This is a genomic window from Paraburkholderia sp. SSBN10T (assembly GCF_056619545.1).
Genome location: NZ_JBWQQI010000026.1, coordinates 1 through 113,540, shown reverse-complemented (window position 1 = coordinate 113,540; position 113,540 = coordinate 1). Strand labels below are relative to the sequence as shown.

Annotated in this window: 104 protein-coding genes, 4 tRNA genes and 3 pseudogenes; 51 read left to right on the top strand and 60 right to left on the bottom strand. The window is 63.8% G+C overall.

Annotation, left to right across the window (positions count from 1 at the left end; genetic code table 11):
- On the top strand, positions 1-403 hold a 403-nt coding region (locus AC1ECK_RS30800; RefSeq protein ID WP_480326037.1), incomplete at its 5' end, for an ATP-binding cassette domain-containing protein.
- Between the two features lie 51 nt (positions 404-454).
- Here the strand turns inward: AC1ECK_RS30800 and AC1ECK_RS30795 are convergent.
- From AC1ECK_RS30795 to dusA, 3 genes are all read right to left on the bottom strand, one after another.
- Complete coding sequence (locus tag AC1ECK_RS30795; protein WP_480326035.1) at positions 455-1,105, bottom strand: trimeric intracellular cation channel family protein; 651 nt, start codon at positions 1,103-1,105, stop codon at positions 455-457.
- Between the two features lie 307 nt (positions 1,106-1,412).
- Positions 1,413-1,488, bottom strand: a tRNA-His gene (locus tag AC1ECK_RS30790).
- Between the two features lie 92 nt (positions 1,489-1,580).
- Entirely contained in the window at positions 1,581-2,582 is a 1,002-nt protein-coding gene (gene dusA, locus AC1ECK_RS30785; protein WP_480326033.1) for a tRNA dihydrouridine(20/20a) synthase DusA, read from the bottom strand.
- Between the two features lie 356 nt (positions 2,583-2,938).
- On the opposite strand from dusA, the gene AC1ECK_RS30780 reads away from it, so the two are divergent.
- Entirely contained in the window at positions 2,939-3,205 is a 267-nt protein-coding gene (locus AC1ECK_RS30780) for a hypothetical protein (protein ID WP_480326031.1), read from the top strand.
- A 139-nt stretch (positions 3,206-3,344) separates the two neighbouring features.
- Here AC1ECK_RS30780 and AC1ECK_RS30775 read toward each other — a convergent pair whose 3' ends face one another.
- Both AC1ECK_RS30775 and AC1ECK_RS30770 read right to left on the bottom strand, forming a co-directional pair.
- Positions 3,345-3,542 (bottom strand): hypothetical protein, encoded by a 198-nt coding sequence (locus AC1ECK_RS30775; RefSeq protein WP_480326029.1) that lies wholly within the window; start codon positions 3,540-3,542, stop codon positions 3,345-3,347.
- 43 nt (positions 3,543-3,585) lie between these two features.
- The gene (locus AC1ECK_RS30770) at positions 3,586-3,819 is read right to left on the bottom strand and encodes a hypothetical protein (protein ID WP_480326027.1); all 234 of its coding nucleotides are present in this window, start codon (positions 3,817-3,819) and stop codon (positions 3,586-3,588) included.
- Between the two features lie 59 nt (positions 3,820-3,878).
- Here AC1ECK_RS30770 and AC1ECK_RS30765 point away from each other — a divergent pair, with 59 nt between their 5' ends.
- Together AC1ECK_RS30765 and AC1ECK_RS30760 are read left to right on the top strand one after the other, a co-directional pair.
- Complete coding sequence (locus tag AC1ECK_RS30765) at positions 3,879-5,402, top strand: sulfotransferase family protein (RefSeq protein WP_480326025.1); 1,524 nt, start codon at positions 3,879-3,881, stop codon at positions 5,400-5,402.
- 335 nt (positions 5,403-5,737) lie between these two features.
- The gene (locus tag AC1ECK_RS30760) at positions 5,738-6,055 is read left to right on the top strand and encodes a hypothetical protein (RefSeq protein WP_480326023.1); all 318 of its coding nucleotides are present in this window, start codon (positions 5,738-5,740) and stop codon (positions 6,053-6,055) included.
- A gap of 29 nt (positions 6,056-6,084) precedes the next feature.
- On the opposite strand, the gene AC1ECK_RS30755 is transcribed toward AC1ECK_RS30760, so the two are convergent.
- The 4 genes from AC1ECK_RS30755 to ssuD form a co-directional block, all read right to left on the bottom strand.
- Positions 6,085-6,300 carry a TOBE domain-containing protein gene (locus AC1ECK_RS30755; protein ID WP_115782798.1) on the bottom strand — a complete coding sequence of 72 codons (216 nt, stop codon included), beginning with the start codon at positions 6,298-6,300 and terminating at the stop codon, positions 6,085-6,087.
- 33 nt (positions 6,301-6,333) lie between these two features.
- Positions 6,334-7,380 carry an ATP-binding cassette domain-containing protein gene (locus AC1ECK_RS30750; protein WP_480326021.1) on the bottom strand — a complete coding sequence of 349 codons (1,047 nt, stop codon included), beginning with the start codon at positions 7,378-7,380 and terminating at the stop codon, positions 6,334-6,336.
- Positions 7,377-8,183, bottom strand: a complete 807-nt coding sequence (gene ssuC / locus AC1ECK_RS30745) for an aliphatic sulfonate ABC transporter permease SsuC (RefSeq protein WP_480326019.1) — start codon at positions 8,181-8,183, stop codon at positions 7,377-7,379. The genes AC1ECK_RS30750 and ssuC overlap by 4 nt, the downstream gene beginning before the upstream one ends.
- 106 nt (positions 8,184-8,289) lie before the next feature.
- On the bottom strand, positions 8,290-9,447 hold the full coding sequence (gene ssuD, locus AC1ECK_RS30740) for an FMNH2-dependent alkanesulfonate monooxygenase (protein ID WP_480326017.1): 1,158 nt from the start codon (positions 9,445-9,447) through the stop codon (positions 8,290-8,292).
- Between the two features lie 513 nt (positions 9,448-9,960).
- On the opposite strand from ssuD, the gene AC1ECK_RS30735 reads away from it, so the two are divergent.
- A complete protein-coding gene (locus tag AC1ECK_RS30735) occupies positions 9,961-10,386 on the top strand; it encodes a hypothetical protein (protein ID WP_480326015.1) in 426 nt (141 codons plus the stop codon).
- Between the two features lie 32 nt (positions 10,387-10,418).
- On the opposite strand, the gene AC1ECK_RS30730 is transcribed toward AC1ECK_RS30735, so the two are convergent.
- Together AC1ECK_RS30730 and AC1ECK_RS30725 are read right to left on the bottom strand one after the other, a co-directional pair.
- Positions 10,419-11,552, bottom strand: coding sequence for an enoyl-CoA hydratase/isomerase family protein (locus AC1ECK_RS30730; RefSeq protein WP_480326012.1), 1,134 nt, complete (start codon positions 11,550-11,552; stop codon positions 10,419-10,421).
- A 41-nt stretch (positions 11,553-11,593) separates the two neighbouring features.
- Positions 11,594-12,394, bottom strand: a complete 801-nt coding sequence (locus AC1ECK_RS30725) for a TetR/AcrR family transcriptional regulator (protein WP_480326010.1) — start codon at positions 12,392-12,394, stop codon at positions 11,594-11,596.
- Positions 12,395-12,525: 131 nt separating this feature from the next.
- Between AC1ECK_RS30725 and AC1ECK_RS30720 the strand changes: the two genes are divergently transcribed.
- Complete coding sequence (locus AC1ECK_RS30720) at positions 12,526-13,494, top strand: NAD-dependent epimerase/dehydratase family protein (RefSeq protein ID WP_480326008.1); 969 nt, start codon at positions 12,526-12,528, stop codon at positions 13,492-13,494.
- A 45-nt stretch (positions 13,495-13,539) separates the two neighbouring features.
- On the opposite strand, the gene AC1ECK_RS30715 is transcribed toward AC1ECK_RS30720, so the two are convergent.
- The gene (locus tag AC1ECK_RS30715) at positions 13,540-13,842 is read right to left on the bottom strand and encodes a DUF1488 family protein (RefSeq protein ID WP_480326006.1); all 303 of its coding nucleotides are present in this window, start codon (positions 13,840-13,842) and stop codon (positions 13,540-13,542) included.
- Positions 13,843-14,337: 495 nt separating this feature from the next.
- On the opposite strand from AC1ECK_RS30715, the gene AC1ECK_RS30710 reads away from it, so the two are divergent.
- A complete protein-coding gene (locus tag AC1ECK_RS30710) occupies positions 14,338-14,673 on the top strand; it encodes a hypothetical protein (RefSeq protein WP_480326048.1) in 336 nt (111 codons plus the stop codon).
- Positions 14,674-14,684: 11 nt separating this feature from the next.
- Here AC1ECK_RS30710 and AC1ECK_RS30705 read toward each other — a convergent pair whose 3' ends face one another.
- Together AC1ECK_RS30705 and AC1ECK_RS30700 are read right to left on the bottom strand one after the other, a co-directional pair.
- A complete protein-coding gene (locus AC1ECK_RS30705; protein ID WP_480326046.1) occupies positions 14,685-15,017 on the bottom strand; it encodes a DMT family transporter in 333 nt (110 codons plus the stop codon).
- Positions 15,018-15,027: 10 nt separating this feature from the next.
- Positions 15,028-15,525, bottom strand: coding sequence for a heme-degrading domain-containing protein (locus AC1ECK_RS30700; RefSeq protein ID WP_480326004.1), 498 nt, complete (start codon positions 15,523-15,525; stop codon positions 15,028-15,030).
- Between the two features lie 304 nt (positions 15,526-15,829).
- On the opposite strand from AC1ECK_RS30700, the gene AC1ECK_RS30695 reads away from it, so the two are divergent.
- The 5 genes and pseudogenes from AC1ECK_RS30695 to AC1ECK_RS30675 form a co-directional block, all read left to right on the top strand.
- Positions 15,830-15,906 (top strand) — tRNA-Met (locus AC1ECK_RS30695).
- 309 nt (positions 15,907-16,215) lie between these two features.
- A pseudogene (locus tag AC1ECK_RS30690) lies at positions 16,216-16,387 on the top strand (IS5/IS1182 family transposase); the annotation flags it as partial.
- Positions 16,388-16,651: 264 nt separating this feature from the next.
- Positions 16,652-16,891 carry a transposase gene (locus AC1ECK_RS30685; RefSeq protein ID WP_480326002.1) on the top strand — a complete coding sequence of 80 codons (240 nt, stop codon included), beginning with the start codon at positions 16,652-16,654 and terminating at the stop codon, positions 16,889-16,891.
- Between the two features lie 234 nt (positions 16,892-17,125).
- Positions 17,126-17,911 (top strand): carbonic anhydrase, encoded by a 786-nt coding sequence (locus AC1ECK_RS30680; protein ID WP_480326000.1) that lies wholly within the window; start codon positions 17,126-17,128, stop codon positions 17,909-17,911.
- A gap of 39 nt (positions 17,912-17,950) precedes the next feature.
- A pseudogene (locus tag AC1ECK_RS30675) lies at positions 17,951-18,239 on the top strand (recombinase family protein); the annotation flags it as partial.
- Between the two features lie 145 nt (positions 18,240-18,384).
- Here AC1ECK_RS30675 and AC1ECK_RS30670 read toward each other — a convergent pair.
- Both AC1ECK_RS30670 and AC1ECK_RS30665 read right to left on the bottom strand, forming a co-directional pair.
- Positions 18,385-18,708: a hypothetical protein gene (locus AC1ECK_RS30670; RefSeq protein ID WP_480325998.1), complete on the bottom strand. Its 324-nt coding sequence runs from the start codon at positions 18,706-18,708 to the stop codon at positions 18,385-18,387.
- Positions 18,709-18,726: 18 nt separating this feature from the next.
- Positions 18,727-18,927: a hypothetical protein gene (locus AC1ECK_RS30665; RefSeq protein WP_480325996.1), complete on the bottom strand. Its 201-nt coding sequence runs from the start codon at positions 18,925-18,927 to the stop codon at positions 18,727-18,729.
- Positions 18,928-19,125: 198 nt separating this feature from the next.
- Between AC1ECK_RS30665 and AC1ECK_RS30660 the strand changes: the two genes are divergently transcribed.
- The 6 genes from AC1ECK_RS30660 to AC1ECK_RS30635 all read left to right on the top strand — a co-directional run bounded on the left by AC1ECK_RS30660 (position 19,126) and on the right by AC1ECK_RS30635 (position 24,502).
- Positions 19,126-19,671 (top strand): NUDIX hydrolase, encoded by a 546-nt coding sequence (locus tag AC1ECK_RS30660; protein WP_480325994.1) that lies wholly within the window; start codon positions 19,126-19,128, stop codon positions 19,669-19,671.
- 11 nt (positions 19,672-19,682) lie between these two features.
- Complete coding sequence (gene aat / locus AC1ECK_RS30655) at positions 19,683-20,432, top strand: leucyl/phenylalanyl-tRNA--protein transferase (RefSeq protein ID WP_480325993.1); 750 nt, start codon at positions 19,683-19,685, stop codon at positions 20,430-20,432.
- 317 nt (positions 20,433-20,749) lie between these two features.
- A complete protein-coding gene (locus tag AC1ECK_RS30650; protein ID WP_480325991.1) occupies positions 20,750-21,577 on the top strand; it encodes an arginyltransferase in 828 nt (275 codons plus the stop codon).
- A 127-nt stretch (positions 21,578-21,704) separates the two neighbouring features.
- Positions 21,705-22,727 (top strand): quinone-dependent dihydroorotate dehydrogenase, encoded by a 1,023-nt coding sequence (locus AC1ECK_RS30645; RefSeq protein WP_480325989.1) that lies wholly within the window; start codon positions 21,705-21,707, stop codon positions 22,725-22,727.
- Between the two features lie 150 nt (positions 22,728-22,877).
- Complete coding sequence (locus AC1ECK_RS30640; protein ID WP_480325987.1) at positions 22,878-23,675, top strand: cystine ABC transporter substrate-binding protein; 798 nt, start codon at positions 22,878-22,880, stop codon at positions 23,673-23,675.
- 167 nt (positions 23,676-23,842) lie between these two features.
- Positions 23,843-24,502 carry an amino acid ABC transporter permease gene (locus AC1ECK_RS30635; RefSeq protein WP_480325985.1) on the top strand — a complete coding sequence of 220 codons (660 nt, stop codon included), beginning with the start codon at positions 23,843-23,845 and terminating at the stop codon, positions 24,500-24,502.
- A gap of 81 nt (positions 24,503-24,583) precedes the next feature.
- On the opposite strand, the gene lepB is transcribed toward AC1ECK_RS30635, so the two are convergent.
- The 7 genes from lepB to AC1ECK_RS30600 all read right to left on the bottom strand — a co-directional run bounded on the left by lepB (position 24,584) and on the right by AC1ECK_RS30600 (position 32,582).
- Complete coding sequence (lepB, locus tag AC1ECK_RS30630) at positions 24,584-25,276, bottom strand: signal peptidase I (protein ID WP_480325983.1); 693 nt, start codon at positions 25,274-25,276, stop codon at positions 24,584-24,586.
- Between the two features lie 192 nt (positions 25,277-25,468).
- Entirely contained in the window at positions 25,469-26,500 is a 1,032-nt protein-coding gene (locus AC1ECK_RS30625; RefSeq protein ID WP_480325981.1) for a Gfo/Idh/MocA family protein, read from the bottom strand.
- A gap of 154 nt (positions 26,501-26,654) precedes the next feature.
- Positions 26,655-27,374, bottom strand: coding sequence for a FadR/GntR family transcriptional regulator (locus AC1ECK_RS30620; RefSeq protein ID WP_480326044.1), 720 nt, complete (start codon positions 27,372-27,374; stop codon positions 26,655-26,657).
- 362 nt (positions 27,375-27,736) lie between these two features.
- Positions 27,737-28,288 (bottom strand): flavin reductase family protein, encoded by a 552-nt coding sequence (locus tag AC1ECK_RS30615; RefSeq protein WP_480325979.1) that lies wholly within the window; start codon positions 28,286-28,288, stop codon positions 27,737-27,739.
- Entirely contained in the window at positions 28,260-29,843 is a 1,584-nt protein-coding gene (locus AC1ECK_RS30610) for a mannose-1-phosphate guanylyltransferase/mannose-6-phosphate isomerase (protein ID WP_480325977.1), read from the bottom strand. The genes AC1ECK_RS30615 and AC1ECK_RS30610 overlap by 29 nt, the downstream gene beginning before the upstream one ends.
- A 43-nt stretch (positions 29,844-29,886) precedes the next feature.
- Positions 29,887-30,708 carry a class I SAM-dependent methyltransferase gene (locus AC1ECK_RS30605; RefSeq protein ID WP_480325975.1) on the bottom strand — a complete coding sequence of 274 codons (822 nt, stop codon included), beginning with the start codon at positions 30,706-30,708 and terminating at the stop codon, positions 29,887-29,889.
- Between the two features lie 35 nt (positions 30,709-30,743).
- Positions 30,744-32,582, bottom strand: a complete 1,839-nt coding sequence (locus tag AC1ECK_RS30600; protein WP_480325973.1) for an alpha/beta hydrolase family protein — start codon at positions 32,580-32,582, stop codon at positions 30,744-30,746.
- Between the two features lie 256 nt (positions 32,583-32,838).
- Between AC1ECK_RS30600 and AC1ECK_RS30595 the strand changes: the two genes are divergently transcribed.
- The 4 genes from AC1ECK_RS30595 to AC1ECK_RS30580 all read left to right on the top strand — a co-directional run bounded on the left by AC1ECK_RS30595 (position 32,839) and on the right by AC1ECK_RS30580 (position 38,028).
- The gene (locus AC1ECK_RS30595) at positions 32,839-34,389 is read left to right on the top strand and encodes an MBOAT family O-acyltransferase (protein WP_480325971.1); all 1,551 of its coding nucleotides are present in this window, start codon (positions 32,839-32,841) and stop codon (positions 34,387-34,389) included.
- A gap of 3 nt (positions 34,390-34,392) precedes the next feature.
- On the top strand, positions 34,393-35,328 hold the full coding sequence (locus tag AC1ECK_RS30590) for a hypothetical protein (RefSeq protein ID WP_480325969.1): 936 nt from the start codon (positions 34,393-34,395) through the stop codon (positions 35,326-35,328).
- A gap of 20 nt (positions 35,329-35,348) precedes the next feature.
- A complete protein-coding gene (locus AC1ECK_RS30585; RefSeq protein WP_480325967.1) occupies positions 35,349-36,440 on the top strand; it encodes an acyltransferase family protein in 1,092 nt (363 codons plus the stop codon).
- Between the two features lie 127 nt (positions 36,441-36,567).
- Positions 36,568-38,028, top strand: a complete 1,461-nt coding sequence (locus AC1ECK_RS30580; protein ID WP_480325965.1) for a flippase — start codon at positions 36,568-36,570, stop codon at positions 38,026-38,028.
- 150 nt (positions 38,029-38,178) lie between these two features.
- Here the strand turns inward: AC1ECK_RS30580 and AC1ECK_RS30575 are convergent, their stop codons facing one another.
- The 8 genes from AC1ECK_RS30575 to AC1ECK_RS30540 are packed head-to-tail and all read right to left on the bottom strand — an operon-like array spanning position 38,179 to position 48,292.
- Positions 38,179-39,333: a glycosyltransferase family 4 protein gene (locus AC1ECK_RS30575; RefSeq protein WP_480325963.1), complete on the bottom strand. Its 1,155-nt coding sequence runs from the start codon at positions 39,331-39,333 to the stop codon at positions 38,179-38,181.
- A gap of 30 nt (positions 39,334-39,363) precedes the next feature.
- Positions 39,364-40,329, bottom strand: a complete 966-nt coding sequence (locus AC1ECK_RS30570) for a glycosyltransferase family 2 protein (protein ID WP_480325961.1) — start codon at positions 40,327-40,329, stop codon at positions 39,364-39,366.
- Positions 40,326-41,453 carry a glycosyltransferase family 4 protein gene (locus AC1ECK_RS30565; protein ID WP_480325959.1) on the bottom strand — a complete coding sequence of 376 codons (1,128 nt, stop codon included), beginning with the start codon at positions 41,451-41,453 and terminating at the stop codon, positions 40,326-40,328. The genes AC1ECK_RS30570 and AC1ECK_RS30565 overlap by 4 nt, the downstream gene beginning before the upstream one ends.
- Before the next feature lie 17 nt (positions 41,454-41,470).
- Positions 41,471-43,861, bottom strand: coding sequence for an NHL repeat-containing protein (locus AC1ECK_RS30560; RefSeq protein WP_480325957.1), 2,391 nt, complete (start codon positions 43,859-43,861; stop codon positions 41,471-41,473).
- A 15-nt stretch (positions 43,862-43,876) separates the two neighbouring features.
- A complete protein-coding gene (locus AC1ECK_RS30555) occupies positions 43,877-45,031 on the bottom strand; it encodes a glycosyltransferase family 4 protein (protein ID WP_480325955.1) in 1,155 nt (384 codons plus the stop codon).
- Positions 45,028-46,206 carry a glycosyltransferase family 4 protein gene (locus AC1ECK_RS30550; protein WP_480326042.1) on the bottom strand — a complete coding sequence of 393 codons (1,179 nt, stop codon included), beginning with the start codon at positions 46,204-46,206 and terminating at the stop codon, positions 45,028-45,030. The genes AC1ECK_RS30555 and AC1ECK_RS30550 overlap by 4 nt, the downstream gene beginning before the upstream one ends.
- 14 nt (positions 46,207-46,220) lie before the next feature.
- On the bottom strand, positions 46,221-47,759 hold the full coding sequence (locus AC1ECK_RS30545) for a hypothetical protein (RefSeq protein WP_480325953.1): 1,539 nt from the start codon (positions 47,757-47,759) through the stop codon (positions 46,221-46,223).
- Entirely contained in the window at positions 47,759-48,292 is a 534-nt protein-coding gene (locus tag AC1ECK_RS30540; protein WP_480325951.1) for a GNAT family N-acetyltransferase, read from the bottom strand. The genes AC1ECK_RS30545 and AC1ECK_RS30540 overlap by 1 nt, the downstream gene beginning before the upstream one ends.
- A 245-nt stretch (positions 48,293-48,537) precedes the next feature.
- Between AC1ECK_RS30540 and AC1ECK_RS30535 the strand changes: the two genes are divergently transcribed.
- From AC1ECK_RS30535 to AC1ECK_RS30490, 10 genes are all read left to right on the top strand, one after another.
- Positions 48,538-48,789: an acyl carrier protein gene (locus AC1ECK_RS30535; protein WP_480325949.1), complete on the top strand. Its 252-nt coding sequence runs from the start codon at positions 48,538-48,540 to the stop codon at positions 48,787-48,789.
- Complete coding sequence (locus tag AC1ECK_RS30530; protein WP_480325947.1) at positions 48,786-50,060, top strand: acyl-CoA dehydrogenase family protein; 1,275 nt, start codon at positions 48,786-48,788, stop codon at positions 50,058-50,060. The genes AC1ECK_RS30535 and AC1ECK_RS30530 overlap by 4 nt, the downstream gene beginning before the upstream one ends.
- 1 nt (position 50,061) lies before the next feature.
- Positions 50,062-51,093 carry an amino acid--[acyl-carrier-protein] ligase gene (locus tag AC1ECK_RS30525; protein WP_480325945.1) on the top strand — a complete coding sequence of 344 codons (1,032 nt, stop codon included), beginning with the start codon at positions 50,062-50,064 and terminating at the stop codon, positions 51,091-51,093.
- 29 nt (positions 51,094-51,122) lie between these two features.
- On the top strand, positions 51,123-52,118 hold the full coding sequence (locus AC1ECK_RS30520; RefSeq protein WP_480326041.1) for a DUF1839 family protein: 996 nt from the start codon (positions 51,123-51,125) through the stop codon (positions 52,116-52,118).
- Positions 52,119-52,142: 24 nt separating this feature from the next.
- Positions 52,143-54,728, top strand: coding sequence for a glycosyl hydrolase 2 galactose-binding domain-containing protein (locus AC1ECK_RS30515; RefSeq protein ID WP_480325943.1), 2,586 nt, complete (start codon positions 52,143-52,145; stop codon positions 54,726-54,728).
- A gap of 625 nt (positions 54,729-55,353) precedes the next feature.
- Positions 55,354-56,088, top strand: a complete 735-nt coding sequence (locus AC1ECK_RS30510) for a Crp/Fnr family transcriptional regulator (protein WP_480325941.1) — start codon at positions 55,354-55,356, stop codon at positions 56,086-56,088.
- Positions 56,089-56,116: 28 nt separating this feature from the next.
- On the top strand, positions 56,117-57,502 hold the full coding sequence (locus tag AC1ECK_RS30505; protein WP_480325939.1) for an undecaprenyl-phosphate glucose phosphotransferase: 1,386 nt from the start codon (positions 56,117-56,119) through the stop codon (positions 57,500-57,502).
- On the top strand, positions 57,492-58,457 hold the full coding sequence (locus tag AC1ECK_RS30500; RefSeq protein ID WP_480325937.1) for a glycosyltransferase family 2 protein: 966 nt from the start codon (positions 57,492-57,494) through the stop codon (positions 58,455-58,457). Before AC1ECK_RS30505 ends, AC1ECK_RS30500 begins: the two co-directional genes overlap by 11 nt.
- Positions 58,458-58,496: 39 nt before the next feature.
- The gene (locus tag AC1ECK_RS30495) at positions 58,497-59,699 is read left to right on the top strand and encodes a polysaccharide biosynthesis/export family protein (protein ID WP_480325935.1); all 1,203 of its coding nucleotides are present in this window, start codon (positions 58,497-58,499) and stop codon (positions 59,697-59,699) included.
- Positions 59,700-59,725: 26 nt separating this feature from the next.
- Complete coding sequence (locus AC1ECK_RS30490) at positions 59,726-62,122, top strand: polysaccharide biosynthesis tyrosine autokinase (RefSeq protein WP_480325933.1); 2,397 nt, start codon at positions 59,726-59,728, stop codon at positions 62,120-62,122.
- Positions 62,123-62,236: 114 nt separating this feature from the next.
- Here AC1ECK_RS30490 and AC1ECK_RS30485 read toward each other — a convergent pair whose 3' ends face one another.
- On the bottom strand, positions 62,237-62,656 hold the full coding sequence (locus AC1ECK_RS30485; RefSeq protein WP_480325931.1) for a helix-turn-helix domain-containing protein: 420 nt from the start codon (positions 62,654-62,656) through the stop codon (positions 62,237-62,239).
- 176 nt (positions 62,657-62,832) lie between these two features.
- Positions 62,833-64,026: a glycosyltransferase family 4 protein gene (locus tag AC1ECK_RS30480; RefSeq protein ID WP_480325929.1), complete on the bottom strand. Its 1,194-nt coding sequence runs from the start codon at positions 64,024-64,026 to the stop codon at positions 62,833-62,835.
- A gap of 181 nt (positions 64,027-64,207) precedes the next feature.
- On the opposite strand from AC1ECK_RS30480, the gene AC1ECK_RS30475 reads away from it, so the two are divergent.
- Positions 64,208-65,446, top strand: coding sequence for a glycosyltransferase family 4 protein (locus tag AC1ECK_RS30475; protein WP_480325927.1), 1,239 nt, complete (start codon positions 64,208-64,210; stop codon positions 65,444-65,446).
- A 205-nt stretch (positions 65,447-65,651) separates the two neighbouring features.
- Positions 65,652-67,220, top strand: a complete 1,569-nt coding sequence (locus tag AC1ECK_RS30470; RefSeq protein WP_480325925.1) for an ArnT family glycosyltransferase — start codon at positions 65,652-65,654, stop codon at positions 67,218-67,220.
- A gap of 61 nt (positions 67,221-67,281) precedes the next feature.
- On the opposite strand, the gene rpiA is transcribed toward AC1ECK_RS30470, so the two are convergent.
- The gene (gene rpiA, locus AC1ECK_RS30465) at positions 67,282-67,977 is read right to left on the bottom strand and encodes a ribose-5-phosphate isomerase RpiA (protein WP_480325923.1); all 696 of its coding nucleotides are present in this window, start codon (positions 67,975-67,977) and stop codon (positions 67,282-67,284) included.
- 439 nt (positions 67,978-68,416) lie between these two features.
- On the opposite strand from rpiA, the gene AC1ECK_RS30460 reads away from it, so the two are divergent.
- Entirely contained in the window at positions 68,417-70,132 is a 1,716-nt protein-coding gene (locus AC1ECK_RS30460) for an ArnT family glycosyltransferase (protein WP_480325921.1), read from the top strand.
- 47 nt (positions 70,133-70,179) lie between these two features.
- Here AC1ECK_RS30460 and rlmB read toward each other — a convergent pair whose 3' ends face one another.
- Both rlmB and rnr read right to left on the bottom strand, forming a co-directional pair.
- Positions 70,180-70,923: a 23S rRNA (guanosine(2251)-2'-O)-methyltransferase RlmB gene (gene rlmB / locus AC1ECK_RS30455; protein WP_480325919.1), complete on the bottom strand. Its 744-nt coding sequence runs from the start codon at positions 70,921-70,923 to the stop codon at positions 70,180-70,182.
- Positions 70,924-71,083: 160 nt separating this feature from the next.
- On the bottom strand, positions 71,084-73,579 hold the full coding sequence (gene rnr, locus AC1ECK_RS30450) for a ribonuclease R (RefSeq protein WP_480325917.1): 2,496 nt from the start codon (positions 73,577-73,579) through the stop codon (positions 71,084-71,086).
- Positions 73,580-73,840: 261 nt separating this feature from the next.
- Between rnr and AC1ECK_RS30445 the strand changes: the two genes are divergently transcribed.
- The 3 genes and pseudogenes from AC1ECK_RS30445 to AC1ECK_RS30435 all read left to right on the top strand — a co-directional run.
- Positions 73,841-73,927 (top strand) — tRNA-Leu (locus AC1ECK_RS30445).
- Between the two features lie 225 nt (positions 73,928-74,152).
- Positions 74,153-74,239, top strand: a tRNA-Leu gene (locus AC1ECK_RS30440).
- A gap of 112 nt (positions 74,240-74,351) precedes the next feature.
- Positions 74,352-74,645 (top strand): annotated as a pseudogene (locus AC1ECK_RS30435) (Arm DNA-binding domain-containing protein); the annotation flags it as partial.
- 49 nt (positions 74,646-74,694) lie between these two features.
- Here the strand turns inward: AC1ECK_RS30435 and AC1ECK_RS30430 are convergent.
- The 5 genes from AC1ECK_RS30430 to AC1ECK_RS30410 form a co-directional block, all read right to left on the bottom strand.
- Entirely contained in the window at positions 74,695-75,525 is an 831-nt protein-coding gene (locus tag AC1ECK_RS30430) for a DUF2262 domain-containing protein (protein ID WP_480325915.1), read from the bottom strand.
- Between the two features lie 61 nt (positions 75,526-75,586).
- Positions 75,587-75,964, bottom strand: a complete 378-nt coding sequence (locus AC1ECK_RS30425) for a hypothetical protein (protein WP_480325913.1) — start codon at positions 75,962-75,964, stop codon at positions 75,587-75,589.
- Positions 75,965-76,322: 358 nt separating this feature from the next.
- On the bottom strand, positions 76,323-77,462 hold the full coding sequence (locus AC1ECK_RS30420; RefSeq protein WP_480325911.1) for an ADP-ribosylglycohydrolase family protein: 1,140 nt from the start codon (positions 77,460-77,462) through the stop codon (positions 76,323-76,325).
- A gap of 891 nt (positions 77,463-78,353) precedes the next feature.
- Entirely contained in the window at positions 78,354-78,644 is a 291-nt protein-coding gene (locus tag AC1ECK_RS30415; protein ID WP_480325909.1) for a toxin-antitoxin system YwqK family antitoxin, read from the bottom strand.
- Between the two features lie 143 nt (positions 78,645-78,787).
- On the bottom strand, positions 78,788-79,219 hold the full coding sequence (locus tag AC1ECK_RS30410; protein WP_480325907.1) for a tetratricopeptide repeat protein: 432 nt from the start codon (positions 79,217-79,219) through the stop codon (positions 78,788-78,790).
- Between the two features lie 825 nt (positions 79,220-80,044).
- Here AC1ECK_RS30410 and AC1ECK_RS30405 point away from each other — a divergent pair.
- Entirely contained in the window at positions 80,045-80,482 is a 438-nt protein-coding gene (locus AC1ECK_RS30405) for a hypothetical protein (protein WP_480325905.1), read from the top strand.
- A gap of 113 nt (positions 80,483-80,595) precedes the next feature.
- Here AC1ECK_RS30405 and AC1ECK_RS30400 read toward each other — a convergent pair whose 3' ends face one another.
- Positions 80,596-81,120, bottom strand: a complete 525-nt coding sequence (locus AC1ECK_RS30400; RefSeq protein ID WP_480325904.1) for a suppressor of fused domain protein — start codon at positions 81,118-81,120, stop codon at positions 80,596-80,598.
- A 141-nt stretch (positions 81,121-81,261) separates the two neighbouring features.
- On the bottom strand, positions 81,262-82,224 hold the full coding sequence (locus AC1ECK_RS30395) for a GlxA family transcriptional regulator (RefSeq protein ID WP_480325902.1): 963 nt from the start codon (positions 82,222-82,224) through the stop codon (positions 81,262-81,264).
- 98 nt (positions 82,225-82,322) lie between these two features.
- Between AC1ECK_RS30395 and AC1ECK_RS30390 the strand changes: the two genes are divergently transcribed.
- Positions 82,323-83,039, top strand: coding sequence for a GNAT family N-acetyltransferase (locus AC1ECK_RS30390; RefSeq protein ID WP_480325900.1), 717 nt, complete (start codon positions 82,323-82,325; stop codon positions 83,037-83,039).
- Between the two features lie 31 nt (positions 83,040-83,070).
- Here AC1ECK_RS30390 and AC1ECK_RS30385 read toward each other — a convergent pair whose 3' ends face one another.
- Complete coding sequence (locus AC1ECK_RS30385) at positions 83,071-84,459, bottom strand: chloride channel protein (protein WP_480325898.1); 1,389 nt, start codon at positions 84,457-84,459, stop codon at positions 83,071-83,073.
- A 513-nt stretch (positions 84,460-84,972) separates the two neighbouring features.
- Here AC1ECK_RS30385 and AC1ECK_RS30380 point away from each other — a divergent pair.
- The 7 genes from AC1ECK_RS30380 to AC1ECK_RS30350 all read left to right on the top strand — a co-directional run bounded on the left by AC1ECK_RS30380 (position 84,973) and on the right by AC1ECK_RS30350 (position 95,799).
- Complete coding sequence (locus tag AC1ECK_RS30380) at positions 84,973-86,190, top strand: MFS transporter (protein WP_480325896.1); 1,218 nt, start codon at positions 84,973-84,975, stop codon at positions 86,188-86,190.
- Positions 86,191-86,480: 290 nt separating this feature from the next.
- On the top strand, positions 86,481-87,392 hold the full coding sequence (locus AC1ECK_RS30375) for a TetR/AcrR family transcriptional regulator (protein WP_480325894.1): 912 nt from the start codon (positions 86,481-86,483) through the stop codon (positions 87,390-87,392).
- Positions 87,393-87,546: 154 nt separating this feature from the next.
- On the top strand, positions 87,547-90,045 hold the full coding sequence (locus tag AC1ECK_RS30370; protein WP_480325892.1) for an acyl-CoA dehydrogenase: 2,499 nt from the start codon (positions 87,547-87,549) through the stop codon (positions 90,043-90,045).
- A 54-nt stretch (positions 90,046-90,099) separates the two neighbouring features.
- Positions 90,100-91,581, top strand: coding sequence for a 3-oxoacyl-ACP reductase (locus tag AC1ECK_RS30365; RefSeq protein WP_480325890.1), 1,482 nt, complete (start codon positions 90,100-90,102; stop codon positions 91,579-91,581).
- 2 nt (positions 91,582-91,583) lie between these two features.
- On the top strand, positions 91,584-92,519 hold the full coding sequence (locus AC1ECK_RS30360) for a MaoC/PaaZ C-terminal domain-containing protein (protein ID WP_480325888.1): 936 nt from the start codon (positions 91,584-91,586) through the stop codon (positions 92,517-92,519).
- 107 nt (positions 92,520-92,626) lie between these two features.
- Positions 92,627-93,928, top strand: a complete 1,302-nt coding sequence (locus AC1ECK_RS30355; protein WP_480325886.1) for an acetyl-CoA C-acetyltransferase — start codon at positions 92,627-92,629, stop codon at positions 93,926-93,928.
- A 101-nt stretch (positions 93,929-94,029) separates the two neighbouring features.
- A complete protein-coding gene (locus tag AC1ECK_RS30350) occupies positions 94,030-95,799 on the top strand; it encodes an AMP-binding protein (protein WP_480325884.1) in 1,770 nt (589 codons plus the stop codon).
- Between the two features lie 77 nt (positions 95,800-95,876).
- Here AC1ECK_RS30350 and AC1ECK_RS30345 read toward each other — a convergent pair whose 3' ends face one another.
- The 6 genes from AC1ECK_RS30345 to AC1ECK_RS30320 form a co-directional block, all read right to left on the bottom strand.
- A complete protein-coding gene (locus tag AC1ECK_RS30345) occupies positions 95,877-96,305 on the bottom strand; it encodes a hypothetical protein (protein WP_480325882.1) in 429 nt (142 codons plus the stop codon).
- A gap of 91 nt (positions 96,306-96,396) precedes the next feature.
- A complete protein-coding gene (locus AC1ECK_RS30340) occupies positions 96,397-97,974 on the bottom strand; it encodes an FAD-binding oxidoreductase (RefSeq protein ID WP_480325880.1) in 1,578 nt (525 codons plus the stop codon).
- A gap of 98 nt (positions 97,975-98,072) precedes the next feature.
- Positions 98,073-98,549, bottom strand: coding sequence for a hypothetical protein (locus AC1ECK_RS30335; protein WP_480325879.1), 477 nt, complete (start codon positions 98,547-98,549; stop codon positions 98,073-98,075).
- A 296-nt stretch (positions 98,550-98,845) separates the two neighbouring features.
- Positions 98,846-99,658, bottom strand: a complete 813-nt coding sequence (locus tag AC1ECK_RS30330; protein ID WP_480325877.1) for an anti-sigma factor family protein — start codon at positions 99,656-99,658, stop codon at positions 98,846-98,848.
- Positions 99,658-100,176: a sigma-70 family RNA polymerase sigma factor gene (locus AC1ECK_RS30325; protein ID WP_480325875.1), complete on the bottom strand. Its 519-nt coding sequence runs from the start codon at positions 100,174-100,176 to the stop codon at positions 99,658-99,660. Before AC1ECK_RS30325 ends, AC1ECK_RS30330 begins: the two co-directional genes overlap by 1 nt.
- Positions 100,177-100,200: 24 nt before the next feature.
- A complete protein-coding gene (locus tag AC1ECK_RS30320) occupies positions 100,201-100,362 on the bottom strand; it encodes a hypothetical protein (protein WP_480325873.1) in 162 nt (53 codons plus the stop codon).
- Here AC1ECK_RS30320 and AC1ECK_RS30315 point away from each other — a divergent pair, their 5' ends adjacent.
- Together AC1ECK_RS30315 and hfq are read left to right on the top strand one after the other, a co-directional pair.
- Positions 100,363-100,542, top strand: coding sequence for a hypothetical protein (locus tag AC1ECK_RS30315; protein WP_480325871.1), 180 nt, complete (start codon positions 100,363-100,365; stop codon positions 100,540-100,542).
- Between the two features lie 267 nt (positions 100,543-100,809).
- Positions 100,810-101,274: an RNA chaperone Hfq gene (gene hfq / locus AC1ECK_RS30310; RefSeq protein WP_480325869.1), complete on the top strand. Its 465-nt coding sequence runs from the start codon at positions 100,810-100,812 to the stop codon at positions 101,272-101,274.
- 16 nt (positions 101,275-101,290) lie between these two features.
- Here the strand turns inward: hfq and AC1ECK_RS30305 are convergent, their stop codons facing one another.
- Positions 101,291-101,518, bottom strand: a complete 228-nt coding sequence (locus tag AC1ECK_RS30305; protein ID WP_480325867.1) for a hypothetical protein — start codon at positions 101,516-101,518, stop codon at positions 101,291-101,293.
- A 223-nt stretch (positions 101,519-101,741) separates the two neighbouring features.
- Between AC1ECK_RS30305 and AC1ECK_RS30300 the strand changes: the two genes are divergently transcribed.
- Together AC1ECK_RS30300 and AC1ECK_RS30295 are read left to right on the top strand one after the other, a co-directional pair.
- Positions 101,742-101,915: a hypothetical protein gene (locus tag AC1ECK_RS30300; RefSeq protein WP_480325865.1), complete on the top strand. Its 174-nt coding sequence runs from the start codon at positions 101,742-101,744 to the stop codon at positions 101,913-101,915.
- Between the two features lie 148 nt (positions 101,916-102,063).
- On the top strand, positions 102,064-103,278 hold the full coding sequence (locus AC1ECK_RS30295; protein WP_480325863.1) for a low temperature requirement protein A: 1,215 nt from the start codon (positions 102,064-102,066) through the stop codon (positions 103,276-103,278).
- A 170-nt stretch (positions 103,279-103,448) separates the two neighbouring features.
- On the opposite strand, the gene AC1ECK_RS30290 is transcribed toward AC1ECK_RS30295, so the two are convergent.
- From AC1ECK_RS30290 to AC1ECK_RS30250, 9 genes are all read right to left on the bottom strand, one after another.
- Complete coding sequence (locus AC1ECK_RS30290; RefSeq protein ID WP_480325861.1) at positions 103,449-104,168, bottom strand: DUF2968 domain-containing protein; 720 nt, start codon at positions 104,166-104,168, stop codon at positions 103,449-103,451.
- 47 nt (positions 104,169-104,215) lie between these two features.
- Positions 104,216-105,607: a sigma 54-interacting transcriptional regulator gene (locus AC1ECK_RS30285; protein ID WP_480325859.1), complete on the bottom strand. Its 1,392-nt coding sequence runs from the start codon at positions 105,605-105,607 to the stop codon at positions 104,216-104,218.
- 10 nt (positions 105,608-105,617) lie between these two features.
- On the bottom strand, positions 105,618-107,390 hold the full coding sequence (locus tag AC1ECK_RS30280; RefSeq protein ID WP_480325857.1) for a TadG family pilus assembly protein: 1,773 nt from the start codon (positions 107,388-107,390) through the stop codon (positions 105,618-105,620).
- Positions 107,391-107,421: 31 nt separating this feature from the next.
- Positions 107,422-107,781, bottom strand: a complete 360-nt coding sequence (locus tag AC1ECK_RS30275) for a DUF3613 domain-containing protein (RefSeq protein WP_480325855.1) — start codon at positions 107,779-107,781, stop codon at positions 107,422-107,424.
- Positions 107,782-107,804: 23 nt separating this feature from the next.
- Entirely contained in the window at positions 107,805-108,611 is an 807-nt protein-coding gene (locus AC1ECK_RS30270) for a pilus assembly protein (RefSeq protein WP_480326039.1), read from the bottom strand.
- Between the two features lie 96 nt (positions 108,612-108,707).
- Complete coding sequence (locus AC1ECK_RS30265; protein ID WP_480325853.1) at positions 108,708-109,724, bottom strand: type II secretion system F family protein; 1,017 nt, start codon at positions 109,722-109,724, stop codon at positions 108,708-108,710.
- Positions 109,724-110,743, bottom strand: coding sequence for a type II secretion system F family protein (locus AC1ECK_RS30260; RefSeq protein ID WP_480325851.1), 1,020 nt, complete (start codon positions 110,741-110,743; stop codon positions 109,724-109,726). The genes AC1ECK_RS30265 and AC1ECK_RS30260 overlap by 1 nt, the downstream gene beginning before the upstream one ends.
- The gene (locus AC1ECK_RS30255) at positions 110,736-112,082 is read right to left on the bottom strand and encodes a TadA family conjugal transfer-associated ATPase (protein ID WP_480325849.1); all 1,347 of its coding nucleotides are present in this window, start codon (positions 112,080-112,082) and stop codon (positions 110,736-110,738) included. The genes AC1ECK_RS30260 and AC1ECK_RS30255 overlap by 8 nt, the downstream gene beginning before the upstream one ends.
- A 3-nt stretch (positions 112,083-112,085) precedes the next feature.
- A complete protein-coding gene (locus AC1ECK_RS30250; protein WP_480325847.1) occupies positions 112,086-113,327 on the bottom strand; it encodes a fimbrial protein in 1,242 nt (413 codons plus the stop codon).
- Between the last annotated feature and the right edge of the window lie 213 nt (positions 113,328-113,540).

Below are 113,540 nucleotides of genomic sequence, written 5' to 3'. Positions count from 1 at the left end.
GCAGGCGCACGAAAAGGCGCGCACGTGGCTCGGCAAGGTGGGACTGAACGGCTATGGCGAGCACTACCCGGACGAGTTGTCCGGCGGCATGCGTCAGCGCGTGGGCCTCGCCCGGGCGCTGGCCGCCGACACCGACGTGCTGCTGATGGACGAGGCATTCTCCGCGCTCGATCCGCTGATCCGCACCGAAATGCAGGACCAATTGCTGCAGTTGCAGGCCACGCTGAACAAGACCATCGTGTTCATCACGCACGATCTGGACGAGGCGCTGCGCATCGGCAACCGCATCGCCATCCTGCGCGACGGCACGCTGGTCCAGGAAGGCACGCCCGACGAGATCCTCACGCGTCCGGCCGACGATTACGTGCGCCGGTTTGTGGAACGGCGCGCCGGCGGGCAGTGAAATAAGCCGATGCGGCCAGACATGCGCGGCACGTATGCCCCATCGCCCGGCTCAATAGCCTGTCGCCTTCGGAAGATGCCAACCGAGGGCAACCGCCGTCAGGCGTAACGCAAAGCACGCCACGCCACCCACGAACGCAGCCAAGCCGGGCGGCAATCCGGCGCGGCGTGCCACGACCACCACCAACGCCCCGAAGAAGGCTGCCGTCGCGTAGATGTCGGCGCGCAGCACGAACGGCACGCGAGCCAGCAGGATGTCGCGGATCACACCGCCCCCTACCCCCGTGATGGTGCCCATCAGCATCGCGACAAACGGGCGAATCTTGTAGAGCAGCGCCTTCTCCGCGCCGGCAACGGCGAATAACGCAAGGCCCGCAGCATCGAGCACGGTGACCAGCATCCCAGGCACCGGCTTGGCGAGCGAATGAAACAGGAACGTCAGCAGACCCGCCGCGAACGTCAGGGCCGGATAGCGCCAATCACGGATCGCGCTCGGCGGCGTTGCGCCGAGCAGCAGGTCGCGGATCACGCCGCCGCCCAGCGCAGCCACGAACGATACGACCATCACCCCCAGCAGATCGAGGCCGCCGCGCATCGCACTGACCGCCCCTTCGACCGCGAATACGAATGTGCCGGCCATGTCGGCCGTCCAGATGAGCGCTTCGGCATTCGGCTTTGTTTTACTGATCGACAATGTTGGCATCGGCCCGTCACCTCTCCCCTCGTCTGAGTTGTCGAAAGGTATAGCGGAAACGGGTCGAAGGGGGAAGTTTTTTGCGGGAGCGGGCATCGCAGACTGGCCAGCTATTATCGCCCCCCTAGTATAACGATGAAGCGGATAGTGGTTCTGGTTCGGGCATCGAAACTGGCGACCCTCACCGCCCTTGAACAGGATTACTACACATCGAGGGTTTAAAGCGAGATATAAATCCAGAAATTGACTTTCCCGTTCCGACTAAAGGAACATGGAAACAGGTACTGCGCTTGGGAGATCGAAACGGAAGGAAAACTGGGGTGGCTGATGGGACTCGAACCCACGACGACAGGAATCACAATCCTGGACTCTACCAACTGAGCTACAGCCACCACTGGTACATCTATCTGCTTGGCTCACCAAGAACTGGCTTGCCGATCGAGAAGCGAGATTATACAAACATGATCTGCGTTTGCCTAGTCCTTTATTCAAACATTTCTGTCGGCTCGCGCAGATGCTGTCTTGCTTCGTCGAAAATGGCGAGATCGCGCGCAGCCAGTTTCTTGTTGTCCGAGAGCACGCGGCGCCAGCCACGCGCACCCGCGACGCCGCGATAGAGTCCGAGTGCGTGGCGCGTGATCGCGCCGAGGAAAGTGCCGCGCGCGAGTTCGGCCGCACAATATTCGATCAGCTTCGCTTCAGCCTGTTCGCGTGTCAGCGGGGCTTCGGTCGAGCCGTAGAAGCGCGCATCGACATCGGCCAGCACATACGGGTTGTGATAAGCCTCGCGGCCGAGCATCACGCCGTCGACATGCCTCAGATGCATCTCGACCTCGTCGAGCGTCTTGATACCGCCGTTGATGATGATCTCGAGCTGCGGGAAATCGCGCTTCAACTGATAGGCATAGTCATACTTGAGCGGCGGAATCTCGCGGTTTTCCTTGGGGCTGAGGCCTTTCAGAATGGCATTGCGCGCGTGCACGATGAACACTTCGCAGCCGGCATCCGCGATCGTGCCGACGAAGTCGCGCACGTAGCCATATTCTTCCACCGCGTCGACGCCGATCCGATGTTTCACCGTCACCGGCACCGACACCGCGTCGCGCATCGCCTTCACGCAATCGGCGACGAGCTGCGGCTCGTTCATCAGACACGCACCGAATGCACCGCGCTGCACCCGCTCCGACGGGCAGCCGCAATTCAGGTTGATTTCGTCGTAGCCCCATTGCTCGCCGAGCTTTGCCGAGCGTGCGAGGTCGTCGGGTTCGCTGCCGCCCAGTTGCAGCGCGACCGGCGCTTCGTCGGGCGTAAACGCCAGGTGCCGCGGCACGTCGCCATGCAGCAGCGCGCCGGTCGTCACCATCTCCGTATAGAGCCAGGTGTGGCGCGACAGCATGCGATGCAGCGAACGGCAGTGGCGATCGGTCCAGTCCATCATCGGAGCGACCGAAACGCGACGGGGATTGGCGGGTAGAGCGAGGGACATATGGGAACGGCCAGCGGCATGAATCAAACCGCAATTTTACCGCAAGCGGGCGCCCGGCCCGCCGTGCCGGCTTGGGACCGCCAGCGGGCGGATGTGCACGCTTGTGACAATTCGAAGAAGGGCCAGAAGAAAATCGGCGCTGCGCCCCGCGTGGGTGCTCCTGACCCCGTTGTCAGCCTCACCGGACAAGGCGCGAGCCGATTGTTTCGGTCGTGGGAATAGTAATTTCAGATTATCGATACAAATTATCGATAGTAAGGGAATACACTTATTTCATCGACGTTGCAGACACACCAGACCGGCCGATGTCGCGACGTCTCCCTGAACCGAAGTCTGAAACGAATCCTGGAGTCATGATGAAGAACACGCTTATCGCCGCTTTGCTGGTTGCCGCTTCCGCCACGCTCGCCGCTCCCGCCTTTGCTAGCGGCTACGGTCCGGCACCTTTCTATCGCCCGGCAGTCGGCGCACCGGCATCGCAACAAGGCCAGAGCGCGCAGACGGTTGCGGCCGAACGCGCCGAAGCAAACGGCAATGCATATGGCGGCGTGAACGCCAACTCGTCGCAATCGGGCGCCCGCCAGGCAGCAAAGGGTCCGCAGTCGGTTTTCTTCGGTCAGTAATCGGGGCCGAGCCGGACGTTCGCAACGAGCGTCCAGCTACAACGCCAGATCGTGCAGGCATCGCCCTGCGCCATCTGGCGTTTTTCATTGTCCGGCGTACGGGATGGGCGCGGCCCGGACCTCCGCGCGGTGCGGCAGATCAATCGCAATCGCCAGACAAATACTGTCTGCCGTTGCAGGTGATCTCAACATCTCCGCTCGCCGCTTCCGTGGCGAGTCCCTGGCCAAGGAGTTCCGCGGTGATCGCGGGTGAGAGCGGCGGCGCAAGCTGACCGACGCCCACTTCGTTGAGCCGTCGCAACGCCTCGATGGCTTCTGGACTGAGTGACTTCGACATGGCCGTCTCCGTCGTGGTACTCAATTCATCCTAGCACTTTCCATCATCGCCGCAGCGACTGCTTACCTTTTCGATGCGTCAAAAACCGGTGTGCGGCATTTGTCCCCACCGCGTCATATTTCAAGGTGCATACCGCCCCACCCTCGCGCGCCCTTGATTCATTACGTGATTTATCTTCACGTAACAGTTCGTGAAATTTGGAAATCAAGTTATGGCGCGTTCCTGCTAACTTCCCGCCCAATGAGCAGGCCGTGAAGCGCACGGTTTCGTGCTGCATGAGCAGTCGCGTATCGCGCACTGCGTCTTCCAGTTTCCAGCAACGACATCTGGCCGTCCATGACGCACGATACACAGCCGGCGACGGCAGTCGAGTGGTTCGCCCGGGGCAACGCCTGCGCCGAACGCGGCGAGTTCGAAAACGCCCTCGACTGTTATGAAAAAGTCCGCGTCCAGCGGCCCGCAGACCCGGGCGTGTACAACAATCTCGGTTCGACCTACGTCAGGATGGAGCGCTTTGCGCAGGCCTTGCAGTGTTACCTGCAGGCACGAGCGCTCGACCCGAACAACGCGGATATCCATCACAACCTCGGCTGGGTTCTCGAACAGATGCACCGTCTGGAAGAGGCGGTGCTCAGCTACCAGCAGGCGATCCAGTTGGGCAAGCTCGTCGATGGTTCTTACAACAACATGGCGAACTGCCTGCAGTCGCTGGGGCGGTTCGACGAGGCCCATGCGGCCTATCGTCGGGCGATCGAGATTGCGCCGCAGAGCATGGTGTATTACCGGAATTTCGTGCAGTCGAAGCGCATGACGCCCGACGATCCGTGTTTCGTCTCGCTGGAACAACTGGCCGGGCGTGCCGATTCGCTGAGCCCCGACAATCAGGCCCAGTTGCACTTCGCCATGGGCCATGCGTTGGCCGATATGGGGCAGAACGATCGCTCGTTCGAGCACCTGTTGAAAGCCAATACGATGTATCGCCATAGCGTCGACTACAACGAAGCAATGACTCTGGGCCTGTTCAACGATATCCCCCAACTGCTGGGCGCAGACGTGCTGCGGGCAAAACGCGGTCTGGGAGATCCTGCCGATTCGCCGGTTTTTATCGTCGGCATGCCGCGTTCCGGTTCGACACTGATCGAACAGATTCTGGCGAGCCATCCGCAGGTATTCGGCGCGGGCGAACGGCCGGATTTCGGCAAGGCATTGATGCAGGCGCTCGCCCGTAGCGACGCCGACCAGCACAAGCTCAACTTCGACGCGATGCACGCGGCGAGCGCGGCGCAACTGGCGCCGCTCGGCGCCGACTACTTGCAGCGCATTCGCGCCGAGGTGGCGGATGCATCGAGCTACCGGCGCATTACCGACAAGTACCCGTTCAATTTCATCAACGTCGGACTGATCCATCTTGCGTTGCCGAACGCCCGCTTTATCCACAGCCGGCGTGCGCCGGTGGAAACCTGCCTGTCGATTTACTCGCGGATTTTCCAGGACGTGCCGTTTGGCTATGACCTCGGCGAACTGGGCCGCTACTACCACGCTTACGACGCATTGATGGCGCATTGGCGGCAGGTGTTGCCTGAGGGGGTGATGCTCGAGGTGCAGTACGAGGACCTCGTCGATGACCTCGAGGGGAACGTGCGCCGCATGCTGGCGCACTGCGGACTCGACTGGGACGAACGTTGTCTCGCGTTCCACCAGACGCAGCGCCAGGTCAATACGGCGAGCGCGTCGCAGGTACGCAAGCCGCTGTTTCGCACCTCGCTCGCGCGCTGGCGTCCCGCGGCGGAGCTGATTCAGCCGCTGTATGACGGGCTCGGGCCGGCGTTGCTCGACGCCGAGAGGCGGCAGATGTTGTGAGAGGCCGGGCGGCGCCTGAGTGTCACTGGCAGCCCCGTACGCGACGAATGAGAAGGCCACCACCGCCGACTGCCACGTTAGATGCCGTAAGGCATGTAAGCATCTCTGAAACCCAATTTACCGCGCGGCGTCCTACACTGGTCTCTCCTCTTCCCTGAGAGGATTTTGTCTCTCACACTCTTGTGGCCCACTTCCCCTGGTGGGCCTTTTTTTATCGCAGCCGCGGCAGAGCTGCCGCCTGACCTACAATAGCCGGTTAAACGTTAGGGTATGAGGACGCAACAATGCGGTTAAGAATACGAACACTCGCGCTGGGCTTGCTTACAGCATCTTTCATGCTCGACGCGAGTGCCGAAATGACGGCCGAGCAATACAAGCAGTGGGCGCATGTCGACAACAATTCGGTGTACGCGGCCTACATCACAGGCGCACTGAACGAACTGGGATGGGCCAACGGCGATCTGATTTCGAAAAAGCGCGCGCCGCTCTTCTGCCCGCCGGAAAAGCTGCCCATCGGCCCGCAGACGGTGTACCCGATGCTCGACGAGTTTTTCACCAATCACCCGGGGCTGTCCGATGACTTCCCGGTCGGTCTCGCCATCCTGCGCTCGCTTCAGGCGGCGTTTCCGTGTCCGAAGGGCGGCGGCCGTTAAGACGGCTCAACGGCACGCGCTGCGCGCCTTCACAGGCGCGCGATCGACACCTCCGTCGACTTCACCAGCGCCACCACTTCCGAGCCAACCTTCAGGTCGAGCTCGTCGACCGAACGGGTGGTGATGACGGAGGTCACGATGCCGAACGGCGTCTCGACATCGACTTCGGACACCACCGACCCGCGGATGATTTCCTTCACCTTGCCTTTGAACTGATTACGTACGTTGATTGCGGAAATGCTCATATCGAGTGACTCCAGTAGATCGATAAAAAACGCTCAGATAGCCCAACGGATTTCGGTCGGCCGCACGGGGCGGTCGTCGTAAGCGGAATCTACTGTGTGGGGCAGTAGTACGTCGTCGTTCGGCGAGGTCTTCAATACCCGCTGCAGCACATGTTCTTCAAGCGCGGCAAAACCCGCCGAGGCTCGTGCGCGAGGCCGCTCGAGCGGCACGGGCTGATCGAGCGCAATGCGCCCTTCTTCGATCAGCAGAATCCGGTCGCCCAACGCCACGGCCTCATGCACGTCGTGCGTGACGAGCAACGCGGTAAAGCGATGCTCGCGCCACAGGCGCTCGATTAGCGCGTGCATCTCGATGCGGGTGAGCGCGTCGAGCGCCCCGAGCGGCTCATCGAGCAGCAGCAACTGCGGCCGGTGCACCAGCGCCCGCGCGAGCGCCACCCGCTGACGCTGGCCGCCGGACAACTGGGCCGGCCAGTCGTTGGCGCGCTCGAGCAGACCGACTTCCGCGAGCACTGCACGCGCGTCTTCGCGTGCGCCGCGGCCCAGACCGAGCATCACGTTCTGTAGCACGCTCTTCCACGGCAACAGTCGCGCGTCCTGAAACATGATGCGGGTGTCGAGCGGCCGGCCATCCTCGGTGCGCTTCTCGAGCACGCCGGCACTCGGCTTCTCGAGGCCGGCGACGAGCCTTAGCAAGGTGGACTTGCCGCAGCCGCTGCGGCCGACGATCGCCACAAAACTGCCGCGCCCGATCGACAGATTGAAATCGTTCAGCACCGTACGCTTGCCGTACTGCTTGCCGACGCCGCGCAACTCCACCGCGTGGTCGGCGTCGCGCGACGCTTGCCGCGCCAGCGCTCCGGAAGCGGCAGCGGGTGCCGCGGCGCCCGGCTCATGCGCAGCCGCGTCGCCATGAAACGAGCCGGCGTCGCGCCCGAAAGCGTGCGTCGGGCGCCCGTCGGCCCCGCCTTCTGCGGCTTCCTCCGCGTCGCGATCAAGGGTGCGCGCCTGTGCCAGCTCCGCTTCGAGATCGGCGCCCGCAATGCCGCCGAAGCTCGTCGAAAATGTCGTGGCACTCATGCTTTCGCTCCTCGTTGATACGCCGGATGCCAGCGCAGCGTGACGCGCTCGAGCGTCTTCGCCAGCACATCGGCCAGCTTGCCCAAGGCGGCGTACAGCAGGATGCCGACCACCACCACATCGGTTTGCAGGAATTCGCGGGCGTTCATCGTCATATAGCCGATGCCCGATTGCGCGGAGATCGTTTCCGCGACGATCAGCGTGACCCACATCAGGCCGAACGCAAAACGCACGCCCACCAGAATCGACGGCAGCGCGCCGGGCAGGATCACGTCCCAGTACAGACGCACACCCTTCACGCCGTAGCTGCGCGCCATTTCGATCAGGTTCGCATCCACCGAGCGGATGCCGTGGAAGGTATTCACATAGATGGGAAAGAACACCCCGAGCGCGACGAGAAACACCTTCGCCTGCTCCTCGATCCCGAACCACAGGATCACGAGCGGGATCATCGCCAGCGCCGGAATATTGCGGACCATCTGCACGGTCGAATCGAGCGCCACTTCGATCGGTCTGAAGAGGCCCGTCGCCAGCCCGAGTGCGAGGCCGATGCCGCCGCCTACTGCGAAGCCCGAGACGGCACGCCATGTGCTGACCTTCACGTCCGCCCACATTTCGCCCGACTGGATCAGAGACCACGCGGCCTTCACCACCGCGAGGGGTTCGGGCAACACGCGCGTCGAGAGCAGGCCGCTGCGCGCGGCAAACTCCCACGCGAGCAGGATCGCCAGCGGCGCGATCCACGGCGCAAGATGCGCGCCGAAGCGCCGCCACGTGCTTTCAGTTGCATTGGATTGAGCCATGATCGCTTACTCCACTTCGTGTTCAAACAGGGGCTGCGGGCGCCGGGAGCGGTCGGCCGGCGCTTCGAAGCGCAGCCTGTAGACGTTCCGGCACGCCCGGCCGCCGTCAGCTTGCGCTGACCTTCGGCAAATAGTTGTTGCCGACGATCTCGCCGAACGGCCCGGAGAGCGGTCCGCTCGCGCTCGTGCGCCGGCGGTTCGGCAACAGCGGAAACACCAGTTCGGCGAAGCGGTACGACTCCTCCAGGTGCGGGTAGCCGGACAGGATGAAGGTCTCGATCCCCAGCTCCGCGTACTCTTTCATGCGCGCGGCCACCTGCTCAGGACTGCCGACCAGTGCCGTCCCCGCTCCGCCGCGCACGAGCCCCACTCCGGCCCATACGTTCGGATAGACTTCGAGGTCCTGGCGGCCGCCGCGCTTGCCGCCGTGCAGGGCGGCCATGCGGCGCTGCCCTTCCGAATCCATCCTGGCGAACGATGCCTGCGCGCGGGCGATGGTGTCGTCGTCGAGCTTGCTGATCAGCTTGTCGGCGGCGGCCCATGCTTCCTCTTCGGTCTCGCGCACGATGACGTGGAAGCGAATCCCGAACTTGATCTTGCGGCCATGCGCTTCGGCACGGGAGCGGATGTCGGCGATCTTCTTCGCGACCGCTTCGGGCGGTTCGCCCCAGGTCAGATAGGTGTCGATATGCTCGCCGGCCATCTCGTGCGCGGCCGGCGACGAGCCGCCGAACCACAGCGGCGGATGCGGATCCTGCACCGGCGGATACAGCAGCTTGCCGCCCTTCGAACTCAGATGCTTGCCCTCGAAGTCGACCGTATCGTTGGTGTGCGCCGCGGTGAGCGTCTTGCGCCAGATATGCAGGAACTCGTCGGTAATCTCATAGCGGGTGTCGTGATCGACGAACACGCCGTCGCCTTCCAGCTCGGCCGCATCGCCGCCGGTCACGACGTTGATGAGCAGACGCCCGCCCGAGAGCCGGTCGAAGGTCGAGGCCATGCGCGCCGCGAGTCCCGGCGAAGTGATGCCTGGGCGAATCGCGACGAGGAACTTCAGGCGCCGCGTCGCGGCAATCAGGCTCGAGGCGACCACCCAGGCGTCTTCGCATGAACGGCCGGTGGGCAGCAGCACGCCCTCGTAGCCGAGCGTATCGGCTGCGACGGCGATCTGCTGGAAATAGTCGTAATCGGCTGCGCGTGCGCCTTGGGACGTACCGAGGTAGCGGCTGTCGCCGTGAGTCGGGATGAACCAGAACACATTCATTGACTGCTCCTGCTTGTTCGAGACTGGATGGATTGACGGGGCAAACGGGTCGGCACGCTCAGAGGGCGAGTTTCATCAGGCCGTGAGGCAAACGCCGAACGACAGATCGGGACAGCAAGTTTTGCGGACCGCAAGCCGCGAGCGCCCCGCGCGCAGCGGGCTAGCGGCAGAGCCGGCAGCGCAGGGGCGCCGCAGCGGAGAGGATGGCGTTCTGCTTCAGACAGGACATCGCGACTGCTTCCCTTGGCGAAACGTGCGCCTCGCGACGCGCGGTAAGTGGGCGACGGCGGCAATGCCGTCTACATGAAGAAGCAGTCTATGGATCGGCAGCGGGCTTTTGAACGATTTTTTTTAACTTAGGTTTTCCACTTTCGTGATTAGCCCGACGCTGCAGCATACGCCGGGTTGCCTCGGCTCAGACAGACCGTCTATATAATGACGCGTCTTTCGATAATCCGGCCCGGGCCGCATTGCGCATCTCTTAAGCCGTCCGAGCCCTTGGCGCCGCACCGTATGCAAAAAATCATCCTGCCGTTCGTGTCCGGTTTTCTGGCCTCATTGTTCTTTCACGAATCGACACTCGCGTTGCTGCACGCTGCCGGACTGATCGATCCGGCCGGCTTCTCGACCGCGCCGTTCCAGCCGCTCGGGCTGCCCGAGTTCATTGCGAATGCGATCTGGAGCGCCGTGTGGGCCGTGCTGATGGCGTGGCTCTTGCGCGTGGCGCCCGAGCGCCGTGCCCCGTGGATCCAGGCGTTCGTATTCGGTGGCATCGCGCTGACCGCAGCGAGCGTGTTCGTGGTCGACCCGCTGCGCGGCATCTGGCCGAGCGGCAACATGCTGCCGCGCCTCGCGATGGGTTTCGCGGCCAATGCCATGTGGGGATGGGGCGCGCTCGTCTTCATGCGCGCGTTTATGGCGTCTGAAGACGAGGCTTGAGGGGGCGAGCGCTACTTCGGCGCCTGGGTCCTTCAGCCCTGCAGATCGGCTAGCGGATGCTCCGCCGCCGACCACGGACTTTCGAACATCCGCGCGACGTCGTCAGCGCTAATGTCTTCAATGCGGGCGAAGCGCCAGCGCGGAACATTGTCCTTGTCGATGATGCGGGCGCGGATCCCTTCGATCACGTCACCATGCGCGAAGGTCGTGCGGGTCAGATCCAGATCGCGGCGCAGACAATCGGCCATCGCACCCTCCGCGCGCGTCACGACCTCCAGTGAAACGGCCATCGACAACGGCGAGCGCTCGCGCAGCACGCCAATCGCCTGCTCGGCCCATTCGGCGGCCTCACAGCCGGCTTTTTCCGCTTCCAGCGAAGCCAGAATCCGCGCCATGTCCGGCAGCGCAAAATGCTTGTCGATGAACGGGCGCGTGCCCGCCAGCGTCGAGGTATCGGGCGTCGGCGCGACCTTGCAGGCAGCCGTTTCGCGCTCCACGCATGCCACCACGTCCGCGCCGCGCTCGAACAGCTCGCTACGCAGGGTGTCGACGAGCGCGGGCAGCGCCTCATCGTCGATATAGACGTCGGCCAGTCCCGCGTACAGCGCGTCAGCCGGGCCGATCGTCTCGCCGGTTACAGCCAGATAGCGGCCGAGGGCGCCTGGCGTGCGCGCGAGAAACCAGCCCACGCCGACATCGGGAAAAAGCCCGATGCGCGTTTCCGGCATCGCCATACGGGTCGAGCCGGTGACCACGCGCAAGCCGCCCGTTCGATGCGCGCCTTGCGAAATCCCCATGCCGCCGCCCATCACGACGCCGTTCGTCAAGGCAATGTAAGGTTTCGGATAAGTGAAGATGGCGTGATTGAGACGGTATTCCTCAGTAAAGAATGCGTCGCGCGCCGCCGCGTCGCCGCGCTGAACCGTCTCGTACAGGAAGCGGACATCGCCGCCCGCGCAGAACGCGCGCGAATGCGCGGTGCGCACCACCACCGCGAGTACGTCGGGATCTTCGCGCCAGGCCTCGAGCGCGGCATGCATCGCGCGGATCATGCCGGTCGACAGCGCGTTCAATGCTTTCGGACGCTCCAGTTCGATAAAACCGATGCGATTGGCAATGTAGGTGGTGACTTCGTCGCTGACAGCGGATGCTTCAGAAGTATGCATGGCAGTTGAAGAGGCGGGATCGGTTCGAGGGGTGAACGTTATCACGCCCCGGCAACCTTCGGCTTCGCAGACGAGCGGCGCGCACGCGCGGGAGGCGTAGTTGCGGCGGTGCCGGCAGAGACATCTGCAGCCGGCTCGCGCGCGCCGAACCAGGCTTGCAGCGCGGCGTCGATGACACTGTCGAGCGGTGCTGTCGGAAACACCGGACAGGTCAAAGTCAGCGCGACGATGCCGTGCATCGTCGCCCACAAGGCCTGCGCCCAGACCGCAGCATCCGCCGACGCCGGCAGGCGCCCCGCCGCCCTCAGTTCTTCGAGCGCGTCTACCATCAGACGCGTTGCCGCATCACTGGATGCGTCGCCCGCCGCGGGGTTGACGAGCTGCGCGCCGGCCTCGTCAGCGGGCTCCTTGGCGGCGGCCCCGTCCAGGTTGTCGGGCTGCTTGCCCGAGCGCTTCTCCCCATGCCCCCCGCCACCGAGCGCCGCGCTCAGGTAGGTCGGATCTTCCATAAAGATCAACCGGTAGGTCTGCGGATGCGCAACCCCAAAGGCCACATAGGCGTGAGCCAGCCCCTTGAGCCGCTCGGCCGGATCGGCGATCTGCGCGAGCGGCGCGAAGCTGGCAAGCAACTGCTCGTAACCCTGCGCGCACAGCGCGCGGGCAATCTCGTCGCGGCTCTCGAAGTGCAGGTACAACGTGGCCGGCGAATATTCGATGGCGTCGGCGATCTTGCGCATCGATAGCGCAGCGAAGCCTTCGCGAATCACGATGCGCCGCGCCGCCTCGAGGATACGTTCGCGCAGCGCCTGCTTCTGGCGAGTCTTACGTTCGGTTATTCCCATGCGCCGCATTTTCCGGTTGACAAACTGAAAAGTCAAATTAAACTGAACACCGTTTACTGAACGGTGTTTATAAACATTCGTTTAGCTACTGACCCACATCTACCGATCGGTCAGTTTTTCAAGGAGTTGTCATGGAGAAGGCAGGAAAAATCGGGCTGTTTGGCGCCGCCGGGGCGATCGGACAAAGCATTGCGGCCGCGCTCAGGGCCGCCGACCGCGACTACCGGGTCATCGGGCGCTCGCACGGTGCGCTGCAGGCAGCCTTCGGCCAGGACCCGCACGCGGAAATCGCCACCTGGAACCCCGACGAACCGGCCTCGATTGCAGCAGCGGCGCAAGGCCTGCAGACGGCCATCTATCTGGTTGGCGTCCCCTATAACCAGTTCGAGACGCATCCGCCGCTGATGGAAAAAACGCTTGCCGGCTTACGTGCGGCCGGCGTCGAACAACTGATCCTGATCGGCACCGTTTATCCCTACGGCCGTGCACGCAGCAATCCGGTCACGGAAACTCATCCGCGAGAACCGCATACCTCCAAGGGCCGCATGCGCCTCGCTCAGGAAAATCTGGTGCTCGATGCGCACGGCCGCGATGGACTCTCCACGCTCGTGCTGCGCCTGCCCGACTTCTACGGCCCGCGCATCGAACGCAGCTTTCTGAACGGAGTGTTCGAGGGCGCCGCGCGTGGCACGCGCGCCCAGATGGTCGGCCCAATCGACGTGCCGCATGAATTCGTATTCGTGCCGGATGTCGGCCCGGTGGTGGAAACGCTGACTCGCACGCCGCAGGCGTACGGTCGCTGGCTGCACCTTGCGGGCGCCGGTACGATCACCCAACGCGAGGTGGCCACCCAGGCGTACGCACTGGCCGGGCGCGAACCGAAACTGATGGTCGCCGGCAAGCCGATGCTGCGCATGTTCGGCTTGTTCAATCCGATCCTGCGGGAAATGGTCGAGATGAATTACCTGATGAGCGAGCCGGTCGTGCTCGACGATAGCGCGCTGCAAGGGTTGATCGGGCCCATCAGGAAGACCCCGTATGAGGAAGGGATTCGCCTCGCGTTCGAAGCCGCCAAAGATGCGTTGAGCGTGGCCGCCTGATGCGGCAGCGCGTCGTGCGAGTGCGCGCCTCTCGGGTGTCGCTGCTTACGGTGCCGCCCCTTGCACGTCTGCCACGTTACCCGGCGGAAAGTGTCCGCTCTTCAGCAGCACGGGCGTGCCGTTGCTGATCTGTAAATGCTCGCGCGCCACCGCTTCGATGCGTCCGCGCCCCGCATCGAATGCGCGCATCCAGCCTTCGCGATCTTCGGAGCTCGCGCCGAAATGGTCTTCAAGCGCTTCGACCGAGATCGCGCATGGCACGGCTTCGCCATCGACCAGCGCGCGGAACACGACAGTCAGATTGAAGTCGCGGTAAGCGGGTGCGTCCGCGGGAAACCGAATTTCCATGGTCGCCTCATCAGAAGAATCCGTCGGGAAGTCAGGCGCCAGGCCGAAGCAGCGGCGCGATTCGGATATCGCGAATATGGTACCCGCCCAAATGGACTGCGGTCCACCCTCGGCAACGAGACGTGGCAACCCGGAGCGCTGGCCGGCATGGCGTATCGAGATGCCGTTCGAGTGTGCCTGAGAGGTCTAAGTCGCTCGTGGAGGCGATCAATTCCGCGAGCCGACCTGCGCGGTAACGCGGTCGGATACCGCACGTGAGCCGGTCGCACCACGCTACGGGCACGTTCCGTGCGTGGGCCAACACAGGCCTGGTGGAGATCAAAATGAGCCCGGTGCCCGATTGAGCTGCATGACCCGGGCCGCCACGCCTCGAGTCGTGGAGGTCGCAACGATGGCTGCCTCGCGTCGCTTTCGCCATCCGTTCAAAGAGGACACGTCATGAAGCTGAAGCGATTTACGTGGCGCCTGCGTCCACTCAGCCGACGCACCGCCACCATGGCGCCGGGCGATCTGATGCGGGCACGCGGGCGCATCGGCGCCTTACCCGTGGCAGCATTGCTCGCGGCGGGCCTGCATGGGTGTGCGTCTGCGAATACGACTTCGCTGATCAACCTGCCGAACGGCGAAACCGGTTTCGCGGTGAACTGCAGCGGCGCGGACGCCGGCTCGAGCTGGGCATCGTGCTACGTCCAGGCGGGACATGCATGCGGCGCCACCGGCTACGACATCATCTCGAAGGACAACGATCAAGGCGGTGCGGCCGGCGGCGGTGTGACCAACGTGGTTTCAGCGAACGTAAAAAACCGCTCGATGATCATCCGCTGCAAATAAAGCGCGACGTGTCAATGCGCCTGCATCTTCGAGAACAGGTTCAGCACGACCACACCGGAGACGATGAGGCCCAGCCCGACGATGGCGGGCCAATCGGGCACTTGCCGGTACAGCACGAGCGCCACGAGCGTAATCAGGACGATGCCGGCGCCGGACCAGACTGCATAGACGATGCCGACCGGGATGCTCTTGAGCGTGAGAGAAAGACAATAGAACGCGACGCCATAGCCCAGCACCACGACCACGCCGGGCAACATGCGGGAGAAGCCCTCCGACGCGCGCAGCGCCGAGGTGGCAATCACCTCGGCGACGATGGCGATGGCGAGCAGCGCAAAAGGAGGCACGCGCATAGGTTCAGGCCTTTGCAAGCGCGAGCTTGCTGTAGTCGTGACCGAGGTGCGCACACAACGCCTCGACGACCAGTTCGTGATCGGCTCGCTGCGGCAAGCCGGACACCGTGATCGAACCAATCACGCCGGCGCCTGCGACCGTCAGCGGAAACGCGCCGCCGTGCGAGGCATATTCGTTGAGCGGCAAGCCATGCTTTTCGGCGAGCGTGCTGCCCGCCTGTTGCATGCGCAAACCGATTGCATAAGAGCTGCGCCGGAAATGCGCGACCACATTCCCCTTGCGGCGCGCCCAGTCAGCGTTATCAGGCGTCGCGCCGGCGAGCATGCTAAAGAACAGCGGCTGACCGAAGGTGCGCACGTCGATAGCAAGGGCGAGGCCGCGCGCCTTGCCAAGCGCGTGCAGATCGACGCCGACCTGCCACGCACGGTCGGCGTCGAAATGAGGGAACACGAGCGTGTTTTCCTGAGCAAGAACCGACTGCAAATCGTGAGCGATGTCCATGGGCGGGAGAAGAACAAGAGAAGGATGCGCCTGCGCAACTCGCCGGATCTCAACGCATATCACTTGAGTGGCGGCGCAGATGGATAGCGGATTCTAGCGCAGCGTCAACGCAACGCCTCCGCGATCTTGCCACAGTGCGCACACAGACCCTGAAGAGACACCGGCCGAACCACGGCCATCAATACCGGCGCGCAGGCAACGCGACAGACGGCGAATGAAATGCCCTCGCCCGCATATTGAAGTCTGTTCTTAAAAAGGTATTGCACGAGCCGGCCGGGTGTCCTATAATCTTTTCTTCGACGGACGCGGGGTGGAGCAGTCTGGCAGCTCGTCGGGCTCATAACCCGAAGGTCGTAGGTTCAAATCCTACCCCCGCAACCAAAAGCAGCAAGGCTTTCAGCCGTTTTGTGTCTTTGTGGATGTCGTCTCCATTTTACCGTTAAGGAAAATCTGGCAGAATTTTCTGCAAAAAGATTTCGTCGTCATAGAACCCGCCCTGTGCGGGTTTTTTGTTGTCCGCTCGCTTTGCGCGGACCCGCCCCACCGGCGAGCCAATACGACTGCGATCTCTCGTTGTTCTCTAAGCTGGGCGTCCGCGCCCTATGCTGATCGGCTCAGATCGACCCAGCTTGTGTGAAAACGTGCGCTGATCGCCTCAACTGAATTAACGCATTTAGGTCGGGCGGGCACATGAAGCGATTCGTCGAAGGCGAAGACCGTAAGCATGCTGCCCGAGTATCTCGACGACAATCCAGTGCGCGTAGTCGACGTCTTTGTCGATGAGCTTGATCGTCGTGATCTCGGCTTTGACGGAATCGCTCCCGCAGCAACGGGACGACCCTCGTATAGTGCCGTTGCTTTGCGACAGGCAGCCAGATCGTGAGGCGCCGATATCTGATCTCCAGAAGCGCCTGGTGAGGGCGGCCTTTTGAGTCGCGAAATTCGATCCGATGCACTCCCTTCAATCGCACCTCCGACATTTCATCGGCCACAGTATGTTCCCCGTCACCGGCTAATCTGTTGGTGTAGCTACGTACGAGAAAATGCGCTCGTGTCATGAAGCACGAGAACTGATCCTTCCGTTCCCGCGAAGCGCTGCGCGGTTGCCTGAAAATGCCCGATCAGGATGTCCTGCTCGCTGCTGCCCGCCAACGCATGCCGGATCGCTCGTGCAGTACGTTCTCGCTGGCGCGTTGAGAACAGCATGTACTGGGTACTCGATATGGCCTTCGGCGAGGACCTGTGTCGCATTCGGGTTCAGAACGCTGCCCAGAACTTCGCGATCCTGCGCCGTATCGCCATGAATCTGCTCAAACGCGATATCTCCGCAAAGGTCGGACTGAAGAGCCGCCGACTCAAGGCCTGAGCCAATGATTCATATCGCGCCACGTTGGTCCGCTTGCGAGCTTCATGCGATTGCCCTGCCATCACAGTCGCGATGCCGCAAAATTTCGAACTATTCCTATTCACCAACCCAACGTAACCAAAGTAACTTTGCCGGCGACGTGAAGAGCGTTGCTCGTCCAACGCCCTCGCTCACTATTCGACACACTGGCATGGCCGGATCCACATTTTCACAACTACAAAGAGGCAGAAAAACTTGAAAGCAAAACAGAAACCGCGCGGATTCAGACTGGCGCTGGTCCTGGCCAGCATTACGCTGCCGATGTTGATGACTGGCACGCGTGCATACGCTCTGCAAGAAACCAATACCGACACGCAGAATAACGCTCATGACTTCACCTATGATCAACAGAAAAGCTGGCATGTCGAGGCAGGCGATTCCCAATCGCCAATCGACATTCGCCTCCGCGACGTCGTTTCCGCCGATCAGCCATCGGACGAAAACGATGCGATCACCATGCACACCACCAGCGAGGGTGCGAGCGTCGTCGATAACGGCCATACCGTTCAGGTCATACCGGAGAACAGCAGTGCAACGATCCGGGGCCGCCACTTTGCGCTTATCCAGGCACACTTTCATGCACCAGCCGAACATACCATTGACGGAAAACACTATCCGGTCGAGGGACACTTCGTCTTCAAGGCTCAGGACGGACGACTGGCGGTGGTAGCGGTGCTGTACAAGGAAGGAGCAGAGAATGAACAGTTCGCAGCCATTATCCGCGCAGCGAAACGCCACGTCACGACGCCGCTTGCCTCATTCAATGCGGCGGCGCTTCTGCCCGCCAACAGCAAACCCTATTACCACTACCTCGGTTCGCTCACGACTCCACCGCTCTCCGAGAACGTCGAATGGTACGTCCTGAGCCGTCCGGTCGATCTATCAAGCTCCGACATCGCGGCGTTCAAACGTCTGTACGCGCACAATGCACGGGATCAGCAACCACTGAACGGGCGACCGCTCCTGAGTTACGCGGACTGATGTTGACGTTTTCGGTCGCACTGCAGCGTCGGCGGTACTGCAGGGGCTGGCGTGCGGGTTCATTGTCTGGCGCCAGGCGGCGTCGATCTGACAAGCGCCGCTGGTCCGAATGACGATGCAGGTGTTAAACGCCGTTGCAGAGTTTGAACGCGATCTACGACTCGAGCGTACGAATGCCGGCATTGCACGCGCGAAGGCCGAAGGTAAAGCAATGGGGCGACCGTTCGCATTGTCCGAGCGGCACCGGGCGGAGGTGCTGAAAAAACTCAGCGAAAGCGTGAGCGTTGCCTCCATTGCGAAGGAATACGGCACACGTCGCCAGACGATCCGCGCGTATGCCCATCGCCGAATCCCATTCGATAAAGCCCTGAGCGCGCATGAATGCGCTGCTCGTGCGCATCTTGAGATTGATTGTGCAGAGCCGGGCCGAAACTAACGTCGTTCTTATCCACGCTCTCGTCCTGCGTAGCGCGCTAAAAATCCTCCACCATCGCGAACAGCGCCGTCACGCCTGCCGCACTCAGAATCAGGCGGTTACCCGAGAGCAGCGCGTGCAGCAACTGATCCGAGAACACCGACACTGCCAGCCCGCACAGTGGAAAAATGCAAATGCCGCAGGAAAAATCCGCTGCAGTAGCTTTGCAGAAAAAGGCCCGCACGGGATGCACTCCCTTTGCCGAGCCTCGCACCGGCGTGCGCAAGCGTTTGACATAGCGAGCCCACGACCACGCCACTGCAATCAAGTAGGAAAAGTCATCAACCCAATTTCCATCAATCTGTAGTCCGAACAGAAACATGCCAATAAAAAGGCGCGTTCAGATGATGTCAAATACTTTAAGCGACGCAGCACCTGCGCCGATCACGGCGCCCACCGTATGCAGGTCGACTGACCGGTCAATCCAGCCGAAGAAAATGCTGGCCGTGAGTGCACCGACCGCTGCACAGTTGGTGATAATCCGAAGCCGGTAGAAGATGTTTTTCTTGCGCATGACGTCTTGCTCCCACAGTTTTTCCAATGCCCCAATCCGGGCGGGCTAACCGAGTAGCAATCCTAACGCAATTGTCATGACGTTGCTAAGCGCTTCCGTCGAATTAGCCGTTCGGCCAGGTTTTCACCCCCTCCCTGCGCTGCGGCTCCGCTCTGCCGCACAGGCCGCCGTCTGGAAAGCTCGCCCTGGTGATAAACTCCTATCACCATTCTTCGTCCCCTTCCTATGAAATTCTGTTCTGTCTGCGGTCACCCGGTCAGCCTGAGCATTCCGCCGGGCGACAATCGCGAGCGCTTCGTCTGCGCCAGTTGCGGTACCGTGCACTATCAGAATCCGCGCAATGTGGTCGGCACCATCCCGGTCTGGGACGACAAGGTGCTGCTATGCCGCCGCGCGATCGAACCGCGCTACGGCTACTGGACCCTGCCCGCGGGTTTCATGGAAATGGGCGAGACCACCTCCGAAGGGGCGTCCCGCGAAACCTTGGAAGAAGCCGGCGCACGCGTCGAGGTGCAGAGCCTGTTCTCGCTGCTCAATGTGCCACATGTACATCAGGTGCATCTGTTTTATCTCGCACGGCTGCTCGATCTCGACCTCGACGCGGGCGAGGAAAGCCTCGAAGTGAGGCTGTTCGAGGAGCACGAGATTCCGTGGGACGACATCGCTTTTCCGACCGTCGGCCAGACCCTGCGCTTCTTCTTCGCCGACCGCCGCTCGGGTAGCTACGGCCTGCACACCGGCGACATCTTCCGCTCGCTGCGCGAAGGCTGAACGGCACACGCATGGTTCCCTGGCTCGGACCCGACGATCCGTTCCCTGCCGTCGAGCGCGCGCTCGGCGCGGCGAGCGGCGCACCGGGCCTGCTCGCCGCCAGCGCGGACCTGCTGCCGTCGCGCCTGATCGACGCCTACCGGCGCGGCATCTTCCCGTGGTATTCGGACGGTCAGCCGGTGCTCTGGTGGAGCCCCGATCCACGCATGATCCTGCGTCCGGCGGAATTCAAGGTTTCACCCTCGCTGCGCAAGACCTTGAAGAAAGTGCTGCGCGAGGACGCATGGGAAATCCGCGTCGACCACGATTTCGCGGCCGTGATGCGCGCCTGCGCCCAGGCGCCGCGCCGCGGCCAGCGCGGCACGTGGATTACCGCCGACGTCGTGGAAGCCTATTCGTCGCTGCATCGCACGGGCGATGCGCACAGCATTGAAACGTGGTTCGAGGGAGAGCGCGTGGGCGGCCTGTACGGTGTGTCGTTCGGGCGGATGTTCTTCGGCGAATCGATGTTTGCCGAGGTATCCGATGCGTCGAAAATGGCGCTCGCCGCGCTCGTCGGACACTTGCGGCGTCACGGGATAGAACTGATCGACTGCCAGCAGAACACCTCGCATCTGGCTTCGCTGGGCGGCCGCGAGATCGCGCGCAAGACGTTCATTGCGCATGTCCGCTCGACGGTCGATGCTGAGCCCATCCCCTGGTGCTTCGACAAGACCGCGCTGGAGGAGCTCCTGTCGAAATCCGGCGTGGCGGGTTCGTGACACACAAGATCCCGGGGCGAATGCACGCCGGTATCGCACCCTTAATTCCGGCCCCGTTTACCCGATGTCGAGCGGGCTGCCGCCCAACGGATTCCCACCATGCCGCACCAACCCAAAATGCGCACTGTCGTCACGGCGTAACAAAAGCCAAAGGTTTTTGTGCCATCGGGCCTCACCCAAAGAAACAAATCACGGCGCTCCGCAATATACTTGTCACTAATGCCCGGTCCGGCACGCATGATGAAACGGCCACACCGGGGCCGCGCTGCCATTGAAACGGGTTTGAAAGACCCAAAGACGCTTCGAGAGCTGCCAACGTGACGCACCCCAACGAGCTGCCTCTTTCACCGCTTTCCGCGCTGCAATTCTATGCAACGGCGCCCTACCCCTGCAGCTATCTGGAGGGGCGCGTGGCGCGCTCGCAAGTCGCCACGCCAAGCCACCTGATCAACTCCGATGTGTACACCGACCTCGTCAAGGCCGGCTTCCGGCGCTCGGGCGTGTTCACCTACCGCCCGTATTGCGACGGCTGCCGCGCCTGCGTGCCGGTGCGCGTGCCGGTCGACCAGTTCCAGCCGAACCGCACGCAACGCAAGGTGTGGAAAAAGCACGGCGGCCTGATCGCCACGGTCGCCCCGCTGCACTACGACGAAGAGCACTACGCGCTCTATATGCGCTACCAGTCGGCGCGGCACGCCGGCGGCGGCATGGATCGCGACAGCCGCGACCAGTACGAACAGTTTCTGCTGCAAAGCCGGATCAACTCGCGCCTCGTCGAATTCCGCGAACCGCTGGCCGAACACCCCGACGCCCCCGGCCTGCTGCGCATGATCAGCATGATCGACATCCTCGGCGACGGGCTCTCGTCGGTCTACACCTTCTTCGAGCCGGATCTGGCGCACAGCAGCTTCGGCACCTACAACATCTACTGGCAGATCGAACAGGCGCGCAGCCTGCGGCTGCCTTACGTCTACCTCGGCTACTGGATCCGCGAGAGCCAGAAAATGGCGTACAAGGCCAATTTTCGCCCGCTGGAAGGCCTCATCGACAGCACGTGGAAAACGCTCGATCCGCACAATCCCGAACTGCCGCCGGTCGACGCCGCCATCCTGGGCCGGCGCGGCCCGGTCCGGCTGCAACGCTGACGCACGCACGGCGGGGCAAACGCCAGGGGCCGCACAGGTCCTGGCCGCCCCTGCTGCCGCTCCCTGCCGGCTCGTTAAAGCCGGTAAAATAGCGGGTTCCCATTTTCAAGCCGACGGCTTTCGTCCCGTGTTCAGTTCCCTCTACCCGCTCGTACGCGCCCAACTCTTTCGCATGGACGCGGAAGACGCTCACCACCTGACCTTGCGCCTGCTCGGCGCGGTCGGCCGCACCGGCATCGCGGGCACGTTTGCTCCGCGCGTGCCCGACGCGCCGCGCACCGTGATGGGACTGACCTTCCGCAACCCGGTGGGGCTCGCCGCCGGACTGGACAAAGACGGCGCATGCATCGACGGGCTGGCCGCGCTAGGCTTCGGCTTCATCGAGGTCGGCACGGTCACGCCGCGCCCCCAGCCCGGCAATCCGCGGCCGCGCATCTTCCGGCTGCCGCAGGCGAACGCCGTGATCAACCGGATGGGCTTCAACAACGCCGGGGTCGACCAGTTCGTCAAGAACGTGCAGGCCGCGCGCTATCGCGGCACGCTTGGGCTGAATATCGGCAAGAACGCCGACACGCCGATCGAGCGCGCCGCCGAAGACTATCTCTACTGTCTCGAACGCGTCTATCCGTTCGCGAGCTACGTGACGGTCAACATCTCGTCGCCGAACACCAAGAACTTGCGCCAGTTGCAAGGCGCCGGCGAACTCGACGCCCTGCTCGCCGCGCTCAAGGACAAGCAGCAGCGCCTCGCCGACCTGCACGGCAAGCTGGTGCCGCTCGCGCTGAAGATCGCCCCCGACCTCGACGACGAGCAGATCAAGTCGATTGCCGATACGCTGCTGCGCCACCGTTTTGAAGGCGTGATCGCCACCAATACGACGCTCTCGCGCGCCGCCGTCACAGGGCTGCCGCATGCCGAGGAAACCGGCGGCCTGTCGGGCAAGCCGGTGTTCGACGCGTCCAATGAAGTGATCCGCAAGCTGCGCGCCGAGGTCGGCGAGACGGTGCCGATCATCGGCGTCGGCGGCATCTTCTCCGGGGCGGATGCCCGCGCCAAGCTCGAGGCCGGCGCCGCGCTGGTGCAGCTCTACACCGGCTTCATCTACCGCGGGCCGGCGCTGGTGGCCGAATGCGCGCAGGCACTGGCGTAGACTGGGAGAGGCCGCGCCCGCCCTGGCCAAGGCCAGGCCGAGTTATATAGGCATAAACAAACAGTATTTAAGTGCTGATAGTCTGCTTTGTTATGCTTTCCGCTGTTAAAACTGCCCTCCCCGGGCAATAAGCACGAATAAAGGAACACGATGAAATTTGCCTTGCTGAAAAAAATCCTGGTGGCGGGTCTGATCGGCGCCTCGTTCACCGCCGTGGCTGCCCACGCGGAAGACCTGCTCGATCAGGTCAAGCAAAGCGGCACGTTGCGCATCGGCCTCGAAGGCACGTTCCCGCCGTTCGATTCGAAGGCGCCGTCCGGTGAGCTGGTCGGCTTCGACGTCGATATCGCCAAGGCGGTCGCGGCGAAGCTCGGCGTGAAGCCGGTGTTCGTGACCACCGAATGGAGCGGCATCATCGCCGGCCTGCAGGCCGGCAAGTTCGATGTGATCGTCAACCAGGTCGGCATCACCGATGCCCGCAAACAGGTACTCGATTTCTCGCCCGGCTACACCTTCTCCGCCGCGCAACTGATCCAGCGTAAGGACGACACGCGCGAGTTCAAGTCGCTCGAAGACCTGAAGGGCAAAAAGCTCGGCGTGGGTCTCGGCACGAACTACATGGACATGGCGAAATCGGTGCCGGGCATCGACGTCAAGACCTATCCGGGCGCGCCCGAGTACCTGGCGGATCTCGCCGCCGGCCGTCTCGACGCTGCGCTCAACGACCGTCTGATGCTCGCCTATCTGCTGAAGACCTCGCCGCTGCCGCTGCGCACCGGCGCGATGGTCGGCACCGGCACGCCGTCGGGCATTCCGTTCAAGAAGGGCAATCCGAAGTTCGCCAAGGCGATCGACGACGCAATGAGCCAGCTCGAAGCCGACGGTACCTTCGCGAAGATCTCCGACAAGTGGTTCGGCATCGACGTGACCAAGCCCATCGCAAACTGATCGCGCCGGCTGAAAGACCCGCCAAGGGACACAAGGCGGCATCCTCGCGATGCCGCTTTTTTCTTTGCGAGGCGCGAGACTGCGCCGTCCCCGCAAGCGTGCAATCGCATCCCCACCTCACGACCCGTTTATGATGTGCGCTTTGCCGCGCACAACACTCACCGCCCATGTCCACCACTTCCCTGCTCGTCCAATCGCTTCCTGTGCTCGCTCAGGGCGCTGTCCTGACGGTCAAGTTCGCGGTTTTGTCGATGATCTTCGGGCTGCTGGCTGCCAGCGTGCTCGCCGTGATGGGGATCAGCCACAACCGGGTGTTGAACTGGATCGCGCGCATCTACGTGAGCCTCATGCGCGGCACGCCGCTGCTGGTGCAGATCTTCGTGATTTACTACGGCTTGCCGAGCCTCGGCATCTCGCTCGATCCGACGCCTGCGGGCGTGATCGCGCTATCGGCGAACGTCGCGGCTTATCTGTCGGAGAGCATGCGCGGCGCGATCCTCGGCGTGCATAGCGGCCAGTGGTTGGCCGCCTATAGCCTGGGCCTGTCGCGGCGCCAGACCTTGCGTTATGTGATTGCACCGCAGGCGCTGCGCATTGCCGTGCCGAGCCTCTCGAACAGTCTGATCAGCCTCATCAAGGACACCTCGCTGGTGTCGGTGATCACGGTGACCGAGTTGCTGAGAAGCGCGCAGGAAGTGATCGCATCGACCTATCAGCCGCTGCCGCTGTACCTCACGGCCGCTGCGATCTACTGGGTGCTGTGCCAGGTGCTCGAATGGATCCAGCACTGGTACGAACAACGTCTTGCACTGCCCACGCGGCACTGAGCCGCGCACGGCCAGGCGCGAACCCCGGGCCGGCGTGAGCGCTGCGCTCCCGCACAGTCAGGGCGCGCGAGCGCAGCGTGCCTAGCGCGCCGCCAGCGGCGCATCGAGCCGGACGCCGAAGCGGTTAAAGCGCGGCTCGTAGTAACGATCAGGGTCGAGCGAGAACGCGACGCGGCGCGTGCGGCCCATCAGCTCGCCACGCGGGAAAAAGCCGAAGTAGCGCGAGTCCGCACTGTTGTCGCGATTGTCGCCGAGCATCAGATACTCGCCCGGCGGCACGATCACCGGCCCAAACGAATTGCGCGGACTCGGCGACTGCGGCGACAGGCGCACCGTATGCACAACGCCGTCGAAACGCTCGGTCAGATACTCGCCGGGCGTTGCAGCGTCGCCCGGCAGCGGACCGAACCTGAGCGGTTGATAATCGGCACGCACGCCGTTCACGTACAGCACGTTGTCGCGCATCGCCACGCGGTCGCCGGGCAGGCCGATCAGGCGCTTGACGATCAGTTCGTGGGCGGCCGACGAATCGATCGTCACAATGTCGCCACGTTGCGGGTCATGCAGATGCGCAATCGCGATGTGCGTCAGCGGCACGCGCAGATCGTAGGCCATCTTGTCGACGAGGATGCGGTCGCCTTCGCGAATGGTCGGCAGCATCGAGCCGCTCGGCACGACGTTCCAGTCGGCGATAGCGCTGCGGAACAGCACCATCAGCACGAGAAACGCGACAAGGCTCTTGTTGTCGCGCCATAGTTTTCCAAGCATGCGCATCGCAGACGGCTCCAGCGGAAGGTAATCGAAAGCTTCGGCGGCGCCACTGCGGCCCGCCCGCGCAAATCGTACCACCGCCGCACGCAGCGGGCGTCCTGGCTGCGGGCGCCCCGGCGGCCCGATACGCCCCTCCAGCCACTGCGGACGTTCACCGCGCTCGGTGCCGTCTATGCCAGGCGCCCCGCCGGCGCCTCACTCTCCGGCGAAGCGCAGCCCCAGCGCGGCCCGCGCCGCATCGCTCATCCGGATCATCTGCAGGGATTTCGCATGCGGCATCACCGGGCTCTCCAGTTGCCCGGCACGGATCAGGTCGCAGAAGTGCGCGGTCTCGTAGTTGAGGCCGCCGCCTTCGAACGGCTCGTTTAGCTCGACCACCCGCCCATCGGCATAGCGGACCGTGGCGCGGACCGGGTTCCACCAGTTCTCGTGGATCGTCACGTGGCCGCCGGGCGCGAGCAGGAGCGCATCGCCCTTGCCGTACAGATCGAGCCCGCAGAACAGTTGCGCGATGCCATGCTCATGCTGGCTATTGAGGCTCGCGAATGTATCGACGCCGGTCGGCCCGAGGCGTCCCAAGGTCTGCACCTCGAGCGGCGCGCCGAGCCAGTCGACGGCCAGAAAGATCTCGTAGATGCCGATATCGAGCAGCGCCCCGCCGGCATGTTCGAACGAAAACGAGGGATGCTCGGGCGGCACGTTCGCAGCCGAGCAGCCGGCCCGCACGAGGCCGATCGGGCCAACCGGGTCGGCGGCGAGATGCGCGCGCAAGGCGCGATACAGCGGATAGAACGGCGGCTTCATCGCCTCCATGAACAGCCGTTGCGAGCGGCGTGCCGCTGCCAGCACGCGTTCGAGCTGGGCCGCATTGATGGTGGCCGGCTTCTCGCACAGCACATGCAGGCCTGCTTCGAGCGCGGCGATCGCGTAGTCGGCATGGCTGTCCTGCAGCGTGGCAATGTAAAGCGCATCGATGCCGCTTGCGAGCAGCGCCGCGAAGCTCTCACATGCCGTGCCGCCGAATTCCTCCGCGAACGCCGCGGCCGGTTCGGCGCGGCGCGACCAGACGGCCGACAGGCGCGCCCCGGGCACGTGCGCGAGCGCCTGCGCAAAGCGGCGCGCAATGCGGCCCGTACCGACGATGCCCCAACGAATCACGGCAGGTTCAGAGGAGACAGCTTGTTCGAGCGCGCTCCCCGCAGGGGCGGCTTCCAGGGAATGGTTCATTGAACGTTCGAGTTCCGATGCAGTTGAGACGAAGCATCATTGTCGCTCAGGTCGGCACACCTTCGCGTGCCTGCCCATGGCGATGCCTGTCCCGTCATGCAGGGCGCCGACCCTTGAGCCTGGCGGCTCAAGCCGGTCCCGAACTCAGGCGCCCTCAGCCGTGTACCGGCCGCTCGACCGCAAACACGCCGCCCATCTCTTCCGTGGTGTAGTCGATCAGCGCCAGCGACGCGGCTTCCGCGGCCGCCGCATCGCGCCGCTCGATCGCCTCCACGACGCGCCCGTGGTTCGCCACCACGGCCTCCCAGGCGCCGGCCTTGGTCATCACGATCGGATTGACGGCCGCCAGCGCGCCGCGAATGATCGCCGCCATCTGCTGGAAGAACTGATTGCCGCTCGCCACGACGATCCGCGTATGCAGCAGTTCGTCGGCGCTCTGGTAGCCCGGTTCGCCCGGCCGGATGGAACGGAACGCGTCGAACGCGTCGCGAATCGCCGCGATGTCGGCTGCACTACCGCGCGCGGCCGCCTGGGCGCACGCCCGCGGTTCGATCAGGACGCGAAATTCGATGACGTCGCGCAGGAACATCGGATCGGGCTTCGCACGAAAGCGCCAGCTCACGACATCCTCGTCGATCATCCGCCAGTCGCGCATTGGCCTGATGCGCGTGCCTATCTTCGGCCGCACATCGAGCATGTCGCGCGCAAGCAGCATCGACAGCGCTTCACGCATCACCGTTCGACTCACGTCGAACTCTTTGGACAGCACATCTTGCGGTGGCAGCACCGCGCCATACTTCTCCTCGACGATGCCCGTGACGAGCCCGTCCATGACCTTGCTGACCAACGAACGATCCTTGCTTCCCTGTTCCATGACACTCTCCCCGAAGCGGGTGATCCCCCCGCGTAGCCTGTTTATCAAGCGGCCCTCGTGTGTCGTTTTGTATAGTTGTTTTGTTGTATTAATCGATACGTTGCTTGCTTCAATGCAGATGCGCCAGTTGGGAAACGTCCTGACAGGGTTATCCCTCTGAAGAATTGTTTCGTTCATGTAACGCGCGGCCCCATGCGAGCCTGGAAGCTTGCGTATCAAGCGTGCGTGAGCCCAGCAGATTGCATAGTGCGACGACGCACGCAAAGTCGACAATTGGCGTATCTGCAACGGGTTGTGTCCGGCAGCGCACTCATCGCTGTACTTTGCATGGCGCGCTGCGATGAGTGCGCGATCGCAGGCGCCTAGCAGTGGCTCCTTGCAACCGAGCCGTAGCGTCCGCCAAAAAAGACCAGCGGGTCGTGTTCATCGAGCGAAAAGACCAGCACCTCGCCGATAAACAACGTGTGGTCGCCGCACGGATGACGGTCGACCAGACGCGCGGCGAAGCGGGCCACCGCGTGTTCGAGCAGCACCACATCGGGCAGGCCGTCGACGGCGGCAAAGCGCGGCGCGAGCGCCGCCTGCGCATCGCCGGCAAAGTGGCGGCTATGCGATTCCTGCGCGTCGGACAGCACGCTCACCCCGAACAGGCTGCTCTCCATCAGACGTTGGTGCATGCGGGCGCGATGCCCGACCGAGACCACGATCAAGGGCGGCTTGAGCGAGCCGGACATGAAGGCATTGGCGGTCATCGCATGCAAGTGCTCACCGCTGCCGGCCGAAATCACCACCACGCCGGTGGCAAAGCGCCCCAGCGCGCGCCGGAAGCAACGCTCGTCGAAGCCCTCGCCGCACCCAGGCGGCATGCCCTCAGCAGCGGCCGGCTCACCGACTGGAAAGACCCTCGCGTTCATCGCCCCCCTCCTCTGTCCGGCCATATTGATCGTCGAAGCGCACGATGTCGTCCTCGCCGAGATAGCAACCCGATTGCACCTCGATGATTTCGAGCGGTGTCTTGCCCGGGTTTTCGAGCCGGTGTGTCACGCCAAGCGGAATGTAGGTCGACTGATTCTCCGACAACAGGAAACACTCGTCGCCGCGCGTGACGCGCGCCGTGCCGCGCACCACCACCCAGTGCTCGGCGCGGTGATGATGCATCTGCAACGAGAGTCGGCCACCCGGTTGCACCACGATGCGCTTCACCTGAAAGCGCTCGCCACGGTCGATCGAATCGTAGAAACCCCACGGCCGTTGCACCTTGCGATGCTCATGCACTTCCGTGCCGCGCTCCGCTTTCAGTCGGCTGACAATCGCCCGGACGTCCTGCACGCGGTCCTTTGCCGCGACCAGCACGGCGTCGGCCGTTTCGACGACCACCACCCCCGTCACGCCGACGCATGCCACGAGCCGGCCGTCGGAATGCGCAAAGCTGTCCGTGGAGCCTTCGAACAGCACCCGGCCACGCGCGACGTTGCCGTCCGTGTCTTTGCCGCAGGCCTGCCAGACTGCGTCCCAGGCGCCGACGTCGGACCAGCCCGCCGCCAGCGGGACCACCACCCCGGGCAGACGCGCATCGGTGGCGATACGCTCCATCACCGCATAGTCGATCGAATCGGCCGGGCAAGCGGCGAACGCCGCGCGCTCGAGGTGCAGGTTTGCGTCGGCGTCCGTCACCGCGCGCTCGAACGCCGCCGTGCAGGCTTCCGCCATTGCCGGCCGGCAGTGGGCGAGCGCCGCGAGCCACACCGAGGCGCGCACCACGAACATCCCGCTGTTCCACCAGTACTCGCCGGATGCGACGTAGTGCTCCGCCAGTTCCTGATCGGGCTTCTCGACGAAGCGCTCGATTGCGCGGGCGCCGTGCCGATCGAGTTCAGCACCGGTGCGGATATAGCCATAGCCGGTTTCGGCGCGTTGCGGCGGCACGCCCAGCGTGACGATCGCACCGCCCGCCGCATGCCTGACCGCCTGCTTCAACGCATCGGCGAAAGCGGCATGATCGGTAATCAGATGGTCGGCAGGCAAGGCTACGATGACCGGGTCGTCGCCCACGGCCGCCGCCGCTCGTGCCGCGAGCGCGGCCACGGTGAGCGCAGGTGCGGTGTTGCGCGGCACCGGCTCGAGCAGCAGGCGCACCGGCCTGCCGGTTCTTGCGAGCCGCTCGGCGGTCTGCAGGCGCAGATCCTCACAGCACACGACCAGCGTCATGGCCTCGCGCAAGCTCGCTTGGGCCGCCGCCCCGGTTGGTGCGGCGAACAGCTTGTCGAGCCGGCTCAAGGTCGCCTCGAGCAGCGATTGATCGCCGATCAGCCCGATGAGCTGCTTCGGATAACGCTCGCGCGACAGCGGCCAGAGGCGCGTGCCGGAGCCGCCCGCGAGAATCACGGGCTGAACGGTGACACGAGCCGGCGTTTCGGGGGCGCACACGCCATCTGCTTCGGGTATGAACGGTTCGACAACGCGGTTCATGGCAGCGCCTCTTTTGTCCTGTTGGTGGAGATCCGGCGCACGGTCATGCCGTGCCCGGCTTGCGGGCGATAAAGTGCAGCCACCACGCGTCGCTGGTCTGTGCATCGTCGGCAATACGGTCTCCTTCGCAACTGCCGAACACCACATCGGTTTGCAGGCCCAGTTCAGCCAGTTGGCGACGCTGCTCGGACAACGTGGTGTAGACGATCACAATGCCGAAGTTATGTGCCGCAGCCGTCCTGATCGAATACCCCTCGTAGTCGCGATTCAACCTGGCATGCCGCAGATAATTGAAACTCGCCACCGGCAGACGCTGCGCCGAGCGCAAGGTACGCCAGCCGAGCTTGAGCGGATTGAACGTCAAACGCGGCAGCAATTGCCAGACATTCTCCCGGTACCCCGGACCGTCCCGGTTGTGCGACGAAAACAGGAGGTAGCCGCCGGGCCGCACGACGCGGCACATCTCCTTCAGGATCTGCACCCGTCCCACGTAGTCGACACAGTCGATGCCGTTCCAGCTAAACGCGACCAGGCCATAGTGATCGGACGGCAGCGCCGACATGTTGCGGGCATCCATATGCCGAAGATCGAGGCCAGGATGACGCGCTCGCGCGAGTTCCAGCAGCTTCTCCGTATAGTCGACGCCGGTGTACGCGCTCGAAATCGAGGTCATCAATGGAATCGTGCGTCCCGCGCCAATGCCGATATCGAGCAGCGGCGACCCCGCGCAACGCGGGGAGATCCATTCGAAGGCAGCCTGCTCGCCGAGATCGGTAAACGTCTTGTCGAGCGTGAACTCACGAACGGCATCGTGCGAGTTCCAGGCACTGCGGTTGATACGGTCCAACTCGGACTGACTGTTCACGAGCGTACTCCGTCAAGGGTGTGGTCGCGCCGGGTTCAGGAACTCGATGTTCCGCCAGATGGCGCACTGGCGGAGCGACTCAGGAACGACGCCGGCGCGGTTGCAACCGGAGTGACTGCTGCGGCCGGCTGCAGCGCACCTGCGCGAAGCACTTCTTCGAACAGCCAGCGCTGCGCATCGGCCATCGCCGCTTCGCGCGCCGGCCGGGTAAACAACGCATGGTCGAGCCTGGGCAAGGTCACCGCGCGGACTCGCGGATACCGGCGCAGCGCGCCGAGGCGTGCGCCGAACTGCACCCGCGCCTCGTCCAGTCCGACGTCGAACTCGCCATAGGCAAGCCTCAAGTGTGCGCCTTTGGCGTGCACGGCCCGCACCACCGCACGGACTTCGTTAGTGGTCAAGGCCCAGCCGGTACGGTGCTCGATCCAGTTGGTCGCGGCGTGCCAGCAGCGTCGTGCGACGCGCTTGCCCAGCACGTTGGCGACGCGCAACGGATGGCTCTGCCCGCGCAGTGCCTGCAACCATTTCTCGCTAGCCAGGGCGGAGCGCCAGTAGACCTTGGACGACGCGAACTGATGAACGCCCGGATCGCGGGCCGCGCCATCCCAGACGAATTTCTGCAGATTCAGGCCGAAAGCGCCCACGATCTGCGGATGACGAACACACGCATGCAGGCCCACGAACGCACCACCGCATACGCCGAACGTGACGACTCGCGCATGGCCTTGCGCGACCAGCCAGTCGGCGCCGGCAGCCGCATCGTCACAGGAGGCATCCGAGTAGATCGTATCCAGCGTGATGGTCTCTGCAACCGGCATGGCGTCGCCGAGGCCGCCCAGGTCCATGCGCAACGATGCAATGCCAAGCGCCGCGAGACGCCGTGCAAACAGCACGAAGATGCGTCCATCGCCGATGTGATGACTCGCGCCGGTGTTGAAGAACAACATCGCAGGCGCGCCGGCCCGTGGTGCAGCCGGCTCGCAGTAAATGCCGAAGTATCGGCCGAACACGACCGGCCGCTCGACGGCATCGGGCACGGTTAGCGCAAGTTCGGGAACGCTGGGCGCATTGACGTCGTTGCTTGCCGTGACTGGCCGCCGCTCTTCCAGGTCTTCCGCCAGCCACTGCGTCACGCGCGAAAACGCGTCGACCGGCTCTTCGCTATACAGCGCTTCGATCATGAAGCGATCGCATTCGTCGAAGCTTTGCCGCTCGACCGTCACGCCGTTCGCCCGGTAATGTTCGGCAAGCGCGCCGGCGCGGTTGCGGTCGCTGGAATCGAGCAGCAACACGCGCCGCGCCGGTACTCGCGTATCGCAACGCAGATCGAGCGCAGCCAATTGTTCGATGTCGTCGCCGTGAATGCCGAAACCGAATGCTTCGACATACGCCTCGTCCTCCGCAATCGGCTCGGCGTTCATACCGGCCGGCGTACTGAGCCAGCTCTGGCGATGCGCGCGCAACTCCCGCAAATAATTGCGCCCGGTGATCGCGGGCGCCAGCAATACCAGCGCGTCGATGTCGCCAAGACGCTCGGCAGCCAGCGCCGCGAGCGATGCGCCGAGACGCAGACCGACCAGCGATACGCTCTCCACTCCGGTCCATTCGCGCAACCGGCGGGTCGCGGCAGCAATGCTGTCGAGCCATGCATCGAGCCGCCGCGGATCGTTTTCCGCCCCCGCCGAATCGCCCGCACCGGGATAATCGAAACGCAGCACCGGCATCCCGGCTGCGGCAATCCGCTCCGCGAACTTGCGCCAGCCACGATGCGTGCAAAGCGCGTCATATCCGAACGGACTGCACAGGACGACGCCCCTGTTGCCTGTCGCCGAATGCAGCCAGCCGAAACAGCCGTCGAAGACGACAGGTCTCATTGAATCTCCTCGTGGGGTCGCTCTGCCCTTGCGCTCCGCCCACATGAGCGCGACCCGGTTCGTTGTGCGGCGTCAACGCACGGTAGCCGGGGTGGCCCTTCAAAGAGGGCCGCCAAACCTTAAGCGCATTTAACCAATCCTGGAGATGCAAATCTGTACGGCCCCGCACACATTCCGGCCCTGCACGGGTGCACCATCTGGGCACCGTCAACCCTGTCGCGCGAGTCGCGGTTTTGTCACCTAGTGCGAGTCGAACATGCTCTTCAACAGCTACGAATTTCTGTTCGCCTTTCTACCGGCCGTCTTTCTGATGTTTTTTATGATCGGACGCCATAGCCGCTTACTCGCCGCCGGCTGGCTAGCGCTCGCGTCGCTATTCTTTTATGGCTGGTGGAATCCGCACTTCGTGCTGCTGTTGATGCTGTCGGTAAGCGGTAACTATCTCGCCGGCAGGGAACTGTCGCGTCATCGGCAAACAGCCGTCGGCAAGCGGCTGCTCACGCTGGCGATCGCCTGCAACCTCGGCTTGCTCGCGCTGTACAAGTACAGCAATTTCTTCATCGCCACGCTCGACCATACGTTCGGCGCACATCTCAGCGGCTTGAATATCGTGCTGCCACTGGGCATTTCGTTCTTCACGTTCACACAGATTGCGTTCCTCGTCGATGCTTATCGCGGCATCGCTACCGAATTCAACTTTGTTCACTACACGCTGTTCGTGACGTACTTTCCGCATCTGATCGCAGGACCGGTGCTGCATCACAAGGAAATGATGCCGCAATTCGCGAGCCGCGATTGCTACCGGATCGTACCGGCCAACGTCGCCACCGGTGTGCTGTTTCTGACGATAGGCCTCGCCAAGAAAATCCTGCTCGCCGATAACCTCAGTCCTTACGTGTCGCCGGTTTTCAATGCCGCCGATCACGGTGTCACGCTCAATCTGCTGGCTGCATGGACCGGCGCACTTGCGTACACGTTTCAGCTTTACTTCGACTTTTCCGGTTATACGGATATGGCAATCGGCATCTCGAGGATGTTCAACATCGTCCTGCCGCTCAATTTCAATTCTCCGTACAAGTCGGCCAACATTGTCGAGTTCTGGCGGCGCTGGCATATGACGTTGTCGCGCTTCCTGCGCGATTACCTGTACATTCCGCTCGGCGGCAACCGCGACGGCGCCGCACACCGCTATCTGAACCTGATGATCACCATGGTGCTCGGCGGCCTGTGGCACGGGGCGAACTGGACCTTCGTGATCTGGGGCGGCCTGCATGGACTGTTTCTGTGCGTCAACCATGCATGGCGCTTTGCAACGGGCGATGCACGGGCTCGCTGGGAGGCTCGCAGAAGCTATCGCGTGGTAAGCGCCATGCTCACCTGCATTGCCGTCATGGCTGCCTGGGTATTTTTCCGCGCGCCTTCGTTTCACGCGGCCTTCGTTGTGCTCGGCGGCATGGCCGGGTTGCATGGAATCGCCGTGCCGATGCAGTTGCAGCCGTTGTTCACGAAGCTCGCGGGACACTACGCGTCGCTTGTCACGTTCGCCGAACCGTGGGGCGTTCTGCAGCCATACGGCATTGCCGAGGCGAAGAAATGCGTGCTGCTGCTGGCCGCGAGCACGGTCATCGTGTGGGGCTGCCCGAACTCGCAACAGATCGTCGCGCGCCTCACGCGAGCCGGTCGTCCGCTAGCCGCGCGTCCGGCGCATTCGCTTGCGTTGGCAAGCGGACTCGGTTGCGGTGTGACCTTCATCTGTTGCCTGCTGTTCCTCGCCCGCAAGGCCGAGTTTCTCTACTTCCAGTTCTGAATCATGCACGCCCGAACTTTCTTCATTGGCTTCTTCGCCCCGTTGCTGTTATGCGTCGCAGCGGTCGTCGTATCGTTTGCCGCCGGCATCCATGTGCCCGGTCCACGTCTGTCGGCAAGCGAAGCATTCAATGAAAAAACCTCGTGGCTGCGTGAGCGCCTGACGCCGTCACGCTGCGACGTGCTGGTGATCGGTTCGTCGGTAGCGCTAAACGACGTAGACGACCGGCAACTCGCCCACAGCCTGAAGACGTCGAACATCATCAATGCCGCCTCGTGGGGCCTCAACACCGAAGATCTCCCGACGCTCTATGCACATCTGTCGCAACGCTGCAAATTCCGCACGGTGATTCTCGCGACCACTTATGTCGATTTCGAATGGCATTGGGACAAAGGCATCGACTGGCAAACGTTCGAACGCTATTTGTCCGGCGCCCGACTCGAGCCTTACGTGCAGTCGCCGGATCTGTACTACTACACCAGCAGGATCACCGCCGGATGGCGCGATCGCGGTCATCCAGGCAACGTCGATTCACTGGACTTCGATCACGGCGGCTCGGTGCTGCTGTCGTGCGGCAAACATGCGCTTTCCGACGAACGCGTCTATGCGTATCGCAACCATCCTGTCGTTCCGCCGCGCCCGGCTGCGCTTGCCGCCCTCGCCCAACTGTCCGCGCAGATCAAACAGGACGGTGCGCATTTCATCATCGTATCGACACCGGTAGCCGCGGTGGCACGCGCGCAGTTCGGCCCGTCGCTGCCGAATTTCTGGCAGCCGATCGAGACCTTGGCGAAACAGCAAGGCATTCCGTTTATCTACGGGCAGACCAGGCTGGCGCTCGACGATGCCCTGTTCGTCGACTACCTGCATCTGAACCGCTGCGGCGCGGAAACGTTTACGCGCTGGTTGACCGATTCGCTACCGGAAACGGCAACCTGAAGCCCCTTCGAGGACACCCGATGCACGCACCCAGGCTCGTCATTGCCCCCGGCGCATTCCGTCTGGCACTCGCCTGCACGGTCTTGGTCAGCCATGTATTGCCGCTCGCGCTAGGCGCCGCGGCCGTCTATCTGTTTTTCGCCCTGAGCGGCTACTGGATTTATCAGATGTGGCACACGGAGTACGCGTCGCTCGATCGTCCCTATACGACGTTTCTGATCTCGCGCGTCTGGCGGCTGTTTCCGGCGCTCTACGCAACGCTGGTCATCCTCGCGCTCTGTGTGCATCCGCTCGGATGGCTGACGTTCCAGTTTCCCGGCGACTGGTCGCCCGCGGCGCTCAATTTCTACGTGTCGCATCTGGTTCTGCTCGGCTACGCACAACTGCGTACACCCGATAACCTGATTCCCACGGTGTGGTCGCTCGATATCGAACTGCAGTTCTATCTGGTCGCCCCGCTGCTGATCTGGCTGCTCGATCGCACCTCGCACCGCTCGATCGGCCGTCTCGCGCTATACGGTTTCGCAGCGGCAGGGCTGACGCTGCTGTTTACGGTCTACGGGCTGCGTCCCGCGACCGGCACGCTGCCGCTCTACCTCGCGTTCTTCCTGTGCGGATTGCTGACGGCACACCACGGCTGGCGTCCGGCGCCAAGGCAGGCGCACGCCAGCCTGTTCGGCGCAACATTGCTGCTGTGCGGTTGCATTTGCCTGCCCCATGCACGCGAATTCTTTCTCTGGGGCAGTTTTTCGGGCCCGCTCACCCAGTACAACGCACAGGCGAACGGGTTGCTCGCTTTCCTGCTCGTGCCTTATGCAATGGCAACCGCCAGACAGACCGGCAAGCGCACCGACCGCGTGCTCGGCAATCTCTCCTACGAGGTCTATCTCGTCCACGGCGCGGCGCTGCCTATCTTCCTGCAACATTGTCTGCACCTGTCGCGCGCGGCACGGCTGCCCTGGATTGTGCTGATGGTGGTTGCCGTCGCGGCAGTGTCGTGGCTCATCTATCGTTACGTCGACGAACCTTCGGAAAAGCTGCGCCGCGCGTTTGTCAAGGCACAGCGCAGACGTTCCACAACCGCGCCGTCCCGCGCAACCGGTACAGCATAGGGCCGAATCCGGCGAACCGGCGGCAGCCCTGAGTGCGGCGGCGCACCGACACGCCGCCGCGCAGGCGGCACATTTCGCCCTATCCGCTACATCGTTCCCCTCAACCGGACCTGCCGGAAAGCTAGCAATGGAAAAAAGCCTCGTCAGGAACGTCGTCATCAATTTTGCGGGTTCGGTCGCGCCGACCTTCATCTCCCTCGCCACGGTGCCGGCCTACCTGCATCTGATGGGCGTGGAACGGTATGGTGTGATCAATCTCGTCTGGGCGTTGATCGGCTATTTCAGCGTGCTCGATCTCGGGACGAGTCTGGCTACCGAAAACCAGATCGCGCGCGTGCGCGAGCGCAACGATGGCTCGGTCGAGCGCATTTTCTGGAGCGCCTGCGCGCTCAATCTGATGACTGGCGTGGTGGGTGGCCTGATCATCTACTTCGGTGCGTTTGTGTACGTGTCGCACGGTGTACAGATCGACCCGCGGTTTCAACGTGAGGTACTGGCAAGCCTGCCGTGGATCGCGATTGCCGTGCCGCTCGCCAACGTGACGTGGGTGTTTGCCGGCGCGATCACCGCCGTGGAGCGATTCGCCAGCTACAACACCTGCCAGACCATCGGCACCGTACTGTTTCAGGTGCTGCCGCTCGCCGCGATCTATTGCTTTTCCCCCTCGCTCGCCGTGGTGATCCCGGCCGCCGTCTGTGCACGTATTGTTGCCGGGGTCCTGCTTGGCGTGGCGACGTTCCGCGCCCTGGGTATCAGGCGGCCCGGCATGCCCGAGTGGAGCGCGATCGTCGAGTTGTTCCGCTATGGCCGCTGGCTACTGCTGTTTTCCGGCGCGGGCATGATCTCCCAAACGCTGGACCGTGTGCTCGTCGGCTCGATCATGGGCGCCCGCTTCGTCGCCTACTACGCGACACCGCAAAATCTGGTCACGCGCCTGAACATTCTGCCGGGTGCGATGTTGCGCACCCTGTTCCCGCGACTGTCGGCCTGCTCGCGCGAGGACGCCGATAATCTGGCGCGCAGCGCGCTGGGATTTCTGAACGGCATATTTACGCCCTGCATGATAGTCGCCCTGTTCGCACTCGAACCGTTCCTCAACCTGTGGCTGGGTCCGCAAATGGCGGCTGCGTCCGCGCCGGTCGGACGCGTCCTGATCGTCGGCGTCTGGCTCGCCGGACAATCGAGCATCCTCGGCATTCTCATCCAGGCGCAGTCCAACCCTGCCGACGTCGCGCGCGTCAGTTGGCTCCAGCTTCCGTTCTTCATCGCAGCGCTGTGGTTTTCGATCCGCACGTTCGGCATCATCGGCGCCGGCGGTGTCGTGGTGGTCAAGGCGGCCTTCGATTACGGCGCTTTTCTCTATTTCGCGCGCCTGCACGTTCGCCCGATCGTGCGCAATATGCTTGCGCACGTCGCGTTTCTCGTGACTGCGGCGCTGCTCGCTTGCGTGTTGACGACCCTGCCGGCACTGATCTGCGTGGGCCTCGCGCTCACGCTGGCCAATCTCGGGTGGTCGCTGCATGAATCGAGCGAACTCCGCAAGATCGTGCGCCAGATCTGGGGGCGCATTTCCCTCAAGGCTAGTTAGAGCCTGTCCACGCTGATAACGGGCTTGCGAACGTGGGTTGCCGGCCGCGGTGCAAGGAGCGAGAAGCGCCGTTTAGCCGCGCGGCACGCACAACCGCCTGTTCTCTCGGTCGTGCGTGAAAACAACCGGCGTTTCAGCAAGACTTTTCCGTCACGCCACAACGCGCGCGGTCCGTCGCAGATGTGATTTGTAGAGCAGCTCGAAGCGATCCGCGACTCTCGACCAACTATACTCGAGCGCCGTTTCTCTCGCGCGACGCTGCAACGCCGTCCAGCGCGCCGGGTCGTCCAGCAAAGCCTGCACCGCTTCGCTGAGCGCCGCCGGGTCGCCGGGAGGGACGATCACGCCGTTATCGCCATTGCGCACGTAAGCACGCAAACCGCCGATATCCGACACCACAGGTACGAGGCCACACGCCATCGCTTCAAGCGGCGATAACGGAAACCCTTCGTAGATCGAAGGGAAAGTGAGTATGTGACAGCGCGCAAGCAGTTCGGGCAGCCTGGCATTATCGAACACCGGAACGACGGTGATCCGCTCGCGCGTGCTTTCCGGAAAGCGCGCGAGCGTCTGCTCAGCGGGCTCGCCGGTGCCGAACAACGTCAGCGTGATCTCGTGGTTGCGTTCGAACAGCGCCGTCGCAGCCGTCGCCAGCGTAGCAATGCCTTTCCAGTAATTGGCGCGGCCGATAAACGCCAGATTGAGCGGGACCGCTGCCTGCTTGCCCGCGTCACTGAGCGCCTTGTGGGCGATCGACGTAAACGTTTCGTCAATGCCGTTGTCGATCTGTACGACGCGGCTTTCGCCAAGGTTCAGCTTCGCTACGGCGAACGCGCACTCGGTGTCGTTGAGCAGCATCGCGACATCGGCCCACTGAAACGATTTCGTACATTCCCACAGCCGAAGTCCACCGTGGTAGAAACTGTACTTCCACGATTTCGCCACGTTGCCGGAGCGGCAGCCTTCGAGAAACAGCTCGTGGACGACAGGCTCCATGCCGTGGCTGCGCGTCACCGACAACTGCCGCTGACGCCAGCCGAACGTGCGCCTCGCAAGGTTGATCAACCAGCCGTCCCCCGACGACATGTCGAGCACATCGTACTCGGGATGCGCGATGACATGCAGCAGCACGAACCACGGGAAGAACATCGTGCGCGCCAGTCCGGTGATACCTTTGACGTCGTCATGCGACAGAATCGCTACTTCATGGCCGCGCGCGCGCATTGCCTCGGCGAGCTTGAGCGTCACCCCAGGCGCTCCCGCGTTGCGGCTCAGGTTGTGGTGAATCGTGAACAGGATATTCATCGGTTGGTTGGGCGTATGGGAAGGTTAGTCTTATTGGGAGTTAGCTGCGCGCCTGACATTCGACAGCCTGACAATCGGCAGCAACGACGCAAGCGCACCGCGTCTGGCGAGATACAGCGTGAGATGAACGAAATACAGCGTCATGAATGCAACGTATTTCACCGGGCTCGGATCGATCACGCGATAGCGCTTCACGCCGACATAGAGCCGCGCGGCCTCGCAATGCAACTGGTAGCGCGAGAGCTGGCGCGTCCCTTGTGGCGCATTGTCGATTACGCCGGCGCCGGGCAGCGTGTCGCGGGCGCGCAGCGCCGGCACCAGCTCGATCGAATAGCCGCGCTTGAGCGCCCGCAACGACAGTTCCGCATCTTCGACGCCGAAGAAGATGTTTTCATCCCAGCCCTCCTCTCTAAAGAGCGCCAGTGGAAACACCGCAGCGTGAATGTTGACGCACTGAGGTTCGTCCGAGGCCATGAAATAGCCGGCGAACGACAACCGTACGGAATGACACCCGTCATGTTCCGTGCCGCTCGACGAGCCGCCCGTCAGGATCGCGGTATGACAGCGCTCTGCCGGTAACGCGGCCAGATGATCACGCGCGACCGCAAAGAAGTCGTGAGCGATCTGCACGTCGTCGTCGACAAACGATACGTACTCGCACAGGGGCTCGTCCGTGAGGCAAAAGCGCACCGCGTTGTTGCGGTTCGCGCACACGCCTCGACGCGGACCTGGTAGCCAGACGACCCCGGGATGCCGCGCGACAACAGCCCGATTCGCCTCGCGCGTCGCCGCCTCCGGCGAGTCGTCGCTGACGACGATGCAAGTCGCAGGCGGCACGCAAAGCGCGAGATTCGCGAGGCAGCTAGCGAGCGTGTCCGCGCGATTCATCGTCGTGATGCATACCGCGAAGCCGACCGCTCGCTCGTCGGGACCTGAAGCGCGCGCCGCGGCTTTTATATCCACGGGGGAGCCGCTGAAGTTCGGCATGGTCGTCATCGTGCCGCACCATCCGGCGACACGACACGCTCAGTGCCGGCCAACGCGTGCCGGCCCGGCCGAGCTGCTTCGAGTGCATTCACGTAGATCGACAGATACGCATCGCACACCTGTTGCACATGGAAGCTTTCGAGGTTGTGCCGCGCCCGGGCGACCAGCGTCGCATGCGCGCTCTGGTCGGTCAGCAGCAGACCGATCGCGTCCGCCAACGCTTCGGGACACGCCGGCGGCACCAGCAGGCCGGCTTCGCCGTCGTCGAGCATTTCGGGGTTGCCGTCGACGCTGGTCGCCACGATGGCGCAACCCGCCTCACGCGCCTCGCACAGCACCAACCCGCCGGGCTCCTTGTGCGAGGCGAGGACGAACACGTCGGCTTCGGCCAGATGCGCACGAGGATTGGCAACGAAGCCCGTAAAGTGCGCGCGCCCGGCAAGGCCCAGCTCCGCGGCGAGCGCCTCCATTGCCGGCCGGTCCGGGCCGTCGCCGACGAGATACAACGCAGCCGATGGGAAACGCTCGTGCAAACGCGCAAAGGCCCGCAACAGATCCTGAATGCCCTTGCGCTCGTACATCCCGGCCACGGTGACGATACTCGGCCGCGCAAGACGCGGCGAGGCGGGCAACGGCAGGTCCGCAAAACGCGGCGTGCCGATGGTGCCGTTGCGCACCACCGAGAGACGTTCGTGCGACACGCCGCGCAACGCCATCGACGCCCCGACCGCCTTGCTGACGGCCACCACCCGGTCGCCGAAGCGCATCAGCGAGGCGCTCTTCTGGAACTCGTTGTGTACGGTCGTCACCACGACATAGCGCCGCCGCATGGCGCCGAAGCGCGCGATCAGCGCACCGGTCATCATGTGCGCGTGCACGACATCGGGATCGCACCGTTTGAGCAGACGGTTGAAACCCAGCAACATGGCCGGCAGGCGCGACAGTTGACGCGATTGCGGCAACAGCACATGTCGTACACCGTGCTGCGCGAGCAACGCCTCGAAGCCGCCGCCCGACGACGCGACCGTCACCTCGTGACCGGCACGCGCCTGCATGCAGGCCAGATCGACCATCATATTGACGATGCCGTTGCCGACGTTCTGCGCATGATTCGCGAGATGGACGATTTTCATGGATGGCCTGCGCGAGGTCAGTGAGAGTGAAGAGAATCCGCGAGGGACGAGCGGGCGGCAGGCGTGAAGCGATACATCAACGCCTTGCCATGCCAGTCTTCCTCGACGAACACCAGGTATTCGCCGCTCGCGAGCCGGTGCGCCGTCACGGGCATCGACACGTCCACCGTGCCGCTTGCCTCGCCCACCTCCGGCCCCGGCTTGAGACGCCCGAGATCCTGCCCGGTGGCGCGGTCGTAGACACGCACAAAGCCGGTATGGGTTTCGACAGCGAAGATGTAGTCGCCCTCGACGACAAAACCATTCAACGAAAGCGGCTGCGGCGGTCCCTGATCCGGCAACGCGATCACATAGCGCAGCACGGGCTTGCCGCTCTTCCAGTGATCGAAGCGGGCGAGGGTCGAGCCGGTTCCATTCCAGTTGTACTCGACGAATGGATGCTCGGGCGTCGCCCCTGAGAGGAACATCGTGTCGTCGGCGGGGAAGTAATTTAGTCGTGCGATGCGGTTGAAGATCGAAGGCATCGCATAAGTCTGCGTCTTTGCGTAGCGGTAGACCGGGTTGCCGGTGGCATCGAAACCCTGCAGCGGGAAGCGCCGGATACCCTGGGTCTCGGTGCCTTGCCAGATGTCCGCACGGCTGTCGACCCACCATCCGGTCAGGGGCGGCGCATCGCCGCCGTCAGGCTTCTGATCGAAGTCGCGCGGCTCGAACTTGCCGCGCCCAGCGGTGTCGCGCCAGATCCACTCGCCCTGCGCCGGCTGGTTCGGCGGCCAGGCGCCCTTGATATGCGACTGGGCGAACAAGCCTGCTGGAATCGCCGTTTCCCGATCCGCAGCAAAGCGGTAGATGCGCAAATACGTGGACGTCATGTCGATCGTATAGAGCAAACGCCTGCCGTCGACATCGCGCACCAGCGGCATGCCGCGCTGACCCTGCTTGAGATTGAAGAACGGATCGTATGGGTAACGGAAGCGGTCGGCGGTATAGCCGGCGTACGCCCACTCCTGCCCCGGCGAGCGCGTCAGATCGAGCGTGAACCGCTTTGTGCCGCTATAGACCGAAGGCGGATCGCCCGCGGCGAATTCGGCGCCGTCCACGAACAGCAGCGATTGCAGGCTGAAACGCCGCTTGCCGTCGGGCGTATAGCTTTCGATCAGCGTGCCGTCGCAATTGCACGGCCCCGAGTCGAAACCGCGCGGCCCGGCGCCGTTCATCGATACGTAGATATTGCCCTTCTGGTCGATGCCGACGCCGGTCAGTCCGTTAAAGCGCAGCGCGCCGGGCGCGCCTGACCGCCCGGCATAGATGCCGCCCGACTCGCCCAAGGTAGCGGACAACTGCATCGAAGCGTCCTCAAGAGTCGCGTGAACGGGCTTCGCCACATCGTTCGCGGATCGCCCCGGCGAAGCGGCAAAGATCAAAACCTGCTGACGTGGTCCGTTATCGGCAATCAGCAGGCGGCCATGCGCGTCGAGCGCCAGGTCGACCGGTACGGTGCCGGGCGGCAAGGCCAGCTCATCCAGCAACGCACCATTACGCGCATGATGCGTAACACGCCGCGTGCCGTCTGTGCGGATGCGCTCAATGATCCAGAGTGAGCCATCGGGAGCGATGGCGATCTTGCCCGGCGCCTGCACCGGGAAGCTTCCGACCGGCTGCATCGAGCGGGCATCGAAGATTTCGACACGGTTGTCGTGCAGATTCGATACGAACAGGCGCGTGGCGTCCGCCGCGAGCCCCCTGATCGCGTAGTCATCGGGGCTCGAGGTCTGTACGATCAGACGAAATGCGAGTGGATTGCCTGGCCAGTACTGCTCGCCTTCGAAGGACACGCTCCGGCGAAAATCCGCCCGGCTGCGCCGCGACACCCCGTACCAGGTCACGCCTTCAGGCGGCAGGTGCTTCTCAGCGGCCATTTCATTGCCGACACTGCCGACGATCTGGGCGACGAACACATAGTCGTCGTTGACGGCAATCGCGTCGCCGCCCAGCATGCCCCAGCCGTGCGATTGCCCCGCGTACCCGATCAACTGCCCATCACGATAGTGGCCGATCTCACCGCCACCCTCATCCCACGGCGCATTGGTGTACACATCGCCTTGCGGGGTGACGGCCAGCGCCTGCACGTCGATCTGCACCCAGCGCTCGTTCGCATAACCCCACGTATTGCCGATCCACGAGGTGCGATAGGACAACCCCGGTTGGGCAGCCACCGGCTGCTGTCCAGCAAACGCGTCGGAGACGAAAGCGCCGGGAGCAGCGGCAGCCGGCGATGCTTGCGCCTCTCCGGGCGAACCTACCGACACCCCACCCGCATCCAGCCCGGCGTAAAAAGCGAGCACGGGCAACGACAGCGCAAGCACGCAGACAATCCGCTCGAAGGTGCGCCGCGAATTGCTTCGCATGGCCGCGCAGTGCCGTCAGTACGCGTCTATCGCTTCGCGATAGACGCGTGCGACCTGTGCCGCTACGACAGGTTGCGCGAAATGCTGACGCGCGTAGTTGCGGCAGGCCTGCGGCCCCGGCAACACGCGCGTGCCCAGCAGGGCGTCCGCGATGCCGCTGCCCAGCGCGTCGTATCCGGTGGACGACACCACCAGATCGGGCGAAAGCGGCGCGACTGCCTCCGGCAAGCCGCCCACCGGCGTCACCAGCACCGGTGTGCCGGCGGCGAGCGATTCGATCGTCGTGAGCCCGAAGCCTTCGAGCGCCACGCTCGGCACCACCGTCACGTCCGCCGAGGCATACCAGAGCGGTAAATCGGCGTCGGGCACGAACCCGGCAAGACGCACATGGGACTCGAGTCCGCGCGCGGCGATGCGGGCCTGCAACTGCGGCTCGAGCGGCCCCTTGCCGGCGATCGTCAGCAATGCGTCCGGCACGGCCTGCTTGACGAGGAACATCGCATCGATCAGGTCCTCCAGACCCATGCGCGTCACGAGGCGCCGCACGCAGAACAGCAACGGCCGGTCCAACGGCAAGCCGAGGCGCTGGCGTGCCTGACGGCGGGTCACCCCGATATCGAAGCGGTCCACGTCGACGCAGCCCGGCACCACGCGGATGTTTTCCTCGCGCACCCCATATGCGGTTCGCAGAATGCGCCCAAAGGCATGCGAGAGCACAATGTGCCGCGTGCCGCCGCGATAGACCATGCGTTCGAGCAGATGACGCGTGGCGCGCGAGAACCGGCCACGCCCTTCCGCGCCCGACTCGGAGGCCCAGGGGCCGTGAAAATGGACGACCCGGGGCACACCGCGAAAGACCCCGACGGTGGGCGCCGCGTAGAGCGCGAAATGCGTGGCGACCACGTCCGGCACACGGGCACGCCTGAGCTTGCCGGACTGCACGCGCACTTGCCAAAGGCGCGAGCCGAGCCCCGCATGCGCTTCGGCGAACGGCTGGACCCGCCCGCCGGAGGCGTCGAGCACGCGAGGCGTGCCCGCCACCAGGCCGCGCACGCTCACGCCCTGCGCCGGGAGGGACTCGATCAGCGCCATGAACATGCGATCGAGGCCACCGGGCCGTTCGTCGAACCAGTGCATGCCGATCTGCAGCGAATCGATCGGTGTGCTCATGATTCCGCCGAGACCACTGCACGCGTCGCGGCAGCAGTGCTGAGCGCACGCCTTGCGGCGAGCCGTTCGTAAAGCGACAAATAGCGGCTTGCCATTGTCTGCCAGCCGAAATTTCCAGCGAGCTCACGCGCGGCCTGCCCCATCTGTCGCGCATGAGCGGGATCGGCGGCGAGGCGCATGATCGCCTCCGCCAGAGCGTCGGCGTCGTCAGGCTGTTCGAGCACGACGCCGCAGTCGCCGTCGATCACTTCCGCGCCGCCGGCCGTACGCACCGTAACGACCGGCAGAGCCGCCGCCAGCGCTTCGAGCAGGACCAGACTCATCGCTTCATAGCGCGACGGAAAGACGAAAGCGTCGACCGAACGCATCAGTGCGGGCATGTCCTTGACCAGATCGGTGAAATGCACGCGCTGCGCCAGGCCGAGCGATTCGGCCAACGCGGGATACGGGCTGTTACGCAGAATCCCGGCGACCACCAGATGCACATGTTCAGGCGTTGCTGCGAGCGCGTGCAGCACCGTATCGAGGTTCTTGCGCGACACGCGCAGATCGCCGGCGAAAAGCAGCATGAACGGCGCCTGCGGCAGGCCGAAACGCTCGCGCTGCGACTCGCCGGGCGAAAACTCGTCGATATCGACCCCGTTGTGGATCACCTGCAGCCTCGCGGCGTCGATGCCGAGCGCGCGCACCTCGGCGCCGACTTTCTCCGACACCGGCACGACGACCTCGGCGCGGCGCAAAGCCCACCTCTCGCACCACGTATTGAGCCGCGTGTAGATGACCTGATAGGCGTGGTACGGACCGCCGAAAAAGCGAAATGGATAGAAGCCGCAGCGATACCAGCCGTCGTGGACGAAGTGCACCGCATTCACGTCGGCGCGGGCCCATGCGATGAACCCGTTCACATGAATCACATCGAACGCTTCGCGATGCGCGCGGATCCACGCGCCGCTGCGCCAGGCGAACACCTGATATTTGAGCAGACGCGTCGGCAAGCGGCTCACCCCGATCATTTCGAAGCGGGCTCGCGGATGGCCGGCCAGCTCCGGCGCGGCCTGTGACGCGAGCAGCGTCACTTCATGCCCCGCCGCGAGCGCCGCGCGGGCAATCTCGTAGTTGACGCGACCCTGGCCGTCGTTCTTCGTGACGACGTGCGTCACGATCAGGATGCGCAATACCTTGCCGCCCATCACGGCTCCTCGCGCCGCGCGGCTGTGCGCGGCACCGCGATGCGGCCCTCGCGCGAATAGCGCAGGGCGATAACCGGCATCGTTACACCGACGAAAAAGAACATACCAGGCAGTCCGATCAAAGTATTGACGAATACCATCGTGGCGAACATGGCGAGCGCCACGCCCACACCTGAAATCGCGAAGCGATCCTTGCTGCGCAGGCGGCTCGCGCGCCAGGCCCGCCAAAGCAGCATCGCGATGCCCGTCGTGTACAGCAGCGTGCCCGGCCACCCCATCACGTAGGGCACTTCCATCAGCCCGCTGTCGAATACGACGGCCAGTTGCGTCGTATCGTCGGCCGACAGCTTGGTCCCCTGGCCGGTCGTGCCGAGACCTTGTCCGGCGATGTCCGTCAACGCCACGGACATGAATTGCTTGTAGAACTCGGCGCGTACCTGATAACTGTTGTCCTGGCTGATGTTCTGGATGGTGTCGAACCGCTGCATGAAGTTTTCTGAAATCTGGTCGACCATCGCCAGCGGCGCACACAGCATCCCGAAGGCCAGCACGCCACCGATCAGCCTTAGCCGGCTGCGGCCATCCAGCATCGCCAGCGGATAAACGAGGCCGATCACCAGACCACCCCACGCACTGCGCACCGCGGTAAACATCAGTGCCGGGATCGCCACCAGACCCGTCGCGACGCGCATCTTCGCCCGCGTGGCGAGCGACATCAGCAACAGCGACATGATCGTCACCGCGAACGGGCCGGAAGAATTCATCGTGCTGCTCACGCGCATCCCGAACGGCACGGGATGCCCTTCGGATTCCATCTGCGAGGCGATCAGCCAGAATGCGTCCCACGGCGGCGGCGATAGATACTGGATCACGCCATACACGCCCATGAGAAAGCCGCCATAGACAAAGGTCTTGAGCAAGACCCGGTGATAAGCCGGATATTCCCGCCACGTCACGACCAGTTGAAACGCCACCAGCACGGGAAACAGCCAGTTGACGAGGGTGAAGGCCGCGGCGGCAGGCCCGACTTGCGCCATGCCGACCACGAACGAATAGAACAGCGCGAGTACGATCAGCACGAGCGGCACCGCCCTGCGCTGGCCCAGTGCGCGGAAATTCGTGAACAGCGCGAATCCCGACAGCGCCACCGCCAGCAAAGGCGCCACCATCACCGGGCTTTTCGGATTGAACGAGCCGTTGACGAAGTCCGCCAGGCGCCGGACCTCGGGAGACAGGAAAAACAGCCAGCAGATAAAGCCCAGGTAATGGGCGGGCGAGCGCCGGAAGTACCAGAGCGCAATCAGAAACGACCCGAGCGGATAGAAAATTTCGATCAGACGCCCCTGGTGCACCAGCACCAGCAGGAGCGTCACGGCGAACAACGCGAGCGGCGGCAGCGTGGGCCGCCGCAAGGTGGCGCCCCGCGTGCGCCTGCCGGCAGCCTCAGCGCTTGCGGCCGGGCGCCCGACGGGCGGCGCCGGCGGCTCATCCCGCGATAGCCGCGTGGCGCGAAACATCGTAGTGAGCGCACTCGTCATCACAGCAATTCGAACGTATTGACGAGTGCAAGGCCGTTGCGTTCCCGGCGCTGGCTGCCGGCCAATGGCTTGCTGCCATAGGGCGGACGCGTCAAGCCGATAAACGGCACCCCGTGTTCGAGAAACGGCCCCTCGGTCTTGCGAAAACCAAACTGCTCATAGAAGCCGCGTAGTTCGAGCGGCGCCGCTACCCGCACGGCCCTTCCCGGCCAGCGCTCCAGGCTTGCCTGCAGCACCCGCTCGATCAGCATCCCGGCCGTGCCGTCGCCGCGCCGCGCCGGGCTCGTCAGCACCTTGTCGAGCACCACCTCCGGATCTTCGGCATCGCCCGGCTGCATCCGTGCGTAGGCCTGGATCGGCATGGGCCGCGACATGTCTTCGACCGCAAAGACGTGCAATGCCGCTTCGTCGCGTCCGTCGGCGTCGAGATAGACATGCGACTGTTCGACGATAAACACCGCACTGCGTGCCCGCAGGATCAGGTACATCTCGCGCGCCGTCAGTTGCTCGAATTCCAGCGTTTTCCAGTTCATCAGAACTCCCAGCGTTCATTTGGCGGGCAAGGTCCATCCGGGTTTGCCCGCTGCCATGACCACACGTTACCGTCCGCATCCCTTGTATTTCCGTGCGGCATCGCACTGACGACGGTGCATCGCAATTCGTCTAATACGTTCAGGCAGAGCGGGGTTCGCCCGCCAGGCTCGTGCAAAGGCAATGGCAGCAACAACGTAACGGGGCTCAGGGGTTCAAGAAATAATCCGCGAGGAGGCGGTTCTCAATGAAAACAGCATTACGACGCATTCTTTCCGAATCGGCCCGTCTCGACGTGCCGCCCGATACCCTCGCAGACGACGCGGACCTCTATGCAGCGGGTCTGTCGTCGCTGGCGACCGTACATCTGATGCTCGCCATCGAAGACGAATTCGGCATTGAGATTCCGGACCGCATGCTCACGCGCCGGCTCTTTTCGAGCATCGATTCGCTGGCCGCGGCGGTTACCGAATTGCAACAGGCGAAGGCGCCAGCATGAACGCGCCCCTGCTGCATGACGCGGTCACGCCCGACAGCGTGCGGGACATGGAGGCTTCGGCGCCTGCCCAGCTCGCCGCGGTCGACCCCGAGCCAGGCTGGCGCGCAGCCGCGCAGCGCGCCGCTGTCATCGCCGCACAATACGCGGATGCGGTCGACCGCGATGCGCGCTTCCCCACTGAAGCATTCGACGCGTTGCGACGCGAGCGGCTGCTCTCGGCCATGGTGCCCACCGAGTTCGGCGGCGCCGGCCTGTCGCTCGCCGAAATCGGCGCGATCTGCGAAATTCTGGCGCACGGCTGCGCATCGACGGCGATGGTGTATGCGATGCACCAGATCCAGGTGGCCTGCATCGAGGAACACGGCAGCGGCTCGGCGTGGCATCGCGCGCTGCTCGGCAAGCTGGTCGAACATCAATGGCTGCTGGCTTCAGCCACCTCCGAGGAAACCATCGGCGGCAACATGCGCACCAGCGCCTGTTCGGTCGAACTCGAGGGAGAACGTTTGCGCATCGAAAAACTCGCGCCGACCATCTCCTACGGCGCGCACGCCGACGGCATTCTGGTCACCGCCCGCCGCACCGCGGAATCCGCCGCGGCCGATCAGGTGCTGATCGTCGCGCTGCGCGACGAGACACTACTGGAAAAACGCGGCGGCTGGGATTCGATGGGCATGCGCGGCACCTGCAGCGAAGGCTTCCGGCTGGTCGCCACGGGTCTCGCCGAACAGATCCTGCCAACCCCCTTCGCCGATATCGCCGACCAGACCATGTTGCCGGTCTCGCACACGCTGTGGGCGTCGGTATGGACCGGCATCGCCAGCGACGCGGTCAATCGCGCCAAAGCCTTCTTCCGCACCCAGGCGCGCTCGAAGCCGGGCTCGATTCCACCGGCCGGGTTGCGCCTCGCCGAGGCAGTCGGGTTGCTGCAGATGATGCAGGCGCGTCTGTCCGTCGCGCTCGAAACCGCGCGTCTTGCCCATCAGGCGAAACATGGCGCCTGCCAGGCCGATGCGCCGCTCGCCGCCATGCTCGGCTTCGCCTCCGACATGAACACCCTGAAAACCAGCATCTCCAGCACCGCGCTGCAGGTGGTGCAGGAAGTGCTGATGATCTGCGGCATGGCGGGCTACAAGAACGGCACGGAATACAGCGTCGGGCGCCACCTGCGGGACCTGCATTCGGCGCCGCTGATGATCAATAACGACCGGATCGCGCAGAACACCGCCAGCCTGCTGCTCGCGCAGCGTCCGGCCACACCGGGAAGGGCCTGAGATGAACACGATGACCGATACCGCTGCGCTTGCCGCCGCCACCGCCGAGCCCGGCGCGGGCGCCGCCGGCTTTCGCGATGAACTGCTCGCGCATGGCATCCTGATCGATACCGGTGAAAACGGCCTGTATGGCCGCAGCCAGGTCTTCGAAGACGTCGTGGAGCGGCTGAATGTGGCCATCACGCACCTTGGCGCGGACCAGCAGCCGGAAGTGCTGCGCTTTCCGCCGGCGATGCGGCGCACCGACTTCGAGGACAGCGAATATCTGAAGAGCTTTCCGAACCTGGCGGGCACGATCCATTCGTTCTGCGGCAACGACATGGGCCATCAGCGCCTGCTGCGCGCCCTCGACGACGCCATGGCGGAAAGCGACGACGCGCGCAGCGAAGAATGGATGGCGCAGCAAAAGCCCACGCGCCTCGTGCTCACGCCGGCGGCGTGCTATCCGATCTATCCGGTGATGGCTCGGCGCGGGCCGCTGCCGGGCGAAGGGCGCACCATCGACGTGCTGTCGTATTGCTTCCGCCACGAGCCCTCGCTCGATCCGGCGCGCATGCAGATGTTCCGCCAGCGCGAATATGTGCGGCTCGGCACGGCCGAACAGGTGATGGCGTTCCGCCAGATGTGGATCGAACGCGGCTCGGCGCTGGTCACGCTGCTGAACCTGCCGGTCGAGGTGGATCTCGCCAACGATCCGTTCTTCGGACGCGGCGGCAAGATCGTCGCCGATAGCCAGCGGGCCCAGGCGCTCAAGTTCGAACTGCTGATTCCGGTGGCCAACCCCGACGGCAAGACCGCTTGCCTGTCGTTCAACTACCACATGGATCACTTCGGAGCGATCTGGAAAATTGCCTGCGAAGACGGTTCGGTCGCGCACACGGGGTGCGTCGGCTTCGGCATGGAGCGGATTACGCTGGCCCTCTTCCGCCACCACGGTTTCGACGTCAACAGCTGGCCCGACCAGGTGCGCGCCGTATTGTGGGGCGATACGAAGGCGCGCATCGCCCACGCACTGGGGAGAGACAGCGCATGACTCCATTGACCTCGAGCCTCCTGAGCGGTATGCCTGGCGCCTGCCACTCGCCCTCCAGCGGCCCTGCCCCGCTGCGCAAGCACGACTCCCACCTGCTGCATCAGGGCGACAGGGTCTGGCAGGAGACCAATTGCTATGTCGATCTGTGGATCGAACTGCTGCATGGCTTCGGGCTGGATCCGCGCGCCGCGTTCGGCTTCACGGTGACGCAGGACTTCGAGGGCGATCAGTTCACCTTCTTCAAGTTTCCGCTCGAGGATCTCGACCGGCTCTACGGCACCCAGGTCCAGGAGCTGGCGATCTACGACTCGCTCGAAGATCGCGTGCTGGCCCAGACGCTGCGCGGCCATACCGTGCTGGTCGAGGTGGACGGCTACTATCTGCCGAACACGCGGGCCACCTCGTACCGCCGCGAACATCCGAAGACGACCGTCGGCATCGACTTCATCGATCCGGCGGCGCGCCGTCTCGGCTATTTCCACAACACCGGCTACCACGTCCTCGACGGCGAGGATTACGACGGCGTGTTCCGCAAGCTGCCTCAGTTCGCGCAGCAACCGGACCTGCTGTTTCCGTACGTGGAGTTCGCCAAGCAGGCGCGCCCGGCGCTGGAAGGCATGGCGCTCGCGGAAGCGTCCGCCGAACTGCTGTGCGAGCATCTGCGGCGCAGGCCGTTGCACAATCCGCTCTCGCAATGGCGGGCAGCCTTCCCGGCGCATCTGGAGATGCTGCTCGAGCGAGGCGAAGCCTTCTTTCATCCGTACTCGTTCAATCTGATGCGGCAACTCGGCGCCAACTTCGAGTTCCTCTCGAAGTATCTGTTGTGGCTGACGACGCAGGGCTTCGACATTCCCGCTTCGATTCCGGGCGCCGCGCAAACCATTGCCTCGGAGGCCATGGTGATGCAGTTTCGGCTCGTGCGGGCCATTACGCGCAAGCGCCGCGATCTGTGCGACGACTGCTTCGACGTGCTGGAAAGCGCTTATGAGAAGACGTTGCCGCCGCTCGCCGGACTTGCGCTATGACGCGGCCGCGCGCGAGGAGTTGCCGTGCGAGCCGTGCCTCCCGATCTGCCTGAACTCGCGCTGAGTGCAGCGCCGGCGCCAGTTGCTCAGCCGGCGCCTGACACGCCCTGCGAGAGCGTTGCGCAGGACGTGTGGCCACGCCGGCTCGAGTATGGCTGGGAATGCCTGAGCACCGCAGCCGGTGCCTGCACATCACCGGCCGCGTTACCGGCCGAAGGCTGGCTGGCCGCCCAGGTGCCGGGCACGGTGGCGGGCGCCCTGCGGGCCGCCGGCCGGCTTGACGCCGGCCAGCCGGCGGCGCTCGCGTTCGACGATCACTGGTATCGCGTGACGCTGTGCGGCCACGGCCCGCAGCGCCTGCGCCTGCACGGCCTTGCGACCCTCGCCGAAGTCTGGCTCGACGGCCGCAAGCTGCTCGAATCGGACTCGATGTTCGTCTCGCACGACCTCGATATCACGCTCGCCGGCAGCGCCACGCTCGCGCTTTGCTTCCGTTCGTTGACGCCGGCGCTCGCGGCGCGCCGCACGCGGGCCCGCTGGCGGCCACGCCTCGTCTCGCCCGCCACCTTGCGCAACGTGCGCACCACGCTGCTCGGCCACATGCCGGGCTGGTGCCCGCCGTTGCAAGCCGTGGGCCCGTGGCGGCCGGTCGAACTGCTGGCGGACACCGCCGATGCGTTCGATACGGTCGATCTGCAGACCCGCGTCGAGCACGGCGACGGTGTGGTGTCCCTGACCCTGCGCTTCGTCCATCCGCATGACGATGCGCCACCCGCCTGGCTCAATGGTGGCGGCACCCGTGCGCCGCTGCAGTGGCTCGATGCCCACACGCTGACCGGCAGCCTGCGGGTGCCGCAAGTCGAGCTATGGTGGCCGCACACGCATGGCGCGCCGACCTTGCACGCGCTCTCGCTGCAACTGCGCAGCGAGAGCGCTCCCGCTCATGCGCTCGGCAGTGTCGGCTTTCGCGTACTCGAAGTGGATCACGGCGCCGACGGTGCAGGCTTCTCGCTGCGCATCAACGGCATGCCGGTGTTCTGCCGTGGGGCCTGCTGGACCAGCGCCGACCTCGCGACCCTCACCGGCACCACGGACCAGCTTGCCGCGGCATTCGAACTGGCCATTGCGGCGGGCATGAACATGCTGCGCGTCGGTGGCACGATGGTGTACGAATCGGATGCCTTCTACGCGCTCGCGGACCGTTACGGCGTGCTCATCTGGCAGGATTTCGCCTTTGCGAATTTCGACTACCCGACCGACGACGCGTTCACAGCCTCCGTGGCCACGGAGGCCAGCCAGTTCCTCGCCCGCACGCGCCGCTTTGCGTCGCTCGCGGTGCTCTGCGGCGGCAGCGAAATCGATCAGCAAGCGGCGATGTTCGGCCTGCCGCCTTCGATGCGCACGCAACCGCTTTTTACGGAACAGTTGCCCGGCATCGTCCAGCGCGAGCGGCCCGACGTGCCCTATGTGGCCCACTCGCCGTCCGGCGGCACCCTGCCGTTCGCCACGCGCAGCGGCGTCACCCACTATTACGGGGTAGGCGCCTATCAGCGCCCTCTGGAGGACGTACGGCGCGCCGAGGTGCGCTTTGCAGCCGAGTGCCTCGCCTTCGCCAATGTGCCGGACGAGGCCACCCTGCACGAGGCGCTCGGCACCCTCAACGTCCACGATCCACGCTGGAAGGCCGCCGTGCCGCGCGACCCCGGCGCGGGCTGGGACTTCGACGACGTGCGCGACCACTATCTTCAGACCTTGTATGGCGTCGATCCTGCGCGCCTGCGTTACGAGGACCCGCAGCGCTACCTCGATCTGTCGCGCGCGGTCGTCGCCGAGGTGATGAGCGAGGTGTTCGCCGAATGGCGCCGCGGCGGCTCGTCGTGCGGCGGCGCGCTGGTCTGGCAGTTTCAGGATCTGCGGCCCGGTGCCGGCTGGGGCCTCGTCGACGCACTCGGACGGCCGAAGAGCGCATGGCATGCGCTTGCGCAAACGCTGCAGCCGGCGCAGCTCGTCATCACGGACGAGGGTTTGAACGGGCTCGACCTGCACCTGATCAACGAGAGCGCGCAACGCCTCTCACTGCAACTCGAACTCGTCTGCCTGCGCGACGGCGCCGTCAAGGTCGCGGCCGCCAGTCGCGCCGTCGAGCTTGCACCGCGGCACACCCAGACGCTCAACGCGGCCGATTGCCTGGGCCAGTTTTTCGATTTCACCCACGCCTACCGGTTCGGCCCGCGTGCCCACGACGTCACGATCGCCACGTTACGCGACGCGGCAAGCGGGCAGATCCACGCTGAAGCGTTTCATCTGCCGCAGCGCCACGTGCACGAACGCCACGATCTCGGCCTCACGGTCACACCCGAAGCGACGGCCGACGGCTGGCAGCTTGTCATCGAGGCGCAACGTTTTGCGCGCTTCGTCCACATCGTCGACGCGCATTACCGCGCAGCGCACGACTGGTTTCATCTCGCACCGAACCGGGCGCGAATCGTCAAATTGATTCCGCTGTCACCCACGCCTGCCCGCATAGCGGTTAACGCGAACGAAACACAACGCGCGCCCAGCGGCGAAGTGCGCGCGATCAATGCCAGCAGTGCGGTCTTCTACAACTGATTCCCCGCGTTTCTATCTGCCGTCGCTTCGCAAGGCGCATAGCGCCTTGCGATAGCCCGTATCAATGGGCCGGTATGCGTTCGCTATAGAGAGTCCACCGGCTGGTTTTATCCCAACAAAAAACCGGTCCGTACGTCAGCGCACGCAAGAGGCAAGACACATCTGAATCAAAATCGACACATCTTGGACGGCATGGTCAAACGCGCAGGCAAAGGGTGTCTCACACTTGAACAAGGGCCGTGGCAATCCACTCAAAACCAATAAAATTCCATATTATCAATACGTTACAAGAGGTTTAAAACCCCGGACACAGGTTCGGACGGGAAGTTGGCCTGGTACAAAATTGAAACAAAATCTCACGTTTTGCCTCATGACGCACTACCGGCCGCTTCGTTGCGGCGCACCAGGGCTCGTTTTCCCTTAGTTGGCACGCTCCTCGCTAAAGAGAGGACGCAGCACAAAGCGTGAGCGCACACAAATTAACAACCGCGTCTGCGCGAGAGGCCATACGGGGCCGGCACTGTCCATCCATCGCCGCTAGCCAGGCGGCAGTTCTCCTAAGGATGCAGCGACCGGATCAAAACAAGGGAGTCGCGTAACGCGCGGCTTCGCACGAGGACCGATCATGTTGACCCTTCAATCCGATCTGCACGGTAATCACCTGCTGGGCGCTCTACCGTCGCACGAGTGGCAGGCGCTAGCTCCCCACCTCGAACTGGTCCATTTGCGCAACGAGCAGTTGTTATGCGATTCCGGACAGCGCATCCATCACGTCTATTTTCCGACCACGGCGATCATCTCGATGCTCTCGACGATGGAAGACGGCGGCTCGGTCGAAATCGCCGCGGTCGGACGCGAGGGCATGACCGGAGTACCGGTGCTGACGGGCGGCGAAACGATGCCGAACCGCTTGCAGGTGCAATGCGCCGGGTTCGCCTATCGCATGAGCGCCCAATCGCTGAAGCAGCACTTCGCCCGCTCCGATTTCCTGCGCCGCCTGATGCTGCTCTATATGCACGCGCTGCTCACCCAGGTCGCGCAGACGGCCGCCTGCAACCGTCATCATTCGTTGAACAAGCAACTGTGCCGCTGGCTGCTGATCGAAGTGGACCGCGTTGCCTCCAACGAGCTGACCGTCACGCAGCAACTGATCGCGGACATGCTGGGGGTGCGCCGCGAGGGCATCACCGAAGCCGCGGGCAAGCTGCATAGCGAAGGGCTCATCCACCACAGCCGCGGCCATATCAAGGTACTCGATCGCAAGGGACTCGAATCGCGCGCTTGCGAATGCTACGGCCTCGTGAAGCGTGAATTCGACCGCTTGCTGCCGCGCCTGCACCAGGTCGAAACGGTCAGTTGAAGGAACCCAAAACGATAAGGTAGACATCATGTTCAGGAATACTGCGCGCTGCCTGGACGCAATCTTCGTGATTGCGGGCGCGCTGCTCGCCCACTGGATGCGCTTTTCGACGCCGATCGCGCTCACCGACACGCAACGCCTGCTGATCGCGTTCAATTGTGTGCTCGTGCTGCTGCTTTTCCCGGGCTTCGGCGTGTACGAAACCTGGCGCGGCAAATCGCTGCCGGCGATGCTCGCCCGCGTGGCGGCGGCGTGGCTGGTGGTGGTCGCCGCGGGCCTCATACTCGTCTTTACGCTGCACCGGATGGATGCCGTCTCGCGCCTCTGGTTCGGCTACTCGACCTTGATCTCCGGCGCGCTGATCATCGCCACCAAGTGCATCGTGCATCTGTGCCTGCGCACCGCACGGCGACGCGGCCTGAATCACCGGACCGTGGCGCTGGTCGGCGCCCCGGGCTTTGCACGCATGCTGCTCGCGCATCTCGAGCAGGCGCCGCAGGCAGGCTTTACGCCTGTCTGCGTATTCGATACCGGCGCCGAAGCCCCGGGCTCCGCCCGTGTACGTATGGGCCACCTACCTGTGTTGACCCATCTCGACACCTTCGTGGCCACCGTGCGCAGCGAGCACATCGACGAAGTATGGCTCGCGCTGCCGCTGTCGGAAGAACATACGATCTATCGCTTCACGCGCGCTTTTCGCGACGACTTCGTGAATCTGCGCTTCATTCCCGATGTGCGGAGCCTGTCGCTCTTCAACCATGCGATGGTCGATGTCGTCGGGCTGCCGACCATCAGCCTCAGCGCCACGCCGGTTTCGCCACCGCAGATGTGGCCGAAGCTGATTTTCGACCGCCTGTTCGCACTCGCCGCGCTGATCGTGCTGGCGCCGTTGTTCATCGTGCTCGGCATCGCGGTCAAGCTCAGCTCGCCGGGTCCCGTGTTCTTTACCCAGATGCGCAAAGGCGCCGACGGCCGGCCGTTCCCGATCTACAAATTTCGCTCCATGACCGTGCACCGCGAAGCGCAAGGCCAGCTCACGCAGGCCTGCAAGGGCGATGCGCGCATTACGAAGCTGGGCGCGTTCCTGCGGCGCACGAGCCTCGACGAGTTGCCGCAATTCTTCAACGTCCTGCTCGGGCAGATGTCGGTGGTCGGGCCACGGCCGCACGCGCTCGAACACGACGATCTCTACAAGGATCTGGTGTACGGCTACATGTCGCGCTACCGGGTCAAGCCCGGCATCACCGGTTGGGCTCAGGTCAACGGTTATCGCGGCGCGACAACCAAAGTCGAGAAGATGGAAACACGCGTGAAATTCGACCTGTTCTATCTGCAGAACTGGTCGTTCTGGTTCGACATGAGGATCGTGCTGGCCACGGTCTTCAAAGGTTTTGTCGGCCGCAATGCTTATTGAACAGGCCTCTTGGGAAACGCTCGTGAAAGTGTCCGTGATCGTGCCGACCTACAGACGCACCATCGATCTGGCGCGTTGCCTTGCGGCGCTCGACGCCCAGCAGCGGCACGCCGACGAGGTTGTCGTGATTGCGCGCCACGACGATCACGTCACACTCGACTGGCTGCGCCAGCTCGATGCCGCGCGCCCCGACGCGCGCCGGCGCGTGGCGCTGACGCATGTGCCTGGCGTCGTCGCTGCCTACAACCTCGGCATCGAAACGGCGACGGGCGAGATCGTCTGTTTTACCGATGACGACGCGGCGCCGCACGCGGACTGGGTCCGGCGTATCGCGCTCGCGTTCGAAGCCGACCGCGCGCTCGGCGGCATCGGCGGACGCGACATCGTGCACGAGCGCGGCGCCATCCTGCAGGGCGAGCAAACCGCCGTAGGACTGGTGCGCTGGTACGGCCGCGCCATCGGCAATCACCATATCGGACATGGCGCGCCGCGCGAGGTCCAGGTGCTCAAGGGCGTGAACATGGCGTTTCGCCGCGAAGCGATCGGCACCTTGCGATTCGATTCGCGATTGCGGGGCAGCGGTGCTCAGGTGCACTGCGAAATGGCGTTCAGTCTCCACATCGAGCGCCGCGGCTGGCCCCTGATTTACGACCCATCGCTGCTGGTCGAGCACTATCCGGCGCAGCGCGGTGACGAAGACCAACGACACACATTTAACGACGCGGCGTTTTACAACGCGTCATTCAACCTCCGGCTCATCATGTGCGAGTACCTGTCGCCTGTCGGCAGATGGGCGTTCGTCGCTTATTCGACGTTGATCGGCAATCGCGCGGATCCGGGGCTTGCCCGCGCCTTGTCGTTGGCGTTCGGCAGCGATGGCGTTGCACTGGCACTTCGCAAATGGTGGGTAGGGCTGCGCGCACTGCGCGGGGCCTGGCAGGAGGCGGGGCGCTGAAGGCAATTGGCGTGTTCGATCACGCGAGGGACCACTAACATGAACGTCAAAACTATCGCCGTGGGGATTGCGGCTACATCGCTATGCGCGTGCTCTCTCGCGCCAGGACCTTATCTGGACTCGAAGCGGCTGCAGCCGCCCGCCCCACCCCAGGAGACCGCGCCAGCGTATCCGGTGCAAATGATCGACGTCGGTTATTTCCGCAAGGTACGCGCCGCCGCCGTTCCAGCGGTGTGTCCGTTGGTGTGTCTGACGCGGCAGGCGCGTAAGGAATATCACTATAAGGTCGGCATCAACGATCAGCTCACGGTGATCGTCTGGGATCATCCCGAACTGACCGGTGGAATGTCCAGCGGGACAAGCCAGGTGCCCCCGATTCCGGCCCTCGGCAACAACAGCGAGGCGCCTTCGGGCGGCGCCTCGCAGCAAGCCCAGGGTGGCACGCCGCTGGCAGCAGGCGCAGGCTCCGAAGGTGGCCTGACGGTGCGCGTGGCCAACGACGGGACCATTTACTTCCCGCGCGTCGGCCGGGTGACGGTGCTCGGACAAACTGCGGAACAGATCCAGCAGGAACTCACCGTGCGGCTCGCGAAGACGATCCGCAACCCGCAGCTCGACGTCCGCGTAGCCGGCTTCAACAGTCAGTCCGTTCAGGTGACCGGCAATGTCCGCAACCCGGCCCTGGAGTCGATCACCGAAGCGCCGCTGTCCGTGCTCGATGCGATCAACCGGGCGGGCGGCGCGCTTCCCGACGCCGATCTGCAGGACGTCGGCGTGACCCGCAACGGCAAGCGCAACCGGGTGGACGTGGCCGCGCTGCTCGAGACGGGCGACCCGCAGCAGAACGTGCTGCTCGAAGACGGCGACATTATCGACGTGCCCGACCGCTCGAACAGCCGCGTCTTCGTGCTCGGCGAAGTCGCGAGACCGACCTCGCTGCCGATGAACCGCGGCAAGCTCACGCTGGCCGACGCGTTGACCGGCGCCGGCAGCCTCGACATCGCCACGGGCGACCCGCACTTCGTTTACGTGATCCGCGGCGCGGACAAGACGCTGACTCCCGACGTGTATCAACTGGACATGACGCAGGTCGACGCGCTGATGCTGATGACCAAATTCGAATTGCAGCCCAAAGACGTCGTGTATGTCCAGGTTGCGAGTACCGCACGCTTTAACCGCGCGCTGGCACAGATCACACCGACGCTGCAAACCCTGTTCTATACGTGGCAACTCTCCAAATAAGCACGCGCCATGCACGGAGTCAAAAAATGAGTACCTATGACATGCTGGAACACTCCCCTGCGCCGGGCAGCGAAGACGAAGCCGTGATGCGGGACATGGTGCGCCTGATCCTCGATCAGATCTGGTGGGTAATCGGCATCGCAGGCGCGGTGATCCTCGCGTCGGTCGTCTATACGAAGATCAGCACGCCGATCTATTCCGCCGACGCGTTGATCCAGGTCGAATCGACCCCGCCGGGCGGCAACTCGAACTCGCAGGCGCTGGCTTCGCTCGTGCCGTCGGCGGGCGCCATGCACACCGACGCTGAAATCGAGATCATCAAGAGCCGGGCGGTGGTCGAACCGGTGGTCGAGCAATTCAAGCTGAATTTCGCTGCCTGGCCGAAGACGATGCCGGTCCTCGGCAAGCTCTCGGCGTTCTTTGCCCATCCGGGCCGTCCGCTGGGCGCCGCATTCGGCCTCGATTCCTACGCATGGGGCGGCGAACAGTTCGCACTCGATTCGATCAGCGTACCCGCCTCCCTGGAAGGCAGGCAATTGACCCTGTACGCACTCGGCAACCAGCGCTACGAGCTGCGCGATCCGTTTGGCCAGTTATTGCTGACAGGCGTCGCCGGCGTACAGGCCAGCGGCAGCGGCATTACGATGCGGGTGAGCACCCTGATCGCCCGTCCCGGCACCGAGTTCTATGTGCTGCGCCTCAACCAGCTCGACGCGGTAGCCGGACTCGCATCCGGTCTGCAGGTCGCCGAGAAAGGACGTGAAACCGGTGTGGTCCAGCTTTCGTACATGGGCACCGATCCGCACGCGATCACCGCGATCACCAATGCCGTGGCGGCGTCGTATCTGAAACAGCGTACCGAGCGCGCTCAGGAAGAAGCGAGCCGGATGCTGTCGTTCCTCAACAGCGAGCTGCCGCGCCTGCGTGCCGAAGTGCTTCGCTCCGAAACCGCGCTGTCGGCCTATCAGGCGAAAGTGGGCTCTTTCCAGCCGACCCAGGAATCCGGCATCTATCTCTCGGGCGGCCTCGAGTACGAGAAGCAGATCGCCGCACTGCGCATTGCGCGGGCGCAACTGCTGCAACGCTTTACCGCCGACAGTCCCGAAATTCAAACCGTCGACGCGCAACTCGCCGCGCTGTCGCGCGAAAAGGAGAACTTCGAGGGCCGTTTCAAAACCCTGCCGGGCTCGGAACGGGAAGCCATGTCGCTCCAGCGCGATGCCAAGGTTGCGGAAGAGATTTACGTGGCATTGCTGAACAAGACCCAGGAGCTGTCGATTTCACGCGCCGGCACCATCAGCAACGTGCACATTGTCGACGAGGCGCTGCTGCCCTCGGCGCCGGTGCGGCCCAAATCGGCGCTGATCATCTCGGCGGGCATCGTGCTCGGGGTTATCGCCGGCATCCTGTTCGCGTTCTGCCGGCGCACCTTCTTTACCGGCATCGACGATCCGGAGTTTATCGAGCGGCGCTTCCAGTTACCCATCTTCAGCTCGATTCCCTTCAGCCTGGAACAGTCGCGCGCCGACCGGCTGATCAGCGCCAACCGGAACGCGCTGCCGGACGCGGCCGCAGGACGTGCTGGCCTGCTGCCGCTGCCCAGCGCGCTCGCCCGCCTCGTACGTCCGCGCGTGACGTATGCCGCCCCGCCCCCGCCGGTCCGCCACCCGTCAGGAACGCAGACGATCGTGCCATCCGGAAAAGCACCGTTGCGCACCCTGCTGACGAAGACCCACCCGTTCGACACCTCCGTCGAAGGACTGCGGGGCTTGCGCGCGACCCTGCAATTCGGCCTGATCGACGCACCGAACCGCGTCGTTGCCTTTACGAGCCCGGCGCCGTCGGACGGCAAAAGCTTCCTGTGCGCGAACCTGGCCGCCCTGATCGCGGAATCGGGCAAGCGTGTGCTGCTGATCGACGCGGATCTGCGCCGCGGACGCCTGGCTCAATACCTGGGCCGCTCGCCCGAAGGCGGACTTACCGAACTGTTGACCGGTCAGGTCGACCTCGCCGTCGCCGCCCGCTCGACCGGTGTGGCAGGCTTGCATTTCATCGCCGCGGGCGCCTATCCGCCGAACCCGTCGGAGATACTCACATCGTCACGCTTTAGCGAAGTCCTGCAGCGTTTCCAGGAACAGTTCGATCTGGTGATCGTCGATAGCCCCCCGCTGCTCGCGGTGGCCGACGCGGCCATCATTGCCAATGCCGCTGGATCGACGGTGCTGGTGATGCGGGCGGGCGCGCATACCGAAGGCGCGATCAAGGAGTCGCTCAAGAAGCTGCGCCGCGCACGGGCGCGGGTGATCGGCGGCGTGCTGAATGCGGTGCCGTTGAAGAGCGGCGGCCGCTACGGCACCTATGACTACGCGTACGCTTACACGTACACGGCGGGCGGAGAGTTCAAAGACAGGACTCCCCACTAGCGAAGCCGACGAGCCAGCGAAAATGCCGCGCCAGGACACCCTGGCGCGGCATTTTTTTTACTGGCTTTTTTTACCGGCGTGTAGCGGCAACGGCAGCGTCCGTGTGCAACGACGCTACAGAAATACGCTCACATCGGCGTGAAAGCGGGCGGCGAGGGCCTTCGCGACATTCTTGCTGATCGCGCGACGCCCGGCCAGAATATCGCTCACCACAGTCGGCGATGCGATGTCGGCCAGATCCTTTTGCTTGAGACCGTGCGTCTCCAGCAGATGGCGCAGCACTTCCCGAGGTTCCGCCTTGGGAAGACACACGTGCCGGGCTTCCCAGGCCTCGACCAGATCCCTGACAATTCCGCACAGATCAGCAAGTGGACTCTCGTCACCGTTCAGGAGCAATGACAGTTCCTTCGCCAGTTCCACCATGCTCTGATAGTCGTTCTCATTGCGAATCGGCTTGATGGAAATCTGGTGCTGCAACATAGCCCAGGTTTCAGCGAGGGCGGGGAATTTTCCCGAAAGGCGATCGGCGTTCATGTCTTTCTATTCGTCCTTGTTCAAGTGCCGCATTGCACGTGCGTCATCTCCTTCCTCACGTGACGCGGCTGTCTGTTTTCTCTGCTTGTGGATGCCATACCATTCGCCAACTGCCGACTCTCATCTCAGCTTGCGAATTTCACGTCATGGGCCGCCTGATCGACGCTCAGCGATGCTCAGCGGCCCCAGATATTTCCCTGCGCCGTGTCTCCCGGCCAGGCAAGATCTTCCGCCACGCGCTCGATACGCCGCGACGAGGCCGCGGCGGCAACCGTTCGGGTGACTTCGATCATGAATGCGTGGCGGAAGGTTGCGGCCGAAAATCGCTCGGCATTCGCCCGGCACGCCGTCGGCGTGATCAGAAAGCGCTGCCGCTCGAAACGCTCCACCGCGTCCTGCACGGCCGCCACCGATTGCTGCGAAAAATGCACGCCGGTGGGCCGCGACTCGCCGATCGGCACCACCGTTTCGAGCGCTCCGCCTTTACCGTACGCGATGACCGGTGTCCCGCACGCCTGCGCTTCGAGCACGACAATGCCGAAATCCTCTTCGGCCGCGAACACGAACGCCCGCGCTCTTTGCATGTAGTCTTTGAGGATTGCGAATGGTTGATATCCGAGCACCGTCACGTTGGGCCCGGCTTTCGTGCGGATCGCCGCCATTTCCGGACCGTCGCCGATCACGACCAGCTTGCGGTGCGGCGTCGCGGTGAAGGCGTCAACGATCAGATCAATCCGTTTGTAAGGCACGAGCCTCGAAGCAGTCAGATAGAAGTCGTCCTTCTGTGTGCACACATCGAATTTGTGAACATCGACAGGCGGCGGAATGACCGCCGCGTCACGCCGGTACGTTTTCATCATCCGGCGCGCGACAAACTGCGAATTGGCGATCAGCCGGTCGACCCCATTCGCGGAACGCGAATCCCAGCCGCGCAAATAGTGCAACAAGACGCGTGCTGCCCACGAACGCGGCCCGCTCGTGAGCTTCGCCTCACGCAGATATTGATGCTGCAGGTCCCACGCGTAGCGCATCGGCGAATGCACATAGCTGACATGCGTCTGATCGGGGCCGACCAGGACGCCTTTGGCGACTGCGTATGAACTCGTGATGATCAGATCGTAGGTGGACAGATCGAGTTGCTCGATGGCAAGCGGCATCAGCGGCAGATAGGCGCGATAGCGGCTGCGGGCGAACGGCAGGCGCTGAATGAACGAGGTCGTCACCGGCTTGTTGCAAACCGGCGCACGGTCCTCGAGAAAATCGACGAGACTGAACAGATCGGCGTCGGGAAAGCACTGAATGATTTGCTCAAGCACTTTTTCCGCCCCACCCGGTGCGACCAGCCAGTCGTGCACGATCGCCACTTTCATGATATCGCCACCTGTAGAACGGCCCATGGCCATCGAAACCAGTGTAAGTGGAGCATCACTCGCCGTGCGTGCGCGCGACCACACTGGCGGCGCGACAGTCCACGAATAATGAGTGCACGCCGCGCGCCGGTTCATGTTGTCCGGTGCAGCCCACTGACTTCGCTCTCCTACGCGCATGACGATGAACTCAACCGAACTCACCCGTCCGTTTTCGCTCACCCGGTCAGAGCCGGCCGAATCCGCAGAAGCGGAAGCCGGCGTTGCGCCTACCGTGCTCTTCGTCGACCAGAGCGGCCAGCTCGGAGGCGCCGAATTTTCCTTGCTGCCGCTGGCGGCGACGTGCCGCGCCCGGGGCGAGGTGGTGTTGCTTTCCGATGGCCCCTTTCGCACACGGCTCGAGGCCGCCGGCGTGCAGGTCAAGGTGATCAGCAATGCGCATGTGTCGGACATCGACCGGCAGGCAGTCGGGCTGAACTGGTTGCGCGCGCTACCTGGCGTGATCCGTTCGATGCGTGCAATCGCCGTGCAGGCGCGCCGTTTCGACGTCCTGTTCCTCAACACGCAAAAGGCGCTGGTGCTCGGCGCACTCGGCAAGCCGCTGCACCGCAGGCCCGTGATCTGGCATCTGCACGACATCCTGACGCGCGATCACTTCGGCAGCGTCCAGCTCGGCATCGTCAAATGGCTCGTGCGGCATGCGGTCGATCAGGTCGTGGCGAATTCGCGCGCAACCGCAGACTCTCTGATTGCGCTGACCGGGATGCGCTCCGCCGAGATCCCCGTCGTCCACAACGGCATCGATGCCGGCGAATTCAGCAAGGTCAACGCGGACGACATGGCGGGCTTGCGACGCAGCCTCGGCCTGCCGGAACATGCGTGGCTGGCCGGACTGTTCGGGCGCCTCGCTCCATGGAAGGGCCAGCATATCGCGCTCGCCGCGGTAGCGCGGCTACCGGACGTCCACCTCGTGCTGGTCGGTGCTGATCTGTTCGGCGAACACGCCTATGCACAAGGTCTGCGGCATCTCGTGCAGCAGCTCGGTATCGCCGATCGGGTTCACTTCGCGGGCTTTCGCGACGACATGCCGACATGGATGAAGGCGATGGACGTGATCCTGCACACGTCGACGGAACCCGAGCCGTTCGGCCGGGTGATCATCGAGGGCATGGCCGCCGCGCGGCCCGTGATCGCGGCGGCTGCCGGCGGCGTCACGGAAATCCTCCGGCATCGCAAGAACGGCTGGCTGGTCAAGCCGGGGGACATAACGGCGTTCGTCGACGCGATCGAAACGCTGCGCGCCGCGCCCGAACTGGCCAGACGCATTGCCGATCAAGCCTTCGTCGACGCGCAGCGCGACTTCTCTCTCGACGGCTATCTGTCCCAGATGGTGAGTGCAATCGCCCGCACGAAAGCATCCTGATTCCGCTGTTGCGCAAAAACAGGCGGCGGTTGCTGTACAGGCCGCCGGGGCCATCGTGCATCGTGCGCGAACGTACAGTGCTGCGGCAGCGCAAGTAATAGAGTCAGACTGGACCATTGCCCCGGGTGACACGCAGACTCACGTCGCGTCGCTCATCCGGTTCGGCAACACATAGAACAGAATATGACCTGAAGAGACACACGCCATGGCGCTCGACCAACAAAACACGCCGCATCCATTTTCCAGAGCGAAATCCACCGTACTCATTTTCTTCCTGAGCTTCTTCGTACTGGTGTCTAGCGGTCGCATGAGTAGTCCGGCAGCCGGCCAGCAACTTTCCGCGACGACCATGCTTGTTACGCAACATGCGTTGGGAAGCGCAAGCGCGCCGGATAAATATGATTGGGTGCGCTCGCCACAGGGCCGTTACTACGAATCGCACGACATCGGCGCAATCCTTCTGATGTTACCGGGCGCATGGCTTGGAGCGCAGCTCGATCATGCGGGCGCGGCGGCCCAGTTTCTCAATCCGCCGTTCGTTTCCAGACTCGCGGTCTCGCTCACGTATGCGCTGATGAGCGCAATCGGTTGTCTGTTTATGTTTCTGCTCTTTAGCGAGTTCTATTCGGACAAGCAGGCCTTCCTGATTACGTTCGCATTCGCCGCCGGAAGTCTTTACTTGCCCTACGCAAAGGGTGCATGGGACGAGGCGCCCTGTGCGGCGGCGATGTGCGCGTTCCTCTATTTCGCGCACGGATTGCTGCGGCCGGGCGCAGGAACCCGGGCCTTCGTGGCCGCCGGTTGCGCGCTGGCGATCGTCTGTCTGTTTCACTATTCGATCACACCGGCACTCCTTGTCGCGCTGGTGTTTCTCGCCTGGCGCACGCGCGGCTCTTTGCGCCTGTATTTGATACTGGCCGCCGTGTTCGCCTTCTGCGCGGGACCAACGTGGATGTACAACGCCTGGCGCACCGGCTCGCCTTTTCACGCCTCTACCGGGGCTTTCTACGACCTGAGTGGCGGCATCCTGCATGGATTGACCGGCCTTCTGATTGGCGCGAATCGCGGCTTGCTTGTCTTTTCCCCGATTGTCATCGCGTGCCTGTTTTTGCCGTGGACGTGGCGCCGCCTTCGGAAGTCTCAGCGCGTCATGATCGAGTCGATGCTGCTCGGCATGCTGCTCTATACATTCACGATCGCCAGGATGAATCGTTGGGATGAGTTCGGATGGGGCTCGCCGTATCTGGTGCCATGCCTGCCAATCGTATTCCTGATCGTTGGGCCCTGTCTGGTTGAGATCGGCAGCCGGTCGCGCCTTGCGGCTGCAGCCATCGTCATTGCTGCGATTGGTTTCAATGTGGCGCCGGCGATGATCGACTGGCAGTCGATCGTGGCAGCGTATCCCAGTGCGGAACTCGAGGATGCAAGCGTGCCCTATGCAATTGAAGGCGTCTGGGCCGGCTTCATTCATGGACTGCGCGGCGAGCCGCTTACCTTCGGCCGCGCCGATGCACAGGTTGCGCAGACGGACGAACGGGGACGTTTTCCAGATTTGTGGACGGTGCAACTGATGGAGCGTTCGCCTACAGGGCACGTGGCCGGATGGACCATCGTGGCGATGCTGATCCTCGGCATGGGGCTGGCGTGGGGCCGAATCTTTGCGGCACGGCGCCAGCGCGATGGTCTAACGGATGCCGCGCTTCGCGCCCTGATGCAGGACATCCCCAACCCGAGGCAGGTGGCGCGCGAACGCGGCTCGATCGAATCGCGATAGCCAGTCCAGCGGCAGCGCGGCAGCCAGGCGAGCCGCGCGATGCCGTCAAATGCGCTAACGCTTAGCGCGGCGCATATTGAATCGTCTCAACGCCGGTATCCGTGCCGAGCAGGCACAGGTTCGCGCCGCGCTGTGCGAACAGGCCCACGGTCACGACACCCGGCCACGCGTTGATCTGGGCCTCGAGCCCCAGCGGATCGGCGATCTTCAGACCTTTGATATCGATGATCTCATTGCCGTTGTCGGTGATGAACGGCGCACCGTCCTTCGTCACCCGCACGACCGGCACCCCACCCAACGCTGTCACGCGCCGGCCGATCGCCGTGCGCGCCATCGGCACCACCTCGAGCGGCAGCGGAAACTGGCCGAGCACGTCGACCCGCTTGGTTGCATCGGCGATGCAGACGAACACGTCCGATACCGACGCCACAATCTTCTCGCGCGTCAGCGCCCCGCCGCCGCCCTTGATCATCGCGCCGCTGTGGTCGATCTCGTCGGCGCCGTCCACATATACCGGCAACGACTCGATTTCATTCAGATCGAGCACCTTGAAGCCGTGCGACTGCAGGCGCGCGGTCGTGGCGAGCGAGCTGGACACCGCGCCGCGATAGCGATGCTTCGTCGCAGCCAGCGCGTCGATGAAACAGTTGGCGGTCGAGCCCGTGCCGACGCCGATCACGGCGCCTTCGGGTACGTTCGCGTTCACGTAGTCGGCGGCGGCCTGGCCGACCAGTTGCTTGAGTTCGTCTTGAGTCATGGAAATTGCAGGGAGGCGGAAAAGCTCAAGTTTACCGGAGTCGCGTGCACCTCCGGGAATTATCCGGCCACTCGATCGGCAAGACCGCAACAGGCGGGCCTCGAAGCGGATGGTCACGCAGCCAGTGGCGCGGCGCAGCGGCGGGCCAGAACCCTGACACCGCACTGCGTGTGCGCTAGCCAACTTTCCACGACGCCGTCCGGGAGCACCATGCAGAAAACTTCCGCTTGTCGGCCCGCTGTATTTGCCCGCTCGGTCCAGGCAATCGTCCGGCAATCGAGACGCCTATCGGCAAGACGCCAATCAATGAATCGACGACTGAGGGTGCATCGCCGCCGGCGCTCGCAGCACTCAGCAAGCAGATCCTGGCAACACCCGCGGCAAGCGCAAACCGGTCCCGGCGAAAACGAACTGTGGCATTCAGATTACGGTGAACCCGATGGCGAATACGCTCGTACTCAAACAGCAGTCCCGCTTCAGCATCGATTCAGTATGGCTCGTTGCCCTGGTTTGGCTCCTGTTCGTCGCGGCGGTCAACCCCATCGGCAACTTCCCGCTCAACGACGACTGGTCGTACGCGATCGCAGTCCAGCGCCTGCTCGAAACGGGCCAGTTCCATCCGACCGGCTGGACGTCGATGACGTTGCTCGCGCATGTGCTATGGGGCGCGCTCTTCTGTCTGCCATTCGGTTTTTCGTTTACTGCTCTACGGGTGGCAACGCTTGTCGCCGCTGCGCTCGGCATGGTGGCATTTGCCCGGCTCCTTCAGCTAACCGGCTGCGACTCGCGCAAATCCACGCTGGCGACGGCAGCCCTGGCCTTCAATCCGCTGTACTTGAGCCAGGCAAATACCTTCATGACGGACATCACGTTCGCCGCGTCCGCCCTGTTCGCCGTCTTTCTGTTTTGCCGCTACCTGCAAACCCAGCGCATCGGCTACTTTGCCGCCGCACTTGCACTCGTACTGGTCAGCCTGATGATCCGGCAACTGGCGTTGTTCCTGCCGCTTGCAATGACCGCCACGCTATTCATTGACCGGCGGCGCCAACGGCATCTGACGCCGCTGCTGGTGTCTGCAGGTTCAGTGCTCGCCTGCGTGGCAATTCTCGTCGCCTTCGAAGCGTGGCTCACGATGCGAGGCGTACTTCCCGCAGCCTTTCACGAGAAATCGCATAGCCTGTTCCAGACCTTGGTCCATCCGCGCGAATGGCTGATGGTTGTGCCTCGCAACTCGTTCAACGCGATCATCTATCTGGGCTGGTTTTTGTTTCCGGTCTTGTTCGTGCGGCTTCCCGCGTTGTATCGCAGCCATATGCGCAGCAAGGCGGGGCGCATTGTCCTGATCGGCGGCGGGCTCGTCGCCGTAGCGAGCATTGCGGCGCTATTTCTCACCCATCACTCGATGCCGCTTGGCTGGAACATCATCCAGCGGCGCGGCCTGGGTCCAGTCGAGATGCGCGACGCAGTCTTGCTGCCGGCGTCCGCGACGCCCAAATTGCCGCTCGTCTTCTGGCAAATCGTCACCGTGCTCAGCGTGATCGGCGGCACGTTATTGCTGCTCGATCTCGCCGGAATCGCCAGGCGCCTTATCCGCCGCGAAGCCGCACCCTGGGACAACTCGGAGACGCTAGTCAAGGTGTTTTTGCTGGTTGGCACGCTTGTCTATATGGGACCGCTGATCATCGGCGGCTTTTACGACCGTTACCTGCTCGTGCCGATCGCACTGCTGCTGGCGCTTTTCCCGCTCGATTTGCAACACATGGAACGGGGCGCTGCACCCAATCGGCGCAGCGGGCGCGCAGTCTGGACGATTGCATGGCTCGCGCTCGTTCTGACAAGCGGATTCGCAATCAGCAGTACCCACGATTACCTGAGCTGGAATCGCGCCCGCTGGCAGCTCGTCGACAGATTGTTTGCGCAGGGCGTAAAACCTGAATCGATCGACGGCGGTCTTGAAGTCAACGGACTCTATCTCTACGACCCTGCGTACGTCACGAAGCCCGGCAAGAGCTGGTACTGGGTCAAGGACGATCGATATGTCCTGTCGTTTGTCCCGCTACCGGGCTATCACACGATCGATCACGCCGATGTGGGCGGCTGGTGGCCCATCTATCGAACGGATGTGCTCGCCTTGCAGCGCAATAGCGCCCCGTAGCGAATGACCGGCAACGGGGCGTCGTTACGCGCAACGGCTCCGGCAGACTACTTTTTCACCGAGCGTTGCCGCACTGCCTCGAACAGGCACACGCCGCTCGCCACCGAGACGTTCAGGCTTTCCACGCTGCCGGCCATCGGAATCTGCATCACTTCATCGCAGGTATCGCGCGTGAGACGGCGCATGCCCTCGCCTTCCGCGCCCATCACCAGTGCGACCGCACCGTCGAGCTTGGTGTCGTACAGGCTCGTGGTGGCCTCGCCTGCCGTGCCCACCACCCACACGCCGGCGTCCTTCAACTCCCGCAGGGCGCGCGCGAGATTCGTCACGGTGATGTACGGCACCGTATCGGCCGCGCCGCTTGCCACTTTCGCGGCCGTGGCATTCAGACCGACCGCGCGATCGCGCGGCGCAATCACGGCATGTGCGCCGGCCGCATCCGCGACCCGCAGACACGCGCCAAGGTTGTGCGGATCGGTCACGCCGTCGAGCACCAGAATCAGCGGCGAACCGTTGATGCCGTCCAGCAGTTCCGCGAGATTCTGCGCGAGCGGCAAATCCCCTGCGCGCGCCACCACGCCCTGATGACGCTCCGTGTGCGCGAGGCCCCACAGACGCGTTTCGTCCGCTGCGATCAGGCGCACGCCCGCTTCCTTGGCCGCATGCAGGAACTCCGTCATGCGACGATCTTTGCGCGTCGCATCGTAGTAAACCTCTTCGACCGTCGACGCATCGTGACGCAGACGAGCGGTCACTGCGTGGAAACCGTATAGAACCTTGAGACGTGACATGACTGGACAACCTTTGATTGAGCGCTCCGCGATACGAATGCGCTACTGGGATAAAGACAAACCAAAATGCAGACCGCGCTCAACCGGCACATGAACCTGTACCGGTTGAGCGCGGCGAACCCGCTGCAGCGAGCCTGCTATAGACGACTTGCGGGCGAGCTCAGCGCTTCTTGCGCGCCTGTGACTTCGCAGACGAAGCGGACTTGGCCGAGGCGCCGTGCTTCCTGGCCGCGGCGCGTGCCGCCCGCGCTTCCTTGACGGCGAGCGTCGGTGCAGGCGCCGCCTTCTTGCGGCGCGCCCCGGCGTCCGCTTCTGCTGGCGCCAGCGAGCGCACCCGCGCACCGCTCACCTCGGCGGCAGTCTTGTCGGCGAGCGGCGCACGCGTGCCCGGCGACTTGATCGGCGTATCGCGCACCAGACGGAAGTCGATCTTACGTGCGTCCAGATCGACGCGGCTGACCTGCACGCGCACCCGGTCTGAGAGACGATAGCGAATGCCCGTGCGTTCGCCGCGCAGTTCGTTCTTGATCTCGTCGTACTGGAAGTAATCGGAGCCGAGCTCGGTGACGTGCACGAGACCTTCGATGAAGAGCGCATCGAGCTGCACGAAAATACCGAACGAGGTCACGCCGCTCACCATGCCGCCGTACTCTTCGCCGAGCTTGTCGCGCATGAAGTAGCACTTGAGCCAGGCTTCGACGTCGCGCGAGGCTTCGTCCGCACGGCGCTCGTTGGCCGAACAGTGCAGGCCGAGTTCTTCCCAGATCGCCGTGTTCGAACGGTTGCGGCTGCGCTTTTCGTCGTCGGCCTGCTGCATCGCGCGGGCGCGCGGCGACAGCGCCGTGTTGAGCTCGACGCCATGCGGCGCTTCCGGGTTGTACTTGCGGCCTTGCAGGATCGCGTAGATCGCGCGGTGCGTCAGCAGGTCGGGATAGCGGCGAATCGGACTCGTAAAGTGCGCGTACGCCTCATACGCGAGGCCGAAGTGACCGATGTTGTCCGGGCTGTAGACAGCCTGTTGCATCGAGCGCAGCAACATGGTCTGCAGCATCTGCGCGTCGGGCCGGTCGCGAATGTGCGCCATCAACGCCGCGTAGTCGCTCGCGTGCGGCGAGTCGCCGCCACCGAGCGTGAGGCCCATGCCGCGCAAGAAGGTGCGCAGGTTCTCGAGCTTTTCGGCGGTCGGTCCGGCGTGCACACGGTACAGACCCGCGTGCTTGTTGCGCTTCATGAAGTCGGCTGCGCAGACGTTGGCCGCCAGCATGCACTCTTCGATCAGCTTGTGCGCGTCGTTGCGGGTGCGCGGGATAATCTGCTCGATCTTGCCCTGCGCATTGCAGACGATGTAGGTCTCGGTGGTGTCGAAGTCGATCGCGCCGCGTTTTTGCCGGGCCGCGAACAGCGACTTGTACACGCCATACAGATTCTGCAGTTGCGGCAGCAAGGCTGCGCGGCGGGTGGCTTCCGGGCCCTTGGTGTTTTTCAGCACCGCGGCGACTTCGGTATAGGTCAGACGCGCCGCCGAGTGCATCACGCCCGGATAGAACTGGTACGCCTTGATTTCGCCGCGCGCCGTGATCACCATGTCGCACACCAGTACGCAACGGTCGACGTGCGGGTTCAGCGAGCACAGGCCGTTCGAAAGCTTCTCCGGCAGCATCGGAATCACGCGGCGCGGGAAATAGACCGAGGTGCTGCGCTCGATCGCATCGACGTCGAGGCCGCTCTTCGGATGCACATAGTGCGAAACGTCGGCAATCGCCACGATCAGGCGGAAGCCCTCGCCCTTGCCGACGGCGACCGGCTCGCAGTACACCGCATCGTCGAAGTCGCGGGCGTCTTCGCCGTCGATGGTGACCAGCGGCACGTCGCGCAGATCGACGCGATGGCGAATATCCGCGGGACGCACTTCATCCGGCAGCCTGGCGGCGTCGTCGAGCGCGGCCTGGCTGAACTCGTGCGGCACGCCGTACTTGCGCACGGCGATTTCGATTTCCATGCCCGGATCGTCGATATCGCCCAGCACTTCCACCACGCGGCCAAGCGGCTGCGAATGGCGGCTCGGGAAATCCGTCAGCTCGACCACCACCACCTGGCCGACCTTGGCCTTCTTGGTGTTCTGCGTGATCAGAATGTCGTGGCCAATGCGCTTGTCTTCGGGAGCGACGATCAGCGCGCCGTTCTCGTTGAGCAGGCGGCCGATGACACGCTTGTTGGCGCGATCCGTGACTTCGACGATATGGCCTTCGGGCCGGCCGCGCCGGTCGTAGCCGACGATCCGCGCGAGCACGCGGTCGTTGTGCATGACTTTCTGCATCTCGCCGGTGGGCAGGAACAGATCGTCCTGGCCGTCGTCGCGCACGAGAAAACCGTAGCCGTCACGGTGGCCCTGAACCCGGCCGCCGACGAAATTGGAGGGATGCGTAAGCTGGTAGAGATTGCGCTGATCGAGCCGGATCTGGCCGTCGCGCTCCATGGCCGCGAGACGCTTGAAAAACCCCTCGCGCTCCTGGCGCTTGATCGACAATGCTTCGGCGATGTCGTTCGCAGCAAGCGGTGCTTCACTCGTGCGGAGCACGCCGAGGATTTCCTCGCGGCTCGGAATCGGGTACGGATATTTGCTCAAGGGCTTGTCGATGATTTTTTCTCGTTGCATGGACGTCGGTCGGCGTTATGACGCGGCTCTGTTGCACCTGCGATTGACTGCTCGGGTCTGGCTCGTTCAAGGCTGAGTCCGACGGGCTTGTGCACCGTGCCAACGAACTACTGCGAGGCATTCTAACACCCGTATTGCGCGCCAAGCGGCGCGTCAATACTCGCTCGTGGGCGCAATCCGCCCTCGTCCGGCGGGTTTCTCAAAATGCTTGACAGGCCCGAATCTGTCGCTATAATGGCGGTCTCTGTTCTACAGACACCTGCCCAGGTGGCGAAATTGGTAGACGCACTAGGTTCAGGTCCTAGCGGTGGCAACACTGTGGAGGTTCGAGTCCTCTCTTGGGCACCAGATTCAAAAGCAAAGCCGCTTCCGAGCGGCTTTGCTTTTTGTGTGAGGCCCTGCTGTTCGTTTGAACTTGCTTCGAGTGAAAACCGCGGGGTATCGGCAGGACGGGTAGTCGGTATCGAACGCGCTTCGATACGTGAAGATCCGAACGGTTGAATGAAGCGAATGTTGAAACCCCATTGACACGCTGAATCTTCCCGTTAAAATGGCTGTCTAGTTTGAAAACGTGCCCAGGTGGCGGAATTGGTAGACGCACTAGGTTCAGGTCCTAGCGGTGGCAACACCGTGGAGGTTCGAGTCCTCTCCTGGGCACCATTAACGGATCCAAGCTGATCCATGAAGTTCCAGAAGCACCCCGAAGAAGCCCGCCACTGCGGGCTTTTTTGTTTTCTGACGTCCACCGCCCCCCCTAGCCGGCCTCTTTCTCTTCGTCGCGCACACCGGAGTGAAGAGTTGGCACTTCCGTTACAGCTTCGCCGGGAAGCAACAGCGCATCTCGTTCAGCACATATCCTGCGATATCCCTCCAACGCGCTCGCGAACTGACGGGGTTAGCTCGGACTCAGATTACAAGCGGTGTCGACCCATCGATACGACGGTCTCATGGAAAAGAGGACCGGATCGGTGACGATACGTTTCGCTCCGCAACGGAACTTTGGTTCACTGGAAAGAGGGACGCCGGTCGAGCTGGTTCGAGCCAATTTCCAGGATCGCAGAGGTAGGCGCCGAGAAATAAGATGCAGCGCTCATTGTCGCGTCGGTCTGAGCGCGTCATCCCGGAATATCGACTGCTGTCATCCCGTTGACCAGTGATCCCGACACCAGAATCGAGTGCCCGCCAAACATCTCACCGTCATCGTGCCAAAGCTCGAATTTTCCCTCCGGATAAGCAGTTATAGATCGGAGACCCATTCGGCCGATGAAGTCCTCACGAGAAACTGGCAATTCCCGCTCACCGAGCCAGTTGCTGTTCTTATTTTCCAGCAATTTGTCTGCAGCATAGTCACTTGCTTTGGCTGCCCAGCGCGCCACGTCCGCTAATAATCCCTTCGCAGTTCGCAGCGAATCCGACACGTCACCGTTTTCGTCAACGATGGCTGCGATATCTACCTGCCGACCAAGCCAATCGGTTTTTCCCGTGAACCACCCTGTCGATCTGTTCAGCGATAACGTGCCCAGCACAGAATCTTTAATTTCCACCGGCTTCCTGTATTCAGACAGGATCGCTTCAAGCTCCTCGTCGCCCGGACGCTCAAGCAACGCTATCAAGAGCGCTCGTGCATCACCGAAGGGACTTTGTTCGCAAAGCTTGCCCCGAAAAGCAATAACAGATTCCGCCTGGATAGCCGCTCGCCAATCCTTCAATTCGGCGTCCGTGACCTGCCTGGTTACTGACAACGGGGTTCGCTGAACAGGGGTATCCGGTAGCCGCCAGGCAATCAGTCTCACGTACAGTGACCAACAAGTTTCTGGTGGTATTTTGCCGCCACCTGGCCCACTGGTACCGACGACGCCGTAGATCGTGGTAGCAGGCAGCCTTTCAAATGCAAGAAGCAACTCTTTCCGCTTCCCGGCAGCGATGTCGAATTGGTTAGATGCCATGCTCTCTCCACACGGACGGCTAGCAGGCCGGCGGTCGTTAGACTTAGGTGAATCAGCCCCCTTACTCCAGCCCCTCCGGCACCCCTGTTCCGCCACGCATCTTGCTGATCCTCCAGCGATCCATATTTACGTGCTCGAATTTGAACTCGTAATTCAAAGTCGAGTCCACGATGAGCAGGAACACGCCACGTTCCTTTCCGAGCGCAGCCATCAATTCGCGTCCTTCCCTGGTGGCTGAATGGAAGAAATCCTTGTGCTGCAACACATCGAATATTTCTGCCCCGGAAGCATGCACGTATGAGGCTTTCGCTTCGACAACACCCTCGCGCAGTGAGACTCTCATATACGCATTCCGCCAATCAGGTTCAACCTCTTTCACAAGCTTCACCAGCGCTTTTACGAGGCCGACAGCAAATGGAGTCGCAGCATCCGAAATCATGAATGTTTTCCTTCAGGCAGGTATGGCAGACATTGGGACCCGGTGTTGACAAGGGACGTTTGCAGGCCAGGACATCATACTTTCGTTGTGGATGTTTTACGGAGCCCGTCGAATGAACGTGTCTGCAGTTACCCGACTTCCGCCGCGGTTACCCGCGCCCGCCCACTCCACGAACCTCGTATCTTAAACGCGAAACAGCCGATCGACATTTACTGTCGCCGGCCGACAAAAACATACAACACCCGAGACTCCACTCATAAAAGTTGCAATGTATGCGTGACCGCGTTGCTCGTCGGGTGCAGAGTGACCATGAGCGCCCCCGTCAAGCCTTCCGGACGCAATCGAGCGATTCCCGCAGTTAAAATCCCGGATATTTCTCCCAGATCTGTTGTACGAAATGATTATTGAGTGAACTGTCGCTCATGTCCCATTCGCGATATCGATACAGATCCCCTGCAAGCTCCGCAATAACAGGTCGAAGTTCCAACCCATCAAGCCAATGTGACGGAATCGCGGTCACGCCAAGCATCGCTCCGAGCAGGTTACCGGTGATTGAACCGGTTGAATCGCTGTCGCCGTCGTGATTCACAGCCAGGATGATGCCATCGCGAAAGTCTTTCGCTACCAAAGCACAGTAGACAGAAATAGCCAGCGCTTCCTCTGCAACCCAGCCCTCCCCGAGCTCGGCAATCGCAGCGTCGCGTGGCAACGCCGACTTCGCGAGGCGCTCGGCTGCTTCTATAGCATGAAGTGTTTCATCATGCTGAGCTTTCCCGATCAGAATCTGCTTCGCGATTTCCAACGCCCCTTGCAGATTCTGGCCTTGAACAAGCGCGTGGACCATAGCTGCCAGGCATCCACCTGTTAACGAGCCTGTGGGATGACCATGCGTTAGCGCCGCAAGCTCAGTGCCGAGGTCGAAAACCTCCATCCCTGACATGTTCTGCGAACCAAACAGTCCTACGGGCGCCACTCTCATTACGCCACCGCATCCTTTGCTGCTGTTTTTCGCGGGCTGTCCCAGCGATTCAGTTTCACGCAACGCGGAAAGGCATGTGTTTCCCGGCGCGCGCCGATGATGGAGTTCAGGCTGTCGGAAGAGCCAACCCATCTCGCCGGTTTCGATCATTATCCTGTTGGTGGGCTTGAATCCCTGTGTGAGCAGCCAGCGAAGATAGGCATGTGATGTGACGCCGGAATACGTCGAGACTCCCTTCAGGCAACCGCGGACCCATGCACGCAATAGACCTTCGGCCGTGAAGAGCGTCATCTGCGTGTCGTCCGTGATTGCGCCGATACGGCCATAGGCGCACACGTATTCGGTAATCCCGTCAGGACCGAAGCGGCGCACGATCTCATCTCTCGACATGAATTCCACTGGCGCACCCAGCGCATCGCCTACCGCGCCGCCAAGAAGGCAGCCTTCGAAACGCTCACGTGCCGGTAAGTCGCGCGCCGGGTATCGTGCCCCCTGCATATGTGCTGTGTGTCCTGTCATGCTTGCCCTCCCCGTTCTCCCGTTGCGCTGCGTGCATGTCGCGGGCGGTCGGACACGAGCATATTCCACACGCGGATAGATACCCAACGACCCTGCATTTGCATTGACAACGACGCTTCACGCCGAAGTCGATTCACCCGAGCCTCTTCGTGACAGGTGTGCTCAGCAACCTCCCTCATCATTTCTCCGTGCGACGGGAGTTTGCCTTCGGTGACTGGAAGGCTAACGTGCACCGGACGATGCGATGCGCGTCGTGGTCACTCGCGGCTAGCTGGTGATGTTTTCGCGTATCGAACTGGAGTCGGTCGGCTCCCAGCACCCGCCACTGCCGTGATACGTTTCTGCGTGTAACCAGAACTTCTCATCGCAATGAAGGCAGCGAAAATGGTACTCGACGATGTCGTCCCATCCGGCGCCCTTCGCGAGTTTGTCAAACGGGACGGAGACCATAGGGCTGTCGGGAATCATCTCTACGAGCGTTTTATCCGCAATGTTCTCCGCTGCGACCTGTATCGCTTTGCGTAGCTCGCGAGGATGTCTGATTGCATACCGAACGCAAAGGTCCTCACATCGAGCACATGCCACAGAAGCCTTCGTCACCGATTTTGGCGGGCAAGGTTGGTTGATACCAGCAAAGGCGCTGAACGGAAGCGGGCCAATCAGCGTTTGTCGTTGCCCGTTTGCTGCTCATGGCAGGTTCTCCGTTTTTCGGTGCTCGATGCTGTTCATTACAATGCAAACAATGGATGCCCATCGTGCGCTTACATGCATCCGCGCGCTGGAAATTCCTTGACGTTCACCGCGTTCATAACGGCCCCAAACGACTCGTCCTGAGTCCTGGTGGCGCGCCTTGGGTAGCAGCGCCCAGGTGGAAAAGCTTTGCGATCTTCCTCAGGTTTCAGGTTGCCCGTCAACGCTCCAGTACTGCCACGGTTCCACCTGGGTCCCGTGATCGTAGTCGCCAAGCGCTGCAAGCTGGCCATTCGGATGAAAGTCTTTCCAGGGGCCATGCTCCACACCATGCTCGTAAGTACCTTCAGAAGCAATCACCCCGTTCTCATGGTACGCGACAAACAAACCATGTCTGATCCACCTGTTTCCATCCTGCGCCAGGTATCTGGCGTAGCGATATCTCAACGCACCGTCCTCATAGCAGATTTCGGCAATCTCCAGATCAGCCATTCGTACTCCCTCCGCGAATTGCCTTCGGGCGATCCACATGCATCAATCGCGGGCTTGAACCACCGTGTGTGACAAGCCAGGCGCGACTGGCTGCCGGTAGCTCATGCTAACGTGCCAACCATCAAGGCATACTGAAATTCGCGCTACTTTCCGGCAACCCGATTTTTGTAAAACGCCTGGTACTTCTTGTCTTCGCCCTGAAAGCAACGCCCTTTCGATATCTGCTTTGCTTCATCAAACCATTTCATGGCGTTTTCATTGTCGCCCATTTCGAAATAGATCGTTGCCGTCACAAAGCGGGGACCATCCTGATAGGGTTTTACGGTTCCGGATGCGAAGAGCTCATTCATCAAGGCGATGGCGTTCTGGAAATGCCCCGTATCGCGGTAAATCTTTGCCAAGGTATGCGTGAAGCTCTTGCTAACGTCCCAGCCAAACTTTGGCTCCGGCAACGTTTTCCAGGCAGCTTCCGCATCCTGGATTGCCCCGGACTTGTCCCCCGATTCGAGTTTGCCTTTCGCCTGGATAAACAGGGTGTCAATTTCATTACGAACGGTTGTATTGAGATCTTCCACTTCTGATTCCCTCCACTCTAGAGGCGGCAAATATCTCTCGCCAGGTTGCGCACCGAGAGATCGACCAATTCTGTGCAGGCATCGACGATCGGCAAGCCCGTCCATGCAAGCGAGTTCAAGGCGTACGCTCGCTGATCCGACGCGAGCACGCTGGTTTTGCTAATTGAAGTCACGATATGTGATCAGGCTGATTTCATGTTGATGCCTATGCCAAACGATCGAACACGCCCATCGCTCGTGCCTCCGATAAATCTGGCAAGAACACTTCAAACGCAAACAGGATCGCCACCATCGAGCGCAAAGCACTCCGACGCACTGACTGTTCCGGGCTCGTAAGCTCCATCAGCGCCCCAGCGTAGCCATGCGGCAACGCACGTCGGATAGCGCGCAGCGAATAGACATACTGAAGTAAAGCATGATTCAGGACATTAACGGGTTTCGCCTCGACGACGCTTGCACACCTGCGAAGCGACATGAAACATGCCGCTTTAAGCGGCCTCTCCGAAAGCGGACTCTAGCAGATTCCGATTGTTCCCATTCCGAGCGCTCAAAAATGTAGTGGTGTTGAGCGAGTGCCTCCACGCGCTTTGGAACCGTGACATTGCTTGGCCTGGCCTTAACGCCGAACACGGCATTTCGGTGTCACAGATCGAACGTGACCTGGAACGAGGCTCGCTTTCGCGAAGCGGCGGTAGCGCGCGATTATCAGGCTGTATCATTTGCATACCGCATTGCCGCCAACGCGGCAGTTCATTCAACCGGCGCCGTAGAGTGCGGCAAAGAGGGCAGACCTTAACGTGCCACCAGAGTCAGGGGAGCTAGCGTATGGGGTGGGGAAAGCTTTACGAGGTGAGTGAGAGCACCAGTCAGTTGCTAGGCGCGTGCCGGTCGAAAGCAGAGTGGTATGAAGCGATAAACACACTGGGTATCGAGAACGCACCACAACTCGACGCCGAGGACTCGATACGCTTTTGGGCATCGAAGCTTCACAGCATCGACCACCCTGCAGCAAAGTTCTTCGTCGGCGATCTTCATGCGGAGTACGATGAATTCGATGATCCGAACGTTTGCTTCGTCGGTAGCGAGTCGGCGAAGGCGTTTCTCTCGCAGCTCGAGAAACTCGGCAAACAGTTCTTCGTCGACCTTTTTCCGCATGATGGGCCGTATGGTGCTGGGGACTCCTGGCTGTACGATCCGCTGTGCGCCTTTTTGCGCGAGACCTGTTCGCGGGGCAACGCGGTCATGATTATTTGGGAAAACTAGATACCCGCTACCCGTAAAATCCGGCGGGGCCGTTCGCCGCCATGAATTCGAGTTCAGGCTGCTGCGAGGACATCTCCACTCCAGGATAGCGAACGACGGACCGGCTGGTACGATCAGATCACCGAGGCACGATTCAGATCATAGAGATCAATACCCTTTTCCTCGAGTCGTGCCTCCAGATGCTCCGGCCCGTAGCTCTGGGCATAGGCACTCTCCGCTTTCGACACCGGTACCGCGAGCAGCCATGCCACCCGCCGGTCTCCGATCAGCGTGGACTTGAGCTGCTCTGCCCAGAGGAAAGGGTGAGCAAAATAGATATCGCTCAATGTCACTGAAGCGTTGTACATCGAAACCACATCCGGAAAGATGATTCCCGGGGCACAAAACCATCCCGAATTGACGACACAAAATGCGGCAGTGGCGAGAACATTGGCAAATCCAGGAAATGCCGAGCCACAGGCGCCAACCAGCTCAACGCGTGCGTCAAATTCTCTCCCCTTAAACATCAACGGATGATCGGACAGCCCGATGGTCGCGTATGCGGTAACCCCATCTTGCGGCCGATTTGCCGCCTCAAGAATATATACGCTGCTCTTTCCGTCCTCATCCCAGAATCGAGAAATCGGCGGTTTTTCCACGCCCATAGCCAAAGCCGTGTGCCCGGCAAGCTCCTTCTACTGGCTGCTAACAACTGGCATCTCATTGACCTCGTTTATGGCTAGAAATCATGACTCGCGTGATAAGGTGACCTACACGAACAGACTCGCTCGCCGGAGAGATCAGCTCGACCGGAGTTCGCGTACCCCTCGCCCCAGTCTCCGGCGAAGCAGCGTTCGCAGCGTTGCGCCGTCTGCGTAGCCCACTTCGGCGGCAATCGAATCGAGATCCATCGAGCTTGTTTCGATAAGATGCCTGGCACGTTCGACCCGCCGATCCTGAAAGTAGGACAACGGAGATTGGCCGAGCACGGCTTCGGCACGCCTTTGCAGCGTCCTCGGACTCGTTGCGAGTTCATCAGCCGCCTCTTGCAGCGAAAACCCCGTGGCCAGATTCGCGCGTGTCCATCGCTCGAATCGTTCGATGAGCGGATCGCTATGCGCGAGGTGATCGGGAATAATGTAGGGCGCCTGAGATACACGCCCGTCGACCAGCATGTATCGCGCCACTAGCGAGGCCAACTCCGGGCTCGCTTGCCGAATCAACCAGAGCACGAGATCCAGATGCCCCATCGCCGCGCCGGCGGTGACGAACGGTCCCGAAGGGACGAGCATGCGGTCCCTGTCGAGGCGAACCTCGGGGTAGCGGCTGCGGAATAGCGGGCTGAGCCACCACGTCGTCGTCGCCTCCTGTCCGTCGAGCACACCCGATTCGGCGAGGAGGAAGGTGCCGATGCAAGCGGCGGCGATTCGGGCGCCTTGTCGTTGCCAATGGCGCAGTTGCACGCCGGCATTCCGTACGGCGGGACGTTCGAGACACGCCACCAGAACCTCGGGCGTTCCAGCACTGATCGCAGGCACCACGATCCAGTCAGGCAGCGCCATGGTGCTCGCCTTTTTCGCGGCGACGCTCATGCCAAGCGCCGTCTTGATCCGGGTTCGCAGACCGACCAGTTCAACGTCGAATGGCGCAGGCTCGCCGGGACGCGCAACCGCAGACAGCCCGTTCGCCATCCTGAGGGCGTCGAGCACCACGGCCATGCCCGTATCGAACACGCCGTCCAGACAAAACACAGAGATGCGCATGGCGTAAATGATGCGAAAAATGTCATTTGCGATGCTACTGCCACGGACGGTTTAAGTCTATGCTGCGCGACAGAATACCTTCAATGCAGGAGCAGGCAATGTCTGAAGCAGCAGCGAGAAAAGATATCAACGGCGCGCATCCGCTCGACCAGGTCGTATGGAACGCGCTTAGCGGCAAACAGCGTCGCTTTGCACTCGGGGATGAGCGTGCGCTTCGGTTTCCGGCCGCCGTCGCGCCCTTTGCAGCCATGGCCGATGTCGGTCCGGCATCGTTCGAAGCCTTGCGTGGGCTGATCGAGGCGCAGGGTCCGGCGGCCCTGGTCACCCCGGGCGAGATCCTGCCCCCGGCTGGGTTCTCTGTGATCAGGCGTGCGACGCTGCTGCAAATGATCTGGCAAGGCACGCTCGACCCAGCAAGCGCATGGGAGCACGTCAGGCTCGCCGAGGGCGATGTGCCGGAGATGATCGCCCTGACCACCGCGACGCAGCCTGGCCCGTTCGGTCCGCGCACCATCGAACTCGGCGATTATCTTGGCGCGCGCAGACAGGGCCGGCTGGCCGCAATGGCGGGCGAGCGCATGAGGCTCGATGGATATACCGAAATCAGTGCGGTCTGCGTGGATGCCGCTTTTCGGGGGCAAGGCCACGCGGGCGGACTGATGAAGCTGCTGATCGCGGCCATCCGCGCGCGCGGCGAGACGCCGTTCCTGCACGTTCTCACATCGAACCACTCTGCCATCGCGCTCTACCGGGCATTGGGCTTTGTCGAACGCCGTGAGCTGCATCTCACGGTGCTCGACGGGGCGAAAGCCTAGCCGGCGCTTGTGCGAAGACACACTCCCGCCGCTACCGGCCTTGCGCGCCTTGAGGTCCACCGCCAGTGCGCGCCAGCGCCGCCGCCGGCGTCACCCCACCCGCACCCGGCACAGTCCGCGCCGCCCACGCCGTCGCCAGCAGTTTGAAGGTCGATACCGAGCCGGCCACCGCAAGCAGGATGGGGATCAGAAAATCGTGACTCACACGTGTGAACTCGAGGATCAGCACCACCGCGGTAAGCGGCATCTGCATCGATGCGGCCAGAAACGCCGCCGCGCCGACAATCGCGAACGCACCCGGGGACGTGCCCGGCCAGATCATGTTCCATATGCCGCCGAGCACGATCGCGAGTAGCGCGCCGTTCGCGAGCCCCGGCGTCAGCAGGCCGCCTTCGGCGCCTGCACGCAGGCTGCCCGTCGTGATTGCAACCTTGAGCACCAGCAGCACCGCCGCCAGTCCGATCGTCAGGTCGCTGTTGAACGAGAGCCCTGCCGGCCCCTTGCCATTGCCGAGCAACTGCGGAAATTCGATCGCCAGCACGCCGATGATGGCGAAGTTCAGCAGCGCCAGAACCGGCAGCCGCCAGTCCTGCGGCGCCTGCGCCCGGGCGCGCGCGGTCAGTTGCGTGAAACCCCACGCCGCCAGCCCGAAAATCGGACCGCACAGCGCCGACCAGACAACGAGCGGCGTGCTCAGCAACAGTTGCGGGACCGAGTACTGATGCTCGTTGCCCAGACCGAGCCACGCCACCACCGCGGCGATCGCCGAAGTCGCCACGGCCGGCACCAGCGCTGCCCAGCCGAAGGTTCCGAGCAGCACTTCGAGCACGAACACCGCGCCGCCCAGCGGCACGTTGTAGACCGCGGCAAGGCCCGCGCCGGCGCCGCATGCCACCATGATCCGGCTCTCGGCGAGCGTCAGCCCGGCGCGATGCGACAGCCAGCCCGCCCAGACCGAACCGATCTCGCGCGGCGCCACCTCGCGGCCGAGCGGCGAGCCCAGCGCGACGGTCACGATCTGCAGCAATGCATGGACGATGGTGCTGAGCACCGGCATCCGCGGGTCGTCCGACTTGACCGCTTTCTTGATGCTGACGAGCGGACGTCCGTAGCGATACAGCGCCCACCAGCCGAGCCCCGCGACGAGCCCGCAGACCATCAGCACCAGTACGCGCCGCTGTGGATCTGCACCGCTTACGCCTTCGAGAAAGCTCTCGCTGCTGATGACATGGTCGACGCTGTAGCCAAACGCAATGTGCTGGATCCAGTGGAGCAGCAACGCCAGCAGCATGCCGCCGAGCCCAGCGCCGATACCGGTCAGAATCGTGACGGCGACGAATACGGCAAGCGGGCTGCGCGCCTGTTCCGGACGAGCCGCCGGCTCGCGTGAGGTGGGTCTGGCGGACGAGGCGAGCGGCATAATGAGTGACGAGGTAGAGACGCAGATGTCGAGATCACGCCATCCTATTGCGCACGGCAGCATGAGGCAAATTGATTTTTATACTCGACTAATGCGGTGACCGCATATATTGACGCCTTGACGTGACTCGCTGCCCGATCCTTACGGCTTGAACCAACTTACATAGTGCACATCCACCCGCCTGTTTTCCCCGACTGCCGATCATGGACGCGGCCTATCTCGTTGACCAGCCAGCGAAAAAGCCAATCGCCTCCCCTGCCGGCAATAAAATTACACCAGGCAAACAATAAAACAACAAGCCGACTTAAACATTACAAAATACCAACATTCAAAGCCTATAACCCGCCCGGATGACACCCGCGCTTAGGGACATGTACTAAGAAAGCGCACTTCAAGCATGCAGATGCTTAACGGTCGGCGTACACTCCGTCGAAGCCCGCACCACGGGGCGCGCGGGTCGAAGAGCGGCCCGCCGTAAGGCACGGGTTGTTCGGAGACTTGGAGAAAAAACACATGAGCTGGACTCGGGAACAGAGAAACGTCACCATCGCCGCCTATCTCGGGTGGACACTCGACGCATTCGATTTCTTTCTAATGGTGTTCGTATTGAAAGATATCGCGGCCGAATTCAATACGAAGATTCCTGCTGTCGCATTCGGGATTACCTTGACGCTGGCCATGCGCCCCGTCGGGGCGCTGATTTTCGGACGTCTGGCCGACAAATTCGGCCGCCGGCCGACACTGATGGTCAACATCGCCTGTTATTCGCTGCTTGAACTGCTGTCCGGCTTCTCGCCCAATCTCACCACCCTGCTCGTGCTGCGCGCGCTGTTCGGCATCGCGATGGGCGGCGAATGGGGCGTCGGTTCCGCCCTGACGATGGAAACCGTGCCCACGCGCGCACGCGGCTTCGTCTCCGGGCTGTTGCAAGCCGGCTATCCGAGCGGCTATCTGCTTGCCTCGGTGGTATTCGGCGTGCTGTACCAGTACATCGGCTGGCGCGGCATGTTCTTCATCGGCGTGATTCCCGCACTGCTCGTGCTGTATGTGCGTGCAAACGTGCCGGAATCCCCGGCATGGAAAGCGATGGAGAAAAAGGTCCGGCCGGGCCTGCTCGCCACGCTCAAGCAGAACTGGGTGCTCTCGGTCTACGCCATCATCCTGATGACCGCGTTCAACTTCTTCTCGCACGGCACCCAGGATCTGTATCCGACCTTCCTGCGCGAGCAGCATCACTTCGACCCGCATACCGTCTCGCTGATCACGATCACGCTAAACATCGGCGCAATTGTCGGCGGCCTGTTCTTCGGTTCGATGTCGGAGAAGATCGGCCGCAAGCGCGCCATATTCATCGCTGCGTTGATTGCGCTGCCGGTGCTGCCGCTGTGGGCGTTCTCGGGTAGCGCACCCCTGCTCGCGCTCGGCGCGTTCCTGATGCAGATCTCGGTGCAAGGCGCATGGGGTGTGATCCCGGTCCACCTGAACGAAATCTCGCCCGACGAAATCCGTGCAACCTTCCCGGGCCTCGTGTACCAGCTCGGCAATCTGCTCGCAGCGGTCAACGCGACGATGCAGGCGTCGTTCGCCGTCGCCAACGGCAACAACTACGCGCTGGCGATGGCCGTGGTCGCGGGCACCGTGGCTGTTGTGATTGCGGTACTGATTTTGTTTAGCCGTGAACGCCGCGGCATAGATATGACACAATCTGCCAAAGAGGTCGCCGAGGTTTAACGTCGGCGGCATCAAGCAGGTACGCAGTAAACGAAACACACTTATAGGCGGCCCCAGGCCGCCACGCCAGGCAGTAACGCGAGGCCGTTCCGATTTCGATCGGAACGGCCTTTTTTATTCGGCGCCCGAAACAATTGACGCACCGCAGCGGTGCCTTTTTAGAGGAGTCCGTCCACACAGAGCCCTTGCCCGATGATCCAGATCCTTCTTATCCTGAAAAAAACGCGCGTTTCAAATGCGCATTTGAATCGCTTGTTTGCGGCCGGGCAACCGGCATTGGGAGACGCAACATGGCAGTTCGTACGACAGGCCGGCATACCGGCGACACGAAGTCCCGCATCCTCGACGCCGCAGAAACGCTATTCATCGAATGCGGCTATGAGGCCATGTCGCTGCGCCAGATCACCTCGCGTGCCGAGGTCAATCTCGCAGCGGTCAACTATCACTTCGGCAGCAAGGAAGCGCTGATTCACGCGATGCTCGCGCGCCGCCTCGACCATCTCAATCTGGAGCGGGTCAAGCTGCTCGAACGCTTCGACGCCATGCTTGGCGCGCGTCTCACGTGCGAACACGTGCTGGGCGCGATGTTCATTCCGGCGTTGCGCCTCTCGCGCGATCCGAAGGTGGGCGGCAAAGCGTTCCTGCGCCTGCTCGGGCGTGCCTACACCGATCCGTCGGCGTTCATTCGCGACTTTCTGAACGGGCACTACGCCTCGGTGGCGGAGCGGTTCTTCGCGGCTTTCCAGCGCGCGCTGCCGCATCTGCCGCGCGACGAACTCGGCTGGCGCCTGCACTTTGCCATCGGCGCGCTCTCAGGCGTGCTGGCCGGCACGGACACCGACAGCCTGATCACCGAGTTCTCACAGGGCAAGTCGATGAACGATCTGCAACTGATCGCGCGGCTCGCGTCGCTGATGGTGGCCGCACTCAAGGCGCCGCTGCCTGACGCAAACCAGTTGGCTGCCTTCGCGGCGGTGCTGGGCGACGCCGCCGACGGCGCTTCGGACAGCCACGACGGTCTGTGCGACCACCTGTCGGCCACACCGGCAGAAGCCGGGGCAGACATCTCGTCGCAGGAGTCAGAGGCGCGCCTCAGTGGCCTGAATAACGGTCTGGGCGGCGCTCTGAAGAGCGACCTGATAGGCGGCCTCAGCGGCGACCCGAGCGCTCCATTACGGCACGTCGTCCACGGCGCGGTCTGAGCCGGACGCGCCTGGGGCGGTCTAGAGGCCGCCGCCCCGGCGCCGCGCCGCCGCGGTGCAGTTGGCACCGCTCGTGCTGTCAAACATATCGATGCGAGCCTTCCGCATCCCGCGGATGCGTCCGCACGCCCTATTGAAGCTGGAAGGAGACGTCATGTCGTGGTTCTTGTTAGTGCTTGTCGTTGCTGCCGCGGCGCTCGTCTATCTTCAGGCCCGCGCCCCATGGTGGCTTGCCTTTATGGTTCTCTGGGTCGCAGCCGCGCATCTGGGCGGCGCCGCGGGGCCGCTCGCCAGCGCCGTACTCGCGGTCGTGTTCGTACTGCCGGCGCTCGTGCTCACGGTGAAGCCGCTGCGGCGCGCGTGGCTCGCCAGACCGGTGCTCGATATTTTTCGCCGGATCCTGCCGGAGATGTCGCCCACCGAGCGCGACGCGATCGAAGCCGGCACGGTCTGGTGGGATGCCGCATTGTTCTCCGGACGCCCGCACTGGGACACCCTGCTCGGTCACGGCCCCGCCACGCTCACGGCCGAAGAACAGTCGTTCCTCGAGGTCGAATGCAAGGAGCTGTGCGACCTCGCCAACGACTGGGAAACCACCGCCGTCTGGCAGGATCTCTCGCCGCAAACCTGGCAGTACATCAAGGAGCGCGGCTTCCTCGGCATGATCATTCCGAAGCAGTACGGCGGCAAACAGTTCTCCGCGTATGCGCATTCGCAGGTCATCATGAAGCTGGCGACGCGCTGCTCGGCGGCCGCGGTCTCGGTGATGGTGCCGAACTCGCTCGGCCCCGCTGAACTGCTGATGCATTACGGTACCGAAGCGCAGAAGAACTACTATCTGCCGCGTCTCGCGAGCGGCGTCGAGATTCCCTGCTTCGCCTTGACGAGCCCGTATGCAGGTTCGGACGCGGCGGCGATTCCCGATCTCGGCATCGTCTGCAAGGGGACCTTCGAAGGGCGCGAGACGCTCGGCTTTCGCGTGACCTGGGACAAGCGCTATATCACGCTCGGACCGATCGCGACCGTGCTCGGCCTCGCCTTTCGCGCGCTCGATCCGGAGCATCTGCTCGGCGCCGCCGACGAACCCGGCATTACCTGTGCGCTGATTCCGACCAATCACCCGGGCGTCAACATCGGCCGCCGCCACTGGCCGCTCAATGCGGTATTCCAGAACGGCCCGAACTCCGGCAAGGACGTGTTCATTCCGCTCGACTGGGTGATCGGCGGACGCGCGCAAGTCGGCAACGGCTGGCGCATGCTGATGGAATGTCTCGCCGCCGGCCGGGCGATCTCGCTGCCGTCGTCGAATGTCGGCATGGCGAAGATCGCGGTGCGCGGCACCGGCGCGTATGCCGCGGTACGGCGCCAGTTCCGTACCGCGGTCGGCAAGTTCGAAGGCGTGCAGGAAGCGCTCGGCCGCATGGGCGGCAACCTGTATGTGATGGACGCGGCGCGGCGCCTGTCCGCGCATGCGGTCGACCTTGGCGAAAAACCCTCGGTGATCTCGGCGATCGCGAAATATCACATTACCGAGCGCGCCCGCAAGGTCATCAACGACGGCATGGATGTGGCCGCCGGCAAGGGCATCTGCATGGGGCCCGCGAACTTCCTCGCGCGCGCCTATCAGCAGGTGCCGATTGCCATTACGGTGGAAGGCGCGAACATTCTGACGCGCTGCCTGATCATCTTCGGCCAGGGCGCGCTTCGTTGCCATCCATACGTGCTGAAGGAAATGGCCGCGACACGCGAAGCCGACCACAACCAGGCGCTGCGCGATTTCGACGCCGCATTCTTCGGACATATCAGCTTCACGCTGTCGAACCTGATGCGCAGTTTCGTCTACGGCATCACCGCCGGCGCATTCATCAGCAAGCCGCAGCGCGCCTATGCGCCGCTGGTTCCTTACTATCGCGCGGCCACCCGCATTGCCACCGTGTTCGCCCTGCTCGCCGACGTCTCGATGTTCGTGCTCGGCGGCGACCTGAAGCGGCGCGAGCGCATTTCCGGCCGCCTGGGCGATGTGCTGTCGCAGCTCTATCTGATTTCGGCCACGCTCAAGCGTTTCGAAGACGAAGGTCGTCAGGAAAGCGATCTGCCGCTCGTGCGCTGGGGTGTCGAGGATGCGCTGCACCAAGCGCAGGAGGCGATCGACGGCGTCCTCGCCAACTATCCGAACCGGCTTGCCGCCAACCTGGTACGGCTGCTGGCGTTCCCGTTCGGCCTGCCGCATCGCCCACCTTCCGACAGCCTCGGCAGCGCGATCGCCGAACTCATGCAAACGCCGGGGGCGGCGCGCGAGCGGCTGGTGTCCGACTCGTATGTGCCGCATCCCGATATCGACCCGCTTGGCTATGGCGAACTGCTGTTCGCGCTCACTCCGCGCATCAATGCCATCGACCAGAAGCTGCGCGAGGCGGTCGGACAAGGGCTGCTCACGCCGATGCCGCAAAGCCTCGCGCAGCTCGCCGAGTGGACCGCGCAGGCGCAGCAGCAAGGCCTGATCGACGCGGACGAACAGCAGGTGCTCGACGACTATGCACGCTACGGCGCCGAGGTGGTGAAGGTGGACGACTTCGCGCCGGACTTCGGCATGCTCGAAGACTTGCAGCGGCGCAAGGAGGCGCTCGAAAAAGCGATGCAGCTTGCCGCCTGAGCATCGCGCCGTGCAAACTGACGCCATCCCGACTGGCCAGCGGAGCAACAGAAGATGAACGACACCTACCTGAACTTCGTCAACTCGCCTTTCGGTGCGCGCCTTGCGCGTTCGATCGGCCTGCCGAAGCCCGAGGTATTGCGGCGCTATCGCGCGGATCAGCCGGAGTTCGACGGGCTCGTCGCCGTCGGCGCAGGACGCGAACCGCATCTGCTCGAGAGCCTCGCCGGCGTGATCGCGCGCACCGGCTTCATCAGCGTCGCGCATGAAAGCGCCGGGTTGTGGGTGCCGCTGGCCGCCCGCCACGGCCTGATGACCGGCCGCTTCGAGCCTGCCGAAGCGGGGCCCCACGGACGGCTCGCCGCGCTGATCTTCGATGCCAGCGGGATCGGCGACAGCACCCAGCTCGATACGCTGTTTGCCTTCTTCCACGAGACGCTGCGCTCGCTCGGCAAATGCGGCCGGATCGTCGTGCTGGGGCGGCCGCCCGAAGCCTGCGCAAGTTCGCGGCAATGGACCGCGCAGCGCGCGCTCGAAGGCCTCACGCGCTCGCTCGGCAAGGAAGCGCGGCGCGGCATCGCGGCGAACCTCGTCTACATTGCGCAAGGCGCCGAGCACGACGCCGAAGCGACGTTGCGCTTTTTTCTGTCGCCGCGCTCGGCCTATGTGTCGGGTCAGGTGGTGCGCATCGCCGCCTCTGTGGACACCGCTACGGGCGTGAACACGGCTGAAGCGGTCGATGCCGTCGCCGGCGGCGCTGCAACTGCCGCCGCACCTGAAACCGCTGCCGCCTTCGACTGGACCCAGCCGCTCGCCGGCAAGCGCGCGCTCGTGACCGGTGCGGCGCGCGGCATCGGCGCGGCGATCGCGAGCGCGCTCGCCGCCGACGGCGCGCATGTGATCGGCATCGATATCCCGTCCGCCAAAGACGCGCTCGACGCGACCCTCCGCCCGCTCGGCGGCACCGCCCTCGCCTTCGATATCGCCGCGGCCGAAACGCCCGCGCAGATCGCCGCCGCGCTCGACGAACTCGGCGTCGACATCGTCGTGCACAACGCCGGCATCACCAAAGACAAGACCATCGCCCGAATGACCGAGGCCGCCTGGCATAGCGTGATCGACATCAATCTGTCGGCCCAGGAACGTCTCGACGACGCGCTGCTCGCAGCCGGCACGCTGCGCGACGGCGGCCGCATCGTCTGCGTGTCGTCGATCAGCGGCATTGCCGGCAACCTTGGCCAGACCAACTACGCGACCTCGAAAGCCGGTGTGATCGGACGGGTGCAGAGCATGGCTGCGCCGCTTGGCGAACGGCGCATCACGATCAATGCGGTCGCACCGGGCTTCATCGAAACCCAGATGACCGCGAAAATCCCGCTGGCGATCCGCGAAGCCGGCCGCCGCATGAACGCGATGAGCCAGGGCGGCCAACCGGCGGACGTCGCCCAGACCATCGCGTGGCTCGCCCATCCCGGTTCCGCGGGCGTCACCGGCCAGGTGGTGCGGGTCTGCGGTCAAAGCCTGATCGGAGCATGAGCATGCGAGAGCCCTCCGGCATCGGTCATGCCTACGGCGCGGCACGTCCGAAAACGGTGGTGCTCGAACAGTTGCCGGCGCCGGCCAAACTGTACGCGCGCGCCTTGTCCGGCGTGCTCAAGCGCGGCCGCCCTGCGCAGTTGCCCGCGTTGCGGCTGGTGCGCCCCGCCGCGCCGCTCGAACCGGCGGCGATCGAACGCTATGCGCGTGTGTGCGGCTTTATCCCCGAGCACGGTGTGCCGCTGACCTTTCCGCATCTGCTCGCCTTTCCGCTGCATCTGCTGATGCTGACCGATCCGGTCTTCCCCTGGCCCGCGCTCGGTCTCGTGCATCTGGCCAATCACGTGCGCCTCAGACGGCCGCTCGCGTACAACGAGATACTGCGCGTCGAAGTCGAGTTTGGCGCCCTGCTGCGGCACGACAAGGGGCAGGCCTTCGTGCTGCACACGCGCCTCTATCGTCGCGGCGAAGCCGTTTGGGACGGCGACAGCGTTTATCTGAAACGCGGCGTGGCGGCCACAGGCGATGCGCTCGCCGCGCTCGAGATCGAACGCGCAGCGCTGCAGCGCGTCGCGCGCTGGCAGCTCCCCGCGCAACTCGGGCGCGATTATGCGCTGGCCTCCGGCGACTACAACCCGATCCACCTGACGATGCTGTCGGCGAGGGCGTTCGGTTTTCCGCGCGCGATCGCGCACGGCATGTGGACGCTCGCGCGCAGCGCGGCCGCACTGCAACCGCCCAAGCCGCTTGCCGAAGCGCTCGTCAGCGCCGAATTCAAGCTGCCCATGCTGCTGCCGGGCGACGCCTCGCTGTGGACCACCCTGCCGGCGACGGCAGCCGCTGCGGTAGCAGCGACCACGACGCGCGAACTGGAAGTGCGCGACGCGGGCGGAGACAAACCGCATTTGCGCGGCCGTTTTCAATGGACCACGCTATGAACGGGCGCCCCGTCATGAGGTATCGTGCGCCTCCCATCACGGAGCAGCGGAGCGCGAACCGCAACGCCGCCACCGCTCAATTTGCCTCACCCTGAAAGGAGTCACGCATGTCCCACCCGCCTGCCGCTGTACGGCGCGTCGCCATCGTCGGCGGCAACCGGATTCCGTTTGCGCGTTCGAATACGGCCTACGCGAGCGCCTCGAATCAGGACATGCTGACCTTCACGCTGCAGGGGTTGATCGACCGCTTCAACCTGCACGGCGAGCGCCTCGGCGAAGTGGCGGCCGGTGCCGTCATCAAGCATTCGCGCGACTTCAACCTGACGCGCGAGTCGCTGCTCTCGACCACGCTCGCCAGGGAGACGCCCGCCTACGACGTGCAGCAGGCCTGCGGCACCGGTCTCGAAGCCGCCATTCTGGTCGCCAACAAGATCGCGCTCGGCCAGATCGAGGCCGGTATCGCCGGCGGCGTCGATACCACTTCGGACGCGCCGATCGCCGTCAACGAGCGGATGCGCCAGATCCTGCTCGAAGCGAATCGCGGCAAGAGCACGGCCCAACGGGTCGGCGCGCTGACCAGGCTGCGGCCCGGCATGTTTTTCAAACCGCTGTTGCCGCGCAACGGCGAGCCGCGCACAGGCCTCTCGATGGGCGAACACTGCGAACTGATGGCCAAGCGCTGGGCGATTTCGCGCGAGGCTCAGGACGTACTGGCCTACGACAGTCATCGCAAGCTCGCCGACGCTTACACCCGTGGCTTCCTCAACGACCTGATGACGCCCTACAAGGGGCTCGCCCGCGACAACAATCTGCGCGCGGACCTGACGCTGGAGAAGCTCGCGGGCCTGAAGCCGGTGTTCGACCGCGACGCCGGCACGCTCACCGCCGGCAACTCGACGCCGCTCACCGACGGCGCCTCGGCCGTGCTGCTCGCGAGCGATGCCTGGGCGGCCGCGCGTGGCCTGCCGGTGCTCGCGTACCTGAGCTGGTCGGAGACCGCCGCAGTCGACTATTTCGACAAGAAGGAAGGCCTGCTGATGGCGCCCGCCTACGCCGTGCCGCGCATGCTGGCGCGCGCCGGATTGAGCCTGCAGGACTTCGATCTCTATGAAATTCACGAGGCGTTTGCCGCCCAGGTGCTGTGTACGCTCACGGCATGGCAGGACGACGAGTATTGCCGCACACAACTGGGTTTGTCCGGACCGCTCGGCGCCATCGATCGTGCGAAACTGAACGTCAACGGCGGTTCGCTTGCGACCGGCCATCCGTTTGCCGCAACCGGCGGGCGGATCGTCGCGGGGCTCGCGAAAATGCTCGCGCAGCTCGACAAACCGGCCGGCACGGCACGCGGCCTGATTTCGATCTGCGCGGCGGGCGGCCAGGGAGTCGCGGCGATTCTCGAACGTTAGCCGTCAGGCCCGTCGCTTTGCTGTCGCACAACGCCAATAGCATCGCCGCACATCAACACACAACAGATACAAACGAAGCGTTGCGCTTCAGGAGACATGCCATGAACCAGCCCACCCAATCGCCGCCGACGCCAGCCGTCGCAACCCAGGCGACGCCGCCCGCGCCGGACACCGACGGTATCTGGTACGCCTCCTATCCCGCGGATGTGCCGCACGAGATCGACGTGCACCAGTACGAGTCGATCGTGCAGTTTTTCGACGAATGCACCACGCAGTTTCGCGAGCGCGTCGCCTATGTGAGCGTCGGCGCCAGCCTCACCTATGGCGAACTGGCGCGCAAGGCCACGGCCTTCGCGGCGTGGCTGCAGGGCATCGGCGTGAAGCCGGGTGAGCGCGTCGCGATCATGCTGCCCAACACCTTTCAGTATCCGGTCGCGCTGTTCGGAATCCTGAAAGCCGGCGCCGTGGTGGTCAACGTGAACCCGCTGTATACGGTGCGCGAACTCGCACACCAGTTGAAGGACAGCGGCGCGCAGACCATCATCGTGTTCGAGAACTTCGCGAAGACGGTCGAGGAAGCGTTGCCGGGCACCCGCGTGCAGAACGTGGTCGTCACCGGCCTCGGCGACCTGCTCGCCGACGGGCTGAACCTGAAGGGACGGCTGCTGAACTTTATGTTGCGGCACGTGAAAAAGATGGTGCCGAAATACAACCTGCCGCAAGCCGTGCGCCTGCTCCAGGCACTTGCCATCGGCTATACGCGGCCGCTCACGCCGGTGCGCCTCACGCATGGCGACATCGCCTTCCTGCAATACACGGGTGGCACCACCGGCGTCGCCAAGGGTGCGATGCTCACGCACCGGAACATCATCGCCAACCTGCTGCAGGCGAAGGTCTGGTCGCAGGGACAGTTGAGCGGCGACATCGAAACCGTGCTCACGCCGCTGCCGCTCTATCACATCTATTCGCTGACCGTGAACGCGCTGATCTTCATGGGACTCGGCGGGCGCAACATCCTGATCGCCAATCCACGCGACATGAAGCGCGTGATGATGATCATCCGTCACGAGAAGTTCACCGGCATCACCGCGGTCAACACGCTCTACAACGCGTTCCTCGAAAACGAGGAGTTCAGGAAGCGCGACTTCTCGAATCTGAAACTCGCGATGGCGGGCGGCATGGCCACCCAAAAGGCCGTCGCCGAACGCTTCAAGGCGGTCACCGGCCGGCCGATCATCGAGGGCTATGGGCTGACCGAATGCTCGCCGATCGTCTCGATGAATCCGGTGGACCTGAAGAACCTGCGCGATTGCGAAGGCTCGATCGGCCTGCCCGCGCCCTCCACCCAGGTGCGCTTCAGGAAGGATGACGGCAGTTGGGCCAACATCGGCGAAGCGGGCGAATTGTGCGTCAAGGGTCCGCAGGTGATGAAGGGCTACTGGAACCGCCCCGACGAAACCGCCAAGGTGTTCGACGAGGACGGCTGGCTCGCGACCGGCGATATCGGCGTGATGGATTCGCGCGGCTTCATACGTCTGATCGATCGCAAGAAAGACATGATTCTCGTCTCGGGCTTCAACGTCTATCCGAACGAGATCGAAGACGTGATCGCCATGCACCCCGATGTGCGCGAAGTGGCGGCCATCGGCATTCCCGATCCCGCGCAGGGCGAGCGCGTCAAGGTGTTCGTCGTCTCGCGCAATCCGGCGCTGACGGCCGAGCAGGTCATCGAATATTGCCGCAAGAACCTGACCGGCTACAAGGTGCCGAAGGTGGTGGAGTTCCGCAGCGAGCTGCCGCAGACCAATGTCGGCAAGATCTTGCGACGGGCGCTGCGCGACGAGGAACTCGCCAGGCAAACGCGTGCCTGAGCGTACGCGCGCCGGGTCTGGCGTGGACGCGCCCCGCCAGGCACGTGAGTTCGCCCGCCATTACCGGCGTAGCAGTTCTAACGGACGTGGATAGCCGGACCCGGCGCGTCGACCAGCGCGGCAGGTCCGATCAGAAATGCAACCGGCGTGCCCTGTTCTGTGCGCCACGCGCGCCGGTGCTCGACCATGCGCGCCGAGGCCGAGTGCAGCGCCAGTTCGCCGAGCACGAAGTAATCGGAAGCGCGCGTGACGCCGATCACGAGCCCCGGCGCCGCGGCAAGTCTCGGCGCCAGCGTCGCGTACCAGAGCGTGCCGATGTCGTCGCCGGTTTCGAAGACCGGTATCGCGCGGCGCGCCGCGAAGCCGGACAACGCGCGGCCTGCCCCAAAACTTGCATCCACCACGGCCAGCGTATAGTGCGTGCAGGCGGCATGCGCGAGCCTCGGCCAGACGCCGCCTGCCGCCGAAAGCCATGCACCGGTCATCACGAAACTGCGTCTGTCCATTGTCCGGCTCCTGCCCGATTCAGTCGAACATCCACTACGCTCAAGCCAGTCATCGCACTGCCGCCTCGCCCCCGCGCTTTAACCCGGCGCATCAGGTATAACCCCGCCAGTGACGCCATGCCGCCGGCCACACGCCCTGTTTGCCAGGCGAAAGAATGCCGGCTGGATCGAGTGCGTCCTTGATCGTCTCCGACAGCCGCAGCAAGGCGCCGTCGTTGAAACTGTACTGCGCGGCCGCAAAGTCCATATAGGCAAGATGCGCACGATATTCGCCATAACCGGCCGCCCGCGCATCGCTCATCAGCGCGCGCACGAGATCGCCGGCCCGATCGGCTTGCGCGGGGTCGTCGCGAATGAAGATCGCCGCAAAAATATGGTGGAGATGACGCACGCCCGCCGTGAAGCCGCCGTAGTAATCGAAACCGTATTCGGCCGCACGGGCCTTCACCATCGTGTACTGGCGCATCGCATCGCGCCCGGTCGCAGGACACAGCGGCGAGAAATCCACGTGAGCGCCCGCGCCGCCGAGCCAGTCGAGCATCCGGAATGCGCTCATCGCCGGAATCCCGGTGAGGTTGCGATCGCCGCCCGCGGAGGGTTGCGCGTCGCCGCTATAGCGGCTCGCCAGCAACCTCGCCTGCGGCACCTGCGAGAACGCGCGCTGCACGATCGCGTAGCGCGCGTCGATCAACTCCGGCGTGCCGTACAACGCAAAATGCAGATTCCAGCGGCCGATCTGCAATTGCTCGAGCATCGCCGCAAGCGCGCGTTCGGGCATCGGCCCCGTGCCTGAGTACCACTGCGCCCGCGGCGCAATGCCGGCGGCGCGACGCAGCCCGCCTTCGATCACCGCATGATTGCGGATCGTTTCGTCGAGCCTCAGCGGCCTCAGGATATCGACAATCGTTTCGAGGTCCTGTTCATGGCGAAACTGGATTTCGCCAAGCAGACAGGCCGGCGGCGCGGGCATCAGCCACACCCCCATCTTGGTGACCACACCGTAGTTGGACTGCATGAACATCGCATCGAACGACGGGCCGTAACCGGGCTGGTAGAGCTGCCATGCAGTACCGATATCGATCGCGCCCATCCCTGTGCGCACGACCTCGCCGTTGGCGAGCATGACTTCCATGCCGCACTGGGTCGCGGCGTGGTCGCCATAGGACGTGTAGCCGAAGCCGCGCTCGAGCGTGTTGCCGATCACGCTACCCCAGCCGGCCGCCGGCGGGTCGACCCAGAGCCGATGGCCGTTGCTGCGCAGATAGGCATACAGGTCGAAGTAAGTGACGCCGGGCTCGACGAGTGCGTATGCCAGGGTTTCGTTGACCTCGATAATGCGATTCATGCGCTGCAGGTCGAGGACCACGGACCCTGTGAGCCGCGGCGCGGCTCCGCCATAGGCGAAGTTGCGGCCGGTCGAGACGGTCCACAGCGGAATGCGGTAGTGATTGGCGATGCGCAGGATCGCGCGAATCTGCTCGACCGAATCCGGCCGCAGCGCGGCGGACGCGGCAAACGCCGCGGCCTGACCGGGCGCGAACGGATCGCGGTACGACGCCAGTTCCGCTGCGGACGACACGACATGCGGCTCACCGACCACAGCGCGCCACTCGGCGAGCGCCCGGTCGAACTGCGCTTCTGCAAGATTCGGCGGCAAGATGCGTGTCAAGGCGCCTCCTTCAGTGACGTCCAGCCGGCGCGGGCCGCCGGCCAATCGCAGCAGGCTGGCCAGGGCCTGTTCACGCTAATAGCGGGCTCGCGCTGGCCCTAGCGGTGCATCGTATTCCCGCCGCCCCAGCCGCCATGCATGCCGCCCGTGCCGTGCCAAGTGCCGCCGCCGTGCCAGCCGCCCGGACGGGCTCCCACGCCGAACCCTGGGTGGCCGAAACGAACCTGGCCCATCGGATGATGGTGATGAAACCGGTCGATGAAAATAAACGATCCACCGACTCCGACCGTCACGACCCCACCCCAATACCATGGATCGTAGTACGGATAGACGGGAGCCGGATACACCGCCACCGCCGTATCGCCGCCTTCCACCATCTGCCAGCTACCGTCCGGCTGCTGGCACGCGAGCCCTGTGATCTGCTGCATCGTGCCGTCGATCTCGGCCTGACCCACGATCGTCTGGCACGGCGGTGCTGCATAGGTTGCGCCGTCCACCGTGGACTGCGCCGCCACCGGCGCTGCGCACGCCAGACACAGAGATAGCGCCGCACAGCCTGCTTCGATATTACGCATGATCTTGCCCTGCCCCGACGCTCCGGTGTAGCAGCCGCACCCGCGGCCGGCGCCGTGAAGACCTCGTCGCTTTGCCTCGCATCCGCCCACGCGACCGCCTGCGCGAAGCGGCAAAAACGTGAACCTGCATTGAGTAAACGAAGCGCGGCGTGGCGCTATTCCGAGGGCGGGATACCAGCGTGGCGGCTCTGCGTTACATCATGTTTCAGCGCGTGCCGGGCGAGGCGCGAAGAAGCGCCAGACAGGCGCCAGGCGGGTAAAAGCCAGATACAAATCAGGCGCAACCGTCACCCCCTCTATTCCCACAACTGCGGTTTGCCGCCCAGCGCGCTGCACACGTCGAGCGCGATCGAACGCAGCTTGCTCTCCGAAATCGGCCCGGATAGCGCATACCCCATGCGATCGCTGACCCAGTAGAAGGTGCGCCGGTTACCGTCGCGAAACAGGCGAAACGCGGTCTCGTCGCGCGGAATGCCCGTTACGTACAGCGTGAGCCGCGCGCCGGACGGGTTCTCGTACATGAACTGCGCCGCCGGCCCCGCTTCGCCCGGCAACAGCCGGCCGCCCACCAGCGAATAACCGTACTCCTGCAGAGACGGCACGGAGAGCGGTCGGTTGAGCCGCTTCGACAACCAATTGATCAGATGTTCTTCTTCGCTCGCCGCGACTTCGACCGGATGGCGCCGCTCGGGCGTATAGACGGCATAGGCGACGTCGGCACTTCTGGCGAAGCTCATCGGGTCGTTGCCGCCGGCGCCCGACAGCCGCGACGCGAGCGGCCCGAGTGCGAGCGCGAGGCCGGCGCCGGCGGCCAGCCAGCAGGCAGCGAGACCGGCACGACGCCACCAGGGCGGCGGCGTGCGCAGCACGATAAAGGACGCCCCGTTGGCCCCGCTCCGCGCAGGCGTGCCGCATAGCGCCTGCAAGGCCGCTTTCTGCGCGCGCCAGGCGGCGACCCGGGCCGCCGCCTGTGGATCGCGCTCGAGATGTTCGAGCACGGCGGCGCGCGTCCCATCCGGCAATTCGTCGTCGATGAACGCCGACAAGGCGCGCAAGTCGGACGGATCGAGCGAGTCACGCATGACGGGATCGTGGTCGTGGTAGCTCATCACGGATTTCTCACTACTTTCAACGGTGCGGGCTGGCGCGTCGGGCCTTCGGTCAGCAGCACGCGCATCTGCTCACGGGCGCGCGACAGGCGCGACATGATCGTGCCGAGCGGCACGCCGAGCGCGATCGATGCCTCCTGATACGTCAACTCCTCGACGCACACGAGCAGCAGCACTTCCCGCTGCTCGAGCGGCAAACAATAGAGTGCGCGCTGCAAGTCGCGCAGCAGCAGTCCGTCGACTTCGCCGTGCGGCGCCTCGAGCGTGTGCCAAGGCGCGCTTTCGTCATCGACGGCGATTTCGCGCCGCACGCGCAACTGATCGATGTAGAGATGACGCAGGATCGTCAGCAGCCACGCGCGCAGATTGCTGTTCGGGCGGAATGCGGCCCAGCGCGCCAGCGCGCGCTCCGCGGTGTCCTGCACCAGATCGTCGGCCCATGCGGCATCGCCCGTCAGCGCGCGCGCATAGCGGCGCAACTGCGGGAGCCACGAAATCACTTCCGCTTCGAAATTCACGCGGCGAACGGCGCGCGCGGGCGGTCAATAACCGCCGCTGCCGCCGCTCGAACTGGAGCCGCTGCTACTGGTACCGCTGCCGGATGCACCCGCGCCGCCGGGCACGCTGCAGCCGCTCGCGCCGAGCGACGCCAGCGCGAGCGCCAGAAGCACGCACGAGGTCGAAAACAGACGGGGGAGTTTCATTTGTTGTCTCCTGATGACGCCAGGCCTGGCCGGATCGCCGGTGCGCCGAATCGTGGGATCGCCGCGCAGCAGGTGAAGCTGGCCGCGACGGCCGGCGTGTCCGGGGCCTGGCGCGCGGCCGCCCGGGCGCGGGCAACGCCGCATCGAGGCGCCGTGAAATACGCCGCCATGCAAGGTTAACGACGCGGGCCGCATTTTTATTCCGTCAGCTTACATCTATCCGCCGGTGGCGCGCAGCGCTTCTTCCGCAGACCGTGGCGCGGCGTCCGGCCAGCCTTCTCCCGCCAGACTTCCGCCAGATTCGTAACTCAACGTTACGGGGACCAGTTATCAGATGCTTCTCAACGCGCAAGCCGTTATAGTGGACGCAGATCGCTCACGCCGCGCGCTTTGTCCTGAAAAGGGTAGAATCGCGGCGAGCAACTGTCCTTCTTACTTGACTTGTCCATGGCATCCGCAGAATCGCATCCGCAAAACGACTTCATGAACGCAGCGCGCAAAGAACGAAAGCGCGTCGAAATCTATCTTGTCAACGGCATTCGCCTGACAGGGTGCATCGAGTCGTTCGATCAGTACCTCGTGATGCTGCGCACGCCGGTAGGCTTGCAAGGCATCTACAAGCGCGCCATCTCGACGATCCAGCTCGATACCGGCACGCGTCCTGCACCACGTACCGGCCGCCCGTCGCACGGCGAACATACGACGCGTGGGCCGCACGGCTCGCGCGAACCGCGTGAGCACCGCGAGCCGCGTGAACCGCGCGAATCGTATGGCGCCCCGCCGTCGGCCGAACGTACGCCCTCGTCCGAGCGCGCGCCGTCGGATGGCCCGGTGGTCGTCACGCGCCGGCGCCGCCTGTTCGGTACCGGCAACGGCAATGGCGACGGTAACGGCAGCAGCGGTAACGAGTAAGCCGGACAGCGGCGGGCTAATCCACCGGATCGCCTAGCCGCTGCAGGATCTGCTCGATGCGCACCCCCTGCTGGTGCGTCAGTTCATACCCACATTTGATCGCAAGCACGCGGCGGCGCCAGTAACCGGCGTTCAGCATGCGCACCATCGGTTGGCGTGTCGCCCAGTCGAGATGTTCCAGTTCCGCCTCCACGACGTGTGACGCATTGAAGCGTTGCGCCCGCTGCGACCCTTTCGATTCCATAGCTGCGCCACCTCGTCAGTGCGCCGCCCGGATGCGGCCGGTGCCGGCCGTCTCCCGCGACACACCCAAGACGAGCCATCGCCCGGTAATTTCAAGGATTTTTGTGGCGCCACGTGGCTTCGCGCGGCGCGAACCCAGGCACACACCTGGCCAAACGGCCAGGTGGCCTGTGGCCGCGGGATTGCGCTATCCTGACTGCTCGATACCCGATGTGGAGCACGACATGTCCAAGCCGAAGCACAACGCGCCGTCCCCCGTTGAAACGGCCGAAGACCGGCTCGACGAGGCCCTCGACGAAACCTTCCCCGCCAGCGACCCGATCGCCGTGGCCCCGGACGAACGGCCTCATCATCCCCAGAAACCGCATACCTCCGACAAAGAAAAGAAGCACCGCTAGCGGCGACGTCTGAGCGGCACGCCGGGCGCCAGCGCCACCTGCGTCAACGGCGCAGCGGTACGCGCCGTTCCGCCCGGCGTGCGCCTCTGCAAGCGTCTGCCTCGCAACCCACCGCCCCTGCCCGCTCCCGCCAAGAAGGAACGACAGCATGCCCAGCAACACCGCTACCCCCGCGCGTTTCCTGCGCGAACGCGACGGGCGAGAAGCCCGCGTCACCAACGTCGAACTGTTCTTCGACCTGATCTACGCATTCGCCGTCACGCAGCTTTCACACCGCCTGTTTCATAACCTGAGCGCGTACGGCGCGCTGGAGACGCTGGTGCTCTGGTTTGCGGTGTGGCTCGGCTGGCAGTACACCTGCTGGGTCACCAACTGGTTCGATCCGGACAGGATCCAGGTCCGTCTGCTGCTGTTCGCGGTGATGCTGACCGGCATGGTGATGGCCGCCAGCCTGCCGCTTGCGTACGGTGAGCGCGGCCTCGTGTTTGCGATCAGCTACGTGACGATTCAGGTCGGCCGCAGTCTTGTGGTGCTGTTTTTTCTGGGCCACCACCATGCGCTGACCGCCAACTTCAGGCGTATCTGCGGCTGGCTGACGATCTCGGGCGTCTTGTGGATCGCGGGCGGCGTGCTCGACGGCTTGCCGCGCCTCGCGTGCTGGAGCGCGGCGGTACTGTGCGAGTACATCTCGCCGATGTTCGGCTTTCCGTTGCCGGTGCTCGGCCGCTCGAGCGGCGCCGACTGGCGCACCACCGAGGGCGGGCACATTGCCGAGCGCTGTCAGGCGTTTGTGATTCTCGCCCTCGGCGAATCGGTGCTGGTGACAGGCGGCACGCTCTCGGATCTGAATGCATGGAGCGCGCCTTCCATCATCGCGTTTCTGGTGTGTTTTGCCGGCAGCGTGGCGATGTGGTGGGTCTATTTCGACACCAGCAGCAGCGCCGGCAGCCGCGCCATCGCACGCTCGGCCGAACCGGGCCTGATGGCGGCGTACTTCCACTATGTGCACGTGATCCTGATTGCCGGCGTGATCGTCTCGGCCGCCGCCGACGACCTCGTGATCCTGCATCCGCCGCAACGCATCGACTGGCCGACCGCGTGGCTGCTGCTCGGCGGACCGGCCATCTACATCGCGGGTAACGGCTTGTACAAGCGGGTCGTGTATGGCTGGTTTCCGCTCTCGCACTGGGTCGGGCTGGCGCTGCTCGCGCTCGTTGCGCCGTTCGCGTTCCATACCGATCTGTTGATGACGGGCGGCCTCACCACCGTTGTGATGATCGTGGTGGCCACCTGGGAAAGCGTCTCGCGCCGTGGTTCGCCTCGGACCGGCCAGGCCGAAGAAGAACCGCTTGGCGCGGAATAACGGCGACCACCTGTGCGGACACCGCCCGCACCTTGAGGCGAGGCGGGCAAGCAGCCCTCTCGGCGGGCCTCATATGCCCCGCCAGAAGCAACAAAACCCCGCGCGGCGAACCGGGCGAGGTCGTGTCGGGTGCTTGCCGGGCGGCGCCGCTCCTGTGCGCCGGCGGCCGCCTAGTGCGTGTTCGGCAGGCCGCTATCCAACTGGCGCTGCAGTTCCTGCACCTGACGCTGCGCTTCACGCAACTGCGCCTGGGCGGCAGTCTTCTGCTGCGCCAGCGCCGTGGCTTCCGCGCGCGTCTGCGCCTGCTGGCTGTTGACGATGCTCTGTTGCTGATGCGCGACGTCGAGGTCGGCCTGCAGACGGTTGGCGCGGTCCTGCGACAAGGCGATCATCCGTTCCGTGAAGGCTTTTTGCGCCTCGAGCCGGGTACGACGAATCTCGATGTCCGACAACTGCAGCGTCTGGCGGACAAAGTCCTTGTAGATCATCTCGGCGCGCGTCTCGTCCCCGGTCTTGATGACCCGCCAGAAAGTCTTCTGCTGGAACAGCGCGACGTAGTACGTCATTTCCTTAGCGTAGAACAGCATGCTCGCCCCGTAGCTGCCGTTGTACGTGGTACGCAGTTCCGTCAGATCCGACCCCCGGATCATCTGTTGCAGTTCCGCGACGTTCCCGGCCGCGGATTGCTTCGCCTCGTCGGGCGTCAGTGCCGTAGCCTGTCCCGGCTGGCCCTGCGTCGTCGAGGGTAAGGCAGTCGTCGCAGCGGGTTGCGAGACGACGGCGGTGCTTGCCCCGTTATCCGGCAGAGTCTGCGCCTCAACGCCCTGCACGGTCCCCAGCACGATCAGAACGCCCAAGGCAATCTGTCGAAGTTTCGACTTGTGGTCCATGTAAATCCTGCTTGAACAGTATTTGTTTTAGTACGTCTGTCTCATTATTACTCACTTTCGCGGGTTTCGGGCTCTTCGTCGAAAATTTGATACTTACGCATTTTCTCCCATAACACCTTGCGGCTGATGCCCAACGTACCCGCCGTATCCTGGCGGCGCCAACCGTTTGCGTCAAGGGCGGCGAGCACCCGGCTGCGCTCCGCCATGTCCCATTTGCTGCGGTCCACCAGGACTTCCGCGGCGCTCTCGGCGGGCACCGGCTGATTGCTGCGAGCAAGCGCCAGCAGGCGATGCAGACGGGCCGCGTCCCACGCGCCGATCTGGCGCACGGTCACGCCGATCCGCTCGGCGAGGTTGCGCAGCTCGCGCACGTTGCCGGGGAAATAGGTATCCGCCACGGCGTCGGCCAGCCAGTATGGGATGTCAGGCAAGGCGGCAAGACGTTCCGGGCCGACCACCGAGGCGATGAAGGCCTTGAAGATGGCGATCTTGTCGACCGCGCCGCGCTCTTCGAGCGAAGGGATTTTCAGCTCGATCACTGCAAGCCGGTAGTAAAGATCGGCGCGGAACGTACCGTCCTTGACGAGTTGCGGCAGGTGCTTGTTGGTCGCCGCGACCAGCCGGAAGTCGAGCTTGACGGGCGTGGCCGAGCCGATCCGCGTGACCGCGCTGTCCTCCAGCACACGCAGCAGTTTGACCTGCTGGTAGAGCGGCAGGTCGCCGATTTCGTCGAGGAACAGCGTGCCGCCGTCGGCTTGCTCGAAGTAGCCTTTGTGGGCCACCACCGCGCCGGTAAACGAGCCCTTGGAGTGTCCGAAGAAGAGCGACTCGAACAGGCCGTCGGGAATCGCGCCGCAGTTCACCGGCACGAACGGCCCTTGCCCATAGCGACGGTGCTTCTCGTGCAGCAGTTGGGCGATGCGCTCCTTGCCGACGCCGGTCTCGCCATGCACCAGCACGCTCGTGTCGCAGTCGGCGAAGGTGTCGACTTCGTGCAGCAGCGCCTGCATGCATTCCGAGTTGGCGACCAGCGCGCTCGACTCGAGCGTCTGCGCCGTGTGAGCGCGCAACTGCAGGACCAGCTTGGTGACCATGCCGCGCAACTCGGCGCAGGTGAAGTCGAGCGGCAGGATATGCGAATACTCGGCCGGATACATGGCCGGATCGTGGTCGCGCGGCGCGGCGCCGACCCACACGACCGGCATGCCGTGGGCGGCTTGCCAGTCGCGCAGGATCAACGCGCCGCTGTCGATCACCGAGACGCTGATGATGGCGAGCGACGGCCGCAGCGCGGTGCGCTCGGGGGAGATGGCGATATCGTCGGCGCGGATCACCTCGACGTCGAAGCTCGCCATGCAGCGCGCGACCCGGTCGACGATGTCGGCCTTGCCTTCCCAGACGTAGATATCGAGTTCGTCGATTTTGGCGGTGGTTCTCATTGGCGAAGAATCAGTAAACCAGTTGGGCCTGACCGCAGGCGAGTCCGAGGTCGTGGACCGTGCTCACGCCGATCTGGACACCCAGCAGTTGCAACAAGGGCACGAGGAGCGCATCGAGGGAAGTCAGGATGGGGCTTAACAGCGCGACCACCCCACTGAGCAACGGCGCCACCAGACCGCTGACATCGGCCCCGGCGACGCTCGCATGGATCGAGGTGGACATGGCGCTCGCCAGTTGAGTCAGCAAGCCCGCGGTTGCCGCACCGACAGCATTGGTGTTGGTGGACTGATAGGCGGTGCTGCTATTGGGCACGCCGTTGAACACCATCGTAGTCGGGGCCGCCTGCAGGCTGAGATTCAGACCCGAAGGCGACGAGGTGCCGACCGACACGTTGATCAGCGAATACCCCAGCGCACTCACATTCGTCACTTGCGCCGGCTGGTTGCACGTGGTCGCCGTGGTCGTGTTCGTAAAGTTATTGGACGCATCGGCGCCGACGCACAGCGCCGCGATGCCGGTGGTCGCGACAATCGTGCTCTGACTGGTGGCCTTTTGCGTCGTGCACTGGGTGCTCTGCAAATAGGCCGTCCCATCGCCCGCCTCGATATAGATCGGCAAATTCAGCAGGCTGATGCTGACGAGGTCGGGAAGCCCCAGGTAAGACAAACCCAGACTCTGATTGACGAGGCTCACGTTCAGATAGACCTGCACCTGCGCCGAATGCGCACTCGTGCGCCACGTGCCGTTCGGGTACTGCCCTGCTTCACCCACCGCGATCACCGGCGGCTGGATGATCTTCGCCTGCGCCGTCACGCTCGCCAGCGGGCTCAGATTGAGCGCTGCGCCGAGATTGAAGGCGCTCTGCCCCTGGGCGATCTCAGCGGCCACCAGCAGCACATCGAGCAGGTTGACGGTGGCACTGGCAGCCGCTTGCGGATCGTCGAGCGCCACCGCCAGCAAACCGTTACCGGTCGAGCTGTAGCCGAGCGCGACATTCAGGCCGGGCGGAATCGCCGCTTCAATCGTGCCCAGATCGGTAACGGCGGTGACGCCCAGCGTCGTACTCTGGCCCGCGGCGGTGATCATCGCTGAAACGAGGTTTTTGACCGAAATATTGGTGGACAGCAACTGGCTCACCGAACCGACGCCGATCGCGGCTGCCAGATCGCCGAGCTTGATCTGGGTAGTCGCCAGCCCCTGATAAGACAGCACGCTCAGATTCAGGCTGCTGCCGAACAGGCCGTTCAATAAACCGTTGACGAGTCCCCCCGACAGGGTCGCTAACGACGTAGTCAGCGAGAACGAGCGAATATTGGTGGCTTCCGCCGTGCCGACGGCTTGGACCACGCGCGCCGGTCCCATGAAAAAATAAGGCACCGTCTCGCTGACCGTAACCTGCACCGCATTCAACGGCGCCCCGCTAGTCGAAAAGTAGGATTGGCCGGCGTTGGCCGACGGATCCCAGCGCCCGCACACCACCGTCACGGTGGCGCTGTTCGACAGGCCGTTGCCGCTCGACGCATTGTTCTGTGCCGAGGTCGTCGCCGACGCGCATCCGCCGCCGTTGCTGATGGTTTGCGCCCCCGCCGACGCCGCCAGATCGGCGGTACGCTGCATCTCCCGGCGAGCGAAATACAGATTGCCGATATCGATCGCCCCCAGCGCCGCCACCGCGATCCCGAGGCAAAGCGCGGCCATCACCATGGTCACGCCGCGCTGCCGGCGCAACGGCGCGCAGCCTGCGCGGCCCGAGCGACGGCGCAGGCGCGCAAGGCGCAGCATCGCAGAACGAGATGGTTCGCAGACCGACATATCAGTTCTGTGGCGCGAGGCCGCCCTGTGAGCCGCCACTGGTCGACTGACCAATCGACGAGCCGTAGAAATCGGGAATCTTCGAGTTGAACGACTCCAGATAACGCTGGTACGCGAGGTTCGCTTCTGCGCCGAGCATCGGCCGCGCGGGTGCGGCGGCCGTATTGTCGCGCTGAAGCGCGCGCCACTGGTTCGTGGCGTGGTCGATCTCGCTGTTCGGCACCGGCTGCTGCGCGGCTGCGGTCTGCGCACGAGCCACGCCCATGCCGCCGGCCATCACTGCCGCAAGCGCTACCAGCGCCGCTGCAAACGCGCGGCCGGCAAAGCGCCGGCTTCCTCGATTGATTCGTTGTTTCGTCATGTTCGCCCCCTTGCTACCGCCTGTTATTGTGAGAACCGCTGCAGCAATCTCGGCGCCGGTTCGAGACCCTGCGCACTTGCGACCGGCGCGGCCCGCGCATCCTGTTGTGGCTGCGCCGCGCGTTTCTGCGCCCGCCCGGCCGCGGCTACCTTCACCGCGTCGCGACGAATCGCCGCGCGCACTTCCGGGCTGAACTTCTGCTGATCCATCAACGCCGCCGCGTGCTTTCCGTCGCCATCGGCCAGCAGATACAGCGCGACGTTGCTGACGATCTTCTGATTGCCCTGATCGAGCTGCGCGGCTTTCATGAGCGGCACCCGCGCGCCGTCGACGTCACCTTCGCGCAGCCTCGCATAGCCCAGATCCGACAAGGTCAGCGGATCGGTCGGCGCGAGCCGGGCCGCTTCCTGCAGTTGCCCGGCGGCCCGGCCAAAGTCGCCCGCCGCGCCGGCAAGCAGGCCGAGCCCGCGGTAGCCGCGCGCCGCAAGCGGCGTCTGCAGCAACTTCGTGTAGGCGTCCGCCGCCGCTACCGGCTGATCGGTCATGCGCAGCGCGTCCGCCCGCATCAGGATCGTGTCGGGCTGGGCGCCGTATTGCTTTTCGAATGCGTCGATGTGCGCGAGCGATGCGTAGTACAAGCCCTGCGCCTGCATCCGTCCGATCAGGTCGAGATACATGGCCGGCGTATCCGGCGCGGGATCGCGCGTCGCCTGCTGGATCTCGGCCTCACGTTCGGCCTGCGGTCCGACGCCGTAGCCCGACAGCTTCGAGGCGCAAGCGCCGAGCAGCGCGAGCGCCAGCAGCGCGGCCGCGCGCCGGCTGAAGCGCATGAACGGCGCCCGCCGCCCAGCCGCTGCCGTTCGCCCCGCGGCGCACAGGCGCCGCGCCAAGAGATTTGAGGTCACGTCGTCAATCATTCGCATTACCTACCGTTTGACCATGTGGAGCGAGTGCGTGACGGACAGCACGCCCGGCCCTGCCGTCACAATCAGCAGCGCCGGCAGCAGCGTCATGATCATCACGCCCGTCATCTTCACCGCGAGGCGGCCGATCCGCTCGCGCAGCATGGCGCGGCGGGTTTCCCGCAGGCGCTCGCCGAACTGCTTCAACGGTTCCTGCACCGCGCCGCCGTGGCGGTCCACCTGCACCAGCAGGCGCACGATCGCGCGCAAGTCTTCGTTGCCGTAGCTCGTGGCGAGCCGCTGCAGCGACTGTTCACGGGTGCGGCCCGTCGCAAACTGGCGCTGGGCGATTTCCAGTTCGCTCGACAGAACCGGCAGCACGCCGCGGAAATCGCCCACCATCACCTGCAGACTTTGATCGATCGACAAGCCGACGCCTTGCAGCAAACGCAGCAGGTCGACCAGCATCGGCAGTTCGTCGATCACGCCGCGCCGGCGCGCGGCGGCGCGGCGTTGAATGAATATTTTCGGCAGCATGAAGCCGGCGATCAGCGCGCAGATCAGCAGAGCGAAATACTGCTGGCCCGCCAGGCGGCCGCCTGCGAGCGTGCCGCCCAGCAACGGCAGGCAGGCCGCGCAGCCGATGCGCGCAATCAGGAACAGTCCACGCGCCCGCGTGTCGACGAAGCCACATTGCTCGAGCATGCGCCGGTCTTCGAGCGCGACCAGTTGCCGGCCAAGCGGCGTATCGAGCCAGCGAATGCCGGTGTGGGCAAAACGCTCCACCAGCGCTTTCAGTCCGGTGGCGCGAGCAACCTTCGGGGTCTTCTCCGCCGCATTCGCAACGGCATCGCTACGTCGGGCCGCAGCACTTGCGGCGGCGAGCGCTGCACTCTGCTGGGCGTGTTCATCGAGCGCATGCGCCAGGGTTCGCTCGCTGCGCCGCGACGCCGCCAGTTTTGCCAGCACCAGTGCTGCCAGCAATAGCAGCGCCAAAGCGGCAAGCACCAAGGCAAGTGCGGCAACGAGATCGGCACGCATCAGGTGCTCCTCAGCCGCGTCAAGCGGTAAAGTAAAAAGGCGCCGACGATTTGCAGCCCAAACGCGAGATACACCAGTTGGCGTCCACCCGGATCGAACCACATCGCACCGAAATAGCGTGGATTGGTCAGCATCAGAAAGCCGCCGATGCCGACCGGCATCAACGCGAGAATCCAGGCCGACAGGCGGGTCTCCGCGGACATCGCGGACAGTTCGCGCTCGGCCTGTTCGAGATCGCGCATGAACGAGGCCATGCGGTCGAGCATCACGTCCGCACGACCGCCGTACTTCACGGAGAGGCGCAACACGGCGCCGACCAGTTCGAGTTCGCGGGCGCCATACAGCACCGCTGCCTGCGATAGCGCGCGGTCGATCTCGACGCCGGTGCGCAGCATCCGCGAGACGTAATCGAGGCACTCGCGCAGCGGCCCTTCGGTGGTCTGCAGCGCGCCCTGGAACGCCGCCGGCACGCTGTTGCCCAAGGTGATCAGACGCACGATGCCGTCCAGAAACGACGGCAATTGCCGCACGATCTCGAGGCGGCGCTTCTGGGTTCGCATCGATACGATGAACGCAACAAAACACAGGCAGGCCAGCAAGGTGACGGCAGCGCCGGGCCAGCCGCCCTCGCGGGCCGCCCAAAGGCACAACCATACCGAGACCACCGCTACGATCACCATCGGCGTGCGTGCATTCGAAATGCCGGCCCGGCTCATCGTATTGCCGATCAGGAAGCCCACCCGCGCCTTCAGGTAAGCCCATCGCACGCGCGCATCGGCGCCTGCTTCGGGAGCATGCGGGGCCACTCCGGCATGCGCGAGCCCTTGCGGCCGCAACGGCACGGCGCGGGCGCCGCCAGCGGCGCCGACCGCACCCGGTACCGCCGGCGCCATGCGGCTGTCGATAAAGCGCTCCGTACTCGCCTGCTCCTCGCGTAGCGCGCCGCGCCGCCATAACAGCAGCGCGCCGGCTGCGCATAGAAGCGCAAGCGCCGCGATGAGCAAGGTGCCACTAGACATTGAAGCCCCCGCCAAAACCGCTGAACCGTCCATGCTGTTCCGGCGCGCCGCCGCCGAGCGCCTGCCTGAAGCGCGCGAGCTTCGGCGAATGCGGATGGATGCCGAGCGAGACCCACTGGTCGAGCTCTTCGCCGTCCTGCGCCATCAGCGGCTCATAGCGATACAGCTCCTGGGTCGCGATGATGTTGTCGGACAGGCCCGTTACTTCGGTGATCGAAAGAATCCTTCGACGCCCGTTGGACAGCCGGCCGATCTGCACGATGAAGTCGATCGCATTGGCGATCTGCCGCCGCAGGCTCGACTCGGTGCCCTGAAAGCCCGCGAAACCGGCCAGCATTTCCAGCCGGTACAGACACTCGCGCGGCGAGCTGGCGTGCACCGTGCCCATCGAACCGTCGTGGCCGGTGTTCATGGCCTGCAGCATTTCGAGCACCTCGCCGCCGCGCACTTCGCCGACGATGATGCGGTCCGGACGCATCCGCAAGGTATTGCGCAGCAGGTCGCGAATCGTCACCACGCCGGCGCCGTCGAAGCCGCCCGGCCGGCTTTCGAGCCGCACCACATGCGGGTGGTTCAACGACAGTTCGGCCGTGTCTTCGATGGTCACCACCCGCTCGGCCTCGGGAATGTGAAACGCGAGCGCGTTCAGCAGCGAGGTTTTGCCCGAGCTCGTCCCGCCCGAAACCAGCACGTTGCAGCGCGCGGCCACCGCCGCTTCGAGCAGCGCGCCGATTTCCGCGTTGTAGGTGCCGTTGCCGAGCAGGTCGTCGGGACGCAACGGGTCTTTGCGGAATTTGCGGATCGAGACGATCGGCCCATCGATCGAGAGCGGCTCGATCACGACGTTCACGCGCCCGCCGTTCGGCAGCCGCGCGTCGACCATCGGATTCGATTCATCGAGGCGCCGGCCGATCGGCGCCAGAATGCGCCGCACGATCCGCAGCAGGTGCGCGTTGTCGGCAAAGCGCACGGGAATCTTCGTCAGGATGCCGTGGCGCGATACGTAGACGTCGTTGTAGCCGTTGATCAGGATGTCTTCGACCGCCGCATCGTTGAGCAGGTCCTCGATCGGACCGAAGCCCGCCAGTTCCTTGGTCAGCGCCTCGGCGATCAGCCGCACCTCGCTCTCGTTGATCGGAATCCGCCGCAGCCGCACGAAGCTGTCCATTTCCAGGTCGACGAACTGGTTGATCGCATTGCGCGACCAGCGGCCAAACTCAGCGCCGAGTTCCTCGATACGCGTGAGCAGATGTTCGTGCGCCGCGTTCTTGATGTCCTGGAACTGCTGGCTATGCGCGAACGAAGGCGAGTCGTCGGCAAATTCGATGTCTTTAGCCATCGTCTATGACCGCTTGTTGGAGGTTGGAATGAAGCGCTTGAGCGCACCGAGCGCGGACTTGCGGCGCGTCTGCGCCGCCGCCGTCGCCGCTCCGCCCAGCCGCTCGACGAGCGGTTCGAGCGCGCGCACATACGGGTCGCGGGCGGCCATGTCGATCAGCAGTTGCCCCTGATTGACCGCCTGTCCGAGCGGCACGCGCCGCTCCGGCAGCGTGCCGAGCAAGGGGATATCGAGGCGCTGGGCGATCTGCCCCGCCGTGAGGCCCAGATCCGGATCGAACTTGTTGACGAGCAAGCGCACCTGACTGACGTCGACGCCCTCTTCACGCAACGCATCGAGCACGCCGACCGCCGAGACGATCGACGCCACGCCCTGATCGCAGAGCAGCCACGCTTCGTCCGCGGCCTGCACCACGTGCGCGATGAACTCGCTGTTGGTAAAGCCGCCCAGATCGATGATCTGCTGGTCGAAAAACGCGCGCAGCCGGTTCAGAAGGCTGATCGAGCTCGAATAGGACACCTCGCGCATATCGGCCAGATTCGGCGGCAGCGAGGTCAGCGCGAGACCGCTCGGATGATGCGACAGCGCGGTATGGACGAAGGTCTGGTCGAAGCGGCGCAGATTGCGCACGGCTTCGACGAAATTGAATTCGCTGCGCGTATTGAGCAGCAAGGAGCCGTCGCCTGCGGGCAGGCCGAGATCGAACAGCGCGGTCTGCCGTCCCTGCGCCGCGTCGCGCCGGTGCAGCATGGCCGACAGATTGGCGGCCAGCGTGCTCACGCCCATGCCGACCCGCGCGCCGAGCAGTGCCGTCACGTGGCCATGCCGGCTGACCGGTTCGACCAGGTTGTCGATCACCTGGCACGTGATGCGCAGCGCATCTTCCGCCGGCGCCGACAGGTCGATGAAATCGCGCACGCCCACCCGCAGCGCCGCGAGCGCACTCTCCGGCTCGCCGATCGAGCCCACCGCGACGATCTGCAGCCCCGGAAAAGCAGCCCGTGCCGCACTCGTGGCGGCGCTCGCTGCAGCGGCACGGCCGCCGGAAAAATCGACGAACACCAGCGACGGGTTGAGCGCCGCGATGCGCTGAGTCAGCATCGACGGATCGAGCGTGACCTGTTCGACCGCGCCCGCTGCCACCAGCGTATCGGTCAACCATTGAACGTGCTCGTCAGCCAGCGTCGCGAACACGAAGTAGTCAGTGATCACCCGTTCAGTCAATGAATGCGTTCTCGCGTTCATATTGGACATCCCTTTGCGGTCGAAACTGCGGAGCCGCCGCTTCGTACTACGCACTGCTGCGGGTAACCGGCGCCCATGCGCCGTCCTGCCCGCCTTTCCGGTGCGGGGGGGGGGGGGGGGGGGGGGGGGGGGGGGGGGGGGGGGGGGGGGGGGGGGGGGGGGGGGGGGGAGGGGGGGAGGGGGGGGGGGGGGGGGGGGGGGGGGGGGGGGGGG

Coding starts and splice junctions, on each gene's coding strand:
- AC1ECK_RS30795 (WP_480326035.1), bottom strand. CDS start 1,105: ATGCCAACATTGTCGATCAGTAAAACAAAGCCGAATGCCGAAGCGCTC.
- dusA (WP_480326033.1), bottom strand. CDS start 2,582: ATGTCCCTCGCTCTACCCGCCAATCCCCGTCGCGTTTCGGTCGCTCCG.
- AC1ECK_RS30780 (WP_480326031.1), top strand. CDS start 2,939: ATGAAGAACACGCTTATCGCCGCTTTGCTGGTTGCCGCTTCCGCCACG.
- AC1ECK_RS30775 (WP_480326029.1), bottom strand. CDS start 3,542: ATGTCGAAGTCACTCAGTCCAGAAGCCATCGAGGCGTTGCGACGGCTC.
- AC1ECK_RS30770 (WP_480326027.1), bottom strand. CDS start 3,819: ATGCAGCACGAAACCGTGCGCTTCACGGCCTGCTCATTGGGCGGGAAG.
- AC1ECK_RS30765 (WP_480326025.1), top strand. CDS start 3,879: ATGACGCACGATACACAGCCGGCGACGGCAGTCGAGTGGTTCGCCCGG.
- AC1ECK_RS30760 (WP_480326023.1), top strand. CDS start 5,738: ATGCTCGACGCGAGTGCCGAAATGACGGCCGAGCAATACAAGCAGTGG.
- AC1ECK_RS30755 (WP_115782798.1), bottom strand. CDS start 6,300: ATGAGCATTTCCGCAATCAACGTACGTAATCAGTTCAAAGGCAAGGTG.
- AC1ECK_RS30750 (WP_480326021.1), bottom strand. CDS start 7,380: ATGAGTGCCACGACATTTTCGACGAGCTTCGGCGGCATTGCGGGCGCC.
- ssuC (WP_480326019.1), bottom strand. CDS start 8,183: ATGGCTCAATCCAATGCAACTGAAAGCACGTGGCGGCGCTTCGGCGCG.
- ssuD (WP_480326017.1), bottom strand. CDS start 9,447: ATGAATGTGTTCTGGTTCATCCCGACTCACGGCGACAGCCGCTACCTC.
- AC1ECK_RS30735 (WP_480326015.1), top strand. CDS start 9,961: ATGCAAAAAATCATCCTGCCGTTCGTGTCCGGTTTTCTGGCCTCATTG.
- AC1ECK_RS30730 (WP_480326012.1), bottom strand. CDS start 11,552: ATGCATACTTCTGAAGCATCCGCTGTCAGCGACGAAGTCACCACCTAC.
- AC1ECK_RS30725 (WP_480326010.1), bottom strand. CDS start 12,394: ATGGGAATAACCGAACGTAAGACTCGCCAGAAGCAGGCGCTGCGCGAA.
- AC1ECK_RS30720 (WP_480326008.1), top strand. CDS start 12,526: ATGGAGAAGGCAGGAAAAATCGGGCTGTTTGGCGCCGCCGGGGCGATC.
- AC1ECK_RS30715 (WP_480326006.1), bottom strand. CDS start 13,842: ATGGAAATTCGGTTTCCCGCGGACGCACCCGCTTACCGCGACTTCAAT.
- AC1ECK_RS30710 (WP_480326048.1), top strand. CDS start 14,338: ATGGCGCCGGGCGATCTGATGCGGGCACGCGGGCGCATCGGCGCCTTA.
- AC1ECK_RS30700 (WP_480326004.1), bottom strand. CDS start 15,525: ATGGACATCGCTCACGATTTGCAGTCGGTTCTTGCTCAGGAAAACACG.
- AC1ECK_RS30685 (WP_480326002.1), top strand. CDS start 16,652: ATGTCCTGCTCGCTGCTGCCCGCCAACGCATGCCGGATCGCTCGTGCA.
- AC1ECK_RS30670 (WP_480325998.1), bottom strand. CDS start 18,708: ATGTTTCTGTTCGGACTACAGATTGATGGAAATTGGGTTGATGACTTT.
- AC1ECK_RS30660 (WP_480325994.1), top strand. CDS start 19,126: ATGAAATTCTGTTCTGTCTGCGGTCACCCGGTCAGCCTGAGCATTCCG.
- aat (WP_480325993.1), top strand. CDS start 19,683: ATGGTTCCCTGGCTCGGACCCGACGATCCGTTCCCTGCCGTCGAGCGC.
- AC1ECK_RS30640 (WP_480325987.1), top strand. CDS start 22,878: ATGAAATTTGCCTTGCTGAAAAAAATCCTGGTGGCGGGTCTGATCGGC.
- AC1ECK_RS30635 (WP_480325985.1), top strand. CDS start 23,843: ATGTCCACCACTTCCCTGCTCGTCCAATCGCTTCCTGTGCTCGCTCAG.
- lepB (WP_480325983.1), bottom strand. CDS start 25,276: ATGCGCATGCTTGGAAAACTATGGCGCGACAACAAGAGCCTTGTCGCG.
- AC1ECK_RS30625 (WP_480325981.1), bottom strand. CDS start 26,500: ATGAACCATTCCCTGGAAGCCGCCCCTGCGGGGAGCGCGCTCGAACAA.
- AC1ECK_RS30620 (WP_480326044.1), bottom strand. CDS start 27,374: ATGGAACAGGGAAGCAAGGATCGTTCGTTGGTCAGCAAGGTCATGGAC.
- AC1ECK_RS30615 (WP_480325979.1), bottom strand. CDS start 28,288: ATGAACGCGAGGGTCTTTCCAGTCGGTGAGCCGGCCGCTGCTGAGGGC.
- AC1ECK_RS30610 (WP_480325977.1), bottom strand. CDS start 29,843: ATGAACCGCGTTGTCGAACCGTTCATACCCGAAGCAGATGGCGTGTGC.
- AC1ECK_RS30600 (WP_480325973.1), bottom strand. CDS start 32,582: ATGAGACCTGTCGTCTTCGACGGCTGTTTCGGCTGGCTGCATTCGGCG.
- AC1ECK_RS30595 (WP_480325971.1), top strand. CDS start 32,839: ATGCTCTTCAACAGCTACGAATTTCTGTTCGCCTTTCTACCGGCCGTC.
- AC1ECK_RS30590 (WP_480325969.1), top strand. CDS start 34,393: ATGCACGCCCGAACTTTCTTCATTGGCTTCTTCGCCCCGTTGCTGTTA.
- AC1ECK_RS30585 (WP_480325967.1), top strand. CDS start 35,349: ATGCACGCACCCAGGCTCGTCATTGCCCCCGGCGCATTCCGTCTGGCA.
- AC1ECK_RS30580 (WP_480325965.1), top strand. CDS start 36,568: ATGGAAAAAAGCCTCGTCAGGAACGTCGTCATCAATTTTGCGGGTTCG.
- AC1ECK_RS30575 (WP_480325963.1), bottom strand. CDS start 39,333: ATGAATATCCTGTTCACGATTCACCACAACCTGAGCCGCAACGCGGGA.
- AC1ECK_RS30570 (WP_480325961.1), bottom strand. CDS start 40,329: ATGACGACCATGCCGAACTTCAGCGGCTCCCCCGTGGATATAAAAGCC.
- AC1ECK_RS30565 (WP_480325959.1), bottom strand. CDS start 41,453: ATGAAAATCGTCCATCTCGCGAATCATGCGCAGAACGTCGGCAACGGC.
- AC1ECK_RS30560 (WP_480325957.1), bottom strand. CDS start 43,861: ATGCGAAGCAATTCGCGGCGCACCTTCGAGCGGATTGTCTGCGTGCTT.
- AC1ECK_RS30555 (WP_480325955.1), bottom strand. CDS start 45,031: ATGAGCACACCGATCGATTCGCTGCAGATCGGCATGCACTGGTTCGAC.
- AC1ECK_RS30545 (WP_480325953.1), bottom strand. CDS start 47,759: ATGACGAGTGCGCTCACTACGATGTTTCGCGCCACGCGGCTATCGCGG.
- AC1ECK_RS30540 (WP_480325951.1), bottom strand. CDS start 48,292: ATGAACTGGAAAACGCTGGAATTCGAGCAACTGACGGCGCGCGAGATG.
- AC1ECK_RS30535 (WP_480325949.1), top strand. CDS start 48,538: ATGAAAACAGCATTACGACGCATTCTTTCCGAATCGGCCCGTCTCGAC.
- AC1ECK_RS30530 (WP_480325947.1), top strand. CDS start 48,786: ATGAACGCGCCCCTGCTGCATGACGCGGTCACGCCCGACAGCGTGCGG.
- AC1ECK_RS30525 (WP_480325945.1), top strand. CDS start 50,062: ATGAACACGATGACCGATACCGCTGCGCTTGCCGCCGCCACCGCCGAG.
- AC1ECK_RS30520 (WP_480326041.1), top strand. CDS start 51,123: ATGCCTGGCGCCTGCCACTCGCCCTCCAGCGGCCCTGCCCCGCTGCGC.
- AC1ECK_RS30510 (WP_480325941.1), top strand. CDS start 55,354: ATGTTGACCCTTCAATCCGATCTGCACGGTAATCACCTGCTGGGCGCT.
- AC1ECK_RS30505 (WP_480325939.1), top strand. CDS start 56,117: ATGTTCAGGAATACTGCGCGCTGCCTGGACGCAATCTTCGTGATTGCG.
- AC1ECK_RS30500 (WP_480325937.1), top strand. CDS start 57,492: ATGCTTATTGAACAGGCCTCTTGGGAAACGCTCGTGAAAGTGTCCGTG.
- AC1ECK_RS30495 (WP_480325935.1), top strand. CDS start 58,497: ATGAACGTCAAAACTATCGCCGTGGGGATTGCGGCTACATCGCTATGC.
- AC1ECK_RS30490 (WP_480325933.1), top strand. CDS start 59,726: ATGAGTACCTATGACATGCTGGAACACTCCCCTGCGCCGGGCAGCGAA.
- AC1ECK_RS30485 (WP_480325931.1), bottom strand. CDS start 62,656: ATGAACGCCGATCGCCTTTCGGGAAAATTCCCCGCCCTCGCTGAAACC.
- AC1ECK_RS30480 (WP_480325929.1), bottom strand. CDS start 64,026: ATGAAAGTGGCGATCGTGCACGACTGGCTGGTCGCACCGGGTGGGGCG.
- AC1ECK_RS30475 (WP_480325927.1), top strand. CDS start 64,208: ATGAACTCAACCGAACTCACCCGTCCGTTTTCGCTCACCCGGTCAGAG.
- AC1ECK_RS30470 (WP_480325925.1), top strand. CDS start 65,652: ATGGCGCTCGACCAACAAAACACGCCGCATCCATTTTCCAGAGCGAAA.
- rpiA (WP_480325923.1), bottom strand. CDS start 67,977: ATGACTCAAGACGAACTCAAGCAACTGGTCGGCCAGGCCGCCGCCGAC.
- AC1ECK_RS30460 (WP_480325921.1), top strand. CDS start 68,417: ATGGCGAATACGCTCGTACTCAAACAGCAGTCCCGCTTCAGCATCGAT.
- rlmB (WP_480325919.1), bottom strand. CDS start 70,923: ATGTCACGTCTCAAGGTTCTATACGGTTTCCACGCAGTGACCGCTCGT.
- rnr (WP_480325917.1), bottom strand. CDS start 73,579: ATGCAACGAGAAAAAATCATCGACAAGCCCTTGAGCAAATATCCGTAC.
- AC1ECK_RS30430 (WP_480325915.1), bottom strand. CDS start 75,525: ATGGCATCTAACCAATTCGACATCGCTGCCGGGAAGCGGAAAGAGTTG.
- AC1ECK_RS30425 (WP_480325913.1), bottom strand. CDS start 75,964: ATGATTTCGGATGCTGCGACTCCATTTGCTGTCGGCCTCGTAAAAGCG.
- AC1ECK_RS30420 (WP_480325911.1), bottom strand. CDS start 77,462: ATGACAGGACACACAGCACATATGCAGGGGGCACGATACCCGGCGCGC.
- AC1ECK_RS30415 (WP_480325909.1), bottom strand. CDS start 78,644: ATGGCTGATCTGGAGATTGCCGAAATCTGCTATGAGGACGGTGCGTTG.
- AC1ECK_RS30405 (WP_480325905.1), top strand. CDS start 80,045: ATGGGGTGGGGAAAGCTTTACGAGGTGAGTGAGAGCACCAGTCAGTTG.
- AC1ECK_RS30395 (WP_480325902.1), bottom strand. CDS start 82,224: ATGCGCATCTCTGTGTTTTGTCTGGACGGCGTGTTCGATACGGGCATG.
- AC1ECK_RS30390 (WP_480325900.1), top strand. CDS start 82,323: ATGTCTGAAGCAGCAGCGAGAAAAGATATCAACGGCGCGCATCCGCTC.
- AC1ECK_RS30385 (WP_480325898.1), bottom strand. CDS start 84,459: ATGCCGCTCGCCTCGTCCGCCAGACCCACCTCACGCGAGCCGGCGGCT.
- AC1ECK_RS30380 (WP_480325896.1), top strand. CDS start 84,973: ATGAGCTGGACTCGGGAACAGAGAAACGTCACCATCGCCGCCTATCTC.
- AC1ECK_RS30375 (WP_480325894.1), top strand. CDS start 86,481: ATGGCAGTTCGTACGACAGGCCGGCATACCGGCGACACGAAGTCCCGC.
- AC1ECK_RS30370 (WP_480325892.1), top strand. CDS start 87,547: ATGTCGTGGTTCTTGTTAGTGCTTGTCGTTGCTGCCGCGGCGCTCGTC.
- AC1ECK_RS30365 (WP_480325890.1), top strand. CDS start 90,100: ATGAACGACACCTACCTGAACTTCGTCAACTCGCCTTTCGGTGCGCGC.
- AC1ECK_RS30360 (WP_480325888.1), top strand. CDS start 91,584: ATGCGAGAGCCCTCCGGCATCGGTCATGCCTACGGCGCGGCACGTCCG.
- AC1ECK_RS30355 (WP_480325886.1), top strand. CDS start 92,627: ATGTCCCACCCGCCTGCCGCTGTACGGCGCGTCGCCATCGTCGGCGGC.
- AC1ECK_RS30350 (WP_480325884.1), top strand. CDS start 94,030: ATGAACCAGCCCACCCAATCGCCGCCGACGCCAGCCGTCGCAACCCAG.
- AC1ECK_RS30345 (WP_480325882.1), bottom strand. CDS start 96,305: ATGGACAGACGCAGTTTCGTGATGACCGGTGCATGGCTTTCGGCGGCA.
- AC1ECK_RS30335 (WP_480325879.1), bottom strand. CDS start 98,549: ATGCGTAATATCGAAGCAGGCTGTGCGGCGCTATCTCTGTGTCTGGCG.
- AC1ECK_RS30330 (WP_480325877.1), bottom strand. CDS start 99,658: ATGAGCTACCACGACCACGATCCCGTCATGCGTGACTCGCTCGATCCG.
- AC1ECK_RS30320 (WP_480325873.1), bottom strand. CDS start 100,362: ATGAAACTCCCCCGTCTGTTTTCGACCTCGTGCGTGCTTCTGGCGCTC.
- hfq (WP_480325869.1), top strand. CDS start 100,810: ATGGCATCCGCAGAATCGCATCCGCAAAACGACTTCATGAACGCAGCG.
- AC1ECK_RS30305 (WP_480325867.1), bottom strand. CDS start 101,518: ATGGAATCGAAAGGGTCGCAGCGGGCGCAACGCTTCAATGCGTCACAC.
- AC1ECK_RS30300 (WP_480325865.1), top strand. CDS start 101,742: ATGTCCAAGCCGAAGCACAACGCGCCGTCCCCCGTTGAAACGGCCGAA.
- AC1ECK_RS30295 (WP_480325863.1), top strand. CDS start 102,064: ATGCCCAGCAACACCGCTACCCCCGCGCGTTTCCTGCGCGAACGCGAC.
- AC1ECK_RS30290 (WP_480325861.1), bottom strand. CDS start 104,168: ATGGACCACAAGTCGAAACTTCGACAGATTGCCTTGGGCGTTCTGATC.
- AC1ECK_RS30285 (WP_480325859.1), bottom strand. CDS start 105,607: ATGAGAACCACCGCCAAAATCGACGAACTCGATATCTACGTCTGGGAA.
- AC1ECK_RS30280 (WP_480325857.1), bottom strand. CDS start 107,390: ATGCTGCGCCTTGCGCGCCTGCGCCGTCGCTCGGGCCGCGCAGGCTGC.
- AC1ECK_RS30275 (WP_480325855.1), bottom strand. CDS start 107,781: ATGACGAAACAACGAATCAATCGAGGAAGCCGGCGCTTTGCCGGCCGC.
- AC1ECK_RS30270 (WP_480326039.1), bottom strand. CDS start 108,611: ATGCGCTTCAGCCGGCGCGCGGCCGCGCTGCTGGCGCTCGCGCTGCTC.
- AC1ECK_RS30265 (WP_480325853.1), bottom strand. CDS start 109,724: ATGCGTGCCGATCTCGTTGCCGCACTTGCCTTGGTGCTTGCCGCTTTG.
- AC1ECK_RS30260 (WP_480325851.1), bottom strand. CDS start 110,743: ATGTCTAGTGGCACCTTGCTCATCGCGGCGCTTGCGCTTCTATGCGCA.
- AC1ECK_RS30255 (WP_480325849.1), bottom strand. CDS start 112,082: ATGGCTAAAGACATCGAATTTGCCGACGACTCGCCTTCGTTCGCGCAT.
- AC1ECK_RS30250 (WP_480325847.1), bottom strand. CDS start 113,327: ATGAACGCGAGAACGCATTCATTGACTGAACGGGTGATCACTGACTAC.